General features: G+C 33.0%; 97 protein-coding genes (1 of these 97 running past the window's edge). 56 read left to right on the forward strand and 41 right to left on the reverse strand.

From position 1 onward, the window contains the following. Positions 1-799, forward strand: a 799-nt coding sequence (locus AAGV33_RS08240; RefSeq protein WP_373391494.1) for a transketolase family protein, incomplete at its 5' end; no start/stop codon positions are given. Positions 800-856: 57 nt separating this feature from the next. Here AAGV33_RS08240 and AAGV33_RS08245 read toward each other — a convergent pair. From AAGV33_RS08245 to rpsF, 17 genes are all read right to left on the reverse strand, one after another. After that, positions 857-1,561, reverse strand: coding sequence for a response regulator transcription factor (locus AAGV33_RS08245; RefSeq protein ID WP_373391495.1), 705 nt, complete (start codon positions 1,559-1,561; stop codon positions 857-859). A gap of 3 nt (positions 1,562-1,564) precedes the next feature. Further along, positions 1,565-3,151 carry a sensor histidine kinase gene (locus tag AAGV33_RS08250; RefSeq protein ID WP_373391496.1) on the reverse strand — a complete coding sequence of 529 codons (1,587 nt, stop codon included), beginning with the start codon at positions 3,149-3,151 and terminating at the stop codon, positions 1,565-1,567. Positions 3,152-3,222: 71 nt separating this feature from the next. Then, positions 3,223-3,807 (reverse strand): dephospho-CoA kinase, encoded by a 585-nt coding sequence (gene coaE, locus AAGV33_RS08255; protein WP_373391497.1) that lies wholly within the window; start codon positions 3,805-3,807, stop codon positions 3,223-3,225. 2 nt (positions 3,808-3,809) lie between these two features. Further along, on the reverse strand, positions 3,810-4,808 hold the full coding sequence (locus AAGV33_RS08260) for a glycosyltransferase family 2 protein (protein WP_373391498.1): 999 nt from the start codon (positions 4,806-4,808) through the stop codon (positions 3,810-3,812). A 153-nt stretch (positions 4,809-4,961) separates the two neighbouring features. Further along, positions 4,962-6,152, reverse strand: a complete 1,191-nt coding sequence (gene fabV / locus AAGV33_RS08265; protein ID WP_373391499.1) for an enoyl-ACP reductase FabV — start codon at positions 6,150-6,152, stop codon at positions 4,962-4,964. A 102-nt stretch (positions 6,153-6,254) separates the two neighbouring features. Continuing rightward, complete coding sequence (recN, locus tag AAGV33_RS08270; protein ID WP_373391500.1) at positions 6,255-7,907, reverse strand: DNA repair protein RecN; 1,653 nt, start codon at positions 7,905-7,907, stop codon at positions 6,255-6,257. A gap of 54 nt (positions 7,908-7,961) precedes the next feature. Then, entirely contained in the window at positions 7,962-8,846 is an 885-nt protein-coding gene (gene porD, locus AAGV33_RS08275) for a type IX secretion system protein PorD (protein WP_373391501.1), read from the reverse strand. Further along, on the reverse strand, positions 8,839-10,050 hold the full coding sequence (gene coaBC / locus AAGV33_RS08280) for a bifunctional phosphopantothenoylcysteine decarboxylase/phosphopantothenate--cysteine ligase CoaBC (RefSeq protein ID WP_373391502.1): 1,212 nt from the start codon (positions 10,048-10,050) through the stop codon (positions 8,839-8,841). Before coaBC ends, porD begins: the two co-directional genes overlap by 8 nt. A 6-nt stretch (positions 10,051-10,056) precedes the next feature. After that, the gene (locus AAGV33_RS08285) at positions 10,057-10,374 is read right to left on the reverse strand and encodes a DNA-directed RNA polymerase subunit omega (RefSeq protein ID WP_373391503.1); all 318 of its coding nucleotides are present in this window, start codon (positions 10,372-10,374) and stop codon (positions 10,057-10,059) included. A 9-nt stretch (positions 10,375-10,383) separates the two neighbouring features. Continuing rightward, positions 10,384-11,178, reverse strand: a complete 795-nt coding sequence (locus AAGV33_RS08290) for an outer membrane protein assembly factor BamD (protein WP_373391504.1) — start codon at positions 11,176-11,178, stop codon at positions 10,384-10,386. Between the two features lie 134 nt (positions 11,179-11,312). Next, on the reverse strand, positions 11,313-12,194 hold the full coding sequence (gene dapA, locus AAGV33_RS08295; RefSeq protein WP_373391505.1) for a 4-hydroxy-tetrahydrodipicolinate synthase: 882 nt from the start codon (positions 12,192-12,194) through the stop codon (positions 11,313-11,315). 9 nt (positions 12,195-12,203) lie between these two features. Beyond that, entirely contained in the window at positions 12,204-12,722 is a 519-nt protein-coding gene (locus AAGV33_RS08300; protein ID WP_373391506.1) for a DUF6913 domain-containing protein, read from the reverse strand. Between the two features lie 148 nt (positions 12,723-12,870). After that, on the reverse strand, positions 12,871-14,877 hold the full coding sequence (gene ligA, locus AAGV33_RS08305) for an NAD-dependent DNA ligase LigA (protein WP_373391595.1): 2,007 nt from the start codon (positions 14,875-14,877) through the stop codon (positions 12,871-12,873). A 75-nt stretch (positions 14,878-14,952) separates the two neighbouring features. Next, complete coding sequence (locus AAGV33_RS08310; RefSeq protein ID WP_373391507.1) at positions 14,953-15,426, reverse strand: DUF6495 family protein; 474 nt, start codon at positions 15,424-15,426, stop codon at positions 14,953-14,955. Positions 15,427-15,566: 140 nt separating this feature from the next. Next, complete coding sequence (gene rplI, locus AAGV33_RS08315; RefSeq protein WP_373391508.1) at positions 15,567-16,010, reverse strand: 50S ribosomal protein L9; 444 nt, start codon at positions 16,008-16,010, stop codon at positions 15,567-15,569. A 66-nt stretch (positions 16,011-16,076) separates the two neighbouring features. Next, entirely contained in the window at positions 16,077-16,373 is a 297-nt protein-coding gene (rpsR, locus tag AAGV33_RS08320) for a 30S ribosomal protein S18 (protein ID WP_007138295.1), read from the reverse strand. Positions 16,374-16,378: 5 nt separating this feature from the next. After that, positions 16,379-16,720: a 30S ribosomal protein S6 gene (gene rpsF, locus AAGV33_RS08325; RefSeq protein ID WP_072944700.1), complete on the reverse strand. Its 342-nt coding sequence runs from the start codon at positions 16,718-16,720 to the stop codon at positions 16,379-16,381. Positions 16,721-16,887: 167 nt separating this feature from the next. On the opposite strand from rpsF, the gene AAGV33_RS08330 reads away from it, so the two are divergent. Then, the gene (locus tag AAGV33_RS08330) at positions 16,888-17,583 is read left to right on the forward strand and encodes a LytR/AlgR family response regulator transcription factor (protein ID WP_373391509.1); all 696 of its coding nucleotides are present in this window, start codon (positions 16,888-16,890) and stop codon (positions 17,581-17,583) included. Positions 17,584-17,589: 6 nt separating this feature from the next. On the opposite strand, the gene priA is transcribed toward AAGV33_RS08330, so the two are convergent. Genes priA through nadC form a run of 3 tightly spaced genes read right to left on the reverse strand, consistent with a single transcriptional unit; the run spans position 17,590 to position 21,902 of the window. Continuing rightward, complete coding sequence (priA, locus tag AAGV33_RS08335; protein WP_373391510.1) at positions 17,590-20,043, reverse strand: replication restart helicase PriA; 2,454 nt, start codon at positions 20,041-20,043, stop codon at positions 17,590-17,592. Between the two features lie 45 nt (positions 20,044-20,088). Next, positions 20,089-21,018, reverse strand: coding sequence for a YihY/virulence factor BrkB family protein (locus tag AAGV33_RS08340; protein ID WP_373391511.1), 930 nt, complete (start codon positions 21,016-21,018; stop codon positions 20,089-20,091). A gap of 23 nt (positions 21,019-21,041) precedes the next feature. Further along, the gene (nadC, locus tag AAGV33_RS08345) at positions 21,042-21,902 is read right to left on the reverse strand and encodes a carboxylating nicotinate-nucleotide diphosphorylase (protein WP_373391512.1); all 861 of its coding nucleotides are present in this window, start codon (positions 21,900-21,902) and stop codon (positions 21,042-21,044) included. 157 nt (positions 21,903-22,059) lie between these two features. On the opposite strand from nadC, the gene AAGV33_RS08350 reads away from it, so the two are divergent. Continuing rightward, on the forward strand, positions 22,060-22,515 hold the full coding sequence (locus tag AAGV33_RS08350) for a hypothetical protein (RefSeq protein WP_373391513.1): 456 nt from the start codon (positions 22,060-22,062) through the stop codon (positions 22,513-22,515). On the opposite strand, the gene AAGV33_RS08355 is transcribed toward AAGV33_RS08350, so the two are convergent. After that, positions 22,516-23,310: an AraC family transcriptional regulator gene (locus AAGV33_RS08355; RefSeq protein WP_373391514.1), complete on the reverse strand. Its 795-nt coding sequence runs from the start codon at positions 23,308-23,310 to the stop codon at positions 22,516-22,518. A gap of 99 nt (positions 23,311-23,409) precedes the next feature. Between AAGV33_RS08355 and AAGV33_RS08360 the strand changes: the two genes are divergently transcribed. Then, the gene (locus tag AAGV33_RS08360) at positions 23,410-24,618 is read left to right on the forward strand and encodes an MFS transporter (RefSeq protein ID WP_373391515.1); all 1,209 of its coding nucleotides are present in this window, start codon (positions 23,410-23,412) and stop codon (positions 24,616-24,618) included. Positions 24,619-24,669: 51 nt separating this feature from the next. Here the strand turns inward: AAGV33_RS08360 and AAGV33_RS08365 are convergent, their stop codons facing one another. Further along, positions 24,670-25,668: a metal-dependent hydrolase gene (locus tag AAGV33_RS08365; protein WP_373391516.1), complete on the reverse strand. Its 999-nt coding sequence runs from the start codon at positions 25,666-25,668 to the stop codon at positions 24,670-24,672. 105 nt (positions 25,669-25,773) lie between these two features. Between AAGV33_RS08365 and rlmH the strand changes: the two genes are divergently transcribed. After that, positions 25,774-26,247 carry a 23S rRNA (pseudouridine(1915)-N(3))-methyltransferase RlmH gene (gene rlmH / locus AAGV33_RS08370; protein WP_373391517.1) on the forward strand — a complete coding sequence of 158 codons (474 nt, stop codon included), beginning with the start codon at positions 25,774-25,776 and terminating at the stop codon, positions 26,245-26,247. A 25-nt stretch (positions 26,248-26,272) separates the two neighbouring features. Here the strand turns inward: rlmH and AAGV33_RS08375 are convergent, their stop codons facing one another. Both AAGV33_RS08375 and folP read right to left on the reverse strand, forming a co-directional pair. Continuing rightward, a complete protein-coding gene (locus AAGV33_RS08375) occupies positions 26,273-26,908 on the reverse strand; it encodes a hypothetical protein (RefSeq protein ID WP_373391518.1) in 636 nt (211 codons plus the stop codon). Then, positions 26,905-27,735: a dihydropteroate synthase gene (gene folP / locus AAGV33_RS08380; protein ID WP_373391519.1), complete on the reverse strand. Its 831-nt coding sequence runs from the start codon at positions 27,733-27,735 to the stop codon at positions 26,905-26,907. Before folP ends, AAGV33_RS08375 begins: the two co-directional genes overlap by 4 nt. 82 nt (positions 27,736-27,817) lie before the next feature. Here folP and AAGV33_RS08385 point away from each other — a divergent pair, with 82 nt between their 5' ends. From AAGV33_RS08385 to AAGV33_RS08410, 6 genes are all read left to right on the forward strand, one after another. Continuing rightward, complete coding sequence (locus AAGV33_RS08385) at positions 27,818-28,366, forward strand: DUF1599 domain-containing protein (RefSeq protein WP_373391520.1); 549 nt, start codon at positions 27,818-27,820, stop codon at positions 28,364-28,366. 5 nt (positions 28,367-28,371) lie between these two features. Then, positions 28,372-29,475 carry a BT_3928 family protein gene (locus tag AAGV33_RS08390; RefSeq protein WP_373391521.1) on the forward strand — a complete coding sequence of 368 codons (1,104 nt, stop codon included), beginning with the start codon at positions 28,372-28,374 and terminating at the stop codon, positions 29,473-29,475. Between the two features lie 260 nt (positions 29,476-29,735). Beyond that, positions 29,736-30,251 carry a TlpA family protein disulfide reductase gene (locus tag AAGV33_RS08395; RefSeq protein WP_373391522.1) on the forward strand — a complete coding sequence of 172 codons (516 nt, stop codon included), beginning with the start codon at positions 29,736-29,738 and terminating at the stop codon, positions 30,249-30,251. A gap of 44 nt (positions 30,252-30,295) precedes the next feature. Then, positions 30,296-31,048, forward strand: a complete 753-nt coding sequence (tpiA, locus tag AAGV33_RS08400; protein WP_373391523.1) for a triose-phosphate isomerase — start codon at positions 30,296-30,298, stop codon at positions 31,046-31,048. A gap of 106 nt (positions 31,049-31,154) precedes the next feature. Next, positions 31,155-31,988, forward strand: coding sequence for a 50S ribosomal protein L11 methyltransferase (prmA, locus tag AAGV33_RS08405; RefSeq protein WP_373391524.1), 834 nt, complete (start codon positions 31,155-31,157; stop codon positions 31,986-31,988). A 44-nt stretch (positions 31,989-32,032) separates the two neighbouring features. Then, entirely contained in the window at positions 32,033-32,308 is a 276-nt protein-coding gene (locus AAGV33_RS08410; RefSeq protein WP_373391525.1) for an ATP-dependent Clp protease adaptor ClpS, read from the forward strand. A gap of 183 nt (positions 32,309-32,491) precedes the next feature. Here AAGV33_RS08410 and AAGV33_RS08415 read toward each other — a convergent pair whose 3' ends face one another. Beyond that, a complete protein-coding gene (locus tag AAGV33_RS08415; RefSeq protein WP_373391526.1) occupies positions 32,492-32,905 on the reverse strand; it encodes a DUF6691 family protein in 414 nt (137 codons plus the stop codon). 3 nt (positions 32,906-32,908) lie between these two features. After that, complete coding sequence (locus AAGV33_RS08420; protein WP_373391527.1) at positions 32,909-33,466, reverse strand: YeeE/YedE family protein; 558 nt, start codon at positions 33,464-33,466, stop codon at positions 32,909-32,911. 172 nt (positions 33,467-33,638) lie between these two features. Here AAGV33_RS08420 and AAGV33_RS08425 point away from each other — a divergent pair, with 172 nt between their 5' ends. The 4 genes from AAGV33_RS08425 (at position 33,639) to AAGV33_RS08440 (ending at position 37,298) form a co-directional block, all read left to right on the forward strand. Further along, positions 33,639-34,160 (forward strand): 2-dehydro-3-deoxyphosphooctonate aldolase, encoded by a 522-nt coding sequence (locus AAGV33_RS08425; RefSeq protein ID WP_373391528.1) that lies wholly within the window; start codon positions 33,639-33,641, stop codon positions 34,158-34,160. 123 nt (positions 34,161-34,283) lie between these two features. Next, positions 34,284-35,102, forward strand: coding sequence for a 3-deoxy-8-phosphooctulonate synthase (kdsA, locus tag AAGV33_RS08430; protein WP_373391529.1), 819 nt, complete (start codon positions 34,284-34,286; stop codon positions 35,100-35,102). Positions 35,103-35,123: 21 nt separating this feature from the next. Beyond that, positions 35,124-35,984 (forward strand): hypothetical protein, encoded by an 861-nt coding sequence (locus AAGV33_RS08435; RefSeq protein ID WP_373391530.1) that lies wholly within the window; start codon positions 35,124-35,126, stop codon positions 35,982-35,984. A 213-nt stretch (positions 35,985-36,197) separates the two neighbouring features. Next, complete coding sequence (locus AAGV33_RS08440; RefSeq protein ID WP_373391531.1) at positions 36,198-37,298, forward strand: PAS domain-containing sensor histidine kinase; 1,101 nt, start codon at positions 36,198-36,200, stop codon at positions 37,296-37,298. 68 nt (positions 37,299-37,366) lie between these two features. On the opposite strand, the gene AAGV33_RS08445 is transcribed toward AAGV33_RS08440, so the two are convergent. The 4 genes from AAGV33_RS08445 to AAGV33_RS08460 form a co-directional block, all read right to left on the reverse strand. After that, on the reverse strand, positions 37,367-38,551 hold the full coding sequence (locus tag AAGV33_RS08445; protein ID WP_373391532.1) for an acetate/propionate family kinase: 1,185 nt from the start codon (positions 38,549-38,551) through the stop codon (positions 37,367-37,369). A 134-nt stretch (positions 38,552-38,685) separates the two neighbouring features. Beyond that, on the reverse strand, positions 38,686-40,779 hold the full coding sequence (pta, locus tag AAGV33_RS08450) for a phosphate acetyltransferase (protein WP_373391533.1): 2,094 nt from the start codon (positions 40,777-40,779) through the stop codon (positions 38,686-38,688). Between the two features lie 62 nt (positions 40,780-40,841). After that, positions 40,842-41,912 carry a magnesium/cobalt transporter CorA gene (gene corA, locus AAGV33_RS08455; RefSeq protein WP_373391534.1) on the reverse strand — a complete coding sequence of 357 codons (1,071 nt, stop codon included), beginning with the start codon at positions 41,910-41,912 and terminating at the stop codon, positions 40,842-40,844. A 203-nt stretch (positions 41,913-42,115) separates the two neighbouring features. Further along, positions 42,116-43,735, reverse strand: coding sequence for an ABC-F family ATP-binding cassette domain-containing protein (locus AAGV33_RS08460; protein ID WP_373391535.1), 1,620 nt, complete (start codon positions 43,733-43,735; stop codon positions 42,116-42,118). Between the two features lie 228 nt (positions 43,736-43,963). Here AAGV33_RS08460 and AAGV33_RS08465 point away from each other — a divergent pair, with 228 nt between their 5' ends. Further along, positions 43,964-44,791 (forward strand): hypothetical protein, encoded by an 828-nt coding sequence (locus tag AAGV33_RS08465; RefSeq protein ID WP_373391536.1) that lies wholly within the window; start codon positions 43,964-43,966, stop codon positions 44,789-44,791. Positions 44,792-45,081: 290 nt separating this feature from the next. Here AAGV33_RS08465 and AAGV33_RS08470 read toward each other — a convergent pair whose 3' ends face one another. Continuing rightward, complete coding sequence (locus AAGV33_RS08470) at positions 45,082-45,507, reverse strand: lipocalin-like domain-containing protein (protein WP_373391537.1); 426 nt, start codon at positions 45,505-45,507, stop codon at positions 45,082-45,084. 423 nt (positions 45,508-45,930) lie between these two features. Between AAGV33_RS08470 and AAGV33_RS08475 the strand changes: the two genes are divergently transcribed. The 13 genes from AAGV33_RS08475 to argH all read left to right on the forward strand — a co-directional run bounded on the left by AAGV33_RS08475 (position 45,931) and on the right by argH (position 60,831). Further along, complete coding sequence (locus AAGV33_RS08475; protein ID WP_373391538.1) at positions 45,931-47,400, forward strand: MFS transporter; 1,470 nt, start codon at positions 45,931-45,933, stop codon at positions 47,398-47,400. Positions 47,401-47,778: 378 nt separating this feature from the next. Then, positions 47,779-48,957, forward strand: coding sequence for a hypothetical protein (locus AAGV33_RS08480; RefSeq protein WP_373391539.1), 1,179 nt, complete (start codon positions 47,779-47,781; stop codon positions 48,955-48,957). Between the two features lie 422 nt (positions 48,958-49,379). Continuing rightward, complete coding sequence (locus AAGV33_RS08485; protein WP_373391540.1) at positions 49,380-50,045, forward strand: GNAT family N-acetyltransferase; 666 nt, start codon at positions 49,380-49,382, stop codon at positions 50,043-50,045. A gap of 38 nt (positions 50,046-50,083) precedes the next feature. After that, positions 50,084-51,277: an argininosuccinate synthase gene (locus AAGV33_RS08490; protein WP_373391541.1), complete on the forward strand. Its 1,194-nt coding sequence runs from the start codon at positions 50,084-50,086 to the stop codon at positions 51,275-51,277. 111 nt (positions 51,278-51,388) lie between these two features. Continuing rightward, positions 51,389-51,715 (forward strand): hypothetical protein, encoded by a 327-nt coding sequence (locus AAGV33_RS08495; protein ID WP_373391542.1) that lies wholly within the window; start codon positions 51,389-51,391, stop codon positions 51,713-51,715. A gap of 105 nt (positions 51,716-51,820) precedes the next feature. After that, entirely contained in the window at positions 51,821-52,798 is a 978-nt protein-coding gene (gene argC / locus AAGV33_RS08500; RefSeq protein WP_373391543.1) for an N-acetyl-gamma-glutamyl-phosphate reductase, read from the forward strand. Between the two features lie 77 nt (positions 52,799-52,875). Continuing rightward, positions 52,876-54,015, forward strand: a complete 1,140-nt coding sequence (locus AAGV33_RS08505; protein ID WP_373391544.1) for an aspartate aminotransferase family protein — start codon at positions 52,876-52,878, stop codon at positions 54,013-54,015. A gap of 332 nt (positions 54,016-54,347) precedes the next feature. Continuing rightward, positions 54,348-55,544, forward strand: coding sequence for a glutamate-5-semialdehyde dehydrogenase (locus AAGV33_RS08510; RefSeq protein WP_373391545.1), 1,197 nt, complete (start codon positions 54,348-54,350; stop codon positions 55,542-55,544). A gap of 156 nt (positions 55,545-55,700) precedes the next feature. Next, positions 55,701-56,462, forward strand: coding sequence for a glutamate 5-kinase (proB, locus tag AAGV33_RS08515; RefSeq protein ID WP_373391546.1), 762 nt, complete (start codon positions 55,701-55,703; stop codon positions 56,460-56,462). A 79-nt stretch (positions 56,463-56,541) separates the two neighbouring features. Then, positions 56,542-57,489: an N-acetylornithine carbamoyltransferase gene (locus AAGV33_RS08520; RefSeq protein ID WP_373391547.1), complete on the forward strand. Its 948-nt coding sequence runs from the start codon at positions 56,542-56,544 to the stop codon at positions 57,487-57,489. A 48-nt stretch (positions 57,490-57,537) separates the two neighbouring features. Continuing rightward, on the forward strand, positions 57,538-58,317 hold the full coding sequence (argB, locus tag AAGV33_RS08525) for an acetylglutamate kinase (RefSeq protein ID WP_373391548.1): 780 nt from the start codon (positions 57,538-57,540) through the stop codon (positions 58,315-58,317). A gap of 114 nt (positions 58,318-58,431) precedes the next feature. Beyond that, positions 58,432-59,505, forward strand: a complete 1,074-nt coding sequence (locus tag AAGV33_RS08530; RefSeq protein ID WP_373391549.1) for a M20 family metallo-hydrolase — start codon at positions 58,432-58,434, stop codon at positions 59,503-59,505. Between the two features lie 45 nt (positions 59,506-59,550). Further along, the gene (gene argH, locus AAGV33_RS08535) at positions 59,551-60,831 is read left to right on the forward strand and encodes an argininosuccinate lyase (RefSeq protein ID WP_373391550.1); all 1,281 of its coding nucleotides are present in this window, start codon (positions 59,551-59,553) and stop codon (positions 60,829-60,831) included. A gap of 156 nt (positions 60,832-60,987) precedes the next feature. Here the strand turns inward: argH and ytxJ are convergent, their stop codons facing one another. Next, entirely contained in the window at positions 60,988-61,377 is a 390-nt protein-coding gene (gene ytxJ / locus AAGV33_RS08540) for a bacillithiol system redox-active protein YtxJ (RefSeq protein ID WP_373391551.1), read from the reverse strand. 147 nt (positions 61,378-61,524) lie between these two features. Here ytxJ and clpB point away from each other — a divergent pair, with 147 nt between their 5' ends. The 11 genes from clpB to AAGV33_RS08595 all read left to right on the forward strand — a co-directional run bounded on the left by clpB (position 61,525) and on the right by AAGV33_RS08595 (position 73,572). Further along, entirely contained in the window at positions 61,525-64,131 is a 2,607-nt protein-coding gene (clpB, locus tag AAGV33_RS08545; protein WP_373391552.1) for an ATP-dependent chaperone ClpB, read from the forward strand. A gap of 420 nt (positions 64,132-64,551) precedes the next feature. Further along, entirely contained in the window at positions 64,552-66,429 is a 1,878-nt protein-coding gene (locus tag AAGV33_RS08550) for a hypothetical protein (RefSeq protein ID WP_373391553.1), read from the forward strand. A gap of 154 nt (positions 66,430-66,583) precedes the next feature. Further along, a complete protein-coding gene (locus AAGV33_RS08555) occupies positions 66,584-67,285 on the forward strand; it encodes a DUF3592 domain-containing protein (RefSeq protein WP_373391554.1) in 702 nt (233 codons plus the stop codon). 229 nt (positions 67,286-67,514) lie between these two features. Beyond that, positions 67,515-67,880, forward strand: coding sequence for a VOC family protein (locus tag AAGV33_RS08560; protein WP_373391555.1), 366 nt, complete (start codon positions 67,515-67,517; stop codon positions 67,878-67,880). An 88-nt stretch (positions 67,881-67,968) separates the two neighbouring features. Continuing rightward, the gene (locus AAGV33_RS08565) at positions 67,969-68,760 is read left to right on the forward strand and encodes a 3-keto-disaccharide hydrolase (protein ID WP_373391556.1); all 792 of its coding nucleotides are present in this window, start codon (positions 67,969-67,971) and stop codon (positions 68,758-68,760) included. A gap of 106 nt (positions 68,761-68,866) precedes the next feature. Further along, positions 68,867-69,625 (forward strand): GDSL-type esterase/lipase family protein, encoded by a 759-nt coding sequence (locus AAGV33_RS08570; RefSeq protein WP_373391557.1) that lies wholly within the window; start codon positions 68,867-68,869, stop codon positions 69,623-69,625. 363 nt (positions 69,626-69,988) lie between these two features. Further along, positions 69,989-70,585: a nitroreductase family protein gene (locus AAGV33_RS08575; protein WP_373391558.1), complete on the forward strand. Its 597-nt coding sequence runs from the start codon at positions 69,989-69,991 to the stop codon at positions 70,583-70,585. Between the two features lie 96 nt (positions 70,586-70,681). Further along, positions 70,682-70,876, forward strand: coding sequence for a hypothetical protein (locus AAGV33_RS08580; RefSeq protein WP_373391559.1), 195 nt, complete (start codon positions 70,682-70,684; stop codon positions 70,874-70,876). Positions 70,877-71,047: 171 nt separating this feature from the next. Continuing rightward, positions 71,048-71,935: a pirin family protein gene (locus AAGV33_RS08585; protein WP_373391560.1), complete on the forward strand. Its 888-nt coding sequence runs from the start codon at positions 71,048-71,050 to the stop codon at positions 71,933-71,935. Between the two features lie 287 nt (positions 71,936-72,222). Continuing rightward, positions 72,223-72,591 (forward strand): hypothetical protein, encoded by a 369-nt coding sequence (locus tag AAGV33_RS08590; RefSeq protein WP_373391561.1) that lies wholly within the window; start codon positions 72,223-72,225, stop codon positions 72,589-72,591. A gap of 111 nt (positions 72,592-72,702) precedes the next feature. Then, positions 72,703-73,572 (forward strand): DUF808 domain-containing protein, encoded by an 870-nt coding sequence (locus AAGV33_RS08595; protein ID WP_373391562.1) that lies wholly within the window; start codon positions 72,703-72,705, stop codon positions 73,570-73,572. 12 nt (positions 73,573-73,584) lie between these two features. On the opposite strand, the gene AAGV33_RS08600 is transcribed toward AAGV33_RS08595, so the two are convergent. Next, positions 73,585-74,598, reverse strand: a complete 1,014-nt coding sequence (locus AAGV33_RS08600; RefSeq protein WP_373391563.1) for a PorP/SprF family type IX secretion system membrane protein — start codon at positions 74,596-74,598, stop codon at positions 73,585-73,587. A gap of 4 nt (positions 74,599-74,602) precedes the next feature. Then, positions 74,603-78,961: a PKD domain-containing protein gene (locus AAGV33_RS08605; RefSeq protein ID WP_373391564.1), complete on the reverse strand. Its 4,359-nt coding sequence runs from the start codon at positions 78,959-78,961 to the stop codon at positions 74,603-74,605. Between the two features lie 200 nt (positions 78,962-79,161). On the opposite strand from AAGV33_RS08605, the gene AAGV33_RS08610 reads away from it, so the two are divergent. After that, a complete protein-coding gene (locus tag AAGV33_RS08610) occupies positions 79,162-80,049 on the forward strand; it encodes a carbon-nitrogen hydrolase (RefSeq protein ID WP_373391565.1) in 888 nt (295 codons plus the stop codon). A gap of 465 nt (positions 80,050-80,514) precedes the next feature. Here AAGV33_RS08610 and AAGV33_RS08615 read toward each other — a convergent pair whose 3' ends face one another. Then, entirely contained in the window at positions 80,515-81,777 is a 1,263-nt protein-coding gene (locus AAGV33_RS08615) for an OmpA family protein (RefSeq protein WP_373391566.1), read from the reverse strand. Positions 81,778-82,087: 310 nt separating this feature from the next. Between AAGV33_RS08615 and AAGV33_RS08620 the strand changes: the two genes are divergently transcribed. Continuing rightward, positions 82,088-83,128 carry an agmatine deiminase family protein gene (locus tag AAGV33_RS08620; RefSeq protein ID WP_373391567.1) on the forward strand — a complete coding sequence of 347 codons (1,041 nt, stop codon included), beginning with the start codon at positions 82,088-82,090 and terminating at the stop codon, positions 83,126-83,128. Positions 83,129-83,218: 90 nt separating this feature from the next. On the opposite strand, the gene AAGV33_RS08625 is transcribed toward AAGV33_RS08620, so the two are convergent. After that, positions 83,219-83,929 carry a DUF3307 domain-containing protein gene (locus tag AAGV33_RS08625; protein ID WP_373391568.1) on the reverse strand — a complete coding sequence of 237 codons (711 nt, stop codon included), beginning with the start codon at positions 83,927-83,929 and terminating at the stop codon, positions 83,219-83,221. Beyond that, positions 83,923-84,528, reverse strand: a complete 606-nt coding sequence (locus AAGV33_RS08630; RefSeq protein ID WP_373391569.1) for a transcriptional regulator — start codon at positions 84,526-84,528, stop codon at positions 83,923-83,925. The genes AAGV33_RS08625 and AAGV33_RS08630 overlap by 7 nt, the downstream gene beginning before the upstream one ends. Before the next feature lie 297 nt (positions 84,529-84,825). Here AAGV33_RS08630 and recG point away from each other — a divergent pair, with 297 nt between their 5' ends. The 6 genes from recG (at position 84,826) to AAGV33_RS08660 (ending at position 94,855) form a co-directional block, all read left to right on the forward strand. Further along, the gene (gene recG / locus AAGV33_RS08635; RefSeq protein WP_373391570.1) at positions 84,826-86,937 is read left to right on the forward strand and encodes an ATP-dependent DNA helicase RecG; all 2,112 of its coding nucleotides are present in this window, start codon (positions 84,826-84,828) and stop codon (positions 86,935-86,937) included. 299 nt (positions 86,938-87,236) lie between these two features. Then, on the forward strand, positions 87,237-88,292 hold the full coding sequence (locus AAGV33_RS08640; protein ID WP_373391571.1) for an efflux RND transporter periplasmic adaptor subunit: 1,056 nt from the start codon (positions 87,237-87,239) through the stop codon (positions 88,290-88,292). An 86-nt stretch (positions 88,293-88,378) separates the two neighbouring features. Further along, on the forward strand, positions 88,379-91,474 hold the full coding sequence (locus AAGV33_RS08645) for an efflux RND transporter permease subunit (protein WP_373391572.1): 3,096 nt from the start codon (positions 88,379-88,381) through the stop codon (positions 91,472-91,474). Positions 91,475-91,519: 45 nt separating this feature from the next. Beyond that, positions 91,520-92,830 carry a TolC family protein gene (locus AAGV33_RS08650; protein WP_373391573.1) on the forward strand — a complete coding sequence of 437 codons (1,311 nt, stop codon included), beginning with the start codon at positions 91,520-91,522 and terminating at the stop codon, positions 92,828-92,830. Positions 92,831-92,991: 161 nt separating this feature from the next. Further along, positions 92,992-93,855, forward strand: a complete 864-nt coding sequence (locus AAGV33_RS08655; protein ID WP_373391574.1) for a bestrophin family protein — start codon at positions 92,992-92,994, stop codon at positions 93,853-93,855. A 76-nt stretch (positions 93,856-93,931) separates the two neighbouring features. Then, positions 93,932-94,855, forward strand: a complete 924-nt coding sequence (locus AAGV33_RS08660) for an AraC family transcriptional regulator (protein ID WP_373391575.1) — start codon at positions 93,932-93,934, stop codon at positions 94,853-94,855. A gap of 1 nt (position 94,856) precedes the next feature. Here AAGV33_RS08660 and AAGV33_RS08665 read toward each other — a convergent pair whose 3' ends face one another. Both AAGV33_RS08665 and AAGV33_RS08670 read right to left on the reverse strand, forming a co-directional pair. After that, a complete protein-coding gene (locus tag AAGV33_RS08665) occupies positions 94,857-95,231 on the reverse strand; it encodes a DUF779 domain-containing protein (RefSeq protein WP_140486897.1) in 375 nt (124 codons plus the stop codon). 69 nt (positions 95,232-95,300) lie between these two features. After that, positions 95,301-96,806, reverse strand: a complete 1,506-nt coding sequence (locus AAGV33_RS08670; protein WP_373391576.1) for an aldehyde dehydrogenase family protein — start codon at positions 96,804-96,806, stop codon at positions 95,301-95,303. Positions 96,807-97,072: 266 nt separating this feature from the next. Between AAGV33_RS08670 and pheT the strand changes: the two genes are divergently transcribed. Beyond that, positions 97,073-99,493, forward strand: coding sequence for a phenylalanine--tRNA ligase subunit beta (gene pheT, locus AAGV33_RS08675; protein ID WP_373391577.1), 2,421 nt, complete (start codon positions 97,073-97,075; stop codon positions 99,491-99,493). 80 nt (positions 99,494-99,573) lie between these two features. On the opposite strand, the gene AAGV33_RS08680 is transcribed toward pheT, so the two are convergent. Next, a complete protein-coding gene (locus AAGV33_RS08680) occupies positions 99,574-100,128 on the reverse strand; it encodes a fasciclin domain-containing protein (RefSeq protein ID WP_373391578.1) in 555 nt (184 codons plus the stop codon). 418 nt (positions 100,129-100,546) lie between these two features. Between AAGV33_RS08680 and AAGV33_RS08685 the strand changes: the two genes are divergently transcribed. The 7 genes from AAGV33_RS08685 to AAGV33_RS08715 all read left to right on the forward strand — a co-directional run bounded on the left by AAGV33_RS08685 (position 100,547) and on the right by AAGV33_RS08715 (position 114,524). Further along, complete coding sequence (locus tag AAGV33_RS08685; protein ID WP_373391579.1) at positions 100,547-103,294, forward strand: helix-turn-helix and ligand-binding sensor domain-containing protein; 2,748 nt, start codon at positions 100,547-100,549, stop codon at positions 103,292-103,294. A 244-nt stretch (positions 103,295-103,538) separates the two neighbouring features. Continuing rightward, positions 103,539-106,532, forward strand: a complete 2,994-nt coding sequence (locus AAGV33_RS08690) for a SusC/RagA family TonB-linked outer membrane protein (protein ID WP_373391580.1) — start codon at positions 103,539-103,541, stop codon at positions 106,530-106,532. Positions 106,533-106,536: 4 nt separating this feature from the next. Beyond that, positions 106,537-108,000 carry a RagB/SusD family nutrient uptake outer membrane protein gene (locus AAGV33_RS08695; protein WP_373391581.1) on the forward strand — a complete coding sequence of 488 codons (1,464 nt, stop codon included), beginning with the start codon at positions 106,537-106,539 and terminating at the stop codon, positions 107,998-108,000. A gap of 70 nt (positions 108,001-108,070) precedes the next feature. Then, complete coding sequence (locus AAGV33_RS08700; protein ID WP_373391582.1) at positions 108,071-109,444, forward strand: glucoamylase family protein; 1,374 nt, start codon at positions 108,071-108,073, stop codon at positions 109,442-109,444. A 5-nt stretch (positions 109,445-109,449) separates the two neighbouring features. Beyond that, positions 109,450-110,151 (forward strand): carboxylesterase family protein, encoded by a 702-nt coding sequence (locus tag AAGV33_RS08705; protein WP_373391583.1) that lies wholly within the window; start codon positions 109,450-109,452, stop codon positions 110,149-110,151. Between the two features lies 1 nt (position 110,152). Next, positions 110,153-112,453: a beta-glucosidase BglX gene (gene bglX / locus AAGV33_RS08710; RefSeq protein WP_373391584.1), complete on the forward strand. Its 2,301-nt coding sequence runs from the start codon at positions 110,153-110,155 to the stop codon at positions 112,451-112,453. Positions 112,454-112,607: 154 nt separating this feature from the next. Next, entirely contained in the window at positions 112,608-114,524 is a 1,917-nt protein-coding gene (locus AAGV33_RS08715) for a discoidin domain-containing protein (RefSeq protein WP_373391585.1), read from the forward strand. A 63-nt stretch (positions 114,525-114,587) separates the two neighbouring features. Here AAGV33_RS08715 and AAGV33_RS08720 read toward each other — a convergent pair whose 3' ends face one another. Further along, a protein-coding gene (locus tag AAGV33_RS08720) for an OmpA family protein (protein ID WP_373391586.1) crosses the window boundary here: on the reverse strand, positions 114,588-115,343 show its final stretch. It continues 1,401 nt past the right edge of the window; only the last 756 of its 2,157 coding nucleotides appear in the window; its start codon lies off the right edge, out of view — the gene reads right to left on this strand; the stop codon is at positions 114,588-114,590.

Genomic DNA, 115,343 nt, shown 5'->3' on the forward strand with positions numbered 1-115,343 from the left:
ACGTTTTTTCCAAATCGGAATTGCTGAGGCAAACATGATTGGAATTGCTGCTGGATTAACTATTGGTGGAAAAATTCCTTTTACAGGAACTTTTGCTAACTTTTCTACAGGAAGAGTTTACGACCAAATCCGTCAATCGGTTGCTTATTCTGATAAAAACGTAAAAATCTGTGCTTCTCACGCTGGATTAACTTTAGGAGAAGATGGAGCTACACACCAAATCCTTGAAGACATCGGTTTGATGAAAATGTTACCAGGAATGACTGTAATCAACACTTGTGACCACAACCAAACAAAAGCAGCTACAATTGCATTAGCCGATCACCATGGCCCTGCTTACTTGCGTTTTGGACGTCCGGTTGTACCTAACTTTACTCCTGCTGACGAGCCTTTCATCATTGGAAAAGCAATTATGCTAAACGAAGGTACTGATGTAACTATTGTTGCTACAGGTCACTTGGTTTGGGAAGCTTTAATTGCTGCTGAGAAATTAGAAGAAAAAGGAATTTCTGCTGAAGTAATCAACATCCACACGATTAAACCATTAGATGCAGAAGCTATTTTAAAATCGGTAGCTAAAACAAAATGTATCGTAACAGCTGAAGAGCACAACTACCTTGGTGGTCTTGGAGAAAGCATTTCTGGTGTATTAGCATTAAACAATACTACTCCACAAGAATTTGTGGCTGTTCAAGATAGTTTTGGTGAGTCTGGAACTCCTGAGCAATTAATGGAAAAATACAAGCTAAACAATCAAGCTATTGTGGAAGCCGTAGAAAGAGTTATTAAAAGAAAATAATTTGATTCTGAATTATACAAAAAAAGCTTCGATTTCTATCGAAGCTTTTTTTATGCTTTATTTTTTCACTACTAATCGGAAACCTTCTCCGTGAATATTTAAAATTTCAACATCTTCGTCTAGTTTTAGATATTTTCTTAATTTAGCAATGTAAACATCCATACTTCTAGAAGTAAAATAGTTGTCATCTCTCCAAATTTTAGTCAAAGCCAATTCTCTTGGCATTAAATCATTTTCGTGAAGAATCAACATTTTTAATAATTCATTCTCTTTTGGAGATAATTTAACTGGCTCTTCACCAGCAAAACTCAAGAAACGCAATTTAGAGTTCAAATGGAACTTACCAATTGTAAATTCAAAAGGAACTTGTTCTGCTTTTACATCAGACGCTTTTCTTTGAATAATGGCTTTAATTTTCATTAATAAAACTTCTGAATCAAAAGGTTTATTTAAATAATCATCTGCTCCTGCTTTGTATCCTTTTAAAACATCTTCTTTCATTGATTTTGCAGTAAGAAAGATAATTGGCACTTCGGCACTTTTCTCTCTTATTTCTTTTGCCAATGTATACCCATCTTTATAAGGCATCATTACATCCAAAATACACAAATCATAAGAATCCTTTTTAAATTTCTCAAAACCTTCCATTCCATTTTTTGCTAATGTAACATCAAAGTCATTTAGCATCAAATAATCTTTTAGAACAGCTCCAAAATTTAAGTCATCTTCTACTAAGAGAATTTTTTTATTTATATTTTCCATATACTAATTTATTAGAGGTAATTTTATAATGAAGGTACTTCCTTTTCCCTTTTCGCTTTCTACATAAACTTGACCATTATGGTCTTCAACAATTCTTTTTACATAAGCTAAACCTAAACCATGTCCTTTAACATTATGTAAATCTCCAGTGTGCTCACGGTAAAACTTTTCAAAAACTCTTTTTTGAGCCACTTTACTCATTCCTAACCCTTGATCTTTTACTTTTATCAGAATCATATCTTTAATATTTTCTGTATAAATATCAATCTTAGGTGTCTCTGGCGAATATTTTATTGCATTTTCTAAAATGTTTACAATAACATTTGTAAAATGCACTTCGTTGATTAAAACTGTGGTTCTAGCTGCTTCAAAATGATTACTGATTTGTCCTTCTCTATCTTGCAAAATTAAATTTACATGTTCGATAGCATCATAAATCACTTCTTCAACATTGCTTGATCCTTTTTCTATATCGAGTTCTTTTTTCTCTAACTTAGAAATTCGCAATACATTTTCAACCTGAGCGTGCATTCGCTTATTTTCATCCCTGATCATTTGCAAATACCTGAAAACCTTTTCTTTGTCTTCAATAATTTTAGGGTTTTTTATAGCGTCTAAAGCTAAATTTATAGTAGCGATAGGCGTTTTAAACTCATGCGTCATATTATTGATAAAATCTGTTTTTATCTCTGAAATCTGACGTTGACGAATTAACTGATTCAATGCGCTTGTATATGCAATTAAAATAATTAATGTAAATACAATCGATAAAATGGTAATACTTATTAATTCTGACAGAATAAATTTTTTCTTGTTTGGAAAAGTAACTGACAAACGGTATTTCTCAACTCCTTCATTATCAGCAAGTATCGGAACAGTGTAAGTTGCTTCTTTATCAACTTGAAAATTATCCGATTTTATTTTTGTCTGAGTGCCATTACTTTGAATCCCAAATTCAAATTTTGTATCAACTCCATGTTCAACCAGCTCTTTCTTCAAAAGAGCTCTTAATTTTTCTTTTGAAATCCTTTCTTCAATAGATAATGTTGATGCGTAATCCTTGTATGAAATTTGCAATTGCGCTTTATTCAAAACATCCAGAGTTCCATCTTTATAATCCTTTAAATCAGGCAGTACACTCTTGTTTAAACCTGAATTGTCAACAACATTGTTGCTATTGTATACCTCAGTTAATCTTTTAGAACTGAAACTTTTAAATCCATCTGAATTAAATTTTTTATTAAATAATGATCCATTGTAATCGTATTTTTCAGATGAGATACTGTTTTTATAAACTATAGTTTTATTGGTTTTTGTATTTCTTTGCACAAATAAAATCTCTAATAAATCGCTTTTTTCAGGGATTTTACCCGTACTATCTTTTATTTGATTGATTTTATTATAAAAACTAAACTCTTCTTGCTTTTCAAGCTTATCAGCCACATTATCAATTACCTGAGTAACATGATATGTGAACTGTTCATCATTATTTTTAAATGAAGTATTAAACCAATACACCTGAACGAGTATAATCCCTATTAGAGACAAACTCATCAATAAAACAAGAAATTTAAAAAACAATTTATTCATCAAAACAAAATTAACTTTTTAACACTATAGTTGATAATGTATTAACCAAACATTAACACCTAGTTCTCTTATTAATTAATCGATAAAATTTTAAGAAATTCTTCGATTTTTATTTTAGCCAAATTAATATCCATATTTTCAACCACAAAATCACTTTTTGCAATACGTTGTTCATCGGTCCATTGAGCTTTGATTCGCTTCATCACCTGTTCTCTATTACTGCCATCTCTTTCTAAAACTCGAGAAATTCTAGTTTCTACAGGGGCGGTTACCGTTACAATGGTATCAAAATCAATATAACTCCCACTTTCGAATAAAATTGCCGACTCATATACTACAAATGGAGAATCAGTATGTTGTTCTAACCAATTTTTAAAATCTTTTTTAACCGCGGGATGCACAATAGCATTGAGCGCTTTCAGCTGGTCTGGATTATTAAATACAATTTCGGCTAACTTTGCTCGGTTCAATTGGTCTTCTTCAACAATATTTGTTCCAAACTTTTCTTGAATCGCTTCTAAAATTTCTTGCTGTTGCATTACTTTTTTACCAGCATCGTCAGCTATATAAACAGGAACGGCAAGCGAAGCTAAATAATTAGCAATAGTAGTTTTACCACTTCCTATTCCACCTGTTAATCCTATAATTTTTGACATAATTATTTTTTAAAAAACAAATAAGGAAAAGCTTCTTGTGGCTTTTTCTTTAAAATAATAATTTTAATATACGATTCTAAAAACCCTAAACCATAACCTAAAAACTGTTTCCAAACTGCTGTTACCGATAGATAACCTATTTTAATACTTCTATTTTTATAAGCTGAAACCATGAAAATCACAAAAAAATAAACACAATATAATTTAGCTAAAAAATCATAAGTAAAAATCAATAAAGCAATTGAGAGTGCTAACCCAATAACAAATACTGTTGGAAAAAAGAACGTTAATTTATTGTATTTAGGGTACCAACTATTTAAAATTGGTCGCGCTTTACCAAACTTATTTACCTGAACAGAAAATTTATCCCAATCAATTCTTCTTTTATGATATACGTAAGCTTTCGAAAAAAGTTTTGTTTCAAAACCTAAATTCCATAATCGAATGGATAAATCAGGATCTTCGCCTGGATGAATGTTTCCAAATCCTTTAGAAGTTTCAAATGCTTTACGGGAAATTCCCATGTTAAAACTACGGGGTTGAAACTTATCTATTTTTTCCGAACCACCTCTAATTCCGCCAGTAGTTAGGAAAGAAGTCATTGCAAAATTAATTGCCTTTTGAATATTCGAAAAACTATCTAATGCTCTGTCAGGACCGCCAAAACAGTCAACATAATTTGCTTTTAAAGCCTTGTCAACTTCTGTTAAATATTCGACAGGAATGATACAATCTGAATCAAAAATGATAAAATAATTACCTTTGGCCACTTTCATTCCATAGTTTCTAGAATCTCCAGGCCCTGAATTTTCTTTATAATAATAAGAAATGATCAATTTGCTTTTATACTGATTGACAACATCTTCACAGCGAATTGTAGAACCATCTTCTACAATTACAATTTCAAAATCTTCTTTATAATCTAATTTTGACAAACTTTCTAAAAGCTCATCAACTTCGTCTGGACGATTATATACGGGAATAACCAAAGAAAAATACATATTCTTAAAAGCGGTATTAATTATACAATATAAATGTAATATTTTAACAAAGATAGGCTTTAAACAATAATGCGCCTTATTTTAAATGCTTTTATACACTTAAAATAAGACGCATTACCAATAAATTATTCTTTATCTTTTTTCGAAATAAAATTAGGCGATACTTTCCACCTGAACCATTTCGTCGGCTTCAGCTTTGTAATCTACTCCAGCCAAATCAAAACCAAATAAATTATAGAAATCTTTTCTGTATCCTTCTAAATCTCCTATTTCAGCTAAATTTTCAGTAGTTGCTTGTTCCCATAATTGAGCCACTTGAGCCTGAACATCTTCACGCATTTCCCAATCGTCAATACGGATTCTACCTTTTTCATCTACAGGAACTTCTCCTCCCGTGTACAATCTTTGTTGGTACAAACGTTGAATTTGCTCAATACAACCTTCGTGAATTCCTTCTGCTTTCATTATTTTGTACAATAAAGAAATATACAAAGGAATTACCGGAATTGCTGAACTCGCCTGAGTCACCAATGCTTTGTTAACCGAAACATACGCTTTTCCGTTAATATCAGCTAAACTATCTGAAATTTCGAAAGCTGTAGCCTCCAAATGGTCTTTTGCGCGACCAATTGTTCCTTTTCTATAAACCGCCTCAGTAACTGATGGCCCAATATAAGAATAAGCAACAGTTGTAGCTCCAGGTGCTAATAAATTCTCTGCTTTTAAAGCATCAATCCACATAGCCCAGTCTTCACCTCCCATTACTGCAATTGTATTTTCGATATCATCACCACTGCATGGCTCTATAGTAACTTCAGAAACTTTTCCTGTATGAAAATCTACTGTTTTATTTGTAAAAGTACTTCCGATTGGTTTTAAAACCGAACGGTGCGTAACTCCCGTATTTGGATTGGTACGAACTGGAGAAGCTAAACTGTAAATAATTAAATCAATCTGACCTAAATCAGCTTTGATCAAGTCTAAAGTTTCTCTTTTTACTTCGTTCGAAAAAGCATCTCCATTGATACTTTTTGCATACAAACCTGCTTTTTGCGCTTCTTTTTCAAAAGCTGCAGAATTGTACCAACCTGGTGAAGCTGTTTTTCCAGCTACTGGTGGTTTTTCAAAAAACACTCCAATAGTTGCTGCATCAGAACCAAAAGCACTTGAAATTCTTGAAGCCAAACCAAAACCTGTAGAAGCACCGATTACCAATACTTTTTTAGCGCCATCAATAGCTCCTTTTGATTTAACATACTCAATTTGATTTTTAACACTTTGCTCACATCCAGCCGGGTGTGCTGTCAAGCAAATAAATCCTCTCATTCTAGGTTCTATGATCATAACGTATCAATAATTATATTTTTATTTATTTTTTTTAGCGAATAAAACAATGACATGTGCCGAAAAGGCTATCATTTTGGATGGCAAATATAGGGCATTTTTTTAGTTCAACAAGGCTTTTGCATGATTTAGAGCCGAATCAGAAACAATGGTTCCTGACAGCATTTGTGCAATTTCTACAACGCGTTCTTCATCAGTCAATAACTTTAATTCAGATTGTGTATCATCAGCTACTGTTGATTTAAACACTTTAAAATGCACATCACCTTTTGCTGCAATTTGTGGTAAATGAGTAATGGCGAAAATTTGCATTTTCTTGCTCATTTCTTTCATAATCTCTCCCATTTTGATAGCAATTTCCCCAGAAACTCCTGTGTCAATTTCATCAAAAATTAAGGTTGGTAATTTTGAATATTGGGCTAAAATAGCTTTTACTGCAAGCATAATTCTAGACATTTCTCCTCCCGAAGCTACTTTTTTCAGCAATCCAAAATCAGTACCTTTATTAGCCGAAAATAAAAATTGCAATTCATCTTTTCCATTAGCAAAATAACTTTCACCTTGCCTAACTTCAATATTAAAACGAACGTTTGGCATTCCTAAAGTAGCCAAAATAGCTATCATTTTTTCAGACAAAACAGGAATCGCCTCAATTCTATTATTATGAATAGTGGTTGCCAAAGCATCTAATCTTTCTGATTTTTCTTGAATTGTAGCATTCAAAAGCGTAATTTCTTCTTCAATATTCCCTAATTCAACCACTTCGTTTTCTAATTTGGTTTGAATTAACAACAACTCCTCTACAGTAAGCACCTGATGCTTTTTTTGCAAATTATAAATCAATTGTAACTTTTGATTGGTTTGTTCCAATTGTTCAGGATCGAAAACTATTTTTTCAGAATGACGATTCATTTCATCTGAAATATCGTCAAATTCGATGGCTAAACTTGTAATTCGTTCCAATAACTCTTGATATTCGGAAGAAAAAGGAGCTATTTTTTGAATCGCCGTTTTAATTTCTTTTAGATTACTTAAAACACCAAATTGCTCTTCATTGGCAATAGCCAATGATTTATCGATAGCTTCTTTGATGATTTCAACATTGTTGAGTTTTTCAAAAACACTTTCTAATTCTTCTTGTTCACCTGATTTTAATTGGGCAGTAAGCAATTCGTTCAATAAAAAAGTATGGTACTCTTGTTCTTTATTGGATTCGCTTTGTCTTTTAATGAGCGAATTCAATTGTGTTTTATCTGATTTGTAGCTTTTAAGAAGTGATTGGTAATCCGAAATAATTCCTGAATTTGCAGCAATAGCATCAATGATATCAAACTGAACATTCTCATCTGTCAATTCACGAGTTTGTTGCTGCGAATGAATATCCAATAAAAACACACCTAAATCCTGTAATTCTTGTAGGTTTACAGGACTATCATTAACAAAAGCACGCGATTTTCCCGAAGGAAGAATTTCTCTTCTTATGATGGTTTCGTTTTCAAAATCCAAATCATTAGCCTCAAAAAAAGCAGCTAAATTGTATTTTGAGATATCAAATTGTGCTTCAATAATACATTTTTCTTCTTTGTTTTTCAACGAAGTCAAATCGGCACGTTTTCCTAAAACCAATCCCAGCGCACCTAAAATAATGGATTTCCCTGCACCTGTTTCTCCAGTAATAATCGAAAATCCTTTAGAAAAATCAATAGTTAATTTCTCTATTAAAGCATAATTTTTTATAGATAGCGCAGTAATCATTAATTGTTTTTATTTATGTAGTTGTGGGAAGTAAATTTAAGAAATCAAAAATAACTAATATTTTAACATGGCCCATTTTGAAGAATTCATAGGCGAAATTTTATTTAAATTCTCAACTAAATCAGTAATTGTTATACTTGGTCCTCCTGAGAAAATAGATGCAACTTCATCTGATTTTGCATCAAAAAATACACGTGTCAAATAAGCATTAGGCTTTGAATTGTACAATTTATTTAGAGACAACAAAGCCGTTTTTATTTTTTCTTTTGCCAATTTCGAATTTTCAGTCATCATATCCAAACCTTGGTGGTAATCGAATACCGTTTTTCTAATTTCATTATAAGTGGGCGACAATAAATCAGTAATTAAAAAATAACGGTTTTGGTTACCATCTAACTGACTCCAACCTTTGTAATTGCTTTGTTGAGCAACGGTAGCAATGGTTTGTGCAGTTTGAAAATAAGGATCGCCAGATTTAAATTCGAATGTTTCCCGATCCATTCCAATAATCATATAAGTATAAAAGGAAATAACCGAAACCAAATTAGACTGAAACGAATTAACATTAAAAATTAAATTTTCAAATTCTGTGTAAGTAAAACCAAAATCCTTATCGTTAATATTCAATACCGGAGTTTCATAAGAAGAATTAAAAACAGGACGCGAGGATTGTACCTGAATAGTTGCCGTAAATTGGTCAGAACTATGCGACATCAAAGTAATATACATAGAACAATCAATCTTTTCTTGCTGTTTGTAACTTTGCTCCGTCCAATCGGTTTTATTTATAAACTCATTTAAAGAAGTTTCTAGTGTTTTATAAACTTGCTGGTTGGGATTACCCATTTTTTGAGCATTCACCGTAACTGTGCAATTCAATTGTTGTGCCTGAACAAAACCAAAGCTTAAAAACAAAAAGAGAACAACTATCTTATTCATAAAAATGGGCTATTACTTTATTTAAAATATCATCAGCAACCGCTTCTTTGGATTTTAACTCCATCGGCTCTATTTTAAAATCTTTATCAATAAAAGTAACTTTATTGGTTGTTTTTTGAAAACCAGCTCCTTCATCTTGCAAAGAATTTAAAACAATCAAATCTAAGTTTTTTTTCTGGATTTTAGCCTTCGCATTCTCAATTTCATTCCCAGTTTCTAAAGCAAAACCAATTAAAAATTGCTGTTTTTTAGCTTTTCCTAATGATAATAAGATATCTTTTGTTTTTTCGAGTTCGATAACAAAATGATCTTCAGCTTTTTTTATTTTTTGTTCCGCTACATTTTTGGGTTTATAATCTGCAACTGCTGCAGCTGCGATTGCTACATCTACATCAACATAATAGTGATGGCAAGCATCATACATTTCTTGTGCCGAAACTACTTTAATCACTTTTATCAAAGAATGATTTGCAACACAATGTGTTGGTCCAGTAACCAAAATAACCGAAGCGCCTAAATTAGCCGCACTTTTTGCAATATCAAACCCCATTTTTCCAGAAGAATGATTCCCAACAAAACGCACTGGATCGATAGCTTCGTAAGTGGGACCAGCTGTAATTAATATTTTTTTACCTTTTAGGGGCAACTTGCTTTCTAAATCGGCTTCAAGGAAAGCAATGATGTTTTCAGGTTCAGCCATTCTTCCTTCACCAGATAAACCGCTGGCTAATTCTCCGCTTTCGGCAGGAATAATGGTATTTCCAAATTGTTCTAAAGCTGTAAAACTAGAAAGTGTAGAAGGATGTTTGTACATGTCTAAATCCATTGCTGGAGCAAAATAAACAGGACATTTTGCCGATAAATAAGTCGCAATAAGTAGATTGTCGCAAGTACCGTTTGCCATTTTAGACATGGTATTCGCCGTTGCAGGTGCAATAAGCATTAAATCAGCCCAAAGCCCTAATTCTACGTGATTATTCCATTTTTCATCTTCTTCGTCTTGATTAAAAAATGTGGAATAAACTGGATTTTTAGATAAGGTGGATAAGGTAAGTGGAGTTACAAAATCCTTAGAAGCAGGTGTCATTATCACTTGGACATGTGCACCTGCTTTTATAAAAAGTCGTACTAAAGACGCTGTTTTATAGGCGGCAATTCCGCCAGAAACTCCTAGCAAAATCTTTTTACCGCTTAAAACTGACATAGTATTTTATTTATTTGATTCTCTGTGATAAATTTTACCATCTAACCATTCTTGTACTGCTAAAGCATGTGGTTTAGGTAATTTTTCATAGAATTTAGAAACCTCGATTTGTTCTTTATTTTCAAAAACTTCTTCAAGACTGTCATTATATGTAGCAAATTCTTCCAATTTTTCAGTCAATTCTTTTTTAATTTCAGAATTGATTTGGTTTGCTCTTTTAGCCATAATGGTAATTGCTTCATACACATTTCCAGTAGGTTGCTCAATATGCGTTTTATTATACGTAATTGTATTTACTGGAGCATTCGTCTTTTTTAAATCCATGACTTTTATTTATTTAGTATATTTTTGTAATTCTTGTTCAACACGAGCATACATCTCGTCTGCTTTTTCTTTATATTTTGTATCAGTATTGAATTTTATCAAATTTTGATACGATGTTTTTGCAACATTCAATCGCTCTTGCATTTTTTCAGGTACACTATTAATCCCTAATTGGTATGCTGAATCTAATTTGTAATACAATGCATCTTCTTTGAATTTAGTTCCAGGATAATCTATAATAAAATTATCAAAAGCAACTATTGCTGATTTATAATCAGAGATGGTATTGTAACTTTTAGCATTTTCGTATACTTTCAATTCAATTTTTTCAGATAATAACTTTGTTAAACCATTTGCCTCAGCTAAATATTCTGAATTTGGAAACCGATCAATAAAGGCTTGTAATTTTTCAATTGCTTTAAAAGTATCTGCTTGATCTAAACTATATGTTGGTGACAAAATAGCATAACTTTTAGCTCCTAAAAAAGAAGCTTCTTGAATTTTTGCACTTTTTGGATATCCAGATGCAAAACTTTCAAACTGATAAGCTGCTAAATAATATTGCTTTGTTTTATAATATGACTGAGCATACATGTAAAACAATTTTTCTGCCTGAGGTTTTCCTCTGAATTCTGGAGCTATTTGTTCAAAAAGACGAAGTGCTTTTGAGTATTTAGCCTGTGCATACAAAGTATCTGCCATAGCAAATTTCACCGCAACATTTTCACTTTTTAAAGCTTTTTGGTATTCATTACATGAACTAAAAAGAACAACAAGAAGCAATAAGGATACAATTTTTTTCATTATTTTGTTTGTTTTTCTAATACAGGCTAACTAAAGCCTATAAAAAATCATACCAAGTTTCGGTGGCAAATTTAGTTATTAATTTAGCGACTACAAAATATTTCTTAGCTTAAAAAAATACTTGCAAAAAGCTTCTATTTATCTATTTTTTGTACAAATTCGTTTATTCTGTTTTGCAAATCTTCATCTACACTTACTAATGGCAAACGCACTGTATTATCAGCAATTCCTAAAGCCTGAAATACTTGTTTGATTCCCGCTGGATTTCCTTGTTCGAAAATCATATCGATACAATCAGATAATAAATATTGAGATTTAAAAGCTTCATCGACTTTACGATTCAAACCTAAACGAATCATTTCTGAAAATTCTTTTGGAAAACCTTGAGCAATAACCGAAATCACTCCAGAACCACCAGCTAAAACTGTTGCCAGCGCCGTCATATCATCACCAGAAATCACATGAAAATCTTTTGGTTTGTCTTTTAATAATTGCATGGCTTGAACAATATCACCCGCTGCTTCTTTAATAGCAACAATATTTTTAAAATCATTTGCTAAACGCAAAACAGTTTTAGGCAACATATTACTTGATGTTCTACCAGGAACATTATATACAATTACAGGAATTGGAGAAGTCTCAGCAATAGCTTTAAAATGTTGATAAATTCCTTCTTGTGATGGTTTATTATAATAAGGAGAAACGGAAAGAATAGCCACATAAGGAGACATATCTCTTGTTTTCAATTCCTCAACTAACTTCATCGTATTATTACCTCCTACTCCTAAAACCAATGGTAAACGACCATTATTAGCTTCAATAACGGTTTGAATAACTAATTCTTTTTCGTCATTGCTAAGTGTTGCATTCTCTGCAGTAGTTCCTAAAATAACCAGATATTCCACTCCACCATCCACAGAAAAGTTTACCACTCTTTTTAACGCTTCGGTATCGATTGAAAAATCTTCTTTGAAAGGAGTCACTAGAGCAACACCAGTTCCTATTAATGATTGCATGTTTTTAAATTATATTTTGTTTAATATTTTTAAATACTTAAATAATTCTTGGACAAAAACTTTATAATTTTCCAGATTAGTATTAATCATAAAATTATTCAAACGCTTGTCTATTGTTGAAAAACCAACTTTAAATTTAGCTTTCGATTCGTGAGTAACCACAAGCAAAATTGCCTTTTTAACATCATAATAACTCACTAACAAATCAAATTCCTTAGCGATAAAATCATTAACCGCTTGGTTTTTAATTTGTGCTTTCCAATTTAAATGGCTGGATTCTAATTTTGTTACAGTAGTTGCTAAATTTACATTTGATTTACTTTTATAAACCAGTAATTCAATGTTTTCTTTTGCAATTCCGTTTGCTGTAAATTCTTCAATTAAAAATTGAGTATTAGCAAAATGACTTTCATCTACAATTAATCCTATTGTTTTTATATTACCAGAAAACAAGCTACTTTTTACATTAAGTAAGCTGTTTTTTAATATTTTCTTTATCGAAAATCCTTTTAAGTAATTTAAAAACATAACTTATCCTTATTGGTAAACAAAATTAATTAATTAAGTCACACTATAGCTGGCAAATCTAAAAAAGTATAACGATGATTTGAAACTTTTTGTTAAATTCTTAACACTTATTTTCGAATACAAATAGTAGAATTAATTACATTGTACATTAACTGGAAAGTATCATATCCATAAACTCCGTTTCCGAAACAATAGGAATATTCAATTTATTGGCTTTGTCGAGTTTAGCAGGCCCCATATTATCACCGGCCACCACATAATCGGTTTTAGAAGAAATAGAACTCCCTACCTTTCCACCATTGTCTTCTATAGCTTTTTTTAATTCATCTCTCGAAAACTGAGCAAAAACTCCCGAAACCACAAAGGTTTTCCCTTCTAATTTATTAGTAGCATTCGGATTTATTTTTTCAACAATTTCAAATTGAACACCATAATTTTTTAAACGTTCAATTATGATTTTATTTTCTTCATTTTCAAAAAAATCAACAACACTCTTTGCAATTCGTTCTCCAATTTCATCTACCAGAACTAAATCCATCAAAGTAGCTTTGCTCAAAGCATCAATATTTTTATAATGCTTCGCCAATTTTTTAGCCACCGTTTCCCCTACATAACGAATTCCTAACGCATAAAGTACACTCTCAAAAGGAATACTAGTCGATTTTTTAACTCCGTTAACCAAATTCTCAGCCGATTTCTGAGCCATTCTTTCCAAAGGCAAAATATGAGCTACTGTCAATTCGTATAAATCAGCATAATTTTGAACCAATCCATTATTAAATAGCAAAGCCACCGTTTCCCCTCCTAAACCTTCAATATCCATTGCTTTTCTCGAAATATAATGCTGAATTCTTCCAATAATTTGCGGTGGACATCCATAAAAATTTGGACAATAATGATTGGCTTCTCCTTCATTTCGAACTAATTCCGTTTGACATTCAGGACAATGTGTAATGTATTCTGTTGGTACAGAATATTCAGGACGTTTAGTTAAATCAACTGCAATAATTTTTGGAATAATTTCTCCTCCTTTTTCAACAAAAACAGTATCTCCAACACGAATATCTAATTTTTTAATTTGATCAGCATTATGCAAAGAAGCACGTTTTACAATGGTTCCTGCCAACTGAACTGCTTTTAAATTGGCCACAGGCGTTATAGAACCCGTTCTTCCTACCTGATACGAAATGGATTCTAACTGAGTAGACACTTGTTCCGATTTGAATTTATACGCCATTGCCCAACGCGGGGATTTCGCCGTATAACCTAATTCTTCCTGGTAATGTAAATTATTTACTTTCACTACAACACCATCAGTCTCATAAGGCAATTGATGACGATGCGTGTCCCAATGATCTATAAAATCAAAAACCTCTTGTAAATTATTAGTCACTTTAGCTTCTCCAGGCACTTTGAAACCCCAATTTCTCGCAGCAATCAAACCATCAAATTGAGAAGTAAAAGGAAGTTTTTCGCCCGCAACAAAATACAACAAACATTCCAATGGTCGTTTAGCAACTTCAGTACTGTCTTGTAATTTCAAACTACCCGAAGCGGTATTTCTAGGATTCGAATAAGGTGTTTCACCAATTTCAATCAACTCCTGATTCATTTTTTCGAAACCAGCAAAAGGCAAAATAATTTCGCCACGAATATCAAATTTTTCAGGATAATTATCTCCTTTTAAACTCAAAGGAATCGAACGAATGGTTTTAATATTATTCGTCACATCATCTCCCTGAAAACCATCTCCACGAGTTACGGCACGAACTAATTTTCCGTTTTCATAAGTAATACTAATCGATGCACCATCGTATTTTAATTCGCAAGTATATTGCAAATCAACATTCCCCAAAACTTTTTGAATTCGAACTTCCCAATCCAATAAATCTTCTTTAGAATAGGAATTATCTAAGGAATACATGCGCTGTCTATGTGCTACCGTTTGAAAATTTTTAGTGATTGTCCCTCCTACTCTTTGTGTTGGAGAATTGGCATCAAAATATTCTGGATGCGCATTTTCTAAATCTTGAAGCTGTTTTAATTTTACATCAAACTCATAATCAGATATTTTTGCATCATCTAATACATAATAATTGTAATTATGAAGATTGAGTTCTTCTCTTAAATTTTGAATTGTATTTAGCACATCCATATAAAAAAAATTGGTCATTTTAGTTTCTGTAAACAGCGCACTAAAATAACCAATTTAAAAGAAAAAACATTCAATTTATGATTCTATAATTGAATTTATTTGTTGGAATAATTGTCCATCACTTAAAAAAGCCCCTTGCTGAATTAATGAAAAAATTGATACATTTCGTTCTTCGGTAAATACTTTTTTACCTACTTTCATTTCTATTGTTTCGGTAAACATATTATCACTCAACCACTGCAATCCGTCTTTGGTCAAGAAATCAATTTCCGGAACTAAGGATTTTAAAACAATCGATTTTACTTCGGTTTCAAAACATTGGAAAAGAAAAATATGATTTTTAGAAAAATGCTCTAAATATTCTGCTTTAGCCAAAACACCTTCCCATATCAAATCAGAAAAAACATCTAGCTCCTGTTCTGCTACTTCTGGTTTTTCTACTTTTATTTTATCCCATTCTGCTTTATCAATAGATTGAGTTGCTAAAAAGTTAGTGAATTCCGGATGCAATTCTTCAAATTGCTCTTTTGTAAGTCTTGTGTATTTCATTTATACTGAACTTGTTTCAGTATCTATTTTGTAAGATACAATATTAATATGCAACAGAATCTGAAATAAATTCAGATTAAAAAAAAATCCCGATCTCGTTTTTGGAACGAGACGGGATTTAAAATATAATTCTTTAGAAATTATGCTTTTTCAGCAACAATTTCATAAGGTAAATCAACGATAACATCTCTGTGTAATCTTACAGTAGCTGAATATTTTCCAGTACGTTTAACGATTCCAGAAGTTACAAATTTTCTATCGATAGTTTGACCTGCTTTTTCTAAAGCTGCAACGATGTCAATATTTGTGATTGAACCAAATAATTTTTCACCACCTGCTTTTGCAGAAATTTTAATCTCAAGTGCTTTTAAAGCTTCAGCTAATGCTTTTGCATCAGCAACGATTTTAGCTTCTTTGTGCGCTCTTTGTTTTAAGTTTTCAGCTAATACTTTCTTTGCAGAAGAAGTAGCTAATTGAGCAAATCCTTGTGGGATTAAGTAATTACGACCGTATCCGTTTTTTACAGTTACTACATCATCTTTAAAACCTAAATTCTGAACGTCTTGTTTTAAAATCAATTCCATGTTGTTGTCCTTTGTTATAGAAGTTAGTCTCGTTGCATTACAACGAGACAACAACTTTTATTTATATTATTTTAATAAATCGGCCACGTATGGCATTAAAGCTAAGTGACGTGCTCTTTTTACAGCTACAGAAACTTTTCTTTGGTATTTTAATGAAGTACCTGTTAAACGACGAGGAAGAATTTTTCCTTGCTCATTTACAAATTTCAACAAGAAATCAGCATCTTTATAATCGATGTATTTGATTCCTGATTTTTTGAAACGACAATACTTTTTAGTTTTGTTAGTTTCTATATTTAAAGGAGTAAGATATCTGATATCTCCGTCTTTTTTTCCTGAAGCAGATTGTTGTAATGTTGCCATGATAATTAAGCTTTTTGAGATTTAAGTTTTGCTCTTCTTCTTTCAGCCCAAGAGATAGCATGTTTGTCAAGACTTACAGTTAAGAAACGCATAACTCTTTCGTCACGTCTAAATTCAGTTTCAAAAGCAATTAAAACTTCTCCTGATACTTTGAATTCGAACAAATGGTAAAAACCACTTTTCTTGTTTTGGATTTCGTAAGCCATCTTTTTAAGACCCCAGTCTTCTTTAGATACCATTTCTGCTCCTCTACTAGTAAGAAAATCTTCAAATTTGCTTACTGTTTCCTTTACCTGAACATCAGATAAAACGGGATTTAAAATGAAAACAGTTTCATAATGATTCATAAAAAATTTATTTATTTGTTAAATTGGCTGCAAAAGTAAACTTTTAATTCGAATAAAAAAACAAAAACAAACTTTATTCGTTGTACTACAAAAAAAGCCGATAAAGATTAGCATTTGTAAATAAATTACAATACTTTTACTTAGCCAAATCTTAAAATTTAAAAATTATGAAACTTAATTGTGTCGTAGTAGATGATAGTTCGATACAACGGATTATCATCGCAAAGTTAGTAAATAATCACCCAAATCTACATTTAATTGGTGATTTTTCCAATGCAATTGAAGCAAAAAGTTGCATGTCGGTGCATACTGTAGATTTAATATTTCTCGATATAGAAATGCCTGTAATTAGTGGATTTGATTTTTTAGACGGACTAAAAACAAAACCTCAAATTATCTTTATTACTTCTAAAGCGGAATATGCACTTAAAGCATTTGATTACGACGCCACTGATTATCTACAGAAACCTATAGCTGTAGACCGATTTAGCGCATCAGTAAAAAGAGCTATTGATTTGCACTTGCTTAAACAAGACACTAAGGAAGAAGAAGGAGAACACATTTTTATCAAAAGTAATTTGAAAAAACTGAAAGTGTACACTTCAAAAATCAAATGGATTGAAGCTTTTGGAGATTACGTAAGAGTAGTTACCGAAGACGATAGCAACTTGGTTCTTTCTACGATGAAATCTTTTGAAAACGATTTATCAAAAAAGAAATTTGTACGAGTTCACAAATCCTACATTATTAATATAGATAAGGTAGAACGCTTCAATAGTAAGTTTGCTGAAATTGGTACAACTAAAATTCCTTTAAGCCGAAACAAAAAAGAAGATTTAATAAAAGCTTTATCTTATGCATAAAACTACTTAATAAAAATCAACATTTAGCGCTACTTTTATCGCTCTATATTGCACCACATTATCAAAACTATTCAATATTTTTTGGATAGTTTTTTTTGTTCCTATAACCGAGACATTATGAGGAATTTTAATCATTATAGTTCTAATATACTCATTTCTGATTCTATTAATCCCAGGTTCTTCAGGACCTAAAACTGGAATCCCCAAATGCTGACTTAAAACCTGATACAACCACAAAGAACCTTCTTTTAGTTTTTCAAAATCACGATGTTTCAACGTTAGTTTTATAATCCTAAAATAAGGTGGATATTTATAAATTTGACGGTCATACAACTGCTCTTTATACATTCCCTCATAATCATTATTAGTGACCTGTTGAATGATGTTATGCTCTGGATTATAGGTTTGAATAATTACTTTTCCTTGTTTTTCTGATCTACCAGCACGTCCCGCCACTTGAGTCATGGTTTGAAAACTTCTTTCGAAAGCCCTAAAATCTGGATGATACAGCATATTATCAGCATTCATGATTCCAACCAGACTCACATTATCAAAATCCAATCCTTTGGCAAGCATTTGCGTTCCTACCATAATATCGATTTCACGATTCTTAAAACTATCGATAATTTTTTCGAAACCAAATTTCCCCCGAGTCGTATCCTGATCCATTCGACCAATTTTTCGCTCTGGAAACAATTGCGTTAATTCCTGCTGAATTTGTTCGGTTCCAAAACCTTTGGTCGTTAAATCAATACTAGAACAACTATGGCAATTAGTAGGTTTAGCAATCGAATAACCGCAATAATGACATCGAAGTTGGCTTTTATGTTTGTGATAGGTCAAACTCACGTCGCATTGTTGGCATTGCGGCACGTGACCGCAAGTCATACATTCTAATAATGGCGAATAACCTCTTCTATTTTGAAATAAAATCACCTGTTCTCCTAAACTTAAAGCCGTAGTAATTCCATCAATCAAAACATCACTAAAATGTCCCGTCATTCGTTTACGGAAATACTTGTCTTTTAAATCTACCAATTCAATTTCGGGCATCATTACATTTCCATAACGCGCTTTAATTTCGACCAAACCATATTTATCTACAGTCGTATTATAATAAGATTCAATACTTGGCGTAGCCGAACCCAGCAAAACTTTAGCCTTAAAAAAACTGGCTAAAACTATCGAAGCATCACGCGCATGATACCTTGGTGCAGGATCTACTTGCTTAAAAGTCTGTTCGTGTTCTTCATCAACAATAATGAAACCTAAATTGGAAAAGGGCAAAAACAAAGCCGACCTTGCTCCTATTACAATTTGCGCTTTTTCTGAATTTTGCAATACCTGATTCCAAACTTCCACACGCTCATTATTACTGTATTTCGAATGAAAAACAGCAACTTTATTTCCAAAATGTGCTTGCAATCGGGTTACTAATTGAGTGGTCAATGCAATTTCTGGCAACAAATACAAAACCTGTTTTTCTGTTGCCAGAAATTCTTCAATCAGTTTAATATAAATTTCGGTTTTTCCACTCGAAGTCACTCCGTGTAAAAGACAAACTTCTTTTTCCAGAAAACTAGTATTGATTTCTTCAAAAGCTTTTTGTTGCGCCGGACTTAATTGTAATTGATTCGAATTAGAGTCTCCTGTAAAATTGACACGATCTTGCTGCAACAAATAATCTTCGAAAATTTCTTTATCAATCAAGGCTTTTACCACCGCTGAAGTAGCATTCGAAGTTTCTACTAATTTCTTAACCGAAATTGGTTTTTTCTTTTCAGTTGCACTTAATTGAAAATAAGTCAAAACGATTTCTTTTTGTTTATTGGCATTTTTTAAAACCTCCAACAAATCATTCAATCCCTGACTGGACTCGTATTTAGAATGCAGGCGAATGTATCTCACCAATTTAGGTTTATAACTTTCCTGCATTTCGTCTTGGAGAACCAAGACATTTTTATCAATTAGTTTTTGAATAATTGGAAAAACATTTTTCTTATTCAAAATCCCAATAATATCTTGTAATTTTAAAGACGATTGTTGTTGCAGCGCCTGATAAATCAAAAACTCATCATCCGTAAGTTGACTTTCGTCTACAAAACCACCTATTTTTTGTGTAATCAAAGTTTCATTTTCCAATAGCAAAGCACTTGGCAAAGCACCGCGATAGACATCGCCAATGGCGCACATATAATAATCTGCAATCCAGTGCCAATGTTTAATTTGATTTTCGGTTACTATTGGTTTTTCATCAAGAATTTGATGAATTTCTTTGGCTTCGTATAAAGTAGGTTTATCCTGGTGTAAATTGATTGCTAAAGCGGTGTAAATTTTACTTTTCCCAAATGGAACCGCCACTCGCATTCCTTTTTGAATATAATTATATTCAGCTTCAGAAACACTATAAGTGAATGTTTTAGCAAGAGCCAACGGTAAAATTACTTCAACAAAATACATTTATGATACTTATTCTTTTTAATACTAAATCTTGGTTTACAGTATTTATAAACTGATTTTTTCTCGTTTTTTCACTTTATTAATCACTTCATTGAGTTCAAAACCCAGCAACAAAATCATGCAGTTAATCCAGATATAAAACATAACAATCAGTAAAGTTCCTATAGAACCATACAATTCATTGTATTTTGAAAATTGAATTACCCAAACTCCAAAAAAATACGAACTAATAATGGTTAAAATGGTAGTAAATACAGAACCTATAGAAATAAAAGATCGGGTTTCCTGATTTTTTGTTCCAAATTTAAAAAGCACTGATGTTGTAGTCAAAATCATTAAAATTAAAAATACATAACGCGCCATAACCATAAACGGTATCTTATCGTTAAAAAAATCACGAGCATTGAGCTGCTGAATAAAAACTTCAAAAACAACGATAATTGCTACGGTAATAATCAATAAAAAAGCTAAAAATAACGACAAACCAATTGCTACAAAATATTGGTTAAAAAAACCTCTTTTAACCAGTACGTGTTTAGAATTTTCAAAACCGCCCAAAATAGCATTTAATCCATTTGCCATCAAAAAGACAGATAATAAAAACCCTGATGACAACAATCCAGAATGACTATTATGTAAAATATCGTTGATGATGTTTTTTACAGCATAAAAAGTATTTGGAGGAACCCCATCGGCAACAAATTTCAGGAAATCATCCTGAAAACCTTCAATTGGAATATACGGAATAAGGTTTAAAACAAATAACGCAAAAGGAAACAAAGCCATAAAAAAACTGAACGCAATAGCCCCAGCACGATTTGACAAAGCCCCTTCGGCAATACCAATGACGTACAATTCTATTAAATCATACAAAGGCAATCCACTAAGCCATCTCAGTTTTATGCTTTTGGACCATCTAACAAAATTTCGCAATAAAGGAATCTTATTAAGTTTTTGTTCAATTTCTGCTGACATTCATTTTCTTTTTAATAGAACAATTAGTCTATTGCTTTTAAACTTAAATCCATATTATAAATTGAATGCGTCAAAGCTCCCGAAGAGATATAATTTACACCACATTCAGCATAATGACGGATAGTATCTTCATTGATATTTCCTGATGATTCCGTTAAACTCGCATCACCAATAAAAGCGACCGCTTCTCTAGTCATATCATAATCAAAATTATCTAACAAAATTCTATATACTCCACCTGCAGCCACGATTTCTTTTACTTCATCCAAATCTCTTGCTTCAACAATAATTTTTAAATCGCGATTGGTTTCTTTTAAATATTCTTTGGTTTTGGCTATAGCCAATGCAATTCCGCCAGCAAAATCAATGTGATTGTCTTTCAACATCACCATATCATACAATGCAAAACGGTGATTCTCTCCTCCTCCTATTTTCACAGCCCATTTTTCGGCTACACGAAAACCTGGAGTCGTTTTACGAGTATCTAAAATTTTAGTATTTGTTCCTTCCAATAATTGCACATAACTATTCGTTTTAGTAGCAATAGCCGACATGCGTTGCATCGAATTCAAAACCATACGTTCTGCCTTTAAAATAGACTGAGAACTTCCCGAAACATGAAAAACTACATCTCCAAATTTTACCGGAGCTCCATCTTCTATAAAAGTTTCAATTTTTAAATTAGAATCCACATAATTGAAAATCATTTTTGCAAATGCAACACCTGCAATTATTCCATTATCTTTTACTAAAAGTTTTGCTTTTCCCTGAGCCCTTGCTGGAATACAAGCGAGTGAACTGTGATCTCCATCTCCTACATCTTCCCTGATGGCATTTGCAATTAATAGTTCTAACTCGTTTTGAAATTGTGCTTCGCTAATCATTTTTACTAGAAATTTATATGTTGCTAAAGTAGGACATATTTTGTGGAATAGAAAATTTGTTTCCAAATCACTTAAAATTATTCTAAAGTAATTCTGTCAAAGATTTATGTTTTACATTTGAAAAAATAATTCAATTTTATCAACAAATACAATTATAATGTCTGAAACAACATCTGAAAACAATAAAATAATCGAATTGGTCTCTCAATACATCGATTTGAGTGTAACACCTTTCAATAAACCCGAAAGAACCGTTGTAAAAGTGGATAAGCGCGATCCAATGTACGGAGGAAACGGAATTGTTTTTTTACTACAAATGTTTGACGAAGGCGAATTAACAAACAATCGAATTGGTGCTTATATGGTTTTCTTCAACAAAGGCGACGAAGCGGGTTTTCATACTCATGGAACCCGAAATGAAGAAGAACTTTATATCGTGATGCACGGTGAAGGTGAATATTCGGAAATGACAAAAAAAGAAGGTATTATTCGAAAAAAAACAATCAAAAAAGGAAGTATTACTGCTATGAGTGGCGAAGGTTTTCATTCGCTAATTAACACCACTGATGAAGTTTTAATTGTTTTTGTAATTACCACAAACAACCCAAAATAATTAATCATTACTTTCTAAAATATAATTTGAAGGCGTTTTACCTAAATGTTTTTTAAACATAAAAATAAAGGCGCTCGTGGTTTCATAACCTAAATCGAAAGCTATTTCTTTGATAGATTGTTTTTCGCCTAATCTTTTTATGGCTTCTAATAATTTTAATCGAATGCGCCAATCACTAAAATTCATTCCTAATTCTTTGATGAACAAACGCGATAAAGTTCGGCTACTCATACATGAAATTTCAGCATAATAATCAATGGTATATTTACTGGCAACATCGTTCAGTAAAAGCTGTACCACATTTTTCAACCGAAGATGATTGGTTGTAGGCAAAAAAGTAGCACTGGGTTGAATTAAAGCCAATTCATCTAAAAAAACATCCATAATTCTTCTTTGGGAAACGCTAATCACTTCATTTTTTTCAAAAGAAATGATTTTAAAAAGTAACTGTTTCAAAAACACCGAAATATCAAAGGAAAAACTAGCTGTAGGCAATCCATCTGTAAAAGAAGGATCAATAAAAACGCTATACAAATTCACATCTTTTTGAAACGAAACTTCATGTTCCATTCCGCCTGGAATCCAAAGTCCTTGCAATGGATTTACCACCCAAATTTGATCGTCTACCACTACATTCATCACGCCGCTGGTGGCATAAATTAATTGTGCTCTGGGATGCGCATGTGATAAGCAAACAGCATTGGTAACCATTTCACTATACCCTAAAACAGGAAAATCTGGATTGATTTGGAATCCAAAGTCCACTACTTGATATGTCTGATTATCATTATTCATTGTCCAAATATAGCAATTCCGACAACAACTTTTATTAGCATCTTTGTAAAAAATAATACAGCTGTTATTTTAAAGACCATTAAAATTAAAAAACAACTCATGGAAAACGTTAAAACACATCCTGAAATAGTACAAAAAACAATCTATTCGATACTTTTTACAATTAGCTTTTCTCATTTTATTAATGATTTATTACAAGCCGTAATTCCTTCGGTTTATCCGTTATTCAAAGAGAAATTCAATCTTAGTTTTGCTCAAATTGGTTTAATTACCTTAACATACCAACTTACGGCATCCATTTTACAGCCTTTTGTGGGTATGTACACTGATAAGAATTCGAAACCGTATTCTTTAATGATAGGAATGAGTTTTACCTTAACAGGTTTATTCTTTGTTTCTATAGCAACTAGTTTTTACTATCTGTTAATTGCAGTTGCGTTAATTGGAATTGGTTCTTCAATTTTTCATCCAGAATCCTCCCGTGTAGCTCATTTGGCTTCGGGTGGCAAAAAAGGATTAGCACAATCTATTTTTCAATTAGGTGGTAATGCAGGAAGTGCGATTGGCCCATTATTAGCGGCTTTAATTGTAATTCCGTTTGGACAATTTTATATTATTTGGTTTTGTGCTATTGCATTAATCGGCATTTTAGTTTTGTATAAAATCGCCATTTGGTACAGCGATCAAATGGTATTAAAGCAACAAAATAAGATTGCTCCAGAAAAAATAACTACGCAACATTTATCAAAAAACAGAATTATATTCTCTTTAATAATCTTGCTTGTTTTAATCTTTTCAAAGTATTTTTATTTGACCAGTATTACTAGTTATTACACTTTTTTCTTAATTGATAAATTCCATGTATCTATCCAGCAATCTCAATTTTATTTGTTTGCCTTTTTAGGTGCGGTAGCAGCTGGAACCTTGATTGGTGGACCATTAGGTGATAAATTTGGAAGAAAATATGTGATTTGGATTTCTATTTTAGGCGCAGCTCCTTTTACCCTTTTATTGCCTTATGTTTCCTTATTTTGGGTTGGAATTTTATCCATTATCATTGGATTAATCATTTCTTCTGCTTTCTCGGCAATTCTGGTTTACGCCACCGAATTATTACCCGGAAAAGTAGGTTTAGTAGCGGGATTATTCTTTGGATTTGCATTTGGAATGGGCGGTTTGGGTTCGGCAATTTTAGGAAAATTAGCGGATGACACCAGTATTACTTACGTTTTTACGGTTTGTGCTTTTCTCCCTTTAATAGGAATCATAACGGGTTTCTTGCCTAATATTGAAGGTAAAAAATCTTAATTATTAAATATTAAAACGAATAAAACTCAGGTGTTTCCTGAGTTTTATTCGTTAATTTCCTTTTAGCCGTTTAAAAATACCTTTCATTAAAGCCATTCCGTCTCTCTTTCTTTTAGGAACTTCATGCGCTTTTAAAACTCCGTTTTCATATTTAAAAACATAACTAAAAGCAAATTGCGTTTTCTGTGAATTAGAAGTTAGTAAGCCAAAACGCAAATCGTTAAAATAGAATTGATTTTCGTTTTTTGTAACAATAAACCAGCCTTCACTTATAACTTTCAATTTTTCAAAATCACTATTTCCTGCAAGCTGCTGAGTCAATTTTTTATTTTTTGGATACTTCTTAAAAGAAATGGGTTGTGTATCCAATAAAGAATAATCACCCAGAAAATAGGCGTCTTTAGTAGCTACATTCGCATTCCACAAAATACAATTAAAAGCTGTTGGCTTTACAATTAAATCATCATACGCTATATTTTGTACTTTAAGTGCTTTGTCAAATTGTTGTAAAGCATATAATTTCAAACCAGATGTTAACAATAAATAAAATGAACTCAAATAAATACCAGTAAGCACGTATTTTTTTCGAGAAAAGAAATCATCTTTTTTTCTCCAGGCTAAAATCAGACAAATCAGTAATGGAATGGTATACAAAGGATCAATTACAAAAATAGTTTTTAAGGCAATCCGATCTGGAAGCGGCCAAAAAACTTGTGTTCCCCAAGAGGTAAAAAGATCCAAAAGAACATGTGTGAGTAAGCACCAAAAAACCATTTTAGTTGCTGAACCAAAATTAATTTTATCCCGTTCCATTTTAGTAATTAACCAACCTAAAAATGGAGAGAGCAATAAAAAAAACAATACAGAATGACTTATTCCCCGATGAATAGCTACTCCGTCAACAGGATTCATAAACCGACCTATTACAACATCTAAATCTGGTAATGTTCCCAGAATGGCTCCGTACAAAAAAGTTTTACGTTGTAACTTTTTACCGGCACATAATTCGGCTGTAGCAATTCCTAAAAGAACCTGAGTAAATGAATCCATTAAAAAATATTTTTTACAAAAGTACATTTATACCCGCAAATTGAGGTAATCCTAAAAATCTAAAACTAGTTTAATATCTTTGCCGCTTCGAAAATCATCCTTAAAATGAATATCAAACTCATCGCCATAGGCAAAACGGATAATAAAGCGCTTCAAACCTTAATTGACGATTATACCAAACGTTTGTCTTTTTATATCAAATTTGATTTGGAAATTATTCCTGATATCAAAAATGTAAAAAACTTATCTGAAAGCCAGCAAAAAGAAAAAGAAGGCGAATTGATTTTGTCGAAAATAACTCCAACAGACCAATTAATTTTATTAGACGAAAACGGAAAAAACTTTTCCAGCGTAGGGTTTTCGGAAGAATTACAAAAGAAAATGAACTCAGGAATCAAAACATTAGTTTTTGTAATTGGTGGACCTTATGGATTTTCAGACACAGTTTATGCTAAAGCACAAGGAAAAATCTCGCTTTCGCTAATGACTTTTTCTCATCAAATGGTACGATTATTTTTTATCGAACAATTGTATCGTGGTTTTACCATTTTAAGAAACGAACCGTATCATCATCAGTAAAATTGCAAATTTTAGAATGCTGATTTTAGTAAATAAATTCTATTGGAGCAATTGGATTTACACTATATAAATCAAATTTTCGAATTAGAATCTTATTTTGAATGTATTCTCCATAAGACATATTCTTATCAAACTGTATTACAATCCTTGGTTTATTTATAAATCGGATACTAAAAATTTCTTGTAATAAATCTGATTTTTTTACCGCTCTTCCGTTAAGCCAAACCAAATCGTTTCCTTTTTTAAAAGATATAACAAAGTCATTACTTTTAGGTTTTCCAATGTTATAATACACTTTTGTAAAAGGAATAAAAGCCATGTTTTTCCCGATCGAATCGGCATATGAATAATAATTCTCGACTTTTTCGTTTTGATGTGCTTTTTCTTTGCGTTTTTTATCTTGCAGTTTCATCACTTCGGGAATGACTAATTTCAAAGGCAAACGCTTATCGATATTCAGAATCCAATTGGTCGTAATAATGCTGTTTTTCCGATTGACTTCTGCCAAAGTATCTTTCTCTTTTATTCGAAAAAAAATATAAATAGGCGAATGATCTTGTACATCACTAATTACTGTGGTACCCGATTTTGGAAGTAAAATATCTTCTTTATTTCCGCAGGAAATTAAAAACAAAACTACAATCAGACTAAAATATTTCATCCTTTACAATTCATTTTTTCATATAATTTCACACATTCAACTGCTTCTTTTACATCGTGTACTCTCAAAATTTGAGCCCCTTTTGTTAAAGCAATCGTATTCAAAACAGTTGTCCCGTTCAAGGCTTCATCAGCACTAATCTCTAATGTTTTATGAATCATTGACTTTCTGGAAATCCCTATTAAAATGGGCAATTCTAAACTTTGAAACAACTCCAGTTTTTGCATTACTTCATAATTTTGCGCTATGGTTTTAGCAAATCCAAAACCTGGATCTACAATCAAATCGTTGATTCCTAAACTTCGAGCCTGACTTATTTTTTCTGAAAAATAAAACAAAACCTCCTTCACTACATCTTCGTATTCAGTCATAGATTGCATGGTTTCAGGTGTGCCACGCATGTGCATCATAATGTAAGGAACATTATATTTGGCAATAACTTCAAGCATTTTATCATCGAGATTTCCTGCCGAAATATCATTAATAATAGCAGCTCCGTTTTCGATACAAACTCGTGCTACTTCACTTCTAAAAGTATCGATTGAAATTAAAATTTTAGGAAAATGTTTAACCAATAATTTCACAACAGGAACAATACGGTTTAACTCCTCTTCTTCTGACACAAATTTGGCGCTGGGTTTACTTGAATAGGCTCCAATATCAATAAAAGTAGCTCCTTCGGCTAGCATTTTTTCAACCTTCGCTAAAATTGCTGATTCGCTCGAATACCTTCCGCCATCAAAAAAAGAATTAGGTGTTATATTCAAAATCCCCATTACTTTAGGTTGAGATAAATCAATCAGCTGTCCTTTGCAGTTAATAGTCATTTTTTAATCTTTATTTTAAAGTTGAATCTTTTTAAAATTTATCCCTATTTTTGAGAAAATTTTAGACAAATATACATCAATAATGAAGAATACTTCTCAAGAATACGATAAGGTAATTGCAATTTGCCGTTCCTTATTCGCAAATAAAATGCAAGATTACGGCAGCGCATGGCGCATTTTAAGATTACCTTCTTTAACCGATCAAATTTTTATTAAGGCACAAAGAATTCGAAGTTTGCAAGAAAATGATGTTCGAAAAGTCGACGAAGACGAATCGGGCGAATTTATCGGAATCATCAATTATTCGATTATGGCTTTGATTCAGCTGGAATTAGGTGTTGTAGATCAACCCGATTTAGATTCCGCAAAAGCAACTCAATTGTATGATGCAAAAGTAAAATTGACTAAAGAATTAATGGAAGCCAAAAACCATGATTACGGCGAAGCCTGGCGTGATATGCGTGTAAGTTCATTGACGGATTTGATTTTGCAAAAACTACTTCGCGTAAAACAAATTGAAGACAATAAAGGAAAAACAATTGTATCTGAAGGAATTGATGCTAATTATCAGGACATGATTAATTACTCTATTTTTGCATTAATATTAATGGGATTTGCTAAAAATCAATAACCTTTATGAAAAAAACACTCACCCATTTTTCAAGACTATTTGTTGGAACTTTATTCATCATTTCAGGTTTAATCAAATTAAATGATCCTGTAGGTTTCTCATACAAACTAGCCGAATATTTTAGCGAGCCTGTATTTAACATGCCATTTTTAGTTCCTTTTAGCTTGCCATTGGCCTTATTTTTAGTTATTCTAGAAGTACTGTTAGGAATCATGTTAATTATTGGCTATAAATCAAAATTCACAATTTGGAGTCTTTTGCTAATGATTGTATTTTTTACCTTCCTTACTTTTTATTCTGCTTATTATGATGTGGTAAAAGATTGTGGCTGTTTTGGAGACGCTTTACACCTTACACCTTGGGAATCGTTTACTAAAGATGTTGTTTTACTGTTCTTTATCCTTATTTTATATGTAAACAAAAGACTGGTAAAACCGTTATTTTTTAATAAAATTTTTCAAAATGCCATTGTTCTTCTAGGATTAGCAGCCTGTATTTTTATGGCCTATTCTGTTTTGAATCACTTACCAATAATTGATTTTCGACCGTACAAAGTGGGAACAAATATCCAAAAAGGAATGGAAATTCCCGAAGGAGCTCCTATGCCTGTTGTTGAAATGATTTTTATTTATAAAGTGAATGGAGTTAATCAGGAATTTACCGAAAAAGACTTAATGAATATCCCTGAAGGAGCTGAATTTGTTGATAGAAAAGATAAGGTAATTAGCGAAGGTTACGTTCCTCCTATTCATGATTTCACGATGACAAAAGACGGGTCTGACTACAAAGATGAATTACTGCAAGAACCAAAATTGTTAATGATAGTAACTTATGATTTGACTTTATCTGACGAAGATGGAATGCAAAGACTAGCAAAGTTAAACCAAGATGCCACTGCAAAAGGATACAAAGTAATTGGCATGACCAATTCGTCTCAGGAAGAAATTGAAAAAGCACAGAAAAAATACAATCTAAAATTTGACTTTTATACCTGCGATGCCATTGCCTTAAAAACGATAGAAAGAGCCAATCCAAGTATTGTAATTTTAGACAAAGGAACTGTAAAACAAAAAGTGCATTACAACGACATACAGGATTTAAAGTTATAAAAAAGAAAGCTCATAAAGACTAAAAATAGGATTTATGAGCTTTTTTTATGCTTTAAAAAAGTCGAAAAATGCTCAAAAAAGCTTTTTTAGAGACTTATTTTAGGTAGTATTTTTTGAATCGGAAAAATATAATACTAACTATTACGTTTTCATTTGTATTTTTATAACTCTTAAAGCTGTTTTTGTTATTTTATTGATGATGTTGTAAAAAATAGTAATCCAGAAACAGCAATCAAATTGTTTATTTTAACTTTGTTACAATGAAAAAAACAGAAAAACTTATCGCTTTTTTACTTCTTTTAGTTACGATTTCGTGTACTAAATCGAATGCTCAAAAAACAGCATTTTCTAAAGAATCCTTATCAGAAACTTTGTTGGATACTCAGGACTATCAAGTAGCTTTCGAAACTATTTTGGCCCAAAATAAAGGAAAAAATACGGTAATCGAAATTTGGGCTTCCTGGTGCGGCGATTGTGTAAAAGCAATGCCAAAAATAAAAGAATTACAAGCAGCGCATCCCAATACAAATTATATATTTATCTCGATGGATAAAACCGCTGATAAATGGAAAACAGGAATTGAAAAACACCAATTAAAAGGAGTACATTACATGGCTAATGACCAAATGAGTGGCGTTTTTGCAAAAGCAATAGATTTGAACTGGATTCCGAGATACATTATTATTGACAAAACAGGAAAAATTGCTCTATATCGCGCTATAGAAACGGATTTCGAAAAAATCAATGCGACTTTAGATCAATTAGAAAAACAATAAATTAAGACTAACAAAAAATAAAATTCAAATATAACACTACTAAAATGAGAAAAAAGATTGTAGCAGGAAACTGGAAAATGCACAAAAATGCGGCACAAACTAGCGAATTATTAAGTGAATTACTTGCAAAAGTACCTGCAAATACTACAGCACAAGTAATTGTTGCGCCTACATTTGTAAACTTGGCTGCAGCAGTAAGTCAATTAAAAGGATCTAACATTAATGTTGCTGCACAAAACGTTCACCAAACTGAAAGTGGTGCATTTACAGGAGAAATCTCTGCTGATATGTTAACAGGAGTTGGAGTAAACACTGTAATTTTAGGACACTCTGAGCGTAGAGCTATTTTTAACGAAACTGACGCTTTAATTGCTGATAAAGTAAATACAGCTTTAAAACATGATATGACTGTGATTTTTTGCTTTGGTGAAGAATTAAAAGACCGTCAATCAGAAAATCATTTCAATATTGTTGAAAACCAATTGAAAGATGGTTTGTTCCAAATTGATGCTAAATCTTGGGACAAAATTGTTTTAGCTTACGAACCAGTTTGGGCTATTGGAACAGGTGAAACTGCTTCGCCAGAACAAGCACAAGAAATGCACGAATTCATTAGAGAAACAGTTCTTAAAGCTTTTGGAAAAGAAATTGCTGAGAATGTAACTATTCTTTACGGAGGTTCTGTAAAACCAGATAATGCTAAAGAAATTTTTGGAAAACCAGATGTAGACGGTGGTCTTATTGGTGGAGCTGCTCTAAAAGCAGATGATTTTGTTGCCATTGTAACAGCAATCTAAAGAAAACATTTTTATACTCTAAAAAGCGATAATTCATTTTATCGCTTTTTTTATTTTTCTGATTTTGGTAAAAGAGAAATAGTACCTTTGCACAAAAAAAATCAATATGTCAAATATTTATATCGCCTACCATTTTACAATTGAACCAAAAGAATTGGGTTCTGAAATTTTAATTGCCGAATTAGGCGAACTCGCTTTCGAAAGTTTTACGGAGACGGAAAAAGGAATTTCAGCTTTTGTTCAAAAAGATTTATGGGACGAAATGATTCTTGAAAATGTAAATATTTTGCACTCAGAAGAATTTGAAATTGATTACAATTACGAAGAAATCGATCAGGTAAACTGGAATGAAGAATGGGAAAAGAACTTTGAGCCTATTGATGTAGATGGAAGATGTCACGTAAGAGCACCTTTTCATCCAAAAACGGATGCAGAATTTGATATTTTGATTGAACCAAAAATGAGTTTTGGAACAGGACATCATGAAACTACTCACATGATGATTCAACATTTATTAGAAATTGATGTTACTGGAATGAAAACCTTAGATATGGGTTGCGGAACAGCAATTTTGGCTATTCTTGCCGAAATGAAAGGCGCTCAACCTATTGATGCCATTGATATTGACAACTGGTGTTATTTGAATTCTATTGAAAATGCAGAGCGTAACAATTGTAAAAATATTACCGTTTATGAAGGCGATGCGTCTTTATTAAAAGGTAAAAGATACGATTTGATTATTGCTAATATTAACAGAAACATTTTGTTGAACGATATGCAAACTTATGTAGATTGTCTAAATCCAAAAGGAACTTTATTGTTAAGTGGTTTTTACACTGAAGATATTCCGTTTATAGATGCTTCTTGCACCGAAAAAGGCTTAACTTATGTTAAAAAATTCGAAAGAAACAACTGGGTTTCACTAAAATATGTAAATTAGTATTCTGTTTATTATCAAATAATTAAAGTACAAAAAACAACACAATGAGTACTAAAGAAAAAATTAGAGAAAGAGTAAGCGTACAAGAAGTCACAGCTAAAAACAACGAAATTATTGTCTACAATGATGATGTTAATACTTTTGACCATGTAATTGAAACCCTAATGCGTGTTTGCGAACATACTCCAGAACAAGCCGAACAATGTTCGTTAATTGTTCATTATAATGGAAAATGTACCGTTAAAACTGGACCAATTACAAAATTAAAACCGCAATGTACACAGCTTTTAGAAGCAGGTTTAAGTGCTGAAATAATTTAATAAACTACAAAATTTACCCAATTTTTAAAGCATTCGTCGCGGCGAATGCTTTTTTTATAGAACTATTTTTTTTTACCATGAAGTTAATTAAGAAATTTTAGGCTTATTGTGTTCTTAAATTCCTTAATTAACTTCATGGTTTAAACCTTTTTTCTTTCACACAATTAGCTGTAAAATCGTTTTTTAATGAGGTAACTTGTCTTTCAATACTCCATATAAAAAAGTTCCTATCAAAGCTCCCAGAAGTACTAAGATAACACTACTAAATCCTGCTCCTATCAATATAAATATTGGACCAGGGCAAGAACCAACTAATGCCCAGCCTAAACCAAAAATCAATCCGCCCAGAAGATAGCGCGCTGTAGAATGCTCTTTATCAGGAATACAAATTGGAGTTCCTGAATAATCTTTTAAATGGTATTTTTTTATAATTTGGATTCCAATGATTCCTGTTACAACAGCCACCATGATAATTCCGTACATGTGGAAAGATTGGAATTGAAACATCTCATAAATGCGATACCAGGAAACCGCTTCCGATTTGGTTAATACAATTCCGAAAACAAATCCAACTAAAATAAATTTTATTAATTTCATATTTTATACAATTAAAGGTAAAATAAAATGAGCCATAATTAATCCGCCAATAAAAAACCCAATTACAGCTATTAGAGAAGGAAGTTGTAAATTACTCAATCCAGAAATAGCATGTCCCGAAGTACAACCACCAGCATAACGAGATCCAAAACCAATTAATATTCCGCCAATAATCAAAATTAAAATTGCTTTAGGAGATTCGAAAATAGCATTCGAAAACAAAGCATCTGGCATTAATTTTCCTTCAGGAGCATCAATATTCATCATTTCAAGCTGCGCTATCGTTTCAGGATTTATAGCAACATTCGTGGAATTGCTTAAATAGTGTGTGGCTACAAAACCACCCAACATAGCGCCTACTACAACTGCAAGATTCCAACGCTGTGATTTACAATCAAAATTAAAAAACGTTACCTTTTTTCCAGCTCCAGCCATACTACATAAGGTTCTCAAATTGGAAGACATTCCAAAAGATTTTCCAAAATAAATTAAAATCAGCATTATTAAGCCAATTAGAAAACCCGAAATATACCAGGACCAGGTATGATAAATCAATTCCATATCTATTATTTTTTTAGCAAAATTAAGTAGTAAGTTTCTAACTCAATGTGAGAAATGTTACATAAGGCAAATAAACTATCGTATTTCAAAAAAAAGCAAAAAACTAGCTTAGTTCTCAATATCTTTGTAAGACAATTAAGTGAACCAAACATTTCAAAATTAATTCAATTTTATGAAATCACAATTAATAACCTATTTACGTAAACAATTACAAGAAAATAAAAAATTAGTATTCTTTATTATTTCTAAAAAAATAATTGTTGCTATAATTTTAATATTCTTAAGCAGTTCTTGTATCAGTACAAAATCAAGCTTAAAAAATGTAGATGATAACGCTCCTATCCCCAAACTTTCTAGAGACAATACTTTTGTTATTACCGAATACAGCAAAGACAAAAAATACGGTTACAATAAAGATTATCCTATCAATATTTTTTATTACCACACTAACAATGAGCAATTAAATGAAGAACGTTTTCTGAATGCTTTGGCTGGTCCCAAAGGAGAAAAAATCAGTTATACCAAACTAGAAACCTGCTGCCCTTTTCCTTCTAAAAGAACAGCCATGGGAGCTGGATTTCTTAACATCTATGAAATTCGTTGGGATGGTCAAAAAAAACCAATTGTTTTATATCTCAATATCTACGAAAAAGGATATTTAAAATGTCCAGTAGGGCTTTCGATTAAAAAGTAGAAAAAAGCATAAATTACAATATCGATATAGTAGTTAATTTTCTTCTAAAATACCAAAAAAAACAGAAAATCAAAACTCTAAATCGTAAATCATAACTACCTTTGCAATCACTAAAAAACACCTATGAACATACTAAATATTCCTCAAATTAAGCATACCGAAAGTGGCAATTTCTTTTTACTTTCAGGTCCATGCGCCATCGAAGGAGAAGAAATGGCCATGCGTATTGCCGAAAAATTAGTCGGTATTACAGACAAACTACAAATTCCTTACGTTTTTAAAGGTTCGTTCAAAAAAGCAAATCGTTCAAGAATTGACAGTTTTTCAGGAATTGGAGATGAAAAAGCCTTGAAAATCCTTCGAAAAGTATCTGAAACGTTTCATGTTCCAACTGTAACTGACATTCATACAAATGAAGATGCAGATATGGCAGCACAATATGTAGATGTATTGCAAATTCCTGCATTCTTAGTGCGCCAAACTGATTTAGTTGTGGCTGCCGCCAATACAGGAAAAACAGTCAACTTGAAAAAAGGACAATTTATGAGTCCGGAAAGCATGAAACATGCCGTTCAAAAAGTATTGGATTGTAACAATCAAAACGTAATGGTTACCGATCGCGGAACCATGTTTGGCTACCAGGATATGATTGTCGATTTTAGAGGAATTCCTACTATGCAACAATACGCTTCTACTGTGCTTGATGTTACGCATTCGTTACAACAACCCAACCAAACAGCTGGAGTAACTGGTGGTCGTCCTGATATGATTGAAACGGTTGCCAAAGCTGGAATTGCTGTGGGAGTGGATGGAATTTTTATCGAAACTCATTTTGACCCTGCAAATGCTAAAAGCGATGGTGCTAATATGTTACACTTGGATTATTTTGAAGACTTAATGACCAAATTAGTTGCTATTAGAAAAACAATCAACACATTCTAATTTTAATTTTTAAAAAATTTCGTGAAAAATTTATTTACTGCTGCATTTGTAGCATTCTTATTTACAAACTGCCTTAGTGCTCAAGAAGACATAAAAATACAAGACAAATATACTGCTCACAACAAAGGAAAGTTTTTTGTTTCCTGGGGTGGAAATAGAGAAAGTTACTCTAAATCAGATGTAACTTTTTCTGGAAAGGATTATCATTTTACGGTTAAAAACATGGCTGCTCATGACAAACCAAAAGGATTACATGTTGATTATGTAAATCCTTCTCGAATGACAATTCCGCAAACTAACTTAAAGTTTGGCTATTTTATCAATGATCATTATAGTATTTCAATTAATATAGATCACATGAAATATGTCATGACACAAAATCAAACAGCAAATGTTACTGGAGAAATTAATTTACCCTTAACTGATTCAGGTTCTATTCATAACGGTGTGTACAATAATACTCCGGTTGATTTTTCAGATATGACTTTCCTGACCTATGAACATACCGATGGTTTAAATTATGTACATACCGAAGTTTCTCGTTTTGACGACATTTCCTCTTGGTTTGGACTTCCAAATACTGACAAAGTACAAATTAATTTGACTGAAGGAGTTGGTTTTGGATTACTTTATCCAAAAACAAATACCATGTTGTTAGGCAAAGAACGTCACGATGATTTTCATGTTTCTGGATTTGGAACTTCAGCAAAAGCAGGTTTAAACATCACTTTCTTTAAACACTTTTACATTCAAGGCGAATTAAAAGGTGGTTACATCAATATGCAGGATATTCGCACTACGCAAAGTGTTTCCGATAAAGCGTCGCAAGATTTTTTCTTTTTTCAAAGACTTATTGCCTTTGGAGGAATTTTTAAAATATAATATAGATTTAATCTTTATTTTTTCGAAAAGAGGTTTGTTTTTACAACAAACCTCTTTTTTAATTTAAACACTTATTAAATTTTGTATAAATAAAGAAAAATTTTATGCTTATAATCTATAAAATAATTTATTTTTGTCAAAAAATTCTCCCCAAGTCTTTTTTTAAACCTATTTTATTGTCTTAATACTATTTTAACCTTTTAGTAATTAATTATGACCAAAAATAGAGAAACTGACTTAGTATATGATCATGATCTTCTCAATAAATTTGAGCATTTTTTTGACATATCACACGACTTATTTTGCATAGCCGGATACGATGGTTATTTTAAAAAAATTAATCCCGCTGTTTCAAAACTTTTAGGCTATACCACCGAAGAGTTACTAGCAAACCCTATCAATCATTTTGTTTATAACAGTGATAAAGAAAAGACCAGTTTAGCTAGAAATGAACTAAAAAGTCAAATTCCGTTATTTAATTTCGAAAACAGATACATAACCAAAAGCGGACAAATTGTTTGGCTATTATGGACTTCTACCCCTGTTGATGACGAAAAACTAATCTATGCTGTAGCCAAAAACATCACTTATAAAAAAGAGTTAGAGGAAGAACGAAAATCACATATAAAAAGACTTACTGATATTAATAACGAATTTAAAAGACTAAGCTACTCTACCGCGCACGATTTAAGATCTCCAGTAAACAACATGCTCACTGTTTTTGAATTGTTAGAAACTGCCGATATCAAGAATGAAGAAACCTTGGAATTTATTAATATTCTAAAAAGCACAACGAATACCTTAAAAGAAAATTTAAACGAATACATCAAACTTTTAAATTCTAAAAACGAAAACGATTCGCAATTAGAAGAAATCGATTTGAATAATTGTTTAAGCGAAGTTTTAATTTCCATTAACTCATTAATCGAAGAATCGAAAGCTTCAATTGAGATTGATTTTTCTGAAGTTGAAAAAATAATTTTCAACAAATCGTATTTAAAAAGTATCTTTTTAAATTTAATTACAAACGCTATAAAGTATGTAAAACCTAATACTGTAGCAAAAATTTCCATCCGTTCGGAAAGAAATAATAATTCTACTCAATTGATTATTTCAGATAATGGAATAGGATTTGACTTGGAAAAAGTAAAAGGAAAAGTTTTTGGTTTACACCAAACTTTCAATGACAATATTGACAGCAACGGCATTGGACTGTATCTCGTTCACAATCACGTAAACAATCTTGGCGGGAATATTACGCTTAAAAGTGATATAAATAAAGGAGCAAGCTTTATAATCACTTTTAAAGACTAAATAAAACTATTCACTGGCTGTAATTGTTGTTAATTAATTACAGCCAACGAAAGTATTTTAGTTTAAAATCAAATCATACACAAATCATACACTTGATTGGCTATTTCCAATTCTTCATTGGTGGGTACTACCAGAATTTTAGCTTTAGAATTAGTTGTATTTATTTCTCGAATGGCATTCGAACGAATTTCATTTTTTGTTTCGTCTAATTCCAATCCTAAAAACTCCATATCAGCACAAACAGCTTTTCTAATATAAGCAGAATTCTCTCCTATTCCAGCTGTAAAAATAATGGCATCAATTCCGTTTAAGACTGCCGCATAAGAACCAATGTACTTTTTAATGCGATACACATTCATATTCAAAGCCAACCTACAATTAGTATCTCCATTTTCGGCATTCGCCTGGATATCTCTTAAATCACTATGCCCCGTAAGTCCCAGCATCCCGCTTTGTTTCTGCAATACCGTATTTACTTCGCTCAATTGATAACCTAAAGTATTGACCATATAAAAAATAACCGACTGATCAATATCTCCGCTTCGAGTTCCCATAATTAATCCGTTCATCGGACCAAAACCCATACTATGATCAATACTTTTTCCATCTTTTACAGCAGTAATACTACAACCATTTCCTAGGTGAATGGTAATGATTTTACTGCTTTTCTCTAAAAAATCAACTGCTTTTTCTGAAACATATTTATGCGACGTTCCATGAAAACCGTAGGCTCTGATTTTATTTTCGGTCAATAAGTAATTTGGAATCGCATATCGATACGCCACTTCAGGCATCGTTTGATGAAAAGCAGTATCAAAAACCGCTACTTGTTTAGCCGAAGAAAACACTTCTTCAGCAACAATAATTCCTTCTAAATTAGCTGGGTTATGCAAAGGTGCGAGTTCAAAAAGCTGTTTTATTTTTTCTTTTATTTCTTCAGTTATCAAAACGGTATTCGAAAAACTAGCTCCACCATGAACTACTCTATGCCCAACAGCTTCAATTTCTTGTGTACTTTTAATTACACCAATACTTTCATCCAATAATAATTTCGAAATTTTCTCTAATCCTATTTTATGATTTGGAATTGGCAGAATTTCTTCTAACGAATCCTTATTCGTTTTATACGTTAAATTTGAAGTTTCTAATCCTATTCGATCAATCATTCCGCTACAAATCACTTCTTTTGTAGGCATATCGATTAATTGGTATTTTATTGACGAACTCCCTGAATTTATAATAACTATTTTCATTTCTTTATTTTGAAGGTTCTAAGACGCTGAGTTACTAAGATACTAAGCATCTTAGAATTTTAGGAACTCAGTAACTTTTTTAAATAATCAGAACAACTTAGACTCTTAGTAACTTAGAGCCTCAGTAACTCTTGCTATAATCCCTGCGCCTGAATCGCTGTAATCACCACTGTGTTAATAATATCATCTACGGTACAACCACGGCTCAAATCATTTACAGGCTTGTTTAAGCCTTGTAACATTGGTCCAATGGCTAATGCTCCCGTTTCACGCTGGACTGCCTTATAAGTATTGTTCCCTGTGTTTAAATCGGGAAAAATAAGCACACTCGCCTGTCCTGCGACTTCGGAGTTGGGCATTTTGCTTTTTCCAACTTGCATATCCACCGCTGCATCGTACTGAATAGGCCCTTCTATTTTTAAATCAGGGCGTTTTATTTTTACAATTTCGGTTGCTGCTCGCACTTTTTCCACTTCATCGCCTTTTCCAGATGAACCGGATGAGTAAGACAACATCGCTACTTTAGGCTCTATTCCAAAAGCTAAACTCGAATCGGCAGAAGAAATCGCAATTTCAGCCAACTGTTCAGCAGTAGGATTCGGATTAATGGCACAATCTCCAAAAATAGAAACCCTGTCTTCCAGACACATGAAAAAGATTGACGAAACCACACTCGAATTGGGTTTTGTTTTAATGAATTGCAAAGCGGGTAAAATAGTATGTTGCGTAGTATGTGCCGCTCCCGAAACCATTCCGTCTGCGTGACCTTTATACACCATCATGGTTCCAAAATAAGACACATCTTCCATTAAATCTTTGGCCATAGCCATAGAAACATTCTTATTTTTTCGAAGTTCATAATAGGTATTCACATAATCATCATAATATTGGGATTCGATAGGAACAATAATATTTACTTTCGAAAAATCATATGCAATTCCTAATTCGGCTACTTTGCTTTCAATTTGTTTTTTATTTCCAATAACCGAAATATCAACTACGTCCATAGCTAACAATCGAGAAGTTGCAATAATGATTCTGTCGTCATCTCCTTCAGGTAAAACAATATGTTTTCGATGTTGTTTTGCTCTTTTAACCAAATTGTATTGAAACATTTTTGGTGTCATTCCATCCGCTTCAAACGCACTCAGTTTGTTGGACAAATCATCTAAATCGACATACTTTTCAAAAGTACTTATCGAAGTTTCAATCTTATGTTTATTCTCGGCGTAAATTTTAGATTTTATTGATCCTATCTTATTGGTTATTCTATAAGTACCACCATCTACCGAAATAATTGGTACAACACTATTCAAACCCTCAATCAACTTTAAAATACTATCTTCTGGCAGAATATTTCCCGTCAAAACAATACCAGAAACCGTTGGATAATTCACCGATTCATTGGCTTGTAAAGCACCCAAAATAATGTCCGCTCTATCGCCAGGGGTAATTACCAGCGCATTCTCTTTTAAGTGTAATAAATAGTTACGCAATTGCATGGCGCCAACACTAAAACTTCCTACTTCATTATTAATATAATCTTTACCAAAGAGCACTTTTGCATCCAGTTCTTCTACTATTTCTTTAACTGTAGGATTATCTAAACTCGAAATCGCAGGAATAGCACTTACCAAAACTTCTTTCGGCAAAACGCTTCGCAAACCATCTTCTGCCAGTTTTAAGTTCTCAGGCTGAATTTTATTGGCTATAAAAGCCAAAACTTCAACCTCTTTGTTTTTGAAAGAATCATAAGCCAGATATTCGCTATCCAAAAACTCTTCCAGTGTTTTCCCAACTCCAGAACCCACAATTATTGCAGGAATTCCTAAGTTTTTAGCGATAAGAACATTCATATCTAATTCGATGGCCGTTCCTTCTCCACTAAAACTAGTTCCCTCTACCAGAACAAAATCAAAACGCTCTTCTAAATGTTTGAATTTTTCAATAATTAAATCTAAAACATCGCCTATTTTTCCTTTATTCTTTTTCTTGATCAGTTGACTTTTGGTAATTGCAAAAGCATCTTCAAATCGAATATCCAGACCAAAATAAGAAATTACGGTTTCGATATGGTTATCTAATTTTCCGTCTTCAAAATCCTCGACAATAGGCCTAAAATAACCCACTTTAGCCGTTCTACCAATAAGCATACTCATTAATCCCAGAGTAATTATTGATTTTCCGCTATTGCTTTCAGAAGTTGCGATATAAATAGCTTTGTTCATTTTATTGTTTTTTACACATTATGTATTCGTTATAATTCAAATCTAATTCTCATTCTAAACATTTAAAACCACTTTATCTTTTTAAAATAAGCTATCATTCCCATCACAATTAGAAACATCACACCAATGATGATATAATAGCCGTTTTTATATTGCAATTCGGGCATATTTTCAAAATTCATTCCATAAACACCCACAATAAACGTAAGCGGAATAAATATTGCCGAAACTATGGTTAGCGTTTTCATAATCTGATTCATTTTATGTCCCTGGGACGAAAAAAAGAAATTAGAAGCACTTTCTACTATTTCCATATCCGATTCGATTTGTTCTAAAAGTTCTAAACTTTTTTGATGCAATCGAGAAAAATAAACATAGGAATCTGTTTCAATTACATTGCAAAGCGTATCCTCCTTCAAACTCTTAATTGTTGTCAAAGAATCGCGAAGCGGAATAATAGAACGCTTTAAAAAATTAAAATTATCCCGGTGTTTTTCAATTCGAATTAAAATATTGGGATCAGCACTTGTTTTAGAAAGCGTCAATAACTCTTCAACCTTATCCTCCTCATTATCAATCGTAATGTAAAAATTTTCAATCACTGCGTCCAAAAGCAAATACAATAAATAATCGGCTTTTTTAGAACGAACGATACCTGTTTTGGTTCGAATGCGTTCCCTGATATGCGTAAAAAAATCACTTCTTTTTTCCTGAAAAGAAATTAAAACACCTTCTTTTAGCAAAAAAGAAATTTGTTCAATACTAATGTTATCCGAGTTCTCAGCAGGTAAAATGGATTTTATATTAAAAAACAAACTAGAACTACTTTCCTCCAGTTTGGTTCTTCGGGTAGTATTTAAAATATCAGAAAGTAAAAAACTATCAATTTGAAAAAAAGCGCCGATGCCTTCCACAATTTTTAAATCATTCAAACCGTGTAAATTCAGCCAATTGTTTTTGTTCAAATGAATATGCTGCTTTAAATCAGAAAGTGCAATATTTTGATTTTCTTCCACAGCATTCTCATCGTAAACAAACAATTGCATTTCCGATTCGTACTGCTTGTGTTTTCCAATATATTCCAGTGGATTAGGCTGTACTTTTCTAGCTTTCTTATATTTAATTTTTCGCATACAAAAATCATTTAACAGTAATATTACGAAAAAATCCTGGCAAAGGAGAACAACTTAACATTAAAAAAACAGAAACTTATTAGATAAAACGTTTCGTTTTGAAACAAAAAAAGGGTTCCACTTTTATTAAAGCAGAACCCTTTCTATTTCTTAAATAACAACACTTTTTTTAAGAAGTGCTATATTTAATAATTATAATCCAATTATAAATTATACATTTTCTTTCTCAATTCCTGAACTTTATCATCATCCAAATATTCGTCAAATGTCATGTAACGGTCGATTGCTCCGTTTGGAGTCAATTCCACCACTCTGTTACCTACAGTTTGAGCAAACTCGTGATCATGAGTGGTGAAAATCACCGAACCTTTAAAGTTTTTAAGCGAATTATTGAAAGCCGTAATCGATTCCAAATCCAAATGATTGGTTGGTTCGTCCAGCATCAAAATATTAGCGCGTTCCATCATCATTCGAGACAACATACAACGTACTTTTTCTCCTCCTGAAAGCACACGACTGGTTTTTAAAGCTTCTTCTCCTGAGAAAATCATTTTCCCAAGGAAACCTCTAATAAAAACTTCGTCACGCTCTTCTTCAGTTTTTGCCCATTGGCGTAACCAATCTACAAGAGACAAATCATTTTCAAAAAACGAATGATTTTCAACTGGTAAATACGCCTGATTTGTAGTTACTCCCCAATCAAATTCTCCAGAATCAGCCGTTTGATTTCCATTTAAAATTTCGTAAAAAGCAGTTGTAGCACGGGAATCTTTAGAAAAAAGGACAATTTTGTCTCCTTTTGCCATATTCAAATCTACTCCTTTAAACAAGGTTTCTCCATCCACAGAAGCACTTAAACCTTCTACATTCAGGATTTGATCTCCAGCTTCACGATCCTGATCAAAAATAATAGCAGGATAACGACGGCTTGAAGGTTTTATTTCAGAAATATTCAATTTAGAAATCATTTTCTTACGGGAAGTTGCTTGTTTAGACTTGGCCACATTCGCAGAAAAACGACGAATAAATTCTTCCAATTCCTGTTTCTTTTCTTCGGCTTTCTTGTTTTGTTGTGCTCTTTGTTTTGCAGCCAATTGGCTTGATTCGTACCAAAAAGTATAGTTTCCTGAATAATGGTTGATTTTTCCAAAATCGATATCCGAAATATGCGTACAAACCGCATCCAGGAAGTGACGGTCGTGAGAAACCACAATTACCGTATTTTCATAATTAGCTAAGAAATTCTCTAACCAGGCGATAGTTTCAAAATCCAAATCGTTGGTAGGCTCATCCATAATCAACACATCAGGATTTCCAAAAAGCGCCTGCGCCAAAAGCACACGAACTTTAATTTTCCCTTCCAAATCGCCCATTAAAGTATAATGATGCTCTTCATTGATTCCTAAGTTAGACAACATCGAAGCCGCATCCGAATCGGCATTCCAACCGTTCATTTCTTCAAACTGAACCTGAAGTTCCCCTATTCTATCGGCATTTTTATCATTGTAGTCTAAATAAAGTTCATCCATTTCTTTCTTAACAGCATACAACACTTTATTTCCCATCAATACGGTTTCTAAAACAGTATGCTCATCGAACATGTTGTGATTTTGGTTTAAAACCGACATACGTTTTCCAGCTTCTAAATGAATGTGTCCCGAAGTAGGATCCATTTCGCCAGAAATTATTTTAAGAAAAGTTGATTTTCCAGCACCGTTAGCACCAATGACACCATAGATGTTACCGTGAGTAAAAGTGGTATTTACTTCGTCGAATAAAATTCGCTTACCAAACTGAACTGATAAATTATTTACTGTTAACATGAATATTTTTTATAGAATTTGCTGCAAAAGTACAAAAAAATACCTATTTATAAGAATGCATCCTAAAGTTAGGATTTATGTTTATTTGTAGGAATATTTTAATATATTTGGGGATTATAAAACTTATACTTAATATCTAAGTTTAAAACAAAACTAACCCATTTTTTACACTTATGTACTAGTAGTTAGCATACATTTTACAGACCAACACATTCAAAAAAACCAAATATGTTCTTAACATCAAAACGGCTAGAAGAAAGAGCGGAAGGTTTAGAAACTCTTAGAAAAATTTACTCGGAAAAAGACAAATCTTTAATCGTTCATTATTCCTGTGAATCTTTTGTCACAAATCATGGAAAAACACCAAGGGTTACTTCCATCTGTATTCGGTTTTTAGAAAGTGCACAAACAAAATCATTTTCTATTCATTTACAAGCTCAATTTGACAAAATGGATTTCAACAATCTAACTGACCAAGATTACGATAAGTTAGAGAAAAAAGTTTTGAGCGATTTTTATGAATTTGCAGAAAATCACAAAAAATATAATTGGATACATTGGAACATGAGAAATTCAAATTTTGGATTCGAGGCAATTTCAAATCGATACAAAATATTAGATGGTAAACCATTTATAATAGATGAAGACCGCAGATATGATTTCCCAAGAATTCTCACCAAAATTTACACACATAAATACGAAGAAGATAATCCCGATGGAAGACTTTTAAATTTAGCAAATAGAAATTCTATAGATACTCGAGACGCATTAAAAGGTAAGGATGAAGCCTTAGCTTTTGACAACAAACAATATTTAGAATTACATAAATCAACATTACGAAAATTAGACATCATTGACTATATAATTGAGAGAACTTATAAAAATCAATTGATTGTTATCGCAAAAAAGAAAGATATTTATGGTTATACAATTCCTGGAATAATTGAGATTGTAAAAAACAACTGGATTCTTCTTGGAATTTGGACAATCTTGATATACATTTTAGGAGCAGCAAGTGAACCAATATTTCAAAGATTATTTGGAACAGCATCTTAACAAAACGATTACTAACAGCAGTTTGTTACTCCCACTCGTGCCGACAAAGAAAAGACAGCATGAAAATGTAAAAAATTCTTTTACAGTCACAAAAAAAAAGATGTTTAACTTTGTCGAGCTACTTGATGAGATTGCTTCGCCAGTTCGCTATCGTTCTTGTCCTCCTTTGTCGGAATTGACAAACTGTGTGTTTCTCAGCAAGGGAATTACTTGTTCCAACAAACAAAAACAACTAAAAAACAAAGCTCCATTTTTCAATGAAGCTTTTTAAATAGACTGAATTATATCGTTTACTTTGTATAAACTGTAATATTTCCTGCATCGTCTCTTAATTTAAGTTCATTAAGAGATAAATTAACAATATCCTGAGTCATTGCTGTCCCTCCAATTGTTGTTGTTAAATTATTGTGTGATCTAACATACGTACCTTCTGTAGTTGTCAATTCACATTCATCGCTAAGTACTGGCGTTGTGTAATCTCCAAAAACTACCACATTACTTGCTCTTAAGTCCATGTAATCCCTTTCGCAGCCATCTTCATTTTGTGGCGCATTTGTTAGTTGTTCACTACCATCAACAACGGTTCCTACCATAGAAAGTTTCCATTTACCCTGAAGTGGAGCTAATGTTTCTCCTTCATTGTCATCACTGTCACATGATATTGCAAAAATTCCGATGAATGCAATAAGTACTAGCATTAAGCTTCTCTTTTTCATTTTTTCATTTTTATAATTAATAATGGCTAAATTAATAGGAAACCGAGCCGTACATATTACATAATTTCCGCGTTTTGTTACATAACTCGAAAGTGATTCCTAATTTAATTCCATACCAACCCGCTCAATCAACTCTTCAAAATATCCTAAACAACCCGTTCCATATCGACAGTATTATAAAGGATTTAAAAACCAAACAAACATTTCCTCACACAAAAGAAATAAAAAACCTACAGTTGTTAAAAACAAAAACATGTACAATTTAGTCGAAAACATGTACTTTACTAACGTTTCGTCGAAAAACCAACATTTAGGACTTAAAAAGAAAATTAAACTTTTTGAACTAAAAAAAAATAAAAATACATTTACGCAAAACATCCCTAATAAAAAAAACACTAAACTAAAAAAATCAACTAAAAAATTATGAATTCTGAAAACTTGCAAACCAAATGGGGACAATTCATTTCTCTGGTAACTGTATTCTTCTTCTGGGGCTTTGTTGGATCAGCCAATGATATTCTGATTCCAGTATTTAAAAAAGTATTTACCTTATCCCAAGTACAATCGCAATTAGTAGCTTGGGCATTTTATGCCGCTTATTTTGTAGGCTCTATTATCTTTTTTCTGGTTTCTTTAAAATCAGATGTGTTACAAAAATTTGGTTACAAGAAAACACTGGCAGCTGGTTTAAGCGTTTCGGCTATTGGTTCGTTTTTATTTGTTCCAGCCGCTACAATGGAAAGTTTTCCTTTTTTCTTAACCGCATTATTTACGGTAGGATTGGGTTTTTCTATCCAACAAATTGTAGCTAATCCGTTAGCTATTAAAATGGGAAGTCCCGCAACCGGAGCCCATCGTTTGACTCTGGCTGGTGGTGTTAATTCGTTCGGAACCACTATTGGTGCTATTTTGTTAGGAATTGCATTATTTGGAATGGGAAGCAGCTCAGAAACTACACTTTCATTAGAAGACATTAAACTTCCTTTTGTTATTCTAGGATTTGCTTTTATTCTAGTGGCTCTTTTTATGCTTTTTTCTAAAATTGAAGATCCTGCAAAAGAAGAAGAAATAAAAATTGAAGCAGGTAATAAAAAATTCGCCATTAAAGATTATCCTCAATTGTACCTGGGAATGATTGCGATTTTTATTTATGTGGGAACTGAAGTTACGATAATTAGTAATCTTCCTGCCTTATTAAAAACTGCGGAGTTTGGAAATATTCTCGAAGAAGCCATTCCTCCATTTATTGCTTTGTATTGGGGAAGTTTAATGATTGGTCGCTGGAACGGTGGTGTAAATGTTTTCAATACTTCGAAAGCTACTAACATGTTGCTTAAATTTATTGTTCCCGCCTTAGCTTTTGGAGTAATTATACTAACTAATATTTTTGCAGAACACAATGTTGATGCTTTTTATATTTATCCTATCTGGATATTAATTTTTATTCTAATCAGTTTTATTGGCGGAAAAAATGCTGGAAAAACATTGATGCTTTTTGGCGTTTCAGGACTACTAATGATGTTAATTGGATTGGTTTATCCAGACAGAGAAATTGCAAAATTCTTTTTCATCTCAGGAGGTTTGTTCTTATCTATTATGTGGCCTTCAATTTTTGACTTAGCCATTGCTGGTTTAGGAAAAAATACTGGAAAAGCTTCCTCATTTCTGATTATGATGATTCTGGGCGGTGGAGTAATTCCGTTAATTCAAGGAAGAATTTGTGATTTTGACTTAACTAATCCAGAAGGGATAATGGGGATTTCATGGACTCATTTCTCATACACTATACCTCTTTTAGGATTTGGTTATTTGGCATTTTACGGCTTTTATTGCCCTAAAATCCTGAAAAAACAAGGCGTTTTTCACGTTGAATCCGAAGGAGGCGCACACTAAACTAACTATTTTCAAAACGAAGCCATCATTTTTTTGATGGCTTTTTTTATGTTCAGAATTTACAAAAATCATTCCTTCCTTTAAAGCGATGTGATTAAATTATGGAATAGTAAACAAGCCACCCCGCCCGCTGGGCACCCCTCCAAAGGAGGGGAAGTCGCGTAATTTCCCCTCCTTTGGAGGGGTGTCTGAAAGACGGGGTGGCTTTTCTATATTTTAAGAGTTTAACCTTTTTAACAGAATTAGTTCTTAACTTAATGATATTGTCCTTTAGGGGCAGAGAACACGAAAATTTCTTTTTTAAAATAAATTTAAACAGCTTCTTAATAATTCGAATAAATTAGTTTTTTAAAAATATATTTGTCCAAAATTTCGAACATGAAAAAACAACTACTCTTACTCTCTATACTTTTATTTATTGCTTCTTGCGGTGTGAAACAAACTAGGAATTTGTTGACTACTGGAAATTATGACGAAGCAATTGACAACGCTATTTCTAATTTGCGTTCGAATAAAGACAAAAAAGGAAATCAGGAATATGTTTATCTGTTGGAAGAAGCTTTTTTTAAAGCCAAAGAAAGAGATTTAAACAGTTTGAATTTATTAGAACAAGACAAAAATCCGTCTAATCTGGAAAAAATATTCAATACTTATGTTCAATTGGATAATCGTCAGGAAAAAATAAAACCTTTACTCCCTTTAAAATTACTGAAAGAAAATAAGAATGCTAAATTCACTTTCGACAATTACAACAAACAAATTGTTGAAAGCAAAAGTGCTTTGTCTAAATATTTATACGATAATAGCAAAGCTTTACTGAAATCAACAAACAAATTAGAAATTAGAAAAGCCTATGACGATTTGGAATATTTAAACCAAATCAATCCTAATTACCAAAACACATTGCAATTGCTAGAAGAAGCCTTGATAAAAGGAAGATATTATGTAAATGTAGCTTTACGCAACCAAACTAATATGGTTATTCCAGTTGCTTTACAAAATGATTTATTGGATTTCAACACCCTTGGAATGAACGACAAATGGACAGTTTACCACAATAGTCTTCAAAAACAAATTAAATATGATTACCAAATCATTGTCAATTTTAGAGCAATCAACATCACCCCTGAACAAATAAAAGAGAAAGAATTTGTTAAAGAAAAGGTAATCAAAGAAGGTTTGAAAGATCTTTTAGATAAAAACGGAAAACCCGTAAAAGACAGCCTTGGAAAAACAATTAAAGTAGATAATCTAAAAACTATTGTAATTCGAATTAGAGAATTCAATCAGTTTAAAGCTTGCCAAATTACTGCAAATGTGGATTATATCAATTTTACAAACAAACAACTTTTAAAATCTTTTCCTTTAGCATCTGAATCTGTTTTCAGTAATGATTATTCGACTTACAAAGGCGATAAAAGAGCAACTGAAGAAACTTATTATTCTTATTTTAATCGAAAATTAGTTCCCTTTCCTAGCAACGAGCAAATGGTTTACAACACGGGCGAAGATTTGAAAGCCAAATTGAAAGCGATTCTAGTGAGAAATAAATTTTAAATTTCATATAATTCAATAGATTGCAACTCTTTGATCAACAAATCCAAATGTTAAAATAAATTATAAAACACTGTTCAGTTTCAAAAATATGTTTACTTTTGCACTAATGAATTACAAAAGTGTACATATTACCTCATTGTCACGGATAGACAAGCCAGTTACTTCGCCCGAAGTACGGATACTTGTATAGTATCTAAAAATGCTTTTGGTCTTATTATTCATTATTTTTATTATTACCACATTGAAATTACAACCGTTATCCGTTGGATTAACATATCCTAAAAGTAAAATTTTATTTTTTTTATATTCCTACATTTTTTCTTGTTGGCTTTATTATGTTAATTTTGCAGTCAATTTCAAAAAAGGTTCCATATTAAAATTTAATTATTTCACATTTTTTAACCCAAAATTCATCTTTTGAAATGAATATCTCTATTGTTATAGCTCAGGAAGAACATTTTAAGTACGCACAAATTATTTGCGATACTATAGAAACGTCTGCCCTATTGAGAGGAACCGGAATAGCAAAAAGAACTCCTGAATATGTCCAGAAAAAAATGGAAAATAAGGATGCTGTTATTGCATTGGATAAAAAAGGGAATTTTGCAGGTTTCTGCTATATCGAAAGCTGGCAACACGGTAAATTTGTTGCGCATTCAGGATTGATCGTACATCCTGATTTTAGAAATCTAGGGTTAGCTAAGAAAATTAAAACCTTTGTTTTTGATTATTCATTAAAAAAATATCCTGGTGCCAAAGTATTTGGTATTACAACTGGTTTAGCGGTAATGAAAATCAACTCTGATTTAGGGTACAAACCCGTTCCTTTTTCTGAATTAACTAGCGATCCTACTTTTTGGTCTGGTTGTAAAACCTGTACTAATTTTGAAATATTAAAAAGTAAAGATTATAAAATGTGTTTGTGTACGGGAATGCTTTATGATCCCGCTGAAAAACCAAAAGATCCACCCAAACATCCATTTAATGTACGGATTTGGAATCGATTGAAAAAAATCAAACAAGCATTGTTTTTAGAAAATAAAGACGAATTTATCAAACTGTATAAAAAATTAAATCTAATCAGCTAAAAGCACAAAAGCCGATAGCCATTAATAGCCCATAAAAAATGAAAAAAGTTGTATTAGCTTATAGTGGAGGTCTAGATACCTCATATTGCCTTAAATATTTAAAAAATGAAAAAGGATATGAAGTTCACACCGTATTAATTAATACAGGAGGTTTTGATGATGCTGAATTAAAAGCTATCGAAGACAGAGCCTATGAGTTAGGAAGTGCGAAACACGCTAATCTTACTATCTTAGATAAATATTATGACAAAGCCATCAAGTATTTAATTTATGGAAATGTATTAAAAAACAATACCTACCCATTATCAGTAAGTGCTGAACGTGTTTTTCAGGCAATTGAAGCTATAAAATACGCTAAATCTGTTGGTGCTACTGCTATTGCTCACGGAAGTACAGGTGCTGGAAACGACCAAATTCGTTTTGATTTAATTTTCCAGACTATTGCTCCCGAAATTGAAATCATCACTCCTATTCGTGACTTGAAATTATCAAGACAAGAAGAAGTAGATTATTTATCTCAAAACGGAGTTCACTACTCTTGGGAAAAAGCACAATATTCGATCAACAAAGGACTTTGGGGAACTAGTGTAGGCGGAAAAGAAACTTTGACATCACACCAATCTTTACCAAGCGAAGCTTATCCTTCTCAATTAACAAAAGAAGGCGAAGAAAAAGTAACTCTTGAATTCAAAAAAGGAGAATTAGTAGCTGTAAACGGTATTGCTGACAAACCTTCGAATAATATTGTAGCACTTGAAAAATTAGCTAGTGCTTACGCTATTGGTAGAGATACTCACGTGGGTGATACAATTATCGGAATTAAAGGAAGAGTTGGTTTTGAAGCGGCTGCACCAATTATCATTATTAAAGCACACCATTTATTAGAGAAACACACTCTTGGAAAATGGCAACAATACTGGAAAGAACAACTAGGAAACTGGTACGGAATGTTATTCCATGAAGGTCAGTTTTTAGATCCTGTAATGCGTAACATCGAAGCTTTCCTTGAGGATACTCAAAAAACAGTAAACGGAAAAGTATTTGTTTCGTTGAAACCCTATCATTTTTCATTAGACGGAATCGAATCTGATAATGATTTAATGAATACTGGTTTTGGTCAATATGGCGAAATGAACAATGCCTGGACATCAGATGATGCTAAAGGATTTATTAAAATCTTAGGTAATGCTCAAAACATATTTTCATCTGTAAACAATGAAACTTACGAGTAATTAATTGTAGTGATTTATATTATGAAAATAAAAACATTTGTTTTATTACCGTTATTTTTTATACTGTTTGGATGTTCTAATAGTGATGATTCTTCTACTGAGGAAGAAACATTGAAAAGTATCACCTATGAAGTTTTATCATTTGAATTTACAGCTGACACTGGTAATAATTCATCTCGTTTAAAATATAATATAAAATACACTAACCCTAATAATGTGGCTGTAAAAGGAAGTACTGCAGTAACTATGGATTATAATGGAATAATATTAAGACCCATTAAAAGAGTTCCTCCTTATGTTGAAATTGGTGCAAATTCTACTTATACAGAAGTTTATAATGTTGAATCTCCTCATGACACACAATCATTAAGTCCTGAGCAGATAAAGACATTTACCGTGAAGTTCGTAACAGCAGAATTCGTTTTTGCTATTGATTAAAAAACATAGGAGATTAGATAACTTTTTAAAATTGTCTAATCTAAAAACACAAAAGATATTAAAAATCGAATTCGATTTAACAATGTATCTAAAAAAATAAAGATTATGATTAAAGTTGGAATAATAGGCGGTTCGGGATATACAGCAGGAGAATTAATTAGAATTCTGATGTTTCACCCGAATGCTCAATTGGATTTTGTTTACAGTACTACAAACGCTGGAAAATCACTATCTGTGGCACACCACGATTTGTTAGGCGATATCGAAATGAATTTTACGGATACTATCAATCCTGATGTTGATGTGCTTTTCTTGTGTTTAGGACACGGAAAATCCATTTCATTCTTAGAAAACAATAAATTCTCAGATAATACCAAAATCATCGATTTAGGAAACGATTTCCGTTTGACAAAAGACAAAAACTTTAACGGAAAATCTTTTGTATACGGATTGCCTGAACTAAATAAATCCGACATTAAAAACGCCAATTATATTGCTAATCCAGGTTGTTTTGCTACGGCTATTCAATTGGCTTTATTGCCATTGGCTGCTGATAGTGCATTGACTGAAGATGTTCACATCAACGCCACAACCGGTAGTACAGGTGCTGGAGTTGGTTTAGCTGCTACTTCACATTTTAGCTGGAGAAACAATAATTTCTCGCACTACAAGGTATTTGAGCACCAACATTTGGGAGAAATCAATCAAAGTATCAATCAATTGCAGGCGGATTATTCAGATGAATTGATTTTTATACCCAACAGAGGCGATTTCCCAAGAGGAATTTTTGCCACTTTATATACAAAATCGGAAGAAAGTTTAGACGATTTGGTTGCCAAATACGAAGCTTATTATGCTGACCAACCTTTTGTAACAGTGACTACTACTAACATCAACATGAAACAGGTAGTACAAACGAACAAATGTATTATTAGTTTATTAAAAAAAGGAAACCGGGTTTTAATTACTTCAATAATTGATAATTTATTGAAAGGCGCCTCTGGTCAGGCGGTTCAAAACATGAATTTAATGTTTGGATTAGAAGAGACTACAGGATTGCATTTGAAACCAAGTGGATTTTAAAAAAGCTTAATTGCTAAATCGGTTAATTGTTTAATCGATTCAGCAATTAAACAATTAACCGATTAAACAATAAAAAAATGAACTTATTTGACGTTTACCCATTATACCCTATTACGCCTGTAAAAGCTTTAGATTGCACGATTACAGACGATAAAGGAATCGAATATTTAGATTTATACTCTGGTCACGGAGTAATTTCTATTGGACATACACAACCGGATTATGTTGCTAAAGTAAAAGAGCAATTGGATAATTTGAGTTTTTACTCGAATGCTATTCAGAATCCTTTACAAGTAGAATTAGCAGAAAAATTAGGAAAAGCTTCTGGCTTAACTGATTTCAGCTTATTTCTTTGTAGTTCTGGTGCTGAAGCCAATGAAAATGCTTTGAAAGTAGCTTCTTTTCACACGAACAAATCAAGAGTAATTGCTTTTGATAATTCGTTTCACGGAAGAACTTCTGCAGCAGTTGCTGTAACCGATAACAAAAAAATTGTTGCGCCATTAAACGCACAACAAGCCGTTACATTTCTGCCTTTAAACCAAATTGATTTGGTAGAAGCAGAATTGAAAAAAGGAGATGTTTGTGCGGTTATCATCGAACCTATCCAAGGTGTTGGTGGTTTAGACCAGGGAACAACTGAATTCTTTCAAGCTTTGGAAAAAGCATGTAAAGCCAATGATGTAGTTTTAATTTTAGACGAAGTACAATCAGGTTACGGAAGAAGCGGAAAATTCTTCGCTTTCCAACACCACGGAATCAATCCTGATATTGTAACTACAGCTAAAGGAATGGGGAACGGTTTCCCTATTGGAGGCGTTTTGATTTCTCCTAAATTCCAGGCTAGCTACGGATTATTAGGAACTACTTTTGGTGGAAGTCATTTGGCTTGTGCTGCTGGAATTGCTGTTTTAGACGTGATGGAAGCTAAAAATCTAATCGAAAACACCAACAAAGTTTCAGAATACTTTTTTGAAGCGATTAAAGTAATTCCTGAAATCATCAAAGTAAAAGGAAGAGGATTGATGTTAGGAGTTGAATTTGACTTTGACGTGAGTGCTTTGAGAAAGAAAATGATTATTGAGAAATATATTTTTACAGGTGGAGCTAACAATAAAAACTTATTGAGAATCCTTCCACCATTAACGATTACTACTGACGCAATTGACGCATTTATCGTTGCACTACAGGAATCATTAGCAGAATTAAAAGCATAAGTTTTTTTAAACTTTTGCTCCGCAAAGTCTCTGACTTTGAGGATGTGTTTGAAGGTTTTAAACCTTCGTTTTGTATGCGGTCAGAGACCGATTCTCGCTCCCTCAAAGTCAGAGACTTTGCGGAGCTGAAGAAAGTTTAGTTGAATTAAAATAATCATGAAATATAAAACCACGTTAACTCTTTCTTTGATAACCATAATATTTGGTTGGATTTTAAGTGGATTTGGTTTTACAACAAAATTAGGTCATCCTATAAGTACAATTTGTTTTTTAACAGGTTTACTAATGATTCTATTTGGCGTTATATTTTTTATTAAAACAATAAGAGAAAAATGAGTACTATTTTATCCATAGAAAAAAGAAATGCTGTATTGACTACTATGGCGGCTCTTTTAGAACAAGAAAGAGAAGCTTTGAAAGCCATCAATCAACAAGATTTAGCCAATTATAATGGTGAAGATTTGGCTATGGAAAAACGGCTACTCGTTGATGATGCCAAGGTGGACGGAATGATTCTTTCTGTACAACAATTGGCTAGTCAGGAAGATCCTGTGGGTCAGGTTCGTTATGAATTCACTCATGATAACGGAATGAAAATCAGCAATAAAACGGCTGCTTTTGGAACGATTTTGATTATTTATGAGTCGCGTCCAGATGTAACGGTGGAAGCTGGTGGAATTGCTTTCAAATCAGGAAATAAAATTTTATTGAAAGGCGGAAAAGAATCCTTGCTTTCGAACCAAAAAATTGTGAGTCTTTGGCACCAGGCTTTAGAAAGCAATGGAGTTTCAACGGATTGGGTGGAATATTTGAATTATGACCGAGTTCAAACTCAGGCTTTCTTAGAAAAACCAACACAAAGAGTCGATTTAATTGTACCTCGTGGTGGTGAAAAACTGATTGAATTTACTAAAAAACACGCAAGCTGTCCAGTGATTGTAAGCGGTCGAGGAAATAATTTTGTGTATGTAAATGCTGATGCTGATTTAGAAAAAGCATTATCGATTATTATTAACGGAAAGACCTCAAACATATCCGTTTGTAATGCTTTAGATAAAGTTTTAATTGATACTAATATCCCAAATTGGGAAGGCTTCGCTAACGAATTGGCAACCAAATTAAAAGCATATAATGTAACTATTTTAGGCGATGACGCTTTCGCAAAAGCAACTCAGGTTCCTGCAATAGAAAATGATTTGATTTGGTACGAAGAGTTTTTGGATTACAAAATTGTGATTGGAACTATCGATTCGAAACAAGATGCGATTGCTAAAATCAACAAATATTGTGGAGGACATTCGGCTTCAATTATTACCGAAGACAAAGCGATTGCGCAAGAATTCATGGAAAACATTGACGCTTCATCCGTTTATCATAATGCTTCTACTCGTTTCACTGATGGAGGGCAATTTGGTTTAGGAGGAGAATTAGCTATTAGTACAGATAAATTACACCAACGCGGACCAATTGGTTTACAACATTTGGTAACCAATAAATGGTATATTTACGGAGACGGACAGATCAGGTAGCAGAAAACAGACTTGAGATTGCAGAATTTAGATTTCAGATTGATTTCAGTTGAAATTGACATTGATTTTTGATATTGAATTAAAAAAAAACTTTGTGCCCTTTGCGATTACTTTGTGTCCTTTGTGGTTAAAAAAAGCCCTTTGCGGTTAAAAAACATGGCAAAAAAAAGAATTTTATTAAAATTAGGAAGCAATACGCTAACCAAAGAAACCAATCATATTTCGAGAGGAAAGATTGAAGATATTGGTATGCAAATAGCCGCCTTAAACGATGAATACGAATTTATCATTGTGAGTTCGGGCGCTATTGCTGCGGCGAAACAATTTGTTAAGTTAGACAACAACGACAAAGATGTTTTTGTAAAACAGGCTTTGGCTTCTATTGGTCAGCCGCATTTAATGCGGATTTACAATGAAAACTTTAAGGATTTAGGACTAAATACTTCGCAGTGTTTGCTTTCTTATTCTGATTTTGAAAAAGAACAAACCAGAAAAAACATTGTCAATACAATTAATGTATTAGTCAAAAACAATTACATCCCTATCATCAACGAAAACGATACGGTAGCCACGGATGAAATTAAATTTGGCGACAATGATAAATTAGCTGCTTTGACCGCTGTGTTACTAAAAGTTGATATTCTGATTATTGCTACAAACACAAATGGAATTTATATAAAATCCTCTATTGGTAATCCAAATCCTGAAACTATAGCAATTGTAAATGATTTAAGAATTTTAGAAAAAGAAATTGGAGAATCAAAATCATCTCACGGAACAGGCGGAATGCAATCTAAAATAGAAGCCGCAGCCATTGCAAAAGAAGCTAATATTGAAACCTGGATTGTGAATGGTCTAAACGACAATTTTATATTGAACGCACTAAAAAACGAAATACTTTTTACTAAAATAATATAAAGCTAATTTGGCTATTTTTGACTTTGTTATTCAATTAACACATCAACAAACTACCAAATCAACAAATAAACTATCAATTATGAACTACATCTCAATTCAAAACATCGACAACTTGTCACAATGGGTTCAAGATGCACTTAAAATAAAAAAGAATCCTCTTAAACATAAAAAATTAGGTAAAAACAAAACCTTAGGAATGTTGTTTTTCAATCCTAGTTTAAGAACACGTTTGAGTACTCAAAAAGCAGCCTTAAATTTAGGAATGAATGTCATGGTAATGAATTTTAGCAATGAAGGATGGACGCTGGAATTTGAGGATGGAGTAATCATGAATCAAGGTGCTTCAGAACACATTAAAGAAGCTGCTGAAGTAGTATCTCAATATTGTGATATTATTGCTATCAGAGCGTTTGCTGGATTGATTGATAAAGAAAAAGACAATGCCGAAACGGTTTTGGCTGGTTTCTTAAAACATGCTACCGTACCTATTGTTAACATGGAAGGTGCAACTGGACATCCTCTACAATCTTTGGCTGATGCCATTACAATAGAAGAATTCAAAACGCCTCACAGACCTAAAGTGGTTTTATCCTGGGCACCACATCCTCGAGCTTTGCCTCAGGCTGTAGCCAATTCATTTGTAGAAATGATGCAATTGCAAGATGCTGATTTTGTAATTACACATCCGGAAGGTTACGAATTGAATCCTGCCATTACCAAAGATTCTAAAATAGAATACGATCAGGATAAAGCTTTTGAAAATGCCGATTTTATTTATGCCAAAAACTGGAGTAATTACATTGAATACGGTCAAATTACAAATGCGGATTCTAACTGGACCATTACTGCCGAAAAAATGGCTTTGACTAATAATGCTAAATTCATGCACTGTTTACCCGTAAGACGTAATGTAATTGTAGCCGATGAAGTTATTGACAGCGAAAATTCGATTGTAATTGAACAAGCCAATAACAGAACCTACGCAGCACAATTAGTGTTACAAAAAATATTGAAAGCAAGGTTCTAAAATATCAGAAGTTTAATATTTTAAAATTTTGAATCCAAAAGCAACAACATGAAACAACAACTTACAGTAATAAAAATAGGTGGAAACATCATCGATAATCCAACTGAATTAACGCAATTCCTTTCTGATTTTTCTAAAATTGAAGGAGCTAAAGTTTTAGTTCATGGTGGTGGAAAATCAGCAACTAAAATGGCACAAAGCATAGGCTTAACTCCTAAAATGGTTGATGGTCGCCGCATTACTGATGCACCAATGCTGGATATTGCTGTGATGATTTATGCGGGTCAAATTAATAAAAATGTAGTTGCCGAATTACAAGCAAATAACACCAATGCCATAGGTTTTTCTGGTGCAGATGGAAATCTTATCCTTTCAGAAAAAAGAAATCATCCTACAATTGATTATGGTTTTGTGGGTGATGTAAAAAAAGTAAACACAGCTTTATTGCAAAAAATAATCGGATTAGAAATAGCTCCTGTTTTTTGTGCCATCACACACGATAAAAACGGGCAATTACTGAACACTAATGCAGACACCATTGCAAGTGAATTAGCCATTGCACTTTCGGAAGTTTTTGAAGTAACCTTAAATTATTGCTTCGAAAAAGCGGGAGTTCTTACGGATGTTGAAGATGAAAATTCAGTAATCCAACAAATAAATTCAGAACTTTATGCTAAACTAAAAGAAGAAGGTGCTATCCATTCGGGAATGATTCCTAAATTAGACAACTGTTTTAATAGTCTGTCTAAAGGTGTTCAGAAAATCAAAATTGGACACCATAAAATGCTAAAAAATGCCGATGCTATTTACACAAGCATTCAATTATAAACACAGTTGGTTTATTCATTTTTATAATAATAAACCAATCCTAGTTTGAAAATTAGAAGAAAACCTTCTAAAAAAACTCCCAGAGAGTCTACCTCTATCGGAAAAACAAATAAAATGAAAAACATCGAAACACTTACTCAAGAAGCAATTAATTTATTAAAAAGCCTAATTGAAACACCTTCGTTTTCTAGTGAAGAGCAGCAAACCGCTCTTTTAATAGAAAATTGGTTTAACCAAAACGAAATACCTTTCAAGAGAGAGAATAACAATGTTTGGGCATTCAATAAACATTTTGACAAAAACAAGCCTACCCTACTTTTAAACTCACACCACGATACCGTTAGACCCAATCAGGCTTATACAAATGATCCTTTTAAAGCCATTGTTGAAGATGGAAAACTATTTGGTCTAGGAAGTAATGATGCTGGCGGATGTCTGGTTTCATTAATGGCAAGTTTTACTTATTTTTATGCCAATGAAAATCTGCCTTACAACATTGTAATGGTAGCTTCAGCCGAAGAAGAAAGCAGCGGAAAAAACGGTTTAAACAGTGTATTAAAACACTTACCAGAACTTGAATGCGCTATTGTGGGCGAACCTACTTTAATGCAATTGGCTATAGCCGAAAAAGGTTTATTAGTACTGGATGTAAAGGTAAAAGGAACAGCCAGTCATGCTGCACATCAAAACGAAGACAATTCAATATATAATGTTATTCCTGTAGTGGAATGGTTTAAAAACTATAAGTTCGAAAAAATTTCGACTGCATTAGGGCCTGTAAAAATGACCGTAACCCAAATCACTGCAGGTAAACAACACAATGTGGTGCCATCAGAATGCAATTTGGTAGTTGATATCCGAGTAAATGATTGTTACACCAACCAAGAAATTTTAGATACCATAAAAGAAAGTGTAAATGCCGAAGTCACTCCTCGTTCTATGCACTTAAAAGCTTCATCAATTCCTGAAACACATGGATTAGTTCAGGCAGGAATTGCATTAGGCAGAACTACTTATGGCTCTCCTACGCTTTCAGACCAATCGGTTTTAAGCTGTAAATCGTTAAAATTAGGACCTGGCGATAGCTTGCGTTCGCACTCGGCTGATGAATTTATTTACTTGAACGAGATCGAAGAAGGAATTCAATTGTACATCAAAATATTGACTGATTTTTTTAAAAACATATAGTACGGACAGCTCGCGAGCTGTCCCTTCAATAAAAAAAATACACTTATGAAACTTTGGGAAAAAGGAATACCAACAGATAAACAAATCGAACAATTCACCGTTGGAAACGACCGTGAACTCGATTTGGTATTAGCAAAATACGATGCTTTAGGCTCTATTGCTCACGCTAAAATGTTGGAACAAATTGGATTACTAACTCCAACTGAAACTGATTCTTTAGTAGTCGCTTTAAACGAAATTATTGCTGATGTAGCCAAAGGCAATTTCGAAATCGAAGACAGTTTTGAAGATGTACATTCTAAAATTGAATATCTTTTGACGGTGAAATTAGGTGATGCTGGTAAAAAAATCCACACTGCCCGTTCCCGTAACGACCAGGTTTTAGTTGATGTAAACTTATACCTGAAAGATGTTGTAAAAGACTTGAAATCTCAGGTAAAAACATTGTTTGATTTATTAATGGAATCGGCAGAAAAGCATCAAAATGTATTGTTACCAGGGTATACACATTTGCAAATTGCAATGCCTTCTTCTTTTGGAATGTGGTTTTCTGCTTATGCTGAAACCTTGATTGATGACATTACGATGCTGAATGCAGCATTAAAAGTAGTCGATCAAAATCCATTGGGTTCTGCTGCTGGTTACGGAAGCTCCTTCCCTATCAACCGAACTTTTACTACTCAGGAATTAGGATTCGAAACCTTGAAATACAATTCGGTTGCGGCACAAATGAGCCGTGGAAAATCAGAGAAAACAGTCGCTTTTGCAATGAGTAGTGTTGCTGCTACTTTGGCTAAATTCTCGATGGATGTATGTTTGTACATGAGTCAGAATTTTGATTTTATCAGCTTACCTGCTCATTTAACTACAGGTTCTAGCATCATGCCACACAAGAAAAATCCTGATGTTTTTGAGTTAATTCGTGGGAAATGCAACAAGATTCAAGCCTTGCCTTATGAAATTACTTTGATTACCAATAATCTTCCAAGTGGGTACCACCGTGATTTGCAATTATTGAAGGAAGGATTGTTTCCGGCTATTCAAAACCTGCAAGCTTGTTTAGATATTGCTATTTTTTCCATCAAAGACATCAAAGTAAAAGACGAAATCTTAAACGATAAAAAATACAATTACCTGTTTACTGTAGATACTTTAAACGAAATGGTAGTAGCAGGGATGCCTTTTAGAGATGCTTACAAAGCCGTTGCGGAACAATTAGAAGCTGGCACGTATGAATCTCCAAAAGAAACCAAACACACTCACGAAGGAAGTATCAATAACCTTTGCTTAGCAGAAATTAAAGAAAAAATGAATCTGGCTTACTAAAAGCAAAAGCATTCAAACAAAAAAAGCCATGAACTTTCGGATTATAGTATTTAAATTCGTGAATTCGTGGCTTTATACTTTAAAATCTGTGCTAATCTGTGTAATCTGAGGTTAAAAACAAAAATTATAATTCGTGAATTCGTGGCAAAAAAAATACTATAACTTCCCTTTCAATACCGTAGCATCAATATCCGAATGCGAAGCATCATAAACCGATTTTCCGTCTTTTATTAAAAGTATTTGTGGCGATTCGTGATACACATTAAAACGATTGGCTATTTCATTCGAAATTTCGCGGTAAGCGATTAAATCTAAAAAATAAGGCGTAACCTCATCTTGTAACTTAAACTCATTTTCAAATTGCTTTAACGCCATTCTGCTCACACTGCAACGGGTACTGTGTTTAAAAATAACCGCTGGTTTCTCATTCGAATTGAAAATAATCTCACCCAACTGATCAATATCAGTAAGCAGTTCCCAATTCATTTTACTTTCTGGCTGTTTAGGAGTTTCATCACTCCCAAAAATATCTTTAAAAAAACTCATGTCTTGACTGGTTTTAGGTCATTTTGACATTTTATTATGATAAAAATCATCATTTTAATGTCATTTTGACTGTAAATTTACGATGGAATACAAATTGAATGTTGTTCAGCAAAGATAAATAAATAGCAACTCAAAAATATACGAATCATGAATATAAATAAATTCACTATTAAATCGCAGGAAGCCATTCAGCTTTCGCAACAGCTCGCACAAAGTTACGGACAACAACAAATAGAAAACGAACACATTTTTAAAGCCATCTTTGAAGTCGATGAAAATGTAGCGCCTTTTATTTTGAAAAAACTGAACGTAAATGTGCCGTTGTTTTTACAAATTCTGGACAGCACCATTCAAAGCTTCCCAAAAGTTTCGGGTGGCGATGTGATGCTTTCCAGAGAGGCCAACAAAGCACTAAACGAAGCCGAAATTATTGCTAAAAAAATGAACGATGAATATGTTTCTATCGAACATTTAATCTTAGCTATTTTCGATTCTAAAAGCAAAGTGGCGCAAATTTTAAAAGATCAGGGTGTTACTGGAAAAGCATTGAAAGCCGCTATTGAAGAATTACGCAAAGGCGAAAGAGTAACTTCAGCATCTGCCGAAGAAACCTATAATTCGTTAAATAAATACGCTAAAAACCTGAACGAATTAGCCAAATCAGGAAAACTCGATCCTGTAATTGGTCGTGACGAAGAAATTCGACGTGTATTGCAAATCCTGACCCGTAGAACCAAAAACAATCCAATGCTTGTGGGTGAACCTGGTGTGGGTAAAACCGCCATTGCCGAAGGTTTAGCACACCGAATTGTAGATGGCGACGTGCCTGAAAACCTGAAAGACAAAATCGTGTTTTCACTGGATATGGGTGCTTTGATTGCCGGAGCCAAATACAAAGGAGAATTTGAAGAGCGCTTAAAATCGGTAGTGAAAGAAGTAACTGCTGCCGAAGGAGACATTGTTTTGTTTATTGACGAAATCCACACGCTGGTTGGTGCCGGAGGTGGCGAAGGTGCGATGGATGCAGCTAATATCCTGAAACCAGCTTTGGCTCGTGGCGAATTGCGTGCCATTGGTGCAACCACTCTCGACGAATACCAAAAATATTTCGAAAAAGATAAGGCGCTTGAAAGACGTTTCCAAAAAGTAATTATCGAAGAACCGGATACCGAAAGTGCGGTTTCTATCCTTCGTGGAATCAAGGAAAAATACGAAACACATCATAAAGTCCAAATCAAGGATGAGGCGATTATTGCTGCGGTAGAATTGTCGCAACGTTATATTACCAATCGTTTTTTACCAGACAAAGCTATCGATTTAATGGACGAAGCGGCTTCTAAAATCCGAATGGAAATCAATTCCAAACCCGAAGAACTGGATGTTTTGGATCGAAAAGTAATGCAATTGGAAATCGAAATTGAAGCGATCAAACGCGAAAAAGACGAGAGCAAACTTAAGATTTTAGGAATGGAATTAGCCAACCTGAAAGAAGACCGAAACAAGATTTTTGCCAAATGGAAATCAGAAAAAGATGTGGTGGATAACATTCAGGCTGTAAAAACAGAAATCGAAGACTTTAAGTACGAAGCCGAACGTGCCGAACGCGATGGCGATTATGGAAAAGTAGCCGAAATAAGATACGGAAGAATCAAAGAAGCTCAGGAACGTTTAGACGTTTTACACAAAGAATTACAGGAAAATCAATCAGGCGGAAGTTCGTTAATCAAAGAAGAAGTAACCCGCGAAGACATTGCCGAAGTAGTGGCCAAATGGACTGGAATTCCGGTAGTAAAAATGCTTCAGGGCGAAAGAGAAAAACTCCTGCATCTGGAAGAAGAATTGCACCGCCGTGTGGTAGGACAAGAAGAAGCCATCGAAGCCGTGAGTGATGCCGTTCGTCGTAGCCGTGCCGGATTGCAGGACATGAAAAAACCAGTAGGTACGTTCTTGTTCCTTGGAACAACGGGTGTGGGTAAAACCGAATTGGCAAAAGCCCTGGCCGAATATTTATTCGACGATGAAAACGCCATGACCCGAATTGATATGAGTGAGTATCAGGAACGCCACAGCGTGAGCCGCTTGGTAGGTGCGCCTCCGGGATATGTGGGTTATGATGAAGGCGGGCAATTGACCGAAGCCGTGCGCCGTAAACCCTATTCGGTAATTTTGCTGGATGAGATTGAAAAAGCGCATCCCGATACCTTTAACATCTTGTTGCAGGTGCTGGACGAAGGACGTTTAACAGACAACAAAGGCCGCCTTGCCGATTTTAAAAATACCATTATCATCATGACGTCTAATATGGGAAGTCATATTATTCAGGAGAAATTTGAGAACTTAAAAGGAAGTGTCGAAGCCGCAACCGAAGCTGCTAAAGTAGAAGTTTTAGGATTATTGAAACAAACCGTTCGCCCGGAATTCATCAACCGTATTGACGAAATTGTGATGTTTACACCGTTGACCAATGCTAACATTGCTCAAATTGTAGGCCTCCAACTCAAATCGGTTACTAAAATGCTGGCACAACAAGGCATCACTATGGACGCCACGCCACAAGCTATCGATTATTTATCTGATAAAGGCTATGATCCGCAGTTTGGAGCCCGTCCCGTAAAACGTGTCATTCAAAGAGAGGTGTTGAACCAGTTGTCTAAAGAAATTCTGGCTGGCAAAATCACTACCGATAGCATTATCCTTTTGGATGCTTTTGACGGCCAATTGGTTTTTAGAAATCAAACCGAGAAAATGAACTAAATATCGCTTTGTCACATCGAGCGCAGTCGAGATGCCATCCAGAGCGGAGTCGAAGGAAGTGTTCTCGACTACGCTCGAACTGACATTAAAAATTATGATTCAAACCAACACCAGTCCTCACGACTGGTGTTTTTTTTAGGAGCACAACCATAGTTTTCCATAAGTACTTCCCTCCTGCTCTCACCTTTATCTCGTTCCGTTCCACTCCACGAGGATATCGGCTCGATCAGGGCTAGTTAGAGCGTTTTATTTCCATAATACCGCATCCTGAATTATCTTACAAATAAAAAGTTTTTACAACTATTTATAAGAAAAAAAGAATATATTTGGATTTCAATAAAACCTGACGATTATGTGATTCATACATTACGATTTAGAGTAAAATGAGTGTGATTCTGTTAAATATATAAATGAGTGTGTATGAACAAAGAAATAACAGATAGAATAAAACAATATCTTCAGCTAGATACAAATTATGCTATAATAATAAATGGAGATTATGGTATTGGAAAAACGCATTATATAAAAAATGAACTTTTTCCAATAATTGAAAAATTAAAAATACCAAAATCGGAAAAAGACGAAACCTATTTGCCAATTCTAATTTCTCTCTTTGGTGCTAAATCTATTGAGGACATTCAAAATCAAATATTTATTGAATTATATCCAATATTAAAACAAAGAGGAGTAAAAATTGTAGCAGGTTTAGGCAATACAGTTTTAAAATATTTCGGAAGTAATCTAAAAGACTTACTTTCAGAAACTGGCACATCAAGCGAAAGTTTAACTGATTATCGAAAAATATTGATTTGTATTGATGATATAGATAGAAAAAGTAAAGATCTTGATTTAAAGGAAGTATTTGGTTTTGTTAATAATCTTGTAGAAAATCTTGATGCAAAAATTCTACTAATTGCAAATGAGGATGAACTAAGGAAAGAAATAAATACTGACGATATAGATAATTACTCATTGTTAAGAGAAAAGGTAATTGGTATTTCTGTAAGTTTTAACACTAATGTATCTTTAACCTTTGACAGAATTATTGAAACAAAATATAAAACTGAAAAGAAACTATATTTTGATTTTCTGACTGAACATAAGAAAACCATTGTCTATAGAATTTCACAAAATAAAGATAACCTTAGAAATTTATTATTCTTCTTAGAGCATTTTAAAATAATATTTAATAAAACAGCTAATTATCTTTTAACAGAAAAGAAATTTGAGGCAATAAAAAAAGATGTACTTGAAGAAATATTGAATTTCACTTTGCCAATATCAATCGAGTATAAAATGGGAAAATTAAACACAACTAATTTCTCTGAAATAAAGGAAATATATCAAGGTTTTTCGTTTAATCTTTCAGCATTTATTGGAAACTCTAATAAAGCAGAAGAACCTAAAAGTTATGCTGAATTATTTAAAGAAAAATATTCGCCAGATAACAATGTCCAAAGAGTATATTTTGATTCTATATTCAATTACATAACTGGTAAAACTTCATTTAAAATTGAACAATTATCAAATGAATTAAATTTGATTTACAAATTTGAAGACAACACAATACCCGAAAGAGAAAAATTAATTTCAAAGTTAAATTATTGGAATTGTGTTGATTTAAAAGACTCTGAGTATCGTTCATTTACATCTTCACTTTTAAATTATGTAGATAGAGGAGAGTTTTCTTTAGAACAATACCCAACTATATTTCATTATGTAACTAGATTTAATAATCTACTTAATTACAACATTGAAAATCTTAAAAAGCGGTTTAAGAAAGGAATACTTAAGGGTGTTCATAATTATCAATATGTGAGAAGCATTCATTTTCGATTATCTGTTGAAAGAACAAGTGAATTTTATGACGACTTGAAAGAAATTGTTGAATACTGTGTTGAAATAAATAAAGGCATTAAAGAAGACCAAGAATTAAAAGAATTAACCGATACATTTGATTTATTTTCATCTGATTTCAATACTTTTTTAGAAAAAGTTGAAGAAATGAATAGTGAGTTTATGTTTACACCATATTTTACGAAATATGATTTCAATAAAATTTGGAGAGTTATTAAAAAACTGAATAACACGCAGATTATAAATTTGGCTTTCTATTTTGAAGGAAGGTATCAAATAAATGTTTACGAAAAAATTTACTCGGAAAAACAATTTTTAGAAGAATTAAATAAAAAAGTTGAGAATTTAATATTGAGTAAAACTACTAAGAAACTGAAAAAAGTAACTTTAGAATTCTTTAGCCGAAAAATAAAAGACTCTATTGAACATTTTCCTGAGTAAAGAACTAATGCTAAAATCCAACCACTACCGCACGAAATGAAATTCGACGAAGTCAATCCTTTCGTGTGGTTCGTGTTAAAACCAAACTATGAAGTTTTCCCAACTTCTCAAAAAACAAATAAGAATCAAAACTAAATACATTCTGTAAATAAACATGAAACTAAAACCATCCATTATCTTTTACATGTTCGCAGTCATTGGCTCGCTTCTATTAGCAGCTGCTCTTTATCTATATCAGGATAAACAGGCTTTTTTTAAGAAAGCAGAAGTGGTACAAGGCACCGTTACTGAATTACTGAGATCAAGATCAGATAAATCAATAATGTATCGTCCCGTTGTAGAGTTTGAAACAAAATCAGGTAAAAAAGCAGAGTTTACTTCTTCTGTGGCCAGTAATCCTGCAAGCTATAATGTAGGAGAAAAAGTAGAGGTTCTCTATGATCCTGTCAACCCCGCTAAAGCCGATATTAACGGATTTAGTGCTTTGTATCTTGGACCTTTAATTTTAGGAATTATAGGAACTGTCTTTATTTTAATAAGTTTCATATCCATTCTATTTAGACATTTAAAACAAAAGAAAACAAAGTACTTGCTTGATAATGGCAAACGCATTGTCACCAAATTTGAGAATATACAACTTAATTCTGATATTAAAGTTAATAATAGAAACCCTTTCCAGATTTGTAGCCGCTGGCTCAACCCAAATACCAATGAATTGCATATTTTTAAAAGTGAGGACATCTGGTTTGATCCTACAGAATTTATAAAAACTGAGGAAATCAAGGTTATCATTGACCCAAATGATCCGAAAAAGTATCTAATGGATACCTCTTTTTTACCTAATCTCAGTCGTTGATTCCCCTACCGCCCGATATGAAATTAGACGAAGTCAAATCCAATAGAGTGGAAATGCTTTCCGTGCCCGCAACAATGAGCAAATAATTCTAACTATCGTGAGTTTCTTACGGAGGTGCTTCCTTCGTCAGCAGGATAAGTTTGTGGATAAACAGAAGAGTTCAAACTAAGCCTATAGCAATTAACATTATATATTTTTTTAAAGGAATCAAACAACTTAAATAAATAGTATGGAGAATCAATTTGAAGCAGGAATAAACATTGCGATAAAAATTCCTAAAAGCAAGTATAACGAAACGGTACATTTTTATCAAAACATTTTAAAGTTTGAAGTAACCGAAGTGCCAATAAGCAATCCAACAGTTTCCAAAACACATTCGGTAAAATTTGGAGCAAATGTAATTTGGTTAGATTGCGTTGACAATTACACCCATTCCGAAACCTGGTTGCAATTAACGGTTCCAAATGTGGAGGAAGCCACAGAGTATTTAAAATTAAATGGCGTAGACACCTGTGATGAACTGGAAGAATTACCAGAAGACATGCACTGGATTACTGATCCGGCAGGTACGGTTTTTAATGTGCAAAAAAAATGAAGCAAAGCTTCGAGCAATTAAAAGATAAATCGTAGCATTTGCAATGCGGTTAAAAACACTTATTTTTATAAACTCTAAAAGACACAGTATGCGAATAGTTATAATTTCGGTTTTGATGGTATTAGTAATAAACAGTTGTACTTCTGTTAAGACCTTACCAAAAAATGAGGAGTGGATTACCCTCTTTAATGGCAAGGATATTAAGGATTGGTTTGTAAAAATTCAGCACCATGAAGTGGGAGAGAATTTTGGCAATACTTTCAGAGCAGAAGACGGCATTTTAAAGGTACGCTATGATAAATATGCTGATTTTAATGATCAGTTTGGACATTTATATTACAAGATTCCGTATTCCTATTACCACCTTAAATTAGAATATCGCTTTGTAGGAGAACTTCAAAAAGGGGCACCAAGTTATACCTTACGCAATAGTGGCGTTATGTTTCATTCACAAGATCCCAGAACAATGCCTAAAGAGCAGGATTGGCCCATTTCAATTGAGTTTCAAATGTTAGGCGGATTGGGTGATGGCAAACCGCGACCAACAGGCAATATGTGTTCCCCGGGCACTAAAGTAGTGTATAACGACAAGCTTGATGAAAGCCATTGTATCAATTCTAAATCAAAAACCTATGACGGTGATCAATGGGTTCAAGCTGAAATAATTGTGCTGGGTGATTCACTGATAACTCATATTATTAATGGCGAAAAAGTGCTGCAATATTCAAAACCTCAGATAGGCGGAGATGTGGTAAATCGATATGATCCTGCCATTAAAGTGGATGGAAAGCTATTAAAAAGTGGTTTTATAGCATTACAAAGCGAAGGACAGCCAGTAGACTTCAGGAATATCCAACTTAAAGATTTATCTAAAAAATAATTATCCTGCTCCCACTGTACGAAAGGATTGTCTTCATTGAATTTCATTTCGTAAAGTAGCGTTGAAGCACTTTCAGCTTTGAATAAAAAATAAATTGATAAATAAAATGCTAAAAAAACAACTCTTTCTTTTATCTCTAATACTATTAAGCGGAACTGGATTTGGTCAAACAAAGTCTCTTACTGCTAAGGAAAAAGCAAAGCTGTATCCACATCAGGAAATTGTCTCCCGCTACCATAACACTTGGACACAAAAACATTACAAACAAAGAATAGCCATTTTTGAGAAAGAGCCTTTAGAAATGGGCGACATTATTTTTATTGGAAATAGTATCACCGAAAAAATTAAAAATTGGGATAAAAAATTCAACATCCCTCATATTCGCAATCGCGGAATTGCCGGCGACCTTACTGATGGGGTTTTAAAGCGTCTTGATGAAATTGTTTATTTCAAACCTAAAGCCGTATTTATCATGATAGGCATCAATGATTTATTTAACAAACATCATCAGGAAGATAACGGGAAATTGATATATGATAAAATAGTGCCTTCAGCAGCTTATGTGGGTAAAAACATAGTAAAGATTGCAAGAAGGATTCAGTATAAATCTCCAGAGACTAAAATTTATGTTCGCACCGTTTTACCTACCCGCAGAGAATATTTAAAGCAGGATGTTTTAGCCTTAAATGCGATAATTAAAAACAATGAAGCTAAAGGTTATTATGAGGTTCTGGACTTATACAACCAATTTATTGACTCTAATGGTGATTTAGCCAAAGAACTCACCGATGATGGAGTGCATTTAACCGATAAAGGTTATGAAAAATGGGTTGATTTTGAAAAACCAATAATCGAAGCACTGTAGACAAAATCAGCACAAACTCGTTAGTTAAAATTATTTTTGAAAGACATCCATACGAATTTTGAAACTTTTTTAGATTCTAATATAAAACAACCTTCAATTTAAATCCCGTACTTCACATAATGTTATTAACTTAAAAACTAGCATTATGAATAATTTATTTAGAGGACTTTTAGCAGGTTACGGAGCAAAGAAATTAGGTGGCGGTTGTTTTGGTACTATTATCGTTTTTGTTATTCTTTGGTTTTTGTTGGGTCAATGCAGTTAAACAACTTATTACAAATACAATTTACTCTTAATGCAATCTAATTGTACAAAACTATTATTGGCTTAACTTTGCGTTAGTAAACATTTAAAAGTAAAGTCATGAATATTTTAGAATTAATAGAAAAAAGATATACTGCAAAGAAATACAACGCTGATAAACCCATACCACAAGAAAAAATCGAAGACTTAAAAGAAATTTTACGCCTTACTCCTTCTTCAATTAATGTACAGCCCTGGAAATTTACCTTTGTACAAAATCCAGAAATGAAAGCCAAATTAGCTTCGGTTTCGATGCACAATACCGAAAAAATCAATCAGGCACAACTATTAGTCGTTTTTAGTGTAGCCGATGATCTGGATGCCTTTCAAAATATAGTAAATGAATTTCCATCAGCCAGAAGAGACTGGTACAATAAAATTAAAGCCAATACACCAGAAGCTGATTTAAAAATTTGGCTTTCTAAACAACTCTATATTGCATTAGGCGTTGGTTTGACGGCTAGTATTGCATTAGGTTTAGATTCGACAGCTATGGAAGGAATCGAATCAGACAAATATCAGGAAATTTTGAACATGACGGCATACAAACCTCTTTTTGCCATGGCTGTAGGTTATGCTTCAGAAGACGATTTCAATAGAATTGAAGTAACCCCAAAATCCAGAAGATCACAAGAAAGTGTAATTGAATCGATTTAAAATCAGCATTTTAAATTCTGTAACCTTTAAGGATAATGTTGTAAAGAACAAGGACAGCGAATAGAGTAATTTTATTGAAACTTAAAAATTACAGCCATGAAAAACAACAATCCAAATCCGCAAACGCCTAACAAAAAAGGTGCCGATAACAGAAGTGATATGAGAAAACATCAATATAAAGATCATGATGAAATTTTAACAAACGATGAAAATTATGATGTGGACACTCAAAAATTTAAAGGTGAAAAACCTGACCTTGATGATAAACTGAATAATAAAGAAAAGAAATAATTCTTAAAAAAATGTCTCATTTGTACAAATGAGACATTTTTTTTGAATGGTAATTAATGAATCAACCCATTGGAAACAGCAATTTTTTAAGTTATTTTTGTTTGTAACAAAGTCTTATTTTATATAAGATTTCTACTTTTTTAAATTACTAAACAAAAAAAAATAATTGCTATGTCAAACATCAATCTTATCATTGAAGAACGTGCTGCCGATATTGGGAATTTTCTAGTAGGCAGATTGCTTCCTTTTCGTCAAAAACGCATGGTAGGTCCTTTTATTTATATCGATCACATGGGACCTGTAAAGATGAATGAACGTCAGAATTTTGATATTTTGCCGCATCCACATATTGGTCTTTCTACACTTACTTTTCTATTTGAAGGCAGTATTATGCACCGCGACACTTTAGGGAATGAAGTGGAAATAAAACCAGGTGAAGTCAACTGGATGACCGCAGGAAAAGGCATCGTACATTCTGAACGCACGCCCGAATATTTACGCCATTCCGAAAAAAACATGCACGGTTTACAAATTTGGGTGGCTTTACCCAAACATTTGGAACAAATGAATCCCGAGTTTTTTCATATTGAAAGCAGCGAAATTCCATCCTGGAAAGAAGATGATGTAGAATTTAAATTGGTGGCGGGAGAAGCCTTTGGTAAAAAATCCAAAGTACCGGTTTATAGCCCAATGTATATGATCGAAATAAAATCGGTTACAGAAAAAAAATTAAATATCGGTGAACATCTTTATGGCGAAGCGGGTTTATATATTCTGGAAGGCGGTGTTGAAAATGACGGCAGCGAATACGGTCCTAAACAAATATTGGTAGCAAAAAATAGTTCGCTATGTGAATTCACCATACGACCAAATTCGACCATTTATATTTTTGGTGGTGAAGCCTATCCCGAAGAACGTTTTATTGACTGGAACTTTGTATCAACCGAGAAAGAATTAATCGAGAAAGCCAAACAAGACTGGACGGAACAAAAATTTGATAAAATAGAAGGCGAAACAGAATTTGTTCCGCTTCCTGTATATCCTAAACCAAAAAGCTAATTGGTTCAGTTATGACTCTCTAAGAATTAAATAATATAAATTAAAAAAAGATGTCAAAACGAGACGAATTACATTAATTTCCTTTGTATCAAAAAAGCAGCTTGATATATTCCCTAAGAAGTACGAATTTTGAAACTTTTTTTAATTCTTATATAAAATAAACCCTGATAAAATCCCGAACTTCACATAATGAGTTTTAGTACTATCTTAAACCCAATTAAAGCAAAAACTATGTTAGATGACTTAGCTTTTCAATTTAAAATTAGTAATAAATAAAAAACAACATTATGGAAACGAATAACTCAGAATCAAAAAAATTAAACGATACACAGAATAATAACGAAAAGTCACAAGACAAAGATGTTTCTACAGATACCGCATCAAAAGATACAAAACTAAATAAAGAATTGGATGTCGATGCTGATGGTAAAAAAAATGTGGTTGACCGAGCAAGAGATGGATACGAAAATAGTGAAAAACTTTCTGACGAGATTGATTCAGATAATCCGAATGCCAAACGTGGTGTTACAACAGATAAAGAAGCTATGAAAACGGTTGAAAACAAAGACCTGAATTCTGATATTACTCCAAATCGTTATCCAAATTCCCATCCGGACAATAAAAAAGACCGAGGCAATATGAAATTAGACGAATAATTTATTTACTCTATTTTTTTCGAATAAAATTGATTAAAAAATATCTTTCTTTTACAAATAGGATAAACAAAAAAATAGTAGCTTCGCTGCATTATTTTTAAAATAAATGACATGGCATCAGGTTTTTTCGCACTATTAGATGATATCGCAGCACTTATGGATGATGTTGCTGTAATGAGTAAAGTTGCAGCAAAAAAAACGGCTGGAATTTTAGGAGACGATTTAGCTGTAAATGCCGAAAAAGCATCGGGTTTTATTTCGTCAAGAGAAATCCCTGTTTTATGGGCCATTGCCAAAGGTTCGTTTATCAATAAATTAATCATTCTCCCAATAACCTTTTTACTTAGCCATTTTTTTCCAGTGGCTATTGTAATTATCTTAATCTTGGGAGGACTTTTTTTAGCTTATGAAGGAGCCGAAAAAATATATGAATTCCTATTTCATCGCAAACATAAAACTACAGATTTAACAATGCCAGTTTATACTGAAGCTGAAGTTTTATCTATGGAAAAAGAAAAAATAAAATCGGCTATTTTGACTGATTTTATTTTATCAGTAGAAATTATAATCATTGCCTTGGGTACAGTAATTGAAGAACCATTAAGTACACAAATTGCTGTGGTTTCAATCATAGCAATTTTAGCAACTGTGGGAGTTTATGGTATTGTAGCCTTGATTGTTAGAATGGACGAATTAGGATTAAAACTGATTGCAATGAGTTCAAAAGAACGAAGCATATCAAAATGGATAGGTAATATTCTCGTAAAAGCCTTACCAAAAGTAATCAAAAGTTTATCTATTATTGGAACTATTGCTTTAATCTTAGTTTCCGGCGGAATCTTTGCCCACAACATTGATTTTTTACATCATTTTGCTGAACAATTGCCTTCTATTGTAAAAGAATTTCTTCTAGGGTTGGTCTTTGGATTTGTGGTATTAGGAATTGTGACTCTTTTCAAAAAAATGTTGGGTAAGAAATAGTACTTCTAATTCTTATCTTCCTATATAATTTGGACATCCAAAACATTTTTTATCTAAATTGAATTGATAGGTCAAAGACAATTCATAAACCCCGCCAGTTCTTCCTATTTTAGTTGTATTTAAATCATACGAAAGCCCTAATCGTAAATGATCATATTGCAATCCTGTAAAAAGATTTACTGAGGTAAGCAAATGACCATCAAGCCCATTTTTAGCGGGATTAGTAACAGCGGTAACACCAAAAAATATCTTTTCAAATAAAATAGAAGTTCCTATATCTAATCGATTGTAGCGCCCTTGCTGCATGTAGTTAGCAGTTGCAAACATTTTAGTAGCATACGGAAAAAACTGTACATCGATATAATCGGCTAAAAGGAATTCATATCCTGTACTCAGCGAGAAAAAAGTATTTAAAGGAACATTGCCATCCTTATTAAAAGCAATATTGGGTTTGTTAAGGTGTTTCATCGACAAACCAATCCATAAATCGTCGGTATTAAAAACCATCCCTGCACCAATATCAAAAAAACCAACTTTATCATTTTTTAATGCAGGATCAATCGAAGTCGAATTATTGATTCCAGTTCGAATATTAATCTGGTCTTCCAATAACAAATTTCGAAAAGCAAAAGATTTGAGCCCGAAACCCACTTCAATGGCTGGTCTAAAATCCCATTCGTCACTTATTCGAACACGGTAAGCATAATTAGCATTAATTTGAGAGTAATTATAATCTGTAGCACTTTCTCTCTGATTTAAAAAACTAATTCCAATTCCACTATTCATTTCGTCACTCCAAGTGTTGAGAAACACATAATCAGTATCTATTTTTAAATTCAAATCTGGCCATTGCTCTCTATGAATAATTCCCATGTAAGTAGTTTCCATAAATCCTGTAAACCCCGGATTTAAAGTTTCTGGCACTAAAAAATATTGGGTAAAAACGGGATCTTGTGCTTTAACATTCGAATAAAAGAAACACGAAATCAGGATCGTAAGTAATTTAATTCTCATTTGTAATTTCATCCTTTTATTTAATTAATGTAAGCGCACCTTCTTGAGTAACAGTATGATTGTAAAAAGTTTTAGCTATCATCTTAAAATAGTAATTTCCGTTTTCGGCCTCTAAATCTTTTATTTTTCCATTCCATCCTTTGATAGTTTCTCCTGTTTCACTGTAAATTAAACTTCCCCAAGTATCATAAATATGCAAGGTAACTTCGATGAAACCTAAAAATACGGGTGCAAAACTGTCGTTAATCCTATCGTTATTAGGCGTGAAAGCCGTTGGCATGGTTACACTATAGCCTTTTTCGACATCAATAGTTGTATTATATATGTATTGGCAACCAAAAGGATATGTAACCACTTGTTTTACTGTGTAAGTCCCTACTCTAGCATAAATATGGGATGGATTTTCTTCATCTGAAAAACTACCATCACCAAAATCCCAAGAAATATTGGTAAAATCTCCTGTAGCTAAATTGGTAAACAAAATAGGGTCAAAAATAGAATACAAATTGTAAACATCATGTCCATAAGAAGCATACGAAAAATTAGCATTTCCTAAAACTGGTGTATTAACATTAAATGGCAAATCTTGTTTACATCCAAAACTATCTTCAACACTAAAAACAATCAAACCATTATTGTTGGTATTCATGATTTGGTCATTACTTCCGCTAACCACACCATCAGACCAACTCAATTTATAAGGCGGAATTCCTCCTTTTACATGACCTACAAAGGTTTGTTTGACATATTTTGTATCACAATCATAATCAGTTATGGTTTCAATACTTGGAGTTAATTGTTCAAATCGAATAATTGTCCAGGAATTTGTTGCTTTACAACCATTAGCATCGGTTACATTAACAACATAATTATCTGGCGGTAGATTAATTAAATCTTCTGTTTGAGCACCATTAGACCAAGCATAGGTAAACGGCGGCGTTCCTCCAGTAACAATTAAATTAATCGCTCCAGTATTGGCATCCAAACAGCTCAACGGATTAGAAACATCTGCTCTTAGCTCAATTGCTAAAGGCTCATTTATAATAAAAGTTTGTTCAATCTTACACAATTTTTTATCAGTGATAACTACCGAATATCTTCCTGGTCCAAGATTATTTCTTTCCATTCCAGCAGTAGAATTATCACTCCAAACTAATTGTATTGGCGCCACACCCCCTACTAAATTCAAACGAATATGACCATCTTTTCCTCCAAAACAAGAAATTTGTTTGACATCAGGATTTATTGAAAACACAGGAACATTATCAATAGTAATTGGAAATTGTTTTGGACAACCCAAAGCGTCTTCAATTGTAATAATATAAGTTCCCGCTGATAAATTATTTTGTACCCTGCCTGTACCTAAATTACTCCATTTGATACTATAAGGTTCGCCAGTAGCAAATGGAATACCTCCAGTAATATCAGTAATGGTAATAGACGCATTGGCATCATTATAACAGGCAATCTCTGTTTTAGTGTACTGGATTTTAATTTCACTATTTTGGGTTAAAACAACTACTAAATTGTCCCTACATCCTGAATTATCAGTAACTCTTAAATTATAAGTTCCAGCAATTACATTTCTCAAATTCTTAGCAGTACTGTTATATCCGTTAGGTCCTGTCCATAAATAAGTGTAATTAAAAACTCCGGGACTAGTTTCTACAGCCCTTCCACCTACAACATTAACATCTATTTCTCCTGTAGCATAACCATAACAAAGAATGTCTTTTTGTCTGGCTAAGGTAACCTCTAAAACTGGCGGATTGATAATGGTATAAGTTCCTTCGAGAATATCACAGCTATTAACTTCGGTTATCGTTACATGATATACGCCTTCTGCTAAATTGCGAATATCTTTTGACGTAGAATATGGATTTCCGTCTTTAGTCCAAACATAAGTATAAGGCGCTGTACCTCCACTTACGTTCAAATTAATTTGTCCGTCGTTCAAATTATGACAAGAAATATCATTTTTAACACCTGTAAAACTAAATTTCCCTGGTTGATTTACCGTATAAGTTGCAGAGAACGGACAATTGCCATTATCTGTAATTCTTAAGCTATAGATTCCTGGCACTAGATTCGAAATATCTTCAGCTGAACTCATAAATCCATTAGGGCCTGTCCAGGAAATTTGATATGGATTTCCTGTAGGAAATGGAATTCCACCACTTACCGTTAAATTAATTGAACCATTATTAGCATCAAAACAACTACTATTACTAATTACTGGATTAGCATTTATCAAAGGATCTACAATCACGGTAACGGTAAAATTAGGTCCAGGACAACTTCCTGCTGTGGGAGAAACAGTATAAGTAACCGTTGCACGATTAGTAGTATTATTAGTTAATGTTTGGCTAATACTCGTTCTAGGGCTTAATTGTGCCGATGCGCCACTTATTGCTCCTGCTGGCGAAACTATTGGAGTAGACCAAGTATAAGTAGTTCCAGTAGGTACATTATCACCTCCTCCATTTCTTGGAATAACTGTAAACGCATTACCGCTACAGGTTTCGGTAGATTTTGCAGCAATAATTGGAGACAAAACCGTATTTACCGAAAAAGTTCTCGATTTTGTATCTGAACCACAACTATTGGTTACTGTAAGAGTGGCTGTGTAATCTCCACTAGTGGTGTAATTTATTGAACCTGGATTTAATGATGTAGAAGTAGAAGGAGTTCCTCCCGGAAAACTCCATAGATAAGTCAATTCTGAACTTGGGGCACAATTTTCAACCACTTTCCCAACAGGTCGTATGGTCGCTGAATTGCAAAAATCAGAAATAGGATCTAAGCTTATAATTGGTGGTTTTTTAACCTCAATTGTTTTTGTTATTTCCCGCTCGATACCACATGAATTTATTGTTCTCAATCGGAGATTATACGTTCCTGAAACGGTGAAATTAATTACTGGATCTTTAGAATTAGAACCTGTTCCTGCAGTAAAATACCAACCTGGTGTTTGGTTTCTACAATAAGGATCATAATAAGATGTTATGCTCCAAAAATAACTTTGAGATCCACAAGCCAAACGTGTATCAGTTGTATTGGTAATTTGTGTATTAGAATTGATACAGGCTTTAGTATATGTAAAATCAGGTTGTAAAATAGGCTCTACACAAATTGTCCTTCTATACTCTACCCCAACTCCACAGGGTGTTATTGCATTCAAAGTAACGGTATAATTCCCTGGACGACTATAAGCATGACTTGGATTAACTTCTCTTGAAACTGGAGTTCCATCACCAAAATTCCAAGTATAGACATTTACAGTACTACAATCATTAGTATAACCTGCAACAGTGGTATTATTAAAGTAAACAGACGAATTCACACAAGCAATAGCCGTAGCACTAAAACTTACTGTAGGTTTATCTAAAATAATAATTGGTCCTGCGGTTAAATTAGTACTTCCACAAGAATTCGTTATTGCCAAGTTAACCGTATTTCCACTTGGACAATTGAATCGAGTAAAAGTATGCGGGATAGGGAAATTTCTTGAAGCAGCAGGATTAGCCGGATTATAATAAACAGAATTTTCTAATTGGGATTGGGTATAAATAGCGTTAGTACCATCTCCATAACTCACTTGGTACCTGGTATCCGATGGATTCAATGCCCAAGAACCAATAGCAAAATTCATAGGTTCTAAAGGAACACAAAAATTGGTCGTGTTTCCAGGAGCAATCAAAGCTCCCACAGGATTATTGGAATTCTTAACAATGTATGAAATACTAGTATTACATCCACTGCCTCCAACAGCAGTAATAATCATATTGAATGATCCTAAACGAGCATAAGTATGTGATCTTGGGAAACTAACATTGCTTTCGGTACTTCCATCACCCCAATCAATATTATAAGAAGTAACACAAGAAGTTGAAGCAGAATTATTACCAACATTAATGGTATAACTCAAACTCGAATTATTATCTCCACATCGTTCAAAAACAGAAGTCGAACCCGCATTTAAATTAACAAACCTTAAATCTGGTTTTTGCTGTACTGAAACCGTTTTAGTAATCGAATTGGTAAGTCCGTTTCTATCCCTAACCGTTAGTCTAACATTAAAATTTTGAATACCACAGCCTAAAGCCGTGAAAGCATGCGTAGGATTACTATTAGTAGATGTTGTTCCATCTCCAAAATCCCATATATAAGTATAAGGTGCGTCACCACTCACAATAGGAACAAAAGTTATTGGTGTATCTGAACAACTGTTATTATTATTAAAACTAAAATCTACTGTAGGCGCTAAAACCTCAATTCTAGTAGAAGCATGTAGATTATTAGCTACGACAGAATTGACTCCGATGATAGCAATAAATAAAATAAAAAAATGTGCAATCCGAGGTATTTTTACCATAAAAACAAACCCTATATTTTCTGACAAAAATATATATAAATTTGAATTATAAAACATTTTTAAAAGATAAATGTAAAATCGAAAGTTTGTTTCAAGTTGAAATTCAGTAAAATTCATCAATAACATCCATTTTTTTCTAAATACTAGTATTTCTACTCTTCATAAAAATGACTATTTTTGCAATCTAAAAAAATACTCCCATGCCCAACAAAAAATATAAAATTGCTGTTATCCAACTGAATCTAAATGATATTGCCGAAAACAACCTAAAAAAATGTATTAGTTGGGTTCGTGATGCCGCTAGTCAAGGCGCTGAAGTAATCTCATTGCCTGAATTGTATAGCAGTCATTATTTCTGTCAGAGTGAAGATGTGGACAATTTTGCATTAGCTGAACCTTTATATAGCACATCTTTTACTGCTTTTAGCGAATTAGCTAAAGAATTAGGAGTGGTAATTATTGTTCCTTTTTTCGAAAAAAGAATGGCTGGAATCTACCACAACAGTGCATACATTATTGATACCGATGGAACAGAAGCTGGATTGTACCGAAAAATGCACATTCCAGACGACCCTGCTTTTTACGAAAAATTCTATTTCACTCCAGGTGATTTAGGTTTTAAAAACAACCCGACAAAAAAAGGAAATATTGGAACTTTAATCTGTTGGGATCAATGGTATCCTGAAGCTGCTCGTATAACCGCTTTAAAAGGTGCAGAAGTTTTATTTTATCCAACAGCTATTGGATGGCATCCTCAGGAAAAAGAACAATACGGTGAAAACCAATACGGTGCCTGGATGAATGTAATGAAAGGACATGCCGTAGCCAATGGGGTTTATGTTGCCGCAGCCAATAGAATTGGATTAGAACAATACTTACCAGATACTCCTGGAATCGAATTTTGGGGCGCTTCCTTTATTGCTGGACCTCAGGGTGAAATTTTAGCACAAGCCTCACACGATAAAGAAGAAATTCTAATTGCTGAAGTCGATTTAGACTTACAAGAAAACGTACGTCAAAATTGGCCTTTCTTTAGAGACCGAAGAATTGATGCTTTTGGAGATATTACTAAAAGAGCGATTGATTAAGTTTTAAAACATAATTTGTATTGATTAAAACTTTAATAACAAAAAAATGGACTAAGCAATGTACTTTAGTCCATTTTTTATTTTGAAACACATCCGCATCTATTTCTAGCCACGGATTATAAAAGATTAACAAATATTTTTATCTTTTGGATATAATTCTTTTGTACTGTTTGTGGTTAAAAAGTTATACCAAAAATTGATTGAGAAAACTTAACTGCTCTATATCCCTCTCTCACTTACTATCAACAAACTTCTTTTGTACAACTCTTAGCAGTAGGAATAAAAAAATCTTCCGACCAATCACTACTACAAAATCCTCTTTACTAAATATTCCCATTTTACTTATTCTAATCCAGAATAAATTATATTATTAATCAGGCTTGATAAAGTTTAAAATAGTTTATAAAAAAAGCTGTTTCAACCTTAGTCGAAACAGCTCTTTTATAAAATATATTTGAAAAAAAATTATCTTACTTGAAAAGTAACTCTTCTCACGATTTGACGTGCTTCTGCAGAATTTTTATTCACAGAAGTATCTTCACCATTACCTTTTACAGTTAATCTTGAAGCATCAATTCCAGCATTAACTAAAACATTTTTAACTGCTTCTGCTCTTTTTTGAGATAATTGTTGGTTATAGCTTGAATTTCCTACTTCATCAGCATATCCTAAAACATCTGCACTTTTAGATGGATTATTTTTCAAGTATTTAACTAAGAAGTCAACTCCTGATAATGATGCGTTTGTTGGTTTTGATGAGTTAAAATCAAAATAAACATTTACATATCCTCCGTTAATTAATTCTTCCACAGTACTATTAGTAGCGCTACTATTAGTATTGTTTTCTGCAAATCTATTATCTAAGTAAGCTTCTAATGTGTCTGGAACACCATTATTATTTTTATCAACAGACTGTCCTTTTGTATTTACTGTAGCGTTAGCAGGTGTGTTTGGCTCTAAATCGTATAAATCAGCTACACCGTCTTTATCTGAATCAAGAATACCTGTTTCGATTAAAGTAACTCTTTCATCTAACTCATCGTATTTATCTTTTGAATACCAGTCAGCATGTTTTTCATTTTTACCTAAGTAAAAAGTCAAACCAACAGAAGCATTAAGAGTAACTCCATCCAAAGAACCTGTCTTTGCAGCTCCCATACCATCAAAATTATGGTTTTGTCTTCCGTAAACTAGTCCACTCAAATCACCTGTTAAAGCAACACTATTACTCAATCTAATTTGTCCAGTTAAACCAAGGATTCCATGTCCCATGTAATCTTTTCCATCAAAACCATTATCTGAAGTTAATTGTGAAACTCCAAATCCACCATGTCCTAATAAACCGATAGTATTAGTCCATGTTTCAAAATTTAAAGCTCTACCAATATTCACAACTCCTTGTAAACTTGTTCTGATTAATTTACTATCAAATGGTGCTGTGTTATCACGCTCTTTAAACTGATCATATCCAAAATCTAATTTTAAACCAAATTTAGTGTTAAACATGTAACGTACTCCTAAATCAGCATGAAAAGGATTAAGTGTAGCAGTTGAATAACCTGCAGTCATAGCTCTCAATGGTTTATTTACACCACCGTTTAATTCAATAGACCATTTGTCATAAGGATCTTTTTCAACAGTATTCCCAGCTGATGTTGTTGACATATCCTGAGCGCTTGCAGCAAATGATAATATTAACAAGGATACAGATGCAATTTTCTTTTTCATAATTATTTAATTTTAGTTTATTTTAATTTTTAAAATCAGCACAAATATAAATCATATAAATCTTATAATTGTTATTTTAAACTTATATAATTCCCATTTTTATCAATATCTCTAATAACTCATGCTTAATAAATCAAATAAACAAATAATACGGGATTGATTATCAAAAAGTTAAAAATTAAAACTATGTTAACTAACATACTCTTAAAATAATGTTATTTTTTTTTATTTGAGAGGTAAATTGGATACTCTATTACTAATTTCGCATGAATTCCTATATTTGCAGCCTTATAATTTTTAGTTTTTTTTTATGATAACAACAAAAAGACGCTTTCCTGCTGAATGGGAAAAGCAAGAAGGAATTCTACTTTGTTTTCCACACAACGGAAACGATTGGCCAGGAAAATACGAAGCAATTCAATGGGCCTTTATAGAATTTATAAAAAAAGTGGCTACTTATGAAAAAATATTTCTTCTAGTGAATGACGAAAAACTAAAAACCAAAGTAAGCAATATGCTCGACAGAGCCCGAGTAAACTTAAATCAGGTTTCATTTATCATTCAAAAAACCAATCGCAGTTGGATGCGTGACTCTGGTCCTATTATAATATATAAGGACAAAAAAAGAGAAGCTTTAAATTTCAACTTCAACGGTTGGGCAAAATACAAAAACTTTCAACTAGACAAACACGTCCCTTCCAAAGTTTCAGATTTCTTAAAAATACCTTTAACCCAAGTTACATATAAAGGAAAACCAGTAATTGTAGAAGGTGGTGCAATTGATGTAAATGGACAAGGAACTTTACTAACCTCAGAAGAATGTTTGATGCATCCAAGCATCCAGGTACGTAATGCTGGTTTTACTAAAGAAGACTATGAAACGATTTTTAAAGAATATTTAGGCGTAACCAATGTGATTTGGTTAGGTGACGGAATCGAAGGTGACGACACTCACGGTCATATTGATGATTTGGCTCGTTTTGTAAATGAAGACACCATTGTAACGATTATAGAAACTGATCCAAACGATGCTAACTACAAAACACTTCAAGACAATTTAAAACGTTTACAAAATGCTAAATTGGAAGACGGAAAATCACCTGTAATTGTGACTTTACCAATGCCGAAACGACTGGATTTTGAAGATTTAAGATTACCAGCGAGTTATGCTAATTTCTTGATTTTAAACAAATGTGTTTTGGTTCCTACTTTTAATGATGCTAACGACAGAAAAGCTTTGAATATCTTAGCGGAATGTTTCCCAGACAGAGAAATTATTGGCATTAGTGCGATAGATTTAATTTGGGGATTCGGGACTTTACATTGTTTGAGCCAGCAAATTCCAGAATAATATTTTAAAATTAACCGCAAAGGTTTCGCAAAGTTTTTTTTAAGGCTTTGCGGAACTTTTTGTTAAATCACACCAATCTTTGTAGCTAAATTATAAAAAACTTTTATAAAGCATCGCACAAAGAATTCCCAATCCAAAACTCAACAACGTTCCTATCAAAATATATTCAGTCAATCGAACGTCTTTCGATTCTTTTAAATCACCAAACCTAAAAATAGATTTCGCAGCCAATAAAAAACCAATTCCTTCCCAGAAATTCATCACCACAAAAAAGAAAATAAACAGTCGTTCTAAAATCCCAATGTATTTCCCTGCATTATTGGTATCATCATTATCCTTTTTTATAATTTGCTCGCTCCATTTAGACAACAACACTTTCAAAACTATCGAACTCACATAAGTCACTAAAACCAAAGCCGTAATCAAAGCCAAATTTTGCTGCGAATACAAACTAGAAATAGGAATTTCATACGGGAAATAGCAATAAACTACTATAGCAATTACTGCCAAATGCAACAACTGATCGGTAAAAAACCAGAGTTTTGCGGTTTTCTTTTTTTCGAAATACAATTTAGTACAATCAATCCCAAAATGACTCAAAACAATAAAAATAATTCCTAGAAAATAATTACTATTAAATTGTGTTGTAATCAACAATAAAACTAAATGCAATCCCACGTGAAAATACAAATACTTCGATTTGATTTTTTTCTTCTTCTTATCTTTCACCCAAGTAGTAGGCTGCAACAAAAAATCACCTAATAAATGCGCCAAAACCAAACTTAAAAATAGTGCTACCATTGTTTTTTGATTTCTTGTTTATAAAATACAATCATATTTTTTAATTCCTCATAACCCGCTCTTTTTAACGAAGCACTTATAGAACTCTGACTTTTTCTATTTAAGGCTATAGCCAATTGGTTTTGGTTAATTTCCGGATTTTCCAATGCTTTTTTAAGAATCTCAGCCGAAGTACTTGTCCAATTATCCGCAACCATCAAAACAAAAGAAAAAATGATAGCGAAACTCTTGTTGAATTCCTCCCAAGGCGTTTGTATGCCCAGCGTTTGCTTTTTCAACTCTTCAAAACATTCACCTGAGTTAATAAAGGCCACTCCATTTGATTCCGTTACCTTATCCGCAATATAATCAATAGTTCCTAATCCTATTGCCATACGTACATCGAGTTCCTTATATTGTTTAATTGTTGCTTTAATTATAAAGGCAATTTCGAGCACATCCATCGCTTCAACAACCATTTGAAAACTATCTCCTCTATAAATTTCCCAATCTTTGGGTTCGTTGCCATAAGCATTCAAAACTACTTTTAAATCCTCTAGCCATAGTGCCGAAGCTACTTTTCTGGAATTTATAATATCACCTGTAATTACTGCTTTCATAATTCTGAAATTTCATGCAAGATACAAAATTATCGTCAAAAAAAGCGATAATTAAAAATATCGTTAAATAAAGCGATAATCAAAAATATCGACTCCTGAAACGATAATAAAAACGAGATTCACATTTTTAAAATTCCCAATTATAAACTATCTTCGTTTTTAATTGAAAGATTAAAGTATTAGAAAGATTTGACAGTAATTGCCTTTACAAATCTAAAATCATAAATCGTTAGTTTCAACCTAAATCCATAAATGTCACACTGAGCCTGTCGAAGGGCTAAAATCTAAAATCCGTAAATGTCTTCTAATAATCTCCTACTCACTCCTATCGAATATTTAAAAGGCGTTGGTCCCAGTCGGGGCGAATTACTTCGTAAAGAATTGGGGATTCACAAATATGGAGATTTACTCAACTTATACCCTAATCGCTACATTGACAGAACCCGTTATTACAAAATCAACGAACTACAAAACAACGTTGCCGAGGTTCAAATTATCGGGAAGATTATCAATATTAAAACCGTAGAATTTGCCAAAGGCAGAAAACGACTTGTAGCCACATTCATTGATGATACAGGGCAAATGGAATTGGTTTGGTTTCAAGGTCACAAATGGATTCGGGAATCTTTAAAGTTGAATGAAGTGATAGTGATTTTTGGCAAATGTACTTCGTTCAACGGCATGTACAACATGGCACATCCCGAAATTGAGCTTTGGAGTGAGCACGAACAAAGTTTGCGTTCGGCAATGCAGGCCGTATATCCTTCAACCGAAGCTTTGACCAATAGAGGAATTTCTAATAAAGTGGTCAATAAAATGATGCAGCAGTTATTTTTGGAAACACAAGCCTTATTTTCAGAAACTTTACCCGATTACCTAACCCAAGACTTGAAGTTAATTCCGAAAAATGCGGCCTTATTCAATATCCATTTTCCTAAAAGTGCGGAAGCTTTGGCGAAAGCCCAATTTCGATTAAAATTTGAAGAATTGTTTTTCATTCAGCTCCAACTGATTATGAAAAACCTGATTCAAAAACATAAAATTAAAGGACATCCGTTTACCAAAGTGGGTGAATTTTTTAATGAATTTTACCAAAACCACCTGCCTTTTGAACTTACCAATGCTCAAAAAAGAGTGATCAAAGAAATCCGAAATGATATGGGTACCAATGCCCAAATGAATCGATTACTTCAAGGAGACGTAGGTTCCGGAAAAACGATTGTGGCTTTTATGAGTATGCTACTAGCAATGGATAATGGTTTTCAGGCTTGCTTGATGGCACCAACAGAAATCCTAGCTAATCAGCATTTTATTGGACTTTCAGAATTGGCTAAAAATCTGAATATAAATATTAAAATCCTTACTGGTTCAACTAAAACTTCAGATAGAAGAATTATCCATCAAGAACTGGAAAATGGTAGTTTACAAATTCTCATTGGCACACATGCCTTGCTGGAAGACAAAGTAAAATTCCATAATTTAGGTTTAGCCGTTATTGACGAACAACACCGTTTTGGTGTAGAACAACGTTCTAAACTGTGGAAGAAAAACGACATTCCGCCACACATTTTGGTAATGACCGCCACTCCTATTCCGCGAACTTTGGCCATGAGTTTGTATGGAGATTTGGATATTTCGGTTATTGACGAATTGCCTCCAGGTCGAAAACCCATTCAAACCGTGCATCGTTATGACAGTAACCGCTTAAAAATCTGGAAATTTATTAGAGATGAAATTGCTTTGGGTCGCCAAATCTATATTGTTTATCCTTTAATTCAGGAATCAGAAAAGATGGATTACAAAGATTTGATGGATGGTTACGAAAGTATTTCTCGAGATTTCCCGCTACCTACTTATTCCATTTCCATAGTTCATGGCAAGATGAAACCAGCAGATAAAGATGCCGAAATGAAACGTTTTTCGGAAGGAAAAACCAATATTATGGTGGCTACAACAGTAATTGAAGTTGGTGTAAATATCCCCAATGCTTCGGTAATGATTATCGAAAGTGCCGAACGTTTTGGACTTTCGCAACTGCACCAATTGCGTGGTCGCGTGGGTCGTGGTGCCGAACAAAGTTATTGCATCCTGATTACCAGCCATAAATTGAGTTCAGACAGCAAAACCCGAATGGAAACCATGGTGCGAACTAACGATGGATTTGAAATTGCCGAAGTAGATTTAAAATTACGCGGTCCAGGAAATTTGATGGGAACACAACAAAGCGGCGTATTAAACCTTCAAATTGCCGACATTGTTCGCGACAGAGACATTTTGGCTTTAGCCAGAGAAAAAGCTTTAAAAATAGTTCGTGACGATACTCCATTACAAAAACCAGAACACGCTGTCCTAAAAGCCGTTTATTTAGAATTGACCAAGAAAAAAAATATCTGGAATTACATTAGTTAAAACACTAATTTAAAACTGATTAGTATTATTACTAAAAGAAAATGCCTTTGTTTTTATAAAACCCACTAAACCTTTCTTAAAAAAAGAAGTCATAATTGGATGTAGCAAAAACAACCCGCTTTAAACAGTTGTTAAAAACAGCTGAATTCTGATATTTTTTTCTACTCGAATTAAATAAAAGCTAACTTGCAAATCATTAAATTATAGATTCTAATTAGTTAAAATTACTATTAAAAATCTTTTTTTTTTACAAATTTAATAACAGAAATAGCTAGAATACAGAAAACAAAATTACTTATATGAAAATAAAAAACTTAGTTTACGTTTTATTAATCATCGGTTTTGGGGCATTTGTTACTTATCGAATTATGGAAAACAAAAATAATTCGGAAAAATCCAAAGGCACATCAGATAAAAAAAATCCAATTGTAGTAAATGCAATTGTAATAAAACCACAGATTTTTGAAAACAACCTTTCTTTGTCTGGTTCTATTGAAGCTAATGAACAAGTAGAAATTCGTTCGGAAGTTTCAGGAATTGTAGAAAGTATTAATTTTAAAGAAGGAAGCAATGTTAATAAAGGACAATTGCTTTTTAAAGTTAATGATGCCGAACTAAGAGCACAACTAAGTCAAACTACAACCCAAGAAAAATTAGCCGCTGAAAATGAAAGAAGAGCAAATCTTTTATTGCAAAAAGAAGCCATAAGTCAAGAAGAATATGATATTTCCCGAGCAGAATATGCTTCGGCTAAAGCACAAAGTCAGTTAATTAAGGCTCAAATTGCAAAAACTTCGGTAAGAGCTCCGTTTTCCGGAAAAATTGGATTGCGTTCTATTTCATCAGGAACCTACATTACTCCTACTATTTTGGTTGCCAAATTAGTGAATATCGAAAAGGTAAAAATCAGTTTTTCTATCCCCGAAAAATATGCCGCTCAAGTAAAAATGGGTTCTGCAATCGATATTAATGTTTCAGGTTCTACTAAAAAATATACTGCAAAAATATACGCTATTGAGCCCGAAGTAGAAATTACAACGCGAACTTTAAAAATTCGTGCCATCGCTGATAATGTTGATGGAAAATTATTCCCAGGAACTTTTGCCGATGTAAAATTGTCTTTAAGCACTATTAAAGATGCGATTGTAGTCCCTACAGAAGCGATTGTACCAGTACAAGAGGGGAAAAAAGTTTTTATTTCAAATATGGGAAAAGCCAAAGAAATAATGGTCGAGGCAACCACAAGAACCGACGCTTCTATTTTGATTCTTTCAGGATTAAAAGCGGGAGATACCTTAATAACCAGTGGCGTAATGTCTCTAAAGAATGGTACTCCTGTGAAAGTAAAGTTGTAAATTTTAAAGAAAGTTATAAGTTATGAGTTAGGTGTAAAACGCATCACTCATAAATCCTAACACATAACTCAAAACCTGTAATCTCAATGAGTTTATCCACCACAAGTATAAAAAGACCCGTTTTAACAATAGTACTGAACCTTTTAATTATATTATTTGGTTTAATTGGGTACAGTTTTTTGGGTGTCCGTGAATTTCCTTCGATTGATCCTGCACAAGTTTCCATTCGAACCAATTATACTGGAGCTAATTCGGATATAATTGAGTCCCAAATTACCGAACCGCTCGAAAAAGCAGTAAATTCAATTGATGGAATTCGAAATATTACTTCTTCTAGTAATCAGGGAAGTAGTAACATTACTATTGAATTTAACTTAGATAAAGATCTTGAAAGTGCTGCCAATGATGTTCGTGACAAAGTTTCGCAAGCCGTTAGAAACTTACCTAAAGATATTGATGCACCGCCGGTAGTTTCTAAAGCGGATGCTGATAGCGAATCGATTATTTCGATGACGCTACAAAGTGATACACGAAATGCTTTAGAATTAAGCGATTATGCCGAAAATGTAATTTCGCAACGATTAGAAACTATTCCAGGAGTTAGTGGAGTTCAAATTTGGGGACAAAAACGCTATGCTATGCGTTTATGGATTGATCCTGTAAAATTAGCCGCTTATGGTTGTACCGTTGCCGAAGTCCGTGATGCTTTAAATGCTCAAAATGTAGAATTACCATCAGGAAAATTAACGGGTAATAATACTGAATTAGCGGTAAAAACCATTGGTAATTTATCCAATGCTGAAGAATTCAACAATATCATCATTCGTACCGAAGGAGACAAAATTGTTCGTTTTAGCGATGTGGGAACAGCTAGTTTAGGTGCCGAAAATATCGAAACCCAGATGACTCAATCAGGACTTCCAATGATTGGTATGGCTATTGTTCCCATGCCAGGAGCTAATTATTTAGATATTTCTAAAGAGTTTTATAAGAAATACGAAGCACTACAGAAGGATTTACCAAAAGACATGAAAATCAATATTGCACTTGACAATACTGCTTTTGTAAAAAAATCAGTATTAGAAGTAGTTGAGACTTTAGGTATTTCAATAGTTCTGGTTATTATTATTATCTACTTATTTTTTAGAGACTGGGCTATTGCTTTTAGACCTTTAATTGACATTCCTGTTTCGTTGATTGCTACGTTTTTTATCATGTGGCTTTTGGGTTTTTCGATTAATGTATTAACACTTTTAGCAATTGTTTTAGCCACAGGTTTAGTAGTGGATGACGGAATTGTAGTTACTGAAAATATTTATAAAAAAGTCGAAGAAGGGATGTCGCCTATTGAAGCGGCAATAAAAGGTTCTAACGAAATATTCTATGCGGTAATTTCGATTTCAGTGACTTTAGCAGCAGTATTTTTACCTGTAATTTTCTTAGAAGGTTTCGTAGGCAGACTTTTCCGGGAATTTGGAGTCGTCATCGGTGCTGCGGTATTAATTTCAGCCTTTGTCGCTTTGACCTTAACACCTATGCTGAATGCTTATTTGATGAAAGGAGGCGAACAAAAAAAATCTAAATTCTACATAAGAACCCAACCTTTTTTCGAAAATTTGAACAGTGGTTATGCCGATTCTTTGAAAAGTTTTATGGCTAAAAAATGGATCAGCTTTCCTATTTTGATTGTTTGTTTTGGGATTATCTATTTGTTTTATACAATTCTTCCAAAAGAAACCGCTCCTTATGATGATCGTGGTTCAGTAACTATGCGTATGACTACACCCGAAGGTTCTACTTATGAGTACACAGATCGTTTTATGCAGGAAATCTCAAAATTAGTAGACGATTCTATTCCAGAGAAAAAAGTAAGTTTAGTAATTTCGTCGCCAGGATTTGGTTCGTCCTCTATAAACAGTGGTATGATTCGATTGGCATTAAAAGATGTAAGTGAAAGAGAAGCTTCGCAAAAAGAAATTGCTGATAAATTATCCCAATGGACTAAACAATATCCAAACGCTAAAACATCAGTAATTCAGCAACCCACTATTGCAGTAAACCGACGTGGTGGTTTGCCCATTCAATACATCATTCAAGCTCCAACATTCGAAAAATTACGTGAAAAAATCCCCGTTTTTATGGAAGAAGTGGGTAAAAGCGATGTCTTTTCGATTACCGATGTGAATTTGAAATTTAACAAACCGGAAATCAATGTAACCATCAACCGTGAAAAGGCTGAAAGTTTAGGAATTTCTATTCTGGATATTGCCCAGACTTTGCAACTTTCTTTAAGCGGACAGCGCTTTGGTTATTTTATTAAAAATGGAAAACAATATCAGGTTATTGGACAATTTGATCAAAAAGACCGTTCTAAACCTCTTGATTTGACTTCGATATTTGTTAAAAATAATAAGGGCGAATTGATTCAAATGGACAATGTGGTCACTGTTGAGGAACAAAGCAATCCACCACAATTGTATCATAACAATCGCTATATGTCGGCAACGGTTTCGGCTGGTTTAGCTCCAGGCAAAAGCATTAGTGACGGAATTAATACTATGAATCAAATAAAAGCTAAAGTTCTTGATGATACTTTTACTACTGATTTAGGTGGAGAATCCAGAGATTTTGTCGAAAGTAGCTCCAATACATCATTTGCTTTTGGATTGGCTTTATTATTAATTTTCTTGATTTTAGCAGCACAATTCGAAAGTTTCATCGATCCTTTAATTATTATTCTTACTGTACCAATGGCGGTGGCTGGAGCCTTATTTTCATTGTGGCTGTTTGACCAAACCTGGAATATTTTTAGCCAAATTGGAACAGTAATGCTTATTGGATTAGTAACTAAAAACGGAATTTTAATTGTCGAATTTGCCAATCAATTGCGGGAACAAGGAAAAACCAAATATGAAGCCATTATGGAAGCTTCAGAAGCACGCTTACGCCCCATTTTAATGACGAGTTTAACCATTGCATTAGGTGCTTTACCAATTGCTATGTCGCTTGGAGCTGCTTCAACCAGTAGAATTGGAATGGGAGTTGTTATTGTTGGAGGAACTATTTTCTCTTTAATATTAACCTTATTTGTTATTCCTGCTCTTTATTTTATGTGGTCCAGAGCTAAAAAGCATTATCCCGAATTTGATCGTATTGACGAATACGAAAAAGACAGCAAATAATTTATTGGTCACAAATTCAATAATTAGTGGCAAAAGAAAATATCTATGAACACAAAAATAATAATCCGCAGCCTCATTTTATTCTTGATTTGCATTACAAAAATAAATGCTCAAGAATCCTTATCTATTGAAGAGACTATAAAAATTGCACTGGAAAACAATTACGAAATTAAAATTGCTTCCAACGAATTAAGAGTAGATCAAACCAATAATGCCATTGGAAATGCAGGAATGCTTCCTACCCTAACAGCCAATGTTGTGGACAACAACAATATTCAAAATTTATCTCAAATTCGTATCGATGGAACAGAAAACAGTTTAGATAATGCTAAAAATAATAGTTTAAATTATGGTGTAAGCTTAGGTTGGACTATTTTTGACGGAATGAGTATGTTTGCTAAAAGAGAACAACTTCAAGAGCTTCAAAAACTGGGTGAATCTCAATTAAAATTAAGCATTTTAACCAAAATTTCAGATGTTTATGCTACTTATTACGATTTAGTACAACAGCAACAACAACTATCAGCATTAGATTCTACCCTAGTTATTTCTAACCAAAGACTAAATTTGGCACAAAATAGATTCAGTATTGGTAAAGCCTCAAAATTAGAGGTTTTAAATGCTCAAGTAGATTTGAATACAGACAAAGTGACTTTATTAAGACAAAAAGAACTATTTATTAACACTAAAACTTTATTGAATCAAATACTGGCTCGTGATACTAAAATTGATTTTACAGTAGCTAATATAGTTAAAGTTGATACTGATTTAAAATTGGCTGAATTAAGTGATTTGGCACAAAAACAAAACCCACAACTTGAAGCTCAAATCATTAATAAAAGAGTAGCCGAATTGCAATTGAAACAAGTAAAATCCACACGATACCCTACAATAAGAGTGAACACCGCTTATAACTTTGGTGAAACAGAATCGAGTTTAGGGTTTATCACTCAGTCTTCTTCAAGAGGTTTGAATTATGGCTTTACCGCCTCTTTAAATTTATTTGATGGTTTTGCCCAACATAGAAATGAAAAAATAGCTCATCTAGCAATTGAGAATGCTAAGTTACAAATAGAGCAACAAAATCTAAATCTGGAAACGCAATTAGCAACAGCTTATCAAACGTATTTGACTAATCTAGAACTTACTGAACTAGAAGAAACAAACCAAGCCATTGCCAAACAAAATTTAACTATTACTATGGATAAATTTCATATTGGAACCATAACTACTTTAGAATTTAGAACGGCACAATTGAATTTTGTAAACGCAACCGTTCGTTATAGCAATGCTCAATTTCAAGCTAAATTATCCGAAATTGCATTAAAAGAATTAGCTGGAAAACTGGATTATTAAATTGGGATAAAAATATTTTATAGCGTTTAGAAACTTTTTTTAAGCCTAATAATTAGAACCTCAAATCAATATCGAAATGGTATTATTTGAGGTTTACTTTTTTATAAAAATCAATACTAAAAATCCAATTTATAAATTAAATTTACCTCAAATAAAATCACATGACTTCATACAACCCAAAAGATTGGATCCGTTTTATCTTCTTTGTTAGTAAAGCAGATACTATTTGGAAATTATTTCCAATAATGATTCTTATTGGAATATATTCTGGAATTGTTGGCTACTTAGAAATAGTATATTGGCATTTACCCAAAGATAGTTATGTGAAAAATATTTCCGTAATGCACAGTATGCTTGGTTTTGTAATTTCATTACTATTAGCTTACCGAACCAATACAGCTTATGACCGCTGGTGGGAAGGAAGAAAAATGTGGGGAGCTTTGGTAAATAGCAGCCGAAATTTAGCCATAAAATTATCTGCTATTCTAACAAACGAAAGTGATCGTAGTTTTTTTAGAAAAATAATTCCAAGTTATGCTTCTATATTACAGAAACATTTGAACGATAGTGATACTGCAAAACAATTATTTGACGATGTTGATTTAGAAATTGACCATCACAAACACAAGCCCAATCAACTGGCTAAAATGTTGTTTCAAAAAGTGAATGATTTATATGTTTCTAAAAAAATTACTGGCGACCAATTGATTATTATCAACAACGAATTACAATCGTTTACTGATATTTGTGGTGCTTGCGAACGCATCAAAAACACACCTATTCCCTACTCTTACAGTGCTTTTATCAAGAAATTTATTTTTATTTATGTACTTACTTTGCCTTTTGCTTATGTTTTTATTTTAGGGTATTATGTTATTCCTGTAGTGGTCTTTATTTTTTATGTATTAGCTAGTTTAGAATTAATTGCCGAAGAAATTGAAGATCCTTTTGGATCAGATGCCAATGATTTACCAACCAAAAAAATATCTGAAAACATTAAAAAACATGTTGAAGAAATAATTTAAAATTATAACATAAGCTTATTAATTACTATAAATTGTTTTTATTAAATTTAAGGCACACTTGAAAAGTTTTAAACTTATGAACACCAATCGTGCTTTAATTACTCCTCCCAAATTATCGAATGAGAAATCATTGAAGACTTTGATTGAAAACAGAACCGTTTACAATCTAAATCACTGTGAATTAAACTTATTTGAAACTTATAAATCCTCTACGTTAGTTCCTTTAAAATTTAATGATTTAGTGATTACAAGTATGTTGAGAGGAAAAAAAGTAATGCATCTTTTTGATGATCCTGGTTTTGAATATTTACCTGGTGAGACAGTAATGATTCCGTCTAATGTAGAAATGAAAATTGATTTTCCTGAAGCTACTAAAAACAATCCTACGCAATGTTTGGCTCTAGCAATTGATCAAACTAAAATTAACAGTACGTTACAATTCTTAAATGAACGTTATCCTAAAGAAGGAAACAATCAGTTTTGGAAATTAAATTACCAAAACTATTATTTTTACAACAATACAGAATTAGCCACAACGATGAATAAACTCATCAAGGAATGCATGAGTACATCAGTTACAAAAGACGCTCTTGCCGACTTAACTTTACAAGAATTATTAATTCGAATAGTCCAAACACAAACAATAAAGTCCATAGATGATGGTGTTTACTCTGAACCAAATTCTCCAATTAATGAAGTTTTAGAATACATTCGATCGAATATTAGAGAGAATATAAATCTCAAAAAATTAAGCGATACAGCCTGTATGAGTACAACTTCTTTTTCTCGATTGTTTAAGCGAGAATTGGGTATAAGTCCCATTGAATTTGTGATTAATGAAAAATTAAAACATGCTAAGCAATTACTTAAAAATCCAACAATACAAATAAATGAAGTTTGTCACATGGCGGGATTTGATGATAGTAATTATTTTAGTCGTTTGTTTAAAAAACATGAAGGTATTACTCCTAAACAATACCAACTGCTCTATATAAATTAGCTTATTCAATATATTTTACGGGTTCTAAATTCAGCTCTTCTTCTGGTGTAAAAATACGATATTCAATTTGGAATGTTTTTTTCAAAGGTGTTTCTAATGAAAATCCGCCTACACCAAAAGCATCAATCACTTTCAAAGTAAAATGAGCATGTTTCCAATATTCGAATAAATCTTTATCAACCCAAAATTCGGTACCTTCAATTGTTCCAATACATACATCCCCCATACGTTGATAAAAACCTCCTTTTTCAAAGCATTGGGGTTGCGTACCTTCACAACAACCTCCTGCCTGATAAAACATAAGTTCTCCATGTTTTTCTTTTAGCGTTTGGATTAATGCAATAGCTTCTTGGGTAGCGTCAATTCTTTTTATCATGGTTTGTGAAATTTATTTATAAAAAAAGGCAAGTTCGAAAACTCACCTTTTTTCAATTAACAACTATTATTAAAAAAATCCTAGTTTATTTTTATCGTATGAAATCAACATATTTTTTGTTTGGCGATAATGACCTAACATCATTTTATGATTCTCACGACCTATTCCCGATTGTTTATATCCCCCAAACGGAGCTCCCGCTGGATAAGAATGGTACTGATTAATCCAAACACGGCCCGCTTGAATTGATCTTGGAACTTGATAAATTTCGTGTGCATCGCGAGTCCATAAACCTGCTCCTAAACCATACATGGTATCATTTGCAATAGCTATGGCTTCCTCGGTAGTTTTAAAAGTAGTCACCGCTAATACTGGTCCGAAAATTTCTTCTTGAAAAATTCGCATTTTATTGTGTCCTTTAAAAATAGTAGGCTGAATATAATACCCCCCTTCAAGATCTCCTCCCAATTTATTCTCATCACCACCTGTCAATAATTCGGCTCCTTCTTCTTTACCTAATTTAAGGTAAGACATAATTTTTTCTTTTTGTACTAATGAGGCTTGTGCTCCCATCATGGTCGTTTTATCTAACGGATCACCCATTTTTATAGCAGCGGTTCTTTCGATTACTTTAGCAATAAATTTATCGTAAATATCTTCATGAACTAACAAACGAGAAGGACATGTACATATTTCTCCCTGATTTAATGCAAATAAAACAGCACCTTCAATGGCTTTATCAAAAAAAGCATCGTCAGCATCAGCTACTGATTTCATAAAGATATTAGGCGATTTTCCTCCTAATTCTAAGGTTACAGGAATTATATTTTCGGTAGCATATTGCATAACCAAACGTCCTGTTGTTGTCGAACCTGTAAATGCAGCCTTAGAAACTTTTTTATTGGTTACCAAAGCTCTTCCTAATTCAGCTCCAAAACCATTAACAATATTTACTACTCCTGGAGGAAGAATATCCCCAATTAATTCCATTAAAACTAATATAGAAATTGGGGTGCTCTCGGCTGGTTTTAAAACCACTGTATTTCCTGCTGCCAATGCTGGCGCTAATTTCCAAACAGCCATTAAAATCGGAAAATTCCAAGGAATAATCTGAGCAACAACCCCTAAAGGTTCGCTTAAAGCAATGGAAACGGTTTGTGAATCTAATTCAGTTATCGAACTTTCTTCTGCTCTAATTACAGAAGCAAAGTATCTAAAATGGTCTATCGCTAAAGGAATATCTGCAGCCAAGGTTTCTCTAATGGCTTTTCCATTATCAATGGTTTCTACGGTAGCAATATATTCTAAATTGTCTTCTATAACTTGAGCAATTTTATTTAACAAATTACTACGTTCTGTAGACGACGTTTTTCCCCAAGTTTTAAAAGCTTCATCAGCAGCATTAACAGCTATTTCTAAATCCTCCTTAGTAGAATGTGCTGCTTGCGTAAATACTTTTCCATCTATTGGTGAAACCACATCAAAATAAGCACCATTGACAGGAGCTACAAATTTTCCTCCAATATAATTATCATACTTTGCCTTAAATTCAGGTCTTTGTGCTATATCACTCATAATATTTATATTTTTTAATTCTTTCAAATTTACTTTTATAGAATTCATAAGAGTAGCACAATCTTTTCAACTAACAGCACAAAACGAACATATTCTCTTTTTTAACTTAATTTTATTATACAATTCACAAAATATTAAACTTTAAAAAACCAATTACATAAATACACTCCCAAATACAACAGACACAAATAACATTAAAAAACCAAAAAAATTGTTTCTTTCTCCAAACTGCAATCCTTATATTTGCACCTCATTAAAATTTACAAATGAAAATATCATACAACTGGTTAAAACAATTCATTAAAACCGATTGGAATTCAGAAGAAACAGCAGCATTACTTACTGATTTAGGACTTGAAGTAGAAGTTGTTGAAAAATATCAATCTATAAAAGGAGGATTAGAAGGTGTTGTAGTAGGACATGTATTGACTTGCGAACAACATCCTGATGCCGACAGACTAAAAGTAACAACTGTTGATGTAGGAACAGGAACTCCAATACAAGTAGTATGCGGAGCTTCTAATGTTGCAGCAGGACAAAAAGTGCCTGTAGCCACTATTGGTACAGTACTATATGATAAAGAAGGAGGTTCATTTAGCATAAAAAAAGGAAAAATTCGCGGGCAGGAAAGCTACGGAATGATTTGTGCTGAAGACGAATTAGGTCTTGGAATGGGTCATGACGGAATTATGGTTTTAGACCAAGATTTAGCTCCTGGAACTCCCGCTGCAAAAGTTTTCAAAATAGAAAATGATGAAGTTTTTGAAATTGGCTTAACGCCAAATCGTGCCGATGCCATGAGTCATTTAGGTACAGCAAGAGATTTGAGAGCTGGATTATTACAAAATGGTGTTAGTGTCGAATTGATTACGCCATCAGTAAGTAATTTTAGAGTGGACATGCGTACGTTGAAAATTGACGTTAAAGTTGACGCGCCGCTTTTAGCACCTCGTTACTGCGGAGTTACTATTTCAGGAATTACAGTAAAACCATCTCCTACTTGGTTACAAGATCGCTTAAAAGCTATTGGAATCAATCCAAAAAACAATATTGTCGATGTAACTAATTATGTTTTGCATGATTTAGGACAACCATTACACGCTTTTGATGCAGCAAAAATCAACGGAAAAATCCATGTAAAAACAGTTGAAGCAGGAACAAAATTCACTACTCTGGATGATGTGGAAAGAACATTACATGAAGAAGATTTGATGATTTGTGACGATAAAGGTCCAATGTGTATTGCAGGAGTTTTTGGCGGACAAAATTCGGGAGTAACAAATAATACTACTTCTATTTTCTTAGAAAGTGCTTATTTTAATCCTGTAAGCGTTAGAAAAACAGCTAAAAGACACCAACTAAATACTGATGCTTCTTTTAGATTTGAAAGAGGAATCGACCCAACTATTACAGCTTATGCATTAAAACGTGCGGCTTTATTAATACAAGAAGTTGCTGGTGGAAACATTACTTCTGAAATCACCGATATTTACACTAAAAAAATTGAAGATTTCACTGTGTTTTTAAATTTTGATAAGGTGACTAAAATTATTGGGCAAAAAATCCCAAAAGACACTATCAAACAAATCTTAGTTTCATTAGACATAAAAGTAAACAGTGTTTCGGATGCTGGTTTGGGTTTAACCATTCCTGCTTACCGCGTGGATGTGCAAAGAGAAATTGATGTTATTGAAGAAATCTTAAGAGTCTACGGTTACAATAAAATTGATTTTTCGAATAAAGTAAACGCTACGATTTTTAATGCACCAAGAAACGAAGATTATAAATTACAAAATATTGTTGGAAATCAGTTGAATTCGCAAGGATTCCACGAAATAATGGCCAATTCTTTGACTACAGCTTCTTATGTTCAGCTTTCAGAAATGTTGAAAGAAGAGCACAATGTAACTATGTTAAATCCATTGAGTAATGATTTAGCAACTATGCGTCAATCGTTATTGTTTTCTGGATTAGAAGCCATTGCTTACAATATCAATCGTAAAAATTCCGATTTAAGATTGTTCGAATTTGGGAAAACCTATCATAAATTCCTTTCTGGATATGAAGAACACAAACATCTTACGTTGTTTTTAACTGGAAACAAAAACCAGGAAAACTGGACTAATCCTCAAAAACCTTCTGATTTCTTTTTATTCAAAGGCTATGTAGAAGGATTGTTTTCGAGATTGGGAATTCAAAAAACACAAAGCAGCCCAGTAAAATCAGATGTTTTTTCTGAAGGAATTGCTATTGGAACTGGACATAATATTTTGGTTGAATTTGGAGTAGTAAAAAAATCTATTTTAAAACATTTCGGAATCAAACAAGAAGTTTTTTATGCTGATTTTAATTGGGAAACGGTTTTAAAAACCATTCCTAACAAAATTAAATTTACCGAAATCACTAAATATCCTGAAGTACGAAGAGATTTGGCTTTGCTTATCGATCAAAATGTAGGTTATGATAGTATTTATGCGATTGCGAGACAAACAGAGAAAAGCTTGTTAAAAGACATCAATCTTTTTGATGTTTATGAAGGTAACAATCTGCCTGAAGGCAAAAAATCATACGCTTTAAGTTTCATTCTTCAAGATGATTCAAAAACACTTACAGATGCTCAAATTGATAAAATTATGGGCAAACTGCAAAAGAATTTTGAAACTGAACTTGGTGCAACTTTGAGATAAAAATCTAAAAAAAGCTATTAAAAAACCCATTCGCCGCGGCGAATGGGTTTTTCGTTTTTAACAATCTAAATTAACAACAACTATGATTTTGGTAATAAAACGGTATCAACAACGTGAATTATACCATTGGATTGGTTTACATCAGCAATGGTAACTTCTGACATTGAACCTTTCTCATCCGTGATGTATAATTTTTTTCCTTTCATCCAGGCTGTCAAAGTACCACCACTAACAGTTTTTAAGGTAGCTTTTCCATTACCTGCTTTGATAGCTTTTGCAATATCAGATGCATTCATCTTTCCTGCCACTACATGGTAAGTCAAAATGGTTTGCAACATTTTTTTATTTTCTGGTTTTAACAAAGTTTCCACCGTTCCTTTTGGCAATTTATCAAAAGCGGCATTTGTAGGTGCAAAAACAGTAAATGGTCCTTTGCCTTGCAATGTTTCTACTAATTCTGCTGCTTTTACCGCCGCTACCAGTGTGGTATGATCTTTAGAATTAACTGCGTTTTCGATAATATTTTTAGTAGGATACATTGGTGCTCCTCCTACTGTTACTGCTTTTTGAGCATAAGAAGTTGCTCCGAATACTAATGCAAAAAATGCTACTGATAAGAATTTTGTAGTTTTCATAAATGTACTTTTTTAAGTTATATAAAAGCATTTACGACAAGAGATTCTCTTTGGTTTTAAAAAATAAACATTTATTTTTTTTCTCTTTCACTTTCATACCTATCTAAACTTAAGTTAAAGCCTCCCCCCTTAACTCAAATACATTAATACAATGCTCAATTTTCAGAATACTTTTAAAAAAGTTTTATAACAAAGTGATTCTATTAGTAGTAGAATAACAAAATTATAATACCTTACTGAATCTGTTAATGATTTTTTTAGTAAACTTACAGTTCAATGCATACTTTATAAATTTTAATATATTATTGAATAGAGACAACTTCAAACAGATAAAGTTAGAATACTACTCACAAAAGGTTGATATAAAATAGTATTACTAAAAACTTTAATTAAAACAACAATCTCATTTTTTTTCAGAATGCTAAAAATAAAAACATTAATACTCGTCTTATTTATAATTCAAAATTATTGTTCGTATTCCCAAAAAATACTTCCGTTTGTTGAAAACTATAATAAATCAAATTATCAGGGCGACAATCAAATTTGGAATGTTGTACAAGGAAATGACAAGGCAATGTATTTTGCCAATAACCATTATTTATTGCGATATGACGGTGTGATATGGGAAAAGTATACTCTTCCTAATAAAACTATCATTCGTTCGATTATGGTTGAAGATGATAAAATTTACTCTGGCTCTTATAAAGAATTTGGATACTGGCACAGAAAAGAAGGGAAAATGCATTATGTGTCCATTACCAAAAAACTGAACTTATTTGATGAAAAAGATAATGAAGAAATCTGGAAAATTTTCAAGTTTAAAGGGGCTATTTATTTTCAATCCTTTAATGGAGTTTTTATTTATGATGGTAAACATATCAAAAAAATCAGATTTCCTTTTTTAATATCTTATTGTTTTGTAGTTGGTAAGAACCTGTATGTTGCCTCTGTAGAAAAAGGAGTTTTTAAGATGGATGGTACAAGAATTACAAGTACTAAGGGATGGAATATTTTAAAAAACACAGTTGTTCATGCCATTGAAAAACACAAAGGTAAAGTATATGTTTTTACTCAGAAAAAGGGAATTTTTATTCAAGACAATAATAATCTGATACCTTGGAATAATCCGTTAAATGAAACATTAAAAACAGCTACTATCAATGTGGCAAAGTTTACAAAAAATAATCAACTAATTATTGGAACAGGAAACAAAGGGATTTATATTTTTGATTTGACTACGAATACCTATAAAAATATTGATAGGGATAATGTTCTTATGAACAACTCCATTTTAAGCATCGGTTTTGACAAAGAAAATGATTTATGGCTTGGATTAGACAACGGTATTGCTCATGTTGAAATAAATTCTCCAATTTCAATATTTTATGATAATTCAGGGATTTTAGGTTCCGTATATTCCGTTGCAACTACTAACAAAGGCTATCTGATTGCTTCAAACCATGGCGTTTTCGAATATGAATCAGGAAAATTCGCAATGATTCCTAACACGCAGGGGCAAGCCTGGAATATTACTAAAATTGATGATAAATACATTATTGGTCACAACGATGGAACATTTTGTTATGATAAAGGTTCTTTTTATAAAATCAATAATGTAAGCGGTGGCTGGAATTTATCAAAAAGCAATATTAATAATACGCATTTTCAGTCGACCTATAGTGGAATTTTAGTTTATGATGACGTTACAAAATTAAACGAGCATGAAACAATTAAAAACATCATGAAACCTATAAAATATGTGGCGCAAAATAAAAAAAACGAACTTTTTGCTGCCGATAATTATCGGGGTTTATACCGTGTGCTGTACAACGATAAGTATGAAACCATAAAGGTTGAGAATATTACGCAACTAAATAAAATAGAAAATGATTTTGGAGTTAAGATTTTCGAATTTAGAAGTGAAATTCTCTTCTTAATTAATAATTCTTGGTATACCTATAATTCATTGACCAATAAGTTAGAAAAGAATGAATTATTTAATGATAATTTCGAAAACATTTCAGATGTAGTTGCCATTGATGAAAATCATTTTGTAGTACTTGAAGGTACAACTTTATATCATATTTATGCCAATGGTAATAAGTTTGTTTGGAACATAATTCAGGAAAAATATTACAAAGGAAAGTTGATTAATGATAACTTGAAGATTTTTAGAGATAAAAATAATTACTTATTAAATCTAGATGATGGTTTTATTTCTCTTCAGTTAAAAAATGCCAACAAGCAAAATCTAAACCTTAAAATAGTAGCTTTTAACAATCAAAATTTGGTTGATAAAGATGATAAAATTGATTTTAATTCTGAATTAAAAATTCATGTAGTCACAGGAATTTATGGCGCAAGTAAACCTAATTTGTTTTATAAACTTGACAATGCAACTAATTTTGTAGCCATTACTAATGGTTTGATTGTATTGAACAACTTAAGCAGCGGATCTCATTCTGTTGTTATTTACAAACATGATGGCGCTAGTTATGATGAGCTTTCTAGTTTTGATTTTAATGTAGCTCAACCTTGGTATTTTTCTTTTTGGATGATACTATTGTATTTAGTTTTGATTGGAACTGTTTTCTTTTTCTATTACAAATGGAATAAGTTGCGTTACATTCAAAAATTGAAATTGCAAGAAGAAGAACTAAAACATCAGAAAAAAATTCTAGAAATGGAATTGAAAGCAGAAAATGAATTGAATATTCAGGAATACGAAAAACATATTCTGGAACTCGAATTGCAAACCAAATCATCGGAAGTTGCGGGGAAATCATTGTCTATAGCCAAGCAAAGTCAAATGATTGATAATATTCAACAAATTTTAAATTCTGAAAAGGATTTTAATAAACTAAAAAGCGAAATCAAAAAAGCGATTAAAATTAATGAAGTAAATAAACACGAGTGGGAAATCTTCGAGAGCAATCTAAATCAAATTCACAATGAGTTTATCATTAATCTTTCTAAGAAGTTTCCAAACCTTACTTCAAAGGATATTAAATTATGTGTTTATCTTAAAATGAATCTTTCTTCTAAAGAAATTGCTCCCATGATGAACATCTCGTTTAGAGGAGTTGAACTTCATCGTTATCGTTTGAGAAAGAAATTAAACCTCTCTCAAGAAGAAAACTTGTCTAAATTTTTACTTACTATATAATTTATCTAGTTAATTTTTATGAATATTTTATTTTTAAACCTCTTTTTATACGTTATTACAATACATCATTACTACATCATAACGATATGTTAAAGCTATTTTAACTACACAATAACTAACTGTTATTCAACAAAATAACTCGTATTTTTTTAATTTTGATGTACTTATGTAGTAGCCCTACATGATGCACTACAACGTTGTAATTGCTTAATTTGGCTCTACTAACTCAAACGATCAAAAACTTATGAGAAATTTTATTTTTAGCTTTTTAGCACTATTGCTTCTACCCGCTTATATGTCGGGCCAAGCAATCAAAGGAAAAGTAGTAGATGGTAGTGGATTGGGAGTTCCCGGAGCCATTATTATTGCTGAAGAAACCAAAACAACTGTTGATACTGATTTTGATGGAAATTTTACGATTGATGCCAAAATTGGTGAAATATTAAGAATTTCAATGTTAGGTTTTGAGGCTGTTACTATACCAGCTTCTTCGGAACTAATGAATGTAATTTTAAAAGAATCTGAAGATACTAATCTGAAAGAAGTAGTAGTCATTGGTTATGGAACCAGAAGGGTAATTGATAATACTTCGTCCGTAAGTTCAATTAAATCTGAGGAAATTACAAAAATGAAAGTAGCGAATGCTTCTCAAGCCATACAAGGTAAAGCTGCAGGTGTTCAGGTTACTTCGTCAAATACCCCTGGCGGTACACCTTCAGTAGTTATTAGAGGAGTAGGCACCGCATTAGGAGGTAGAAATCCTTTGTATGTTGTTGATGGTATGCCAACAGAAAACATCAACAATATTAATACAAATGATATTACTTCTTATGAAGTTTTAAAAGATGCTTCGGCGCTTGCTATCTATGGTACCAGAGGAGCAAATGGAGTTATCATGATTACGACTAAGACAGGAAAAGGAAAACTTACAGTAGACTTTGATAGTTACATGGGTTTCAAAAGCGCATTGAAAAAAGTTGATATGGCTAATAGCGAAGAATTTGCCCGCTATAGCAATTCCGCTTTCAACGATCCAAATAGATTTTCATTAAATCAGCCAACTAATACAAATTGGTATGATGAAATTACAAGAACAGGTACATATTCAGAAACCAATGTTTCGATTTCCGGATCAACAGAAAGTGTTAAATACTTTTTAAGTGCTGGAAATTACGAAGAAAAAGGGATCCTCAATGGAACTAATTATGGACGTACCACAATTAGAAACAATAATGAATATAAAATTTCTGACAAATTAAAAGTAAGTCAAAATTTTAGTATCACTTCTATAAAAAATACTCCTCAACCTATGTCTGCATTTACTACAGCATACAGACAATCTCCAATGGTGCCAGTGCGCTATCCTGATGGAAAATATGGAGTTCCATTTGTAAATAATGGAATAGTAGCTGAAAGCGGTTCTCAATTTAACTCAGTAGGAAATCCTGTAACAGCTTTAGATTATAATAATGAAAAACAGCAAACTGTTATTTTACAGGGTGGTTTAAAATTAGATTATGATATCTTAAATTCATTAAAGTTTACCTCACAATTTAATGGAGAATTCTATACCTACAAACAGTATAATTATGTTGATAATTTTGCTCTTTGGCTAGCAGCAGATCCAACAAGAATTGAGTCAGATTATGACACAAATAGTTTGAATATAAATACTTTAACCAGAAACAGAGAGCAATACTTCAATTGGAATCTATCTAATTATTTCACTTACAATAAAGTTTTTAACGAAATACATAATGTAGAAGTTACAGCAGGTATTGAAACAAACGTAATTGGTATTAAAGAAAAACTAACAGTAACCAGAAAAAATGTTGAGGCTAATTCTAATTATTGGGCATTAGATAATGTTCCGTATGCTGCAGATGTAGTAGGATATAATGATGTAGCATTAAATCAGTCAAAATTATCGTCCTATTTTGGTCGTTTTCAATACAAATTGATGGATAAATATTTGTTTACTGGTACGGTAAGACGTGACGGATCTTCACAATTTTCAGAAAATAATCGTTGGGGAACTTTTCCATCTTTTGGTGTTGGTTGGATAGTGTCTAGAGAAAGTTTTTTAAGTAATGTAGAGGCGCTTAATTTATTAAAAATAAGAGGTTCCTGGGGACGTTTAGGAAATCAAAAAGTACCGCTTAATAATCAAACCTTTACTTCAGGTTTAAATTATGGATCAGGTTCTGGAACAACAATTGATTCAACGGTCGATCCAAATTTATCATGGGAGATTGTTGAAGAACTTTCCGGAGGTTTTGATTTTGAAATACTGGATAACAGATTAAAAGGATCTTTTGATTTGTATGATAAAAATACAACAAATGCTATTTTGTATGTTTTACCATTGTCTACTTCAGGTATTACTCAAAGAACGCCTTCACATGTTGGAGAAGTATCTAACAAAGGATATGAAATTGCATTACGTTGGGATGATAAAATAAACGATAACTTAAGTTATTGGGTAGGTGGTAATTTCTCGCATAATAAAAATAAATTAGCAAGTTTAACAAATCAAGGAATTGCACCAATTGTTGGTGGATCACTCGGAAATGGTCAAAATACTAAATTGCTTGACAGAACTTCTGTTGGACAACCGATAGGTAGTTTTTATATGTATGAATATGCAGGAATTGATCCAACAAACGGTCAGATGTTGTATTACACAGCAAATGGTGACAGGGTTGCTCAAGGGGCATTAAATGAGGTCAATGACAAAAAATATGTTGGTTCAGTATTACCAACTACCAACTACGGTGTTACTTTAGGGATGAACTATAAAAACATAGATTTTTCTGTTGATGGCTATGGAATAGGAGGAGCAAAAGTCTATAACGGTAAAAAAGCGCAGCGTTTTTCAGGAGAAAATGTAGAAGCTTCTTTAGCTAATAATTTTTGGACTCCAACAAACACTACGGCTTCAAATCCGGCTCCGTTTAACCAGGTTCCGGTTGCTTCAACATATTACTTAGAATCAGCTGACTTCTTTAGAATTAATAACATCACTTTGGGATATAAACTTCCTTTAAATGATACAGGTTTTATTAATTTCTGCAGAATTTACGTAAATGCTATTAACCCATTTATCTCTCAAAAATTCTCAGGATTTTCACCAGAAGCGTTAGGAGATGGCGAATTAGTAACAGGTACTCAGGGTATCGAGCTGGATGCTTACCCTTCATTGAGATCATTTGTTATTGGAGCTAATTTAAAATTTTAATATTATGAAAAGAATATATATATCAATGTTTGTCCTTGCCGGAATATTATTTTCAGGGTGTTCAGATGATTTTTTAGATGTTGATCAAACGGATAAAATTCCAGTTGATCCGGAATATGTTAATACGGATGCCAAGGCTAATGAATTAGTTACAGCAATATACAATCAATTTTTATCGTGGGATATGTCCTCTTTTGCATGGAATGCTGTTACGAGTATAATTTCAGATGATGCCGATAAAGGTTCTGATCCTGGAGATACTGGAACAGACAAAGATGTCATAGATGCCTTAACTTACAATGCTTCAACTCCATCATTCGAAGGTATCTGGAAAGCTAATTATGCTGGCATCAATAGAGCTAACCAAGCATTAAATTTATTGCCACAACTGGATAAAGTTACTCCGGCATTGCAAACCAGATTAATAGGAGAAGCAAAGTTTATGAGAGCTTTTATGTATTTTACATTAGTTAGAGGGTATGGAGGCGTTCCTATCGTAGATCATTTACCTGTAGAAGGCTCAGAGGAGGACAGGATTATGCAGTTAACGCGTAAAACACCAGCAGAAGTATACGCTTTTATAGAAAAGGATTTAACAGAGGCAGGAGAAGCTTTATCAGATAAATCTTCTTATACAGATAATGATAAGCAAAGAGTTTCTAAAGGTTCGGCTTACGCTTTATTGGCAAAGGTCAGTTTGTATCAAAAAAATTGGCAAAAAGTGATTGACAACTGTGATAAAGTAACTGGTTATTCTTTAGTATCAGATTATGCATCAATGTTTAAAAAAGAAGGAGAATTTGGTTCTGAATCTATTTTTGAAATCAATGGTGTAGGTTCATCAACATCTGATCAAAAACTCGGAATTGGTAATTATACTGCTTCTCAGGCACCACGTGGGGCTGGTGGCTGGGGCTGGGGTTTCAATATACCCTCACAAAGTTTGGCAGATGCTTATGAAGCTGGAGATGTCAGAAAAAATGCTACGATTATCTTTAGAGGTTCAACTTTATACGATGGCAGAGTTGTAGCTTCAACTGTAACGAATCCAATGTATAATTATAAGGCTTATTCATCAGATTTTTATAATCAGGAATTTACAGATACAAATCTTAGATATTTAAGATATGCAGAAGTACTATTAATGAAGGCAGAAGCTTTAAATGAATTAGGACAAACTGGAGCAGCTATCCCCCTATTGAATCAGGTTAGACATAGAGCAAACCTGGGCGATACTCCTGCTGTCTCTCAGACAGATGTCAGAACTGCTATCTGGAAAGAAAGAAGGGTGGAATTAGCCTTTGAGCATGACAGATGGTTTGATATTGTAAGAACAGGTCAGGCTCCTGCTGCAATGGCGGCAGATGGAAAAACATTTATTGTTGGAAAACATGAGTTATGGCCTCTTCCTACCTTTTTTATTAGAGAATCAGTTGGTTATTCTTCTCAAAACCCTGGTGGATATTAATTAAACTTTACAATCACTTCCTTCAAAATTGTGGAGGAAGTGATTATTATTCAATACTAAAATTTTTATAATGATTAGGATTATAGTTTTATTTTTAGCTTTTACTTCTTTCAGTTGCGGCTCGAATACAGATAAATCAAAAGAAAATGCAGCGGAAAATACTTCTGGCGTAACATTGACTGATGAACAACTTCTTGATATTGTACAAAAACAAACTTTTAAATATTTCTGGGATTATGCAGAGCCAAATTCTGGCTTAGCACGAGAGCGTTATCATCCAGATGGAATTTATCCGGAAAATGATTCGAATATTGTTACAACAGGAGGTTCTGGTTTCGGACTAATGGCATTGGTTTCAGGAATGTCTCAAGGCTATATTACAAAAGAACAAGGTATAGAAAGACTGAATAAAATTGCAGATTTTTTAGGCAAAGCAGATCGTTTTCACGGTGCTTGGTCACATTGGATCGATGGAAATACAGGAAAAGTAAAACCTTTTGGAACTAAGGATAATGGTGGCGATTTAGTCGAAACTTCATTTTTGGTTGCGGGGATGATTACAGTCCGTGAATACCTGAAAGACGGCTCTGAAAAAGAAAAAGCAGTTGCTCAAAAATATGACGCCCTTTGGAAAGCTGTTGACTGGCAGTGGTATACTAACAATAAAAATGTCCTTTATTGGCATTGGTCGCCAACATATAACTGGCAAATGAATTTCGCTTTAGAAGGATATAATGAGTGTTTAATTACTTATGTATTAGCCGCTTCATCACCAACACATTCAGTTGACGCAAAAGCGTATCACAAAGGATGGGCAAGAAACGGTGATATTGTATCTTCTAATACAAAATACAATCTCCCCTTAATTTTAAAACACAATGGGGCTGAAGAATTTGGAGGACCTCTATTTTGGGCACATTATTCTTATGCTGGTTTAGATCCAAATCAACTGAGTGATAAATATGCTAATTACTTGGATTTGAATGTTAATCAAACAAAAATAAACTATCAGTATTGTGTCGAAAATCCAAATAAATTTGAAGGTTATGGACCAAGTTATTGGGGTTTAACAGCCTCTTATTCCAGAAACCCTGATGGTTCTATAGGATATAATGCGCACATGCCAAGTAATGATCAGGGGGTTATTTCGCCAACAGCAGCTATCAGCTCCATTGTGTATACTCCAAAAGAGTCCATTGCTTTAATGCGAAACCTTTATGAAAATCATAAAAATGAAACTTGGGGAAATGCTGGTTTTTATGATGCAGTTAGTTTGCATAATAAATGGACAGCAAAAAGATATTTGGCAATTGACCAAGGTCCTGAAGTTGTAATGTTAGAAAATTATCGTACAGGCTTATTATGGAAGTTGTTCATGAATGCACCCGAGGTAAAACAAGGCCTATTAAAGTTAGGTTTTCATTCTGAAAAATATAATTTTTAAAAACAATGAAGTATAAAATTATAGTAGTGGCACTTTTATTTTCATTGCATTCCTTTTCACAATCGGATGTCAATGGGAAACTAAAAACCGAGATTGTTGAAAAACACGAGTTAAGCTATGCTTTACACATTCCGGCAAATACCAAAGAAAAAAAGCCTTTGATTATTTTTCTTCATGGATCTGGTGAAAAAGGAACCGATATTGAAAAAGTAAAAGTGCACGGTCCGTTTAAATACTTAAAAATGCATGAATTGGACAGTTATGTTTTGGCACCTCAATGTCCAGAGAATGAATATTGGAATGAAGAAGTATTGTACCGTTTGATTTTAAAAATTCAAAAAGAAAACAATATTGATAGCAACAGAATTTATCTCACGGGTCTTAGTATGGGAGCTTGGGGCGCTTGGAATCTTGCTTTTGCACATCCGGAAACTTTTGCGGCATTAGTACCCATTGCGGGATTTGTAGACAGAGTTCCAATGATTGAGAATTGTAAAATTAAGGACATCCCTACCCGAATTTTTCATGGACTTCTTGATGATGTGGTTCATGTGGATTATTCCATAGCCATTTATAAAAAATTGAAAAGCTGTAATTCGAATGTTCAACTTACGATTTTTGATGATGCAGCTCATGATAGTTGGTCAAAAGTATATGACAACCCAGACATTTATGACTGGATGTTTAAACAAAATAAAAATAAATAAAATGAAAAAGACATTAATTGTAATTCTCTTAGGTTCCGTTTTCTTAGGATATAGCCAAAAGAAGCAAAATAAAAAAGCCGTTAAAATTCAACCAAAAACCGAATTTATAGCCGAGTTATTGTCAAAAATGACTTTGGATGAAAAATTAGGACAATTAAATTTACCAACATCCGGAGATATTACCACTGGTCAATCCACTAGCTCTGATGTGGCAAGAAAAATTGCAGAAGGTAAGGTTGGCGGTTTATTTAATATTAAATCAGTACAAAAAATTAGAGAAGCGCAAAAGATTGCAGTCGAAAAAAGCCGCTTGAAAATTCCGTTGATTTTTGGAATGGATGTTATCCACGGATACGAAACCACCTTCCCTATTCCTTTAGGATTATCTTGTACATGGGATATGAACTTAATAGAAAGAAGTGCTCAAATTGCAGCTCAGGAAGCAAGCGCCGACGGAATCAACTGGACCTTCTCCCCTATGGTCGATATTTCCCGTGACCCACGCTGGGGAAGAGTTTCTGAAGGTTCAGGAGAAGATCCGTATTTAGGAAGCCAAATTGCCAAAGCTATGGTGAATGGATATCAGCAAAATGACCTTTCAAAAAACAATTCAATTTTAGCCTGTGTTAAACACTTTGCATTATACGGCGCTCCCGAAGGTGGACGTGATTACAACACGGTTGACATGAGCCATATCCGAATGTTTAATGATTATTTTCCTCCATACAAAGCAGCAGTTGACGCTGGTGTTGGCTCTGTTATGGCTTCTTTCAACGAAGTTGATGGAATTCCAGCCACTGGAAACAAATGGCTAATGACAGATGTTTTAAGAAAACAATGGGGTTTTAAAGGTTTTGTGGTTACCGATTTTACAGGAATTCCTGAAATGATAGCACACGGAATGGGTGATCTTCAAACAGTTTCGGCAATGTCATTAAATGCCGGAGTTGAAATGGATATGGTAGGAGATGGTTTCTTGAGTACTTTGAAAAAATCATTAGACGAGAAAAAAGTAACAATCGAAGCAATTGATAATGCCGTTAAATTGATTTTGGAAGCAAAATATGACTTAGGATTATTCCACGATCCGTATAAATATTGTGATGATAAAAGAGCTAAAACAGAAATTTTTACAGCAGATAGCAGAAAAGAAGCACGCCAGATCGCAGCACAATCATTGGTTTTATTAAAAAATCAAAATCAAGCATTGCCACTTAAAAAATCAGGAACTATTGCACTTATCGGACCATTGGCGGATGCCAAAGAAAACATGCCGGGAACCTGGAGTGTAGCAACAAAAATGGAAAATGCAATTTCACTTTTGGCTGGGATTAAAGAAGTAGCAGGAAATTCCACGAAAGTTTTATATGCTAAAGGAAGTAATTTAGATTATGATGAAACTTTTGAAACCAATGCAACCATGTTTGGTAAAACGCTTCACCGTGATCCCCGTTCTAAAGAAGAATTATTAGCAGAAGCGTTAAAAGTGGCTGAACAATCTGATGTAATTGTTGCGGCATTGGGGGAATCTGCTGAAATGAGTGGGGAATCTAGCAGCCGTACAAACTTAGAAATTCCACAAGCACAGAAAGATTTATTGAATGCATTATTAAAAACTGGAAAACCAGTAGTTTTAGTTTTATTTGACGGACGTCCGTTAGTTATAAATGACGAAAATGCTACTGTTTCAGCTATTTTAAATGTTTGGTTTGCCGGTAGTGAAGCTGGTTATGCTATTGCCGATGTGCTATTTGGAGATGTAAATCCTTCTGGAAAATTAACAACAACTTTTCCAAGAAGCGTAGGTCAGATTCCAATTTATTATGCACACAAAAACACAGGAAGACCACTTTCTAATACAGAAGGAAAATTCGAAAAATTCAGATCCAATTATATCGATGAAAGAAACGAACCTTTATTCCCATTTGGTTTTGGTTTAAGTTATACCACTTTTGAATATTCAAACCTGAAAATTTCTTCTGATAAAATGAATTTCAGCGACAAATTAAAAGTAACTGTTGATGTAAGCAATACAGGAAATTTTGACGGAAAAGAAACGGTTCAATTATACATTCGAGATTTAGTTGGCTCTGTAACAAGACCAGTTAAAGAATTGAAAGGTTTCCAAAAAATAACACTTAAAAAAGGCGAAAAGCAAACGGTGACTTTTGAGATCACAGTTGAAAATTTAAAATTTTACAACTCTGATTTACAATCCGTAGCAGAACCTGGACAGTTTGATATTTTCGTAGGAGGAAGTTCAACTGCCGACAAGAAAGTTAGTTTTGAATTAACTAAATAATTTGGTTGGTTAATTAGTAATTGCCCTTCGTATTGGTTAACGAAGGGCTTTTTTTAATGACAAAGTTTTGATTTTTTTGCACACAAAGTTTGTCATTCCGTAGGAATCTCAAGATTACGATTTAGTTCTCTAAAAAAAATTATAAAAGATAAAAATGAAAAAAACATATTCAATTCTGCTTTTACTGTTATTGATTGGTTTTAATTTCAAGACATCAGCACAGAATGAACATGGAAAAACAGAATGGTTCGACCCAAATAAACCCGCAACTACTTATTGTAACCCAATCAATATTGGCTACAATTATACAACTGAAAATCACAATGGTATTCTAGAATCCCGTCGTTCAAGTGCCGATCCTGTTATCATTACTTTTAAAGGGGAATATTATTTATTTGCGACTAATCAGGCTGGTTTTTTCTGGAGTAAGGACATGTCTGATTGGAAATTTGTATACGGTAGTTTTCAAAGACGACCAGCAGATGATGACCAATGCGCACCAGCTGCCTGGGTAGTAAATGACACCTTATTTTATGTAGGTTCCACCTGGAAAAGAGATCATCCAATATGGAAAACAGCTGATCCAAAATCAGGAAGATGGTTACGACACGTTGATATAGCCCTATTACCAACATGGGATCCGGCCATTTTTCAGGATGATGATAAAAAAGTGTATGTGTACTACGGTTCAAGCGGAAAATTACCTCTTGTAGGTGTCGAAGTAGATTATAAAACATGGCTTCCAAAAGGAAATCAGGCTGATTATGCTAAATTATATAAAGCGACAGAAGTTGAAGATATTCAAAGACCTTATGGGGAAATAAAGGAAGTGGTTGGTTTAGATCCTGCTTCTCATGGATGGGAACGTTTTGGGGCCAACAATGATATGGAACCTGCACCTTGGGGTAACTTTATTGAGGGAGCATGGATGACCAAACACAATGGTAAATATTACATGCAATACGGAGCTCCTGCAACGGAATTTAAAGGCTATGCAAACGGAGTTCATGTAGGTGATCATCCGTTAGGCCCTTTCACTTACCAAAAGCACAATCCGATGTCCTATAAACCAGGCGGATTTGTAATTGGAGCGGGTCACGGAAACACTTTTGCCGATAATTACGGAAATTATTGGAATACTGGAACTTGTAAAATATCCATAAAAGATCGTTTTGAGCGTCGTATCGATATGTTTCCAGCAGGATTTGATGAGGATGGTATCATGTATTCTAACACATCTTATGGCGATTTTCCAATCGTACTTCCAACACAAAAACGGAATCATGAAAAAGGAGCTTCCTCTGGCTGGATGTTACTTTCATACAAAAAGCCGGTTACTGTTTCTTCTTCAGAAGATTGTATGGAAGTTCAAACGCATCGGGTAGACAATGGCGGCAAAAAAGTCTATGAAAAATTTTGTTATGGTGCAGAAAACTTAACAGATGAAAATATTCAAACCTATTGGTCAGCAAAAACAAGAAATCCAGGTGAATGGCTTCAGATAGATTTAGGAAGAAAAATGGAAATTAACGCTTTACAAATTAATTATGCAGATCATAAAGCCACTCAGTACAACAAAGCGATGGATATTTATTATCAGTATAAAATTTTCATGTCTGATGATGCTCAAAACTGGACATTGGTAATTGACAAATCGAAAAATGATAAAGATGTTCCTCATGATTATGTGGAATTAACAAAATCAATTGAAGCTCGTTACATCAAAATGGAGAATATCCATAATGCTTCAGGTTTGTTTGCCGTTTCGGATTTCAGGGTTTTTGGTAACGGATTGATGGAGAAACCAAAACCAGTTTCTGGATTTAAAGTAAACAAAAATACATCAGATACCAGAAATGTTATGATTGTATGGAAAAAACAAGCTGACGCAATTGGTTACACTATTTATTATGGGATTTCGCCTGATAAATTATACAACAGCATTATGGTTTATGAAGATAGTACTTATGATTTTAGAGGTTTAGATAAAGGAACAAAGTATTATTTCACCATTGAAGCTTTTAATGAAAATGGAATTAGTGCGAAAAATAAAATTATCGAAGTAAAATAAAATAGTTTTCATAGAAACAAAAAAAGTGAGATTCATAGAACCTCACTTTAGTATAAATAGTCTTTACAAATTCTTAATCACAAATTCACTTCTTCGGTTTAATTCATGTTGTTCTTCGCTACAAGATTCAATAGGTACACATTTTATGATTTGAACTTTTTCACCATAACCTTTAGCTAAAATTCGTTTCGATGGAATTCCTTGATTAATGAAGTACTCTCTGGTCGAATTGGCTCTTTTTGCAGAAAGATCTAAATTGTACTTATCATTTCCACGGCTATCCGTATGCGAACCTATTTCAACCACCATATCCGGGTATTTTTTCATCAATTCAATTACTCGATTCAAAATAGGTTTTGATTCTTTTCGAATATACCATAAATCATAATCAAAGTAAATAGGATCCGTTTTAATCAACAACCTTTCTTTGTCTTTTACGATATCTTTTTCAGTAGCAACAATTGCTTCAATTTTTTCTTTTTTCTTGATTTCGGCTTCTACAATCGCTTTTTTAGCTGCAATTTCTTTTTCAATTTTAGCTTTTTCAGCAATAATTGCAGCTTCTTTTTTCTTTAACGCTACAGCTGCTAATGCGTCTTTTTTCTTTTGCAGCTCAATAACTGCTGCTTCCTTTTTCTTTTGTTGCTGAATAGCTATTTCTTCTTTTTTGATACTTTCAGCGGATTTTAAAGCCATAGAAGCATCATTTATTTTCTTTCTATCCTTATTGGTTTTTAAGAACTTTGAAGCATTGGTATACTCTTCTTTTGAAGCATGAACGGCATAACTTTTTTCGCAATCAACCGAAAAAGAAAAACT

Origin of the sequence: Flavobacterium magnesitis, assembly GCF_041729735.1 — a bacterium.
Classification (GTDB): domain Bacteria; phylum Bacteroidota; class Bacteroidia; order Flavobacteriales; family Flavobacteriaceae; genus Flavobacterium; species Flavobacterium magnesitis.

Bases quoted from the DNA above. Each gene is read 5' to 3' on its own strand.
- AAGV33_RS08615 (WP_373391566.1), bottom strand. From the start codon at position 81,777: ATGAAAAAGAAAATTGCATCTGTATCCTTGTTAATATTATCATTTGCT.
- AAGV33_RS08690 (WP_373391580.1), top strand. From the start codon at position 103,539: ATGAGAAATTTTATTTTTAGCTTTTTAGCACTATTGCTTCTACCCGCT.
- recN (WP_373391500.1), bottom strand. From the start codon at position 7,907: ATGATTACTGCGCTATCTATAAAAAATTATGCTTTAATAGAGAAATTA.
- tpiA (WP_373391523.1), top strand. From the start codon at position 30,296: ATGAGAAAAAAGATTGTAGCAGGAAACTGGAAAATGCACAAAAATGCG.
- AAGV33_RS08485 (WP_373391540.1), top strand. From the start codon at position 49,380: ATGAATATCTCTATTGTTATAGCTCAGGAAGAACATTTTAAGTACGCA.
- folP (WP_373391519.1), bottom strand. From the start codon at position 27,735: ATGACTATTAACTGCAAAGGACAGCTGATTGATTTATCTCAACCTAAA.
- AAGV33_RS08570 (WP_373391557.1), top strand. From the start codon at position 68,867: ATGCTAAAAAAACAACTCTTTCTTTTATCTCTAATACTATTAAGCGGA.
- AAGV33_RS08475 (WP_373391538.1), top strand. From the start codon at position 45,931: ATGAATTCTGAAAACTTGCAAACCAAATGGGGACAATTCATTTCTCTG.
- AAGV33_RS08680 (WP_373391578.1), bottom strand. From the start codon at position 100,128: ATGAAAACTACAAAATTCTTATCAGTAGCATTTTTTGCATTAGTATTC.
- AAGV33_RS08660 (WP_373391575.1), top strand. From the start codon at position 93,932: ATGAACACCAATCGTGCTTTAATTACTCCTCCCAAATTATCGAATGAG.
- AAGV33_RS08360 (WP_373391515.1), top strand. From the start codon at position 23,410: ATGGAAAACGTTAAAACACATCCTGAAATAGTACAAAAAACAATCTAT.
- AAGV33_RS08700 (WP_373391582.1), top strand. From the start codon at position 108,071: ATGATTAGGATTATAGTTTTATTTTTAGCTTTTACTTCTTTCAGTTGC.
- AAGV33_RS08395 (WP_373391522.1), top strand. From the start codon at position 29,736: ATGAAAAAAACAGAAAAACTTATCGCTTTTTTACTTCTTTTAGTTACG.
- AAGV33_RS08490 (WP_373391541.1), top strand. From the start codon at position 50,084: ATGAAAAAAGTTGTATTAGCTTATAGTGGAGGTCTAGATACCTCATAT.
- bglX (WP_373391584.1), top strand. From the start codon at position 110,153: ATGAAAAAGACATTAATTGTAATTCTCTTAGGTTCCGTTTTCTTAGGA.
- AAGV33_RS08310 (WP_373391507.1), bottom strand. From the start codon at position 15,426: ATGAAATACACAAGACTTACAAAAGAGCAATTTGAAGAATTGCATCCG.
- AAGV33_RS08665 (WP_140486897.1), bottom strand. From the start codon at position 95,231: ATGATAAAAAGAATTGACGCTACCCAAGAAGCTATTGCATTAATCCAA.
- AAGV33_RS08565 (WP_373391556.1), top strand. From the start codon at position 67,969: ATGCGAATAGTTATAATTTCGGTTTTGATGGTATTAGTAATAAACAGT.
- AAGV33_RS08610 (WP_373391565.1), top strand. From the start codon at position 79,162: ATGCCCAACAAAAAATATAAAATTGCTGTTATCCAACTGAATCTAAAT.
- AAGV33_RS08640 (WP_373391571.1), top strand. From the start codon at position 87,237: ATGAAAATAAAAAACTTAGTTTACGTTTTATTAATCATCGGTTTTGGG.
- AAGV33_RS08520 (WP_373391547.1), top strand. From the start codon at position 56,542: ATGAACTACATCTCAATTCAAAACATCGACAACTTGTCACAATGGGTT.
- AAGV33_RS08620 (WP_373391567.1), top strand. From the start codon at position 82,088: ATGATAACAACAAAAAGACGCTTTCCTGCTGAATGGGAAAAGCAAGAA.
- pheT (WP_373391577.1), top strand. From the start codon at position 97,073: ATGAAAATATCATACAACTGGTTAAAACAATTCATTAAAACCGATTGG.
- prmA (WP_373391524.1), top strand. From the start codon at position 31,155: ATGTCAAATATTTATATCGCCTACCATTTTACAATTGAACCAAAAGAA.
- argH (WP_373391550.1), top strand. From the start codon at position 59,551: ATGAAACTTTGGGAAAAAGGAATACCAACAGATAAACAAATCGAACAA.
- AAGV33_RS08440 (WP_373391531.1), top strand. From the start codon at position 36,198: ATGACCAAAAATAGAGAAACTGACTTAGTATATGATCATGATCTTCTC.
- AAGV33_RS08340 (WP_373391511.1), bottom strand. From the start codon at position 21,018: ATGTCAGCAGAAATTGAACAAAAACTTAATAAGATTCCTTTATTGCGA.
- AAGV33_RS08670 (WP_373391576.1), bottom strand. From the start codon at position 96,806: ATGAGTGATATAGCACAAAGACCTGAATTTAAGGCAAAGTATGATAAT.
- coaE (WP_373391497.1), bottom strand. From the start codon at position 3,807: ATGTCAAAAATTATAGGATTAACAGGTGGAATAGGAAGTGGTAAAACT.
- AAGV33_RS08290 (WP_373391504.1), bottom strand. From the start codon at position 11,178: ATGAAAAAAATTGTATCCTTATTGCTTCTTGTTGTTCTTTTTAGTTCA.
- argB (WP_373391548.1), top strand. From the start codon at position 57,538: ATGAAACAACAACTTACAGTAATAAAAATAGGTGGAAACATCATCGAT.
- clpB (WP_373391552.1), top strand. From the start codon at position 61,525: ATGAATATAAATAAATTCACTATTAAATCGCAGGAAGCCATTCAGCTT.
- AAGV33_RS08625 (WP_373391568.1), bottom strand. From the start codon at position 83,929: ATGGTAGCACTATTTTTAAGTTTGGTTTTGGCGCATTTATTAGGTGAT.
- argC (WP_373391543.1), top strand. From the start codon at position 51,821: ATGATTAAAGTTGGAATAATAGGCGGTTCGGGATATACAGCAGGAGAA.
- AAGV33_RS08375 (WP_373391518.1), bottom strand. From the start codon at position 26,908: ATGAAATATTTTAGTCTGATTGTAGTTTTGTTTTTAATTTCCTGCGGA.
- AAGV33_RS08250 (WP_373391496.1), bottom strand. From the start codon at position 3,151: ATGAATAAATTGTTTTTTAAATTTCTTGTTTTATTGATGAGTTTGTCT.
- corA (WP_373391534.1), bottom strand. From the start codon at position 41,912: ATGCGAAAAATTAAATATAAGAAAGCTAGAAAAGTACAGCCTAATCCA.
- rpsR (WP_007138295.1), bottom strand. From the start codon at position 16,373: ATGGCAACATTACAACAATCTGCTTCAGGAAAAAAAGACGGAGATATC.
- ytxJ (WP_373391551.1), bottom strand. From the start codon at position 61,377: ATGAGTTTTTTTAAAGATATTTTTGGGAGTGATGAAACTCCTAAACAG.
- AAGV33_RS08245 (WP_373391495.1), bottom strand. From the start codon at position 1,561: ATGGAAAATATAAATAAAAAAATTCTCTTAGTAGAAGATGACTTAAAT.
- AAGV33_RS08605 (WP_373391564.1), bottom strand. From the start codon at position 78,961: ATGGTAAAAATACCTCGGATTGCACATTTTTTTATTTTATTTATTGCT.
- AAGV33_RS08550 (WP_373391553.1), top strand. From the start codon at position 64,552: ATGAACAAAGAAATAACAGATAGAATAAAACAATATCTTCAGCTAGAT.
- AAGV33_RS08350 (WP_373391513.1), top strand. From the start codon at position 22,060: ATGTCTGAAACAACATCTGAAAACAATAAAATAATCGAATTGGTCTCT.
- AAGV33_RS08585 (WP_373391560.1), top strand. From the start codon at position 71,048: ATGTCAAACATCAATCTTATCATTGAAGAACGTGCTGCCGATATTGGG.
- AAGV33_RS08715 (WP_373391585.1), top strand. From the start codon at position 112,608: ATGAAAAAAACATATTCAATTCTGCTTTTACTGTTATTGATTGGTTTT.
- AAGV33_RS08460 (WP_373391535.1), bottom strand. From the start codon at position 43,735: ATGTTAACAGTAAATAATTTATCAGTTCAGTTTGGTAAGCGAATTTTA.
- porD (WP_373391501.1), bottom strand. From the start codon at position 8,846: ATGAATAAGATAGTTGTTCTCTTTTTGTTTTTAAGCTTTGGTTTTGTT.
- dapA (WP_373391505.1), bottom strand. From the start codon at position 12,194: ATGCAATCATTAATAGGAACTGGTGTTGCTCTAGTGACTCCTTTCAAA.
- AAGV33_RS08445 (WP_373391532.1), bottom strand. From the start codon at position 38,551: ATGAAAATAGTTATTATAAATTCAGGGAGTTCGTCAATAAAATACCAA.
- pta (WP_373391533.1), bottom strand. From the start codon at position 40,779: ATGAACAAAGCTATTTATATCGCAACTTCTGAAAGCAATAGCGGAAAA.
- AAGV33_RS08355 (WP_373391514.1), bottom strand. From the start codon at position 23,310: ATGAATAATGATAATCAGACATATCAAGTAGTGGACTTTGGATTCCAA.
- AAGV33_RS08510 (WP_373391545.1), top strand. From the start codon at position 54,348: ATGAGTACTATTTTATCCATAGAAAAAAGAAATGCTGTATTGACTACT.
- AAGV33_RS08480 (WP_373391539.1), top strand. From the start codon at position 47,779: ATGAAAAAACAACTACTCTTACTCTCTATACTTTTATTTATTGCTTCT.
- AAGV33_RS08555 (WP_373391554.1), top strand. From the start codon at position 66,584: ATGAAACTAAAACCATCCATTATCTTTTACATGTTCGCAGTCATTGGC.
- AAGV33_RS08385 (WP_373391520.1), top strand. From the start codon at position 27,818: ATGAAGAATACTTCTCAAGAATACGATAAGGTAATTGCAATTTGCCGT.
- fabV (WP_373391499.1), bottom strand. From the start codon at position 6,152: ATGATCATAGAACCTAGAATGAGAGGATTTATTTGCTTGACAGCACAC.
- AAGV33_RS08630 (WP_373391569.1), bottom strand. From the start codon at position 84,528: ATGAAAGCAGTAATTACAGGTGATATTATAAATTCCAGAAAAGTAGCT.
- priA (WP_373391510.1), bottom strand. From the start codon at position 20,043: ATGTATTTTGTTGAAGTAATTTTACCGTTGGCTCTTGCTAAAACATTC.
- AAGV33_RS08650 (WP_373391573.1), top strand. From the start codon at position 91,520: ATGAACACAAAAATAATAATCCGCAGCCTCATTTTATTCTTGATTTGC.
- nadC (WP_373391512.1), bottom strand. From the start codon at position 21,902: ATGATTAGCGAAGCACAATTTCAAAACGAGTTAGAACTATTAATTGCA.
- AAGV33_RS08600 (WP_373391563.1), bottom strand. From the start codon at position 74,598: ATGAAATTACAAATGAGAATTAAATTACTTACGATCCTGATTTCGTGT.
- AAGV33_RS08300 (WP_373391506.1), bottom strand. From the start codon at position 12,722: ATGTTTTTAAATTACTTAAAAGGATTTTCGATAAAGAAAATATTAAAA.
- AAGV33_RS08655 (WP_373391574.1), top strand. From the start codon at position 92,992: ATGACTTCATACAACCCAAAAGATTGGATCCGTTTTATCTTCTTTGTT.
- AAGV33_RS08695 (WP_373391581.1), top strand. From the start codon at position 106,537: ATGAAAAGAATATATATATCAATGTTTGTCCTTGCCGGAATATTATTT.
- AAGV33_RS08705 (WP_373391583.1), top strand. From the start codon at position 109,450: ATGAAGTATAAAATTATAGTAGTGGCACTTTTATTTTCATTGCATTCC.
- AAGV33_RS08420 (WP_373391527.1), bottom strand. From the start codon at position 33,466: ATGGAATTGATTTATCATACCTGGTCCTGGTATATTTCGGGTTTTCTA.
- ligA (WP_373391595.1), bottom strand. From the start codon at position 14,877: ATGGATGTGCTAAATACAATTCAAAATTTAAGAGAAGAACTCAATCTT.
- AAGV33_RS08575 (WP_373391558.1), top strand. From the start codon at position 69,989: ATGAATATTTTAGAATTAATAGAAAAAAGATATACTGCAAAGAAATAC.
- kdsA (WP_373391529.1), top strand. From the start codon at position 34,284: ATGAACATACTAAATATTCCTCAAATTAAGCATACCGAAAGTGGCAAT.
- AAGV33_RS08505 (WP_373391544.1), top strand. From the start codon at position 52,876: ATGAACTTATTTGACGTTTACCCATTATACCCTATTACGCCTGTAAAA.
- AAGV33_RS08425 (WP_373391528.1), top strand. From the start codon at position 33,639: ATGAAATCACAATTAATAACCTATTTACGTAAACAATTACAAGAAAAT.
- AAGV33_RS08330 (WP_373391509.1), top strand. From the start codon at position 16,888: ATGAAACTTAATTGTGTCGTAGTAGATGATAGTTCGATACAACGGATT.
- AAGV33_RS08560 (WP_373391555.1), top strand. From the start codon at position 67,515: ATGGAGAATCAATTTGAAGCAGGAATAAACATTGCGATAAAAATTCCT.
- AAGV33_RS08685 (WP_373391579.1), top strand. From the start codon at position 100,547: ATGCTAAAAATAAAAACATTAATACTCGTCTTATTTATAATTCAAAAT.
- rplI (WP_373391508.1), bottom strand. From the start codon at position 16,010: ATGGAATTGATTTTAAAACAAGACGTTCAGAATTTAGGTTTTAAAGAT.
- proB (WP_373391546.1), top strand. From the start codon at position 55,701: ATGGCAAAAAAAAGAATTTTATTAAAATTAGGAAGCAATACGCTAACC.
- AAGV33_RS08590 (WP_373391561.1), top strand. From the start codon at position 72,223: ATGGAAACGAATAACTCAGAATCAAAAAAATTAAACGATACACAGAAT.
- AAGV33_RS08260 (WP_373391498.1), bottom strand. From the start codon at position 4,808: ATGTATTTTTCTTTGGTTATTCCCGTATATAATCGTCCAGACGAAGTT.
- rlmH (WP_373391517.1), top strand. From the start codon at position 25,774: ATGAATATCAAACTCATCGCCATAGGCAAAACGGATAATAAAGCGCTT.
- AAGV33_RS08595 (WP_373391562.1), top strand. From the start codon at position 72,703: ATGGCATCAGGTTTTTTCGCACTATTAGATGATATCGCAGCACTTATG.
- recG (WP_373391570.1), top strand. From the start codon at position 84,826: ATGTCTTCTAATAATCTCCTACTCACTCCTATCGAATATTTAAAAGGC.
- AAGV33_RS08285 (WP_373391503.1), bottom strand. From the start codon at position 10,374: ATGGATTTAAAAAAGACGAATGCTCCAGTAAATACAATTACGTATAAT.
- AAGV33_RS08580 (WP_373391559.1), top strand. From the start codon at position 70,682: ATGAAAAACAACAATCCAAATCCGCAAACGCCTAACAAAAAAGGTGCC.
- AAGV33_RS08465 (WP_373391536.1), top strand. From the start codon at position 43,964: ATGTTCTTAACATCAAAACGGCTAGAAGAAAGAGCGGAAGGTTTAGAA.
- coaBC (WP_373391502.1), bottom strand. From the start codon at position 10,050: ATGTCAGTTTTAAGCGGTAAAAAGATTTTGCTAGGAGTTTCTGGCGGA.
- AAGV33_RS08415 (WP_373391526.1), bottom strand. From the start codon at position 32,905: ATGAAATTAATAAAATTTATTTTAGTTGGATTTGTTTTCGGAATTGTA.
- AAGV33_RS08645 (WP_373391572.1), top strand. From the start codon at position 88,379: ATGAGTTTATCCACCACAAGTATAAAAAGACCCGTTTTAACAATAGTA.
- AAGV33_RS08410 (WP_373391525.1), top strand. From the start codon at position 32,033: ATGAGTACTAAAGAAAAAATTAGAGAAAGAGTAAGCGTACAAGAAGTC.
- AAGV33_RS08530 (WP_373391549.1), top strand. From the start codon at position 58,432: ATGAAAAACATCGAAACACTTACTCAAGAAGCAATTAATTTATTAAAA.
- AAGV33_RS08365 (WP_373391516.1), bottom strand. From the start codon at position 25,668: ATGGATTCATTTACTCAGGTTCTTTTAGGAATTGCTACAGCCGAATTA.
- rpsF (WP_072944700.1), bottom strand. From the start codon at position 16,720: ATGAATCATTATGAAACTGTTTTCATTTTAAATCCCGTTTTATCTGAT.
- AAGV33_RS08390 (WP_373391521.1), top strand. From the start codon at position 28,372: ATGAAAAAAACACTCACCCATTTTTCAAGACTATTTGTTGGAACTTTA.
- AAGV33_RS08470 (WP_373391537.1), bottom strand. From the start codon at position 45,507: ATGAAAAAGAGAAGCTTAATGCTAGTACTTATTGCATTCATCGGAATT.